Source organism: Sphingomonas plantiphila (assembly GCF_046000505.1).
In the GTDB taxonomy this organism is placed as follows: domain Bacteria; phylum Pseudomonadota; class Alphaproteobacteria; order Sphingomonadales; family Sphingomonadaceae; genus Sphingomonas; species Sphingomonas plantiphila.
In genome coordinates, this window is the sequence record NZ_JBELQC010000001.1 from 1,235,810 (window position 1) to 1,351,152 (window position 115,343).

The window sequence follows — 115,343 nt, forward strand, 5'->3', positions numbered from 1 at the left end:
GTCCGCGACCGGGACCATATTCGCCAGACAATCCTCGAAAACCTGGGCTGGAACATCTATCGCGTGTGGTCGACCGACTGGTTCTCCGACCCTGCGCGCGAGACAGCGAAGCTGTTGGCGTGGTTGGACCAGCTCCGCGAACGTATTATGCGGGAGCTCGGTTCGAAGGTGCAGCCTGAACAGATCGTCGCACCACGGCAGCGTGACGCAACTGCGGCCATCTTGAACGCGGGCGAGCCGTCCGCAGTCGCTGCGTCAGCGACCGTCCCTGCGCCCGAAGTGTCAGTCGACGGTGACGCGGTCGGCCCGCGTGAACCGAGGGGGCGGGCACTGCGACCGATCGGCGATCTTCAGCCGCATGAAGCGATCAGGGGCAAGCTGTATGAGATTTGGCGGGGCGAAACATTTTTGGGTGAGGTCGAAGTGGTGCGCCGTGCGACGGAAGCACCTCGGCTTTTCGGTGACCGCGCAATCGCAGCCCAATCCGAGTATGAGGGGCGAGTTGAAGCAACGGGCGACGCCTTCCGGTCCTTTGACCTCTACGCCGCGATGCGCGAGGTGGCATCGCGCGCGGAATAAGCCGCCAGTCATTAGGGTGATGGAGCAACACATTGGCCGAGGCATTCTTCCAGTCCCCGATCCTCAACTCGCCCTATGACGCGCCGACGCGGCACTGGGCGCTGGATAGCAGCGGGCAGCCCACTGGCACCGTCATGGCTGGACGGCGGCGCAGTGATCTGACCACGCCGATCCCGAAGCCGAAGAAGAAAACCGGCAGGGCTGCGGCTATGGAGGATCTCTATGCGGACGCGGCAGGCGACGTGTATGATCCGACCGAGACGATCAACGGAATCCGCTCTGCGGTCGAGAGCTGGCGCGCTCTGCCCGAAAGCCAGTGGCAGGTCACGCCGACCACCGCGCGGCTGCTCCGACACTGGCGCACGCACAAGTTCGCGAACCAACGACCGTTCTTCTGCCAGGTCGAGGCTGTAGAGACGGTGATCTGGCTGACCGAGGTGGCGCCGCGATCTTCCGCGCAAGGCCGGCGCTTCTGGGCGCATCTTGAGGCCGCGAACGCCGCCGCCAACCCCGATCTGCTGCGCCTTGCGCTCAAGCTGGCGACGGGTGCGGGCAAGACCACCGTCATGGCGATGCTGATCGCGTGGCAGACGCTGAACGCGGTGCGCCACCCCGGCACCAAGAGGTTCAGCCGCGGCTTCCTGATCGTTGCGCCGGGCATCACGATCAAGGACCGTCTGCGCGTGCTCCAGCCGAGTGATCCCGAGAGCTATTACAAGAGCCGCGAGATCGTGCCGGAGGACATGGTCGGTGACCTAGGCCGCGCCAAGATCGTCATCACCAACTATCACGCCTTCAAGAAGAAGGACGAGATTCCGCTCAACAAGGTTCAGCAGGCCGCGCTCGCCACCAAGCCGCGCCCGGAAAGCGATGGCGCGATGATCCGCCGTGTTGCCGGCGAATTGATGGGCATGAAGAACATCGTCGTGCTTAACGACGAGGCGCATCACTGCTACCGCGAGCGCCCGCCGCTTCCGGGCGAGGAGCTCAAGGGCGACGACTTGGCCGCCGCCAAGGAGGCGAATGAGGCTGCGCGGCTTTGGATCAGCGGCCTGGAAGCGGTGAAGCGCGAGCTCGGCGTCAGCATGGTCTATGACCTTTCGGCCACGCCCTTTTTCCTGCGCGGATCGGGGTATCGCGAGGGATCACTGTTCGGCTGGGTGATGAGCGATTTCAGCCTGATGGACGCGATCGAATGCGGCATCGTCAAGCTGCCGCGCGTGCCGATCATGGACAATCTGCCCGGCGGCGACACGCCGATGTTCCGCAATTTGTGGGACTATGTCGGCAAGCAGCTGCCCAAAAAGGGGCGGGCTAGCGCCAAGGGCCTTGATCCGCAGAAGCTGCCCAACGAGCTGCTGACCGCGATCGATGCGCTGTATGGCCATTATGAAAAGACGCGACAGCTGTGGGTCGAGGCGAATATCGGCGTCGATCCAGTGTTCATCGTGGTGTGCAACAACACCGCCACGTCAAAGCTAGTCCACGACTATATCGCGGGCTACGAGATCGAGGACGAGGGCGGCACGATCACGCCGATGAAGGGCAAGTGCGAGCTGTTCCGCAATTTCGACCCCGACGGCGTCGCACTGCCTAAGATGCGCACACTGCTGATCGACAGCATGCAGCTGGAAAGCGGGGAGGCGATCAGCGCCGAGTTCCGCGAGGCCGCCGCTCCCGAAATCGCCCGGTTCAAGGACGAGCTGATCCAGCGCACCGGCGATCGCGCCGCGGCCGAGAAGGTCGACGATGCGACGATCCTGCGTGAGGTGATGAACACCGTCGGGCGCAAGGGCGCGCTGGGCGAGCATATCCGCTGCGTCGTCTCGGTCTCGATGCTGACCGAGGGGTGGGACGCTAACACCGTCACCCATGTGCTTGGCGTGCGCGCATTCGGCACCCAGCTGTTGTGCGAACAGGTGATCGGCCGCGCGCTGCGTCGGCAAAGCTATCAGCTTCAGGCCGACGGGCATTTCGCGGTCGAATATGCCGATGTTCTCGGCATCCCGTTCGACTTCACCGCGCAGCCAGTGCACGCGCCGATCAATCCGCCGCCCAAGACGGTGCGCGTTCACGCGATCAGCCCCGACCGCGACACATCGGAAATCCGCTTTCCGCGCGTCGAGGGCTATCGCACCGAATTGGGGCAGGAGCGGCTCACTGCGGAGTTCACACCTGACAGCACGCTGGAGCTGACACCGGAGATCGTCGGCGCGACGACCACGGTCAATGCTGGCATCATCGGCGAGGAAGCGAACCTGACGCTCGATCACCTCACCGACATGCGTATGGCGTCGATCCAGCTCCGCCTGGCGGAATGGATCGTGCGGCGGCGGATGACCGAGGATGGCGAGCGGCCCAACACCGGCCTGATCCTTCAGATGAAGCCGATCGTGCGCCGCTGGATGGCCGAGCATCTGGTGGTCAAGGGCGGGGCACAGCCGGCGCAGTTGCTCTATTACCATGTCGCCGACTGGGTTGCGGACCGGATCATGGCGGCAGTGACGCGGGCGCAGGGCGACAGCGGCCGCGTGATCGCGATGCTCGACCCCTATAATCGCGAGGGCAGCACGCGCCATGTCGGCTTCAACACCAGCAAGGACGTCTATGAGACGGACGCGCGCTGTCATGTCAGCCACGCCGTGCTGGACAGCGGGTGGGAGGGCGAGATGTGCCGCGTGCTCGATCGCCATCCGCGCGTGCTGGCCTGGGTCAAGAACCACAATCTGGGGTTCGAGGTGCCGTATAGCTGCGGCGGCGAGGTTCGGCGCTATCGCCCGGATTTCATCGTCCGCGTCGATGACGGACGCGGTGCCGACGATCCGCTGAACCTGGTGATCGAGACCAAGGGCTATCGCGGCGAGGACGCCAAGGACAAGGCGGCAACGATGCAGACCTATTGGGTGCCGGGCGTCAACGCGCTGGGCACAATGGGCCGCTGGGCGTTCGCCGAGTTCACCGATGTGTGGACGATCGAGAGCGAGTTTGCCGGCAAGGCGACGGCCTGGCTGCACGGGGTGGGGGCATCGGCATGACCGGAATATTTTCAGTTATAACTGACATTGTTCATTGTATGTTTGGATATTCCGAACTAAATAGACTTCACATCCGCCCCTTGGGAGTAGGTTCGCTCGACTATCCTGAGCGCTACCAAAACCCTGGGGCTTTTTTGTTTCTGGCTCTCCGCGAGGCGCGGATATGAGCCGGGAAATTGCCATATTGATCGATGGCGGGTTCCTAACGAAGCGGCTTCCGCGATTGGTCAGCGAACAGCATCATGCCACACCTGAAAGGGTGGTGGGGTCAATTCGCTTCATGTGCCATCGGCATGTGGAGCGTTTGACCGGCGACAGCAGTCCGAACTGGCACCGCCATGTCTATCGGATTTTCTACTATGACGCGGTTCCATTTGAGGGGCAGGCGCATCACCCATTGACCAACCAGCAGATCGACTTCGGCAAAAGCGACCGCGCTATCTTTCAACGCGAGCTGTTCGACCTGCTACGCAAGCAGCGCAATGTCGCTTTGCGGCTCGGCAAGGTGAACAGGCTGGGCGGATGGGTAGTAACCGGCAATCGCATGCAAAAGCTGTTTCGCACCAAGGCCGCTTTGGCGGGGATCGACCTGAACGCCACGCTCGCCGACGGATCGATCAACCTCACGCCTGAGCAGGTGGATACGCTTCGCGATCTGCAAACGCGCTGGTCCGCAATCGACAATCACCATGTTGCACTCGATCTGCGACAAAAGGGCGTCGATATGCGCATCGGCGCTGACATAGCATCCATCACGCTCAAGCGGCTGGCAAAGACCATTGTGCTTATCGCTGGCGACAGTGACTTCGTGCCGGCCGCAAAGCTCGCTCGACGGGAAGGGCTGCAATTCATCCTCGACCCTCTGTGGCAGCAGGTCAATGACGACCTTTATGAGCACATCGACGGTCTTCAATCCGGGCTGCCCAAGCCCATCGGAACCGCGCCCGCCGCACAAGAAGCACATCTTCAGGAAAACAGCTAATGGCCAAAAAGCCCCTTACCGTCGACACGCTCACCCATGATGAGGCGTCGCGGCGGAATGCGCCGACGGCGGAGCTGGAGGCGTTTGTGCCGCCGGATGTGAAGGCGCCGATCCGTGCCGCCTATGAACGGCGCAACCCCGATCTGGACCCGCAACTGGTGTGGCGGGGCAAGGATGTCGCCGACTGGTCCGACCTGATCGTCGAGGCGCCGCCGCTGTATATTCAGGAGAAGATCCACCCCAAGGCGCTGGTCGAGGATCTGAAGCGCGCCACCACGCGCAAGGCGGAACCGGACAGCGCGCCCGATCTGTTCGCCGATTTCAACGGGATCGAACCGGATCAGCGCACCGAATTCTATGCCCATGACCAGCACTGGTCGAACCGGATGATCCTGGGCGATGGTCTCAAGGTCATGGCCTCCCTCGCCGAGCGCGAGGGGCTGAAGGGGCAGGTGCAGTGCATCTATATCGACCCGCCCTATGGCATCAAATTCAACAGCAATTTCCAGTGGAGCACCACCAGCCGCGACGTGAAGGACGGCAAGGCCGATCATTTCAGCCGCGAGCCCGAACAGGTGAAGGCGTTCCGCGACACCTGGGCCGACGGCATCCACAGTTACCTCACCTATCTCCGCGACCGGCTGACCGTCGCGCGCGACCTGTTGACCGAGAGCGGCAGCGTGTTCGTGCAGATCGGCGATGAGAATGTGCATCGCGTTCGGGCACTGATGGATGAAGTGTTTGGGGACGAGAATTTTGTCAGCCAGATAACGGCTATTAAAACGGCGGGCGCGACATCTGACACGCTCTCGGGGGTAACCGACTTCATTTTGTGGTTTTGCAAAAGCAAGAGCAGCGTGAAGTATCGTGCGATACTTCGAGACAAGGTGAACGCTGGCGCCGCGTCCGATTATCGATATTTTGTTGACGAAGCGGGTTCGGTGTCGTCGGGTAAGACGGATGCGGATCGTTTAGGAACTCCCGCAGCACTAACTGCAACAACGTCTCAGCGACCGCCGGGTAGTGATCCAATAACGGTTTTTGGAAGGACCTTCCGACCAGGGTCGGCTCAATATTGGAAGACCAGCGTAGCTAGCCTTCACAGGCTTGCAAAATCGTCGCGGCTTTACGCTCGTGAAAACTCGCTGCGATATATCAGACGCTTGGACGACTACCCGGTTGTCGAAATGACGAATGTTTGGGATGACATTCGTTGGGGCTTCGATGCTAGTCAAAAGAGGTATGTTGTCGAAACACATCCGGGTTTCGCTGCCCGCTGCATCCTGATGACCACCGACCCCGGCGACCTCGTCCTCGATCCCACCTGCGGATCGGGCACAACCGCCTATGTCGCCGAGCAATGGGGTCGCCGCTGGATCACGATCGACACCAGCCGGGTAGCGCTGGCGCTCGCCCGCGCGCGGATTATGGGCGCGCGCTATCCCTGGTATCTGCTCGCCGACAGCCGCGAGGGGCAGATGAAGGAGGGCGAGGTGATGCGCACCGTCCCCGCCGACACGCCCACCTATGGCCGCCTGCGCCAGGGCTTTGTCTACAAGCGCGTGCCGCACATCACGCTCAAATCCATCGCCAACAATGCCAAGATCGACACGATCTGGGAAAGCTATCAGGCCAAGCTGGAGCCGCTGCGGGAGGCGCTGAACGCCGCGCTGGGGACGGCGTGGGAGGAATGGGAGATCCCGCGCGAGGCGAAGGGCGACTGGCCCGAATCCGCGCGGACCGCGCATGGTCAATGGTGGGAGGCGCGCATTGCCCGCCAGCGCGAGATCGACGCATCGATCGCGGCCAAGGCGGACACCGAATATCTCTATGACCAGCCCTATGAGGACAAGGGCCGCGTCCGCGTCGCCGGGCCGTTCACGGTCGAAAGCCTGTCGCCGCACCGCGTCCCCGCGGTCGACGCCGACGACAGCCTGTTCGACGAGCTGGAGGCGGCCGAGGGGCGCCGCCAGCCGGGGCCGGTCAGTGAAACCGCCGACTTCGCGCAGATGGTGCTCGACAACCTCAAACGCTCGGGCGTGCAGCAGGCGCACAAGGCCGACAAGCTGGTCTTTTCCAGCATCTCCCCCTGGCCGGGCAAATTCGTCTGTGCCGCCGGCGTGGTAAGGCAGGCGAGCGAGGGCGAAGGCGACACGCTGGCCGACAGCCCGGAACGGCGCGCGGCAATCCTGGTCGGCCCGGAATATGGCACCGTCGCCCGCGCCGACCTGACCGCCGCCGCGCGTGAGGCGATGGAGGCGGGCTTCGACCTGCTGATCGCCGCCGCGTTCAACTTCGACGCGCATGCCAGCGAGTTCACCAATATGGGCGCGCTGACCGTGCTACAGGCGCGGATCAACCCCGACCTGCACATGCCGGATCTGGCCAACACCGGCGCGGGCAACCTGTTCACCGTGTTCGGCGAGCCCGACATCGCGGTGCATGACGAGGATGACGGGTGCATCTCGATCGAGGTCGCCGGGGTCGACATGTATAAGGGCGGCCAGATCGAAAGCGGTGACGCCGACGACATCGCCGTGTGGTTCGTCGATACCGACTACAACTACGAAAGCTTCTTCGTCCGCCACGCCTACTTCCCCGGCGCGAACGACCCCTACAAAGCGCTGAAGACGACGCTGAAGGCGGAGATCGACGCCGAGGCGTGGGAGTCGCTGAAACGCACCCGGTCGCGCCCGTTCCCGAAGCCCGCCGGTGGCAAGGTGGCGGTGAAGGTGATCAATCACTTGGGGGATGAGGTGATGAAGGTGGTGGGGGTTTAGGGGTGCTTTTTCAGAACTACGGGCTTTTCTGGCATGCCGATCACATTCAATGGGGTAGTCGTGGCAAAGGCAATCAAGGCAAATTGCTAGGTTACCGCAGTGTGAGAGCTGGCCCGATCGATTTCAGAAAACAGCGAGGCGTCTACGCTTTGTATGACGACAATTACCAATTGCTGTATGTTGGTCAGGCCGGATATGGAAATAAACGTCTGTATGATCGGCTAGATAACCACATGACTGACCATCTGGCAGAGAGGTGGCAGAGATTTTCATGGTTTGGGATCGATCCGGTTCAAAAAGCTGGCAAGTCGCTCGCGCTTGTTCAAACCGAGCCCGTCACGCCTCAGGTAAATCACGTCCTCAATCACCTTGAGGCAATATTGATAGCAGCCGCGGAGCCTCGGCTTAACCGGCAAGGCGGAAAGTTTGGAGAGGCTCAGCAATTTCAGCAGTGGGAGGTAGATGAGGTAGAGAGTGAAGAGATAGTCTTGCGCCTGCAATCGGTGGAAGCGGGCCTGAACGAACTAGCTGTAAAGCTTAAGAAGCTTTGATCCTTCTCTACGCCTCGACATTCACCAAGGCACTCGGTCGCCTGACCTCGGCCGAGCAGAAGCAGGTGAAGATCACCGCCTTCGATCTGGCGCAGGACGAGGCGGGAAATGGCCTGCAATTGCATCGCGTCGACAAGTCGCCGGGATTCTGGACCGCGCGGGTCAGTCAGGACCTGCGCCTGGTGCTGCACAAGGATGGTGCGCACACGCTGCTCGCTTATGTCGACCATCACGACGCCGCCTATCGCTGGGCAGAACGGCGCAAGCTGGTGCCGCATGAGCGGACCGGCGCGATGCAACTGGTCCAGATCGTCGAGCGGACCGAAGAGCATCTCGTTTACACCGAGAGCGTCGGCGCGGTCGCGCCCCAACCGGCGGCAACGCACCGTCCGTTCGCAACCCTGTCCGACGATGCTCTGCTGAATGTTGGCGTGCCACGCGACTGGCTGGAGGCGGTGCGTAACGCCGACGAGGCCAGCGTCGATGGCCTGTTCGACCTGCTGCCCGACGAGGCGGCCGAGGCGCTGCTCGATGTCGCCACTGGCGGACGGATAGAGGATCATGTCGCCGCCACTGCGGTGGCCGGTGCCGATCCCTTCGCGCATCCCGATGCGCAGCGGCGCTTCCGCGCGGTGGCGGGGATCGAGGAGCTCAAGGCTGCGCTCGACGCGCCGTTCGCGCAATGGGCGGTGTTCCTCCATCCGGCGCAGCGCGCGCCGGTGACGCGCGACTGGCAGGGGCCGGCGCGCGTGTCGGGCTCGGCCGGCACGGGGAAGACAATCGTGGCGCTGCACCGCGCGGTGCGTCTGGCCGGGACGGAGGGCGCGCGGGTGCTGCTCACCACTTTCTCCAAGCCGTTAGCCACTGCGCTGGCCGACAAGGCGATGCTGATGACCGAGGCGGTGCCGGAGCGGCGCGATCGCCTGACCGTCCGCGCGCTCGATCAGGCGGCCTATGACCTTTACGCGGCCGCCTTTGGCCAGCCCAGCCTTGCGACAGCTTCACAGGTGCGCGCGGCGATCGAGGCGGCGATGAAGGACGGGCGCGGCGCCGGGCATGACGCGGCGTTCCTGTTAGAGGAATGGGACGAAGTGATCGACGCCTGGGGCATTGCCGACGCACAGAGCTATGCTGCCGTGCCGCGGCTGGGACGCAAGACGCGGCTCGGGCCGAAGCAGCGAGAGAGTGCGTGGGAAGTCTTCGCCTACGTGCGCGAGCGGCTGGGCGAGCGGGGCCTGACGACATGGGCGGACGTCTATGCGCGGCTGGGGGAGCGGGTGGCCGCAGGCAAGGACATCCGCTTCACCCATGTCGTGGTCGATGAGGCGCAGGACCTGTCGGTCGCGCAGGCGCGGTTCCTGGCGGCGGTCGGCCGCGCAGGTGGACCCGATGCGCTGTTCTTCACCGGCGATCTGGGCCAGCGCATCTTCCGCCTGCCTTTCTCGTGGGCAAAACTCGGGATCGATGTGCGTGGCCGCGCGACCGTGCTCAAGGTCTGTTACCGCACCTCGCACCAGATCCGGCAGACTGCGGACCGCCTGCTGGGGCGCGAGATCACCGATCAGGATGGTGTAACCGAGACGCGCACCGGCACTGTATCCGTTTTCGACGGGCTTGAGCCGGTGCTGGCGCTGGTCGATGATACGGTTGCGGAGTGCGACGCCGTCGCGGCATGGCTGCGCGCAGCCCTGGCGGAGGGCTTTGCACCGGACGAATTGGCAGTGCTGGTCCGGGGCCAAGGACAACTCGGCCGGGGACGCGCTGCGGCAAAGGCAGCGGGTGCCGATCTCCGGGTGCTGACCATGCACGACGCAAAGGGGTTGGAGTTCCGCGGCGTCGCGGTGATGGCGCTGGACGAAGATGTGCTGCCCGACGCCGATCGGCTGGCAGGTGTGGGCGACATCGCCGACCTGGAGGCGGTGCAGGATACCGAGCGGCACCTGCTCTATGTTGCCGCCACCCGCGCGCGCGATCGGCTGATGCTGGCGGGTGTCGCGCCTGGGTCTGAATTTCTGGATGATTTGAAGTGAGAAGAGCGCGGCTCGGCGGCGCGCGGTCGGCAGATCACATTATTCGCCAGCAACGCACAATTGGACTGGCTGGATCGAAGTCATCGGGTGAAGTGGATGGCACTCATCCAAAACACTTCGCCTGATCGGCGCCATCCGGGTGCGGTCGCGGCAATTCCCCTAGGACCTCCTCCTCCCAACGCGCCCGCTTCCTAGTATGGAAACCCAGCCATATCCCAACGGCCCCGGCGCTCATCCGGCGACAACTCCCACCCAAGCACCACCGATAAGTCGTTGACCGTCGCGCACTTCGCGGCGATGAAGTCACCCATGGTGCTCTTGATCGCCCGCAATGAACTTCTCGCCCGCGTGTCCATGCACGCGGCATCGAACCTGCGCGCGGTCAATCCCTACCCGCACGCCTGCGCTGCGCCATAGTCGGATCCACTTCCCACCACCCGACCATGACCGCAGCCCCGCCGAGCCCTCGACGGGGCTTTTTCGTATCTGGAACAACCCATGCTTCTGACGATCACCACGACGCATCAGCCCGCGACCGATCTCGGCTTTCTGCTGATGAAGCACCCGGACAATGTGCATGAGGTCGAGCTGAGCTTCGGTAAGGCGACTTTGTTCTATCCCGAGGCGACCGAGACGCGGTGCACCGCGGCGATCACGCTCGACGTGGACGCGGTCGAGCTAGTGCGTGGCAAGGGCAGCATCGAGGATCAATATGTCAACGATCGGCCCTATGCGGCGTCGTCGCTGTTGTCGGTCGCACTGGGGCGATTGCTCAACACTGCGATGGGCGGGCGATCGAAGCTGCGGCAGGAACTGGCGGACCAGGCGATCCCCCTCGAGGCGATGATCACGCCCTTGCCTGCGCGCGGTGGACTGGATTTGCTGGAGCGCATGTTTGCGCCGCTCGGTTATACGGTCGAGGTCGAAGCGATCCCGCTCGATCCCGCGCATCCCGACTGGGGCAACAGCCCTTATGTCACGCTGAAGCTGAGCGGGCAGGTGCGTCTGGCCGCGCTGCTGACGCATCTGTTCGTGCTGATCCCGGTGCTCGACAACAACAAGCATTATTATGTCGGTGAGGCCGAGGTCGAGAAGCTGCTGCGCAAGGGCGAGGGCTGGCTCGAGACGCATCCCGACCGCGAGCTGATCGTGCGGCGTTACCTGCGCGGCTTTGGCGGACTGGTGCGCAAGGCGCGGCAGCAGCTCGACGAGCGCGTCGAGGCCGAGGAGCCCGAGGAACATGCCGCGCGGGATTCGGCGGAGGAGGCGATCGAGAAGCCGATCCGGCTCAACGACCAACGCATGGAGCGTATGGTCGCGCTGATCCGCGAGCTGGGCGCGGCGAGCGTGATCGACCTTGGGTGTGGCGAGGGGCGGTTGCTGCGCGAACTGCTCAAGCTGCCGGGGCTCGCCAAGATCACTGGGGTCGAGGTGGCACCGCGCGTGCTTGCGGGCGCAGGCGATCGGCTGAAGCTTGATCACATGCCCGACATGAAGCGGCAGCGGATCGAACTGCTTCAGGGTTCGCTCGTCTATCGCGACGATCGGCTCAAGGGGTTCGACGTTGCTGCTGTAATCGAGGTGATCGAGCATATGGAGGCCGAGCGGCTGCCCGCGTTCGAAGCCAATGTGTTCGGCCATGCGCGGCCTGGCGCAGTGATCGTGACCACGCCGAACCGCGAATACAACGCGCTGTTCGAGGGCATGAAGCCTGACGCGATGCGGCACCCCGACCACCGCTTCGAATGGACCCGCGCCGAGTTCCGGCACTGGGCGGAAAGCGTGGGCCTCGCCCATGGCTATGCCGTTCGGTTCGACGGGATCGGCAGCGAAAACCCGACCCATGGCCACCCGACCCAGGTCGCCATTTTCACGCGCATGGATGAAGCGAAGGCCGCGGCATGAAGATCGAGATTCCCGAATTTGCCCTCGTGCTGCTGGTCGGCGCCTCAGGCACCGGCAAGTCGAGCTTTGCCGCCAAGCATTTTCTGCCGACCGAGGTGATCTCGTCGGATCGGATGCGCGGTTGGGTCGCCGATGACGAGACCGATCAGGGCGCGACCACCGATGCGTTCGACGTGCTGCATTATGTCGTCGAAAAGCGGCTCAAGGGCCGTCGCTTCACCGTGGTGGACGCGACCAACGTCCAGCCTGAGTCGCGCAAGACACTGATTGCGCTGGCGCGCAAATGGCATGCGCTGGCGGTCGCGATCGTTTTCGACTTGCCGGTCGAACTGGCAGTCGCGCGCAACAAGGAGCGGCCCGATCGCCAGTTCGGTGACGGCCCGGTGCGTCGCCATGCCCAGGCGCTCAAGCGCGGCATCGGCGGCATGAACCGTGAGGGCATCCGCTATGTCCATCGGCTGCGGTCGGTCGAGGAGGTCGATGCGGTCGAGATCGCGCGCACGCGGCTATGGACTGATCGCCGCGAGGACACCGGGCCGTTCGACATCATCGGCGACATCCATGGCTGCGCGACCGAGCTCGAAACGTTGCTCGGCGATCTGGGCTACACGGTCGCGTGGGACGGCAAGCAGGTCAGCGTGACCCCGCCCGAGGGCCGCCGCGCGATCTTCGTCGGCGACCTCGTCGATCGCGGCCCGCGCTCGCCCGACGTGCTCCGCATCGCCAAGCATATGGTCGATAGCGGCACTGGTCTGATCGTGCTCGGAAACCATGACGACAAGCTCAAGCGTCACCTCGACGGTCGCAACGTAAAGGTCAGCCATGGCCTTGGCGAGACAATCGAGCAGCTGGCGCAGGAGCCGCCCGAGTTCGTGGCCGAGATGCGCCAATGGCTCGACAGCCTAATCAGCCACTATGTCCTCGACGGCGGCAAGCTGGTCGTTGCGCATGCGGGTCTCAAGGAGGAGATGCAGGGCCGCGCATCGGGCGCGGTGCGCAGCTTCTGCATGTATGGCGAGACCACCGGCGAGATCGATGAGTTCGGCCTTCCGGTGCGCTGGGACTGGGCTTCCGACTATAAGGGCAAGGCGAAGGTGGTTTACGGCCACACGCCGGTGCTCGACGCCAACTGGGTCAACGGCACGATCTGTATCGACACGGGCTGCGTGTTCGGCGGGAAGCTAACCGCGCTGCGCTACCCCGAGCTGGAGCTGGTCTCGGTCCCGGCCGAGCAGACCTATTATGAGCCGATACGGCCGCTGGAGGCTCCGGCGGCGGACACCGGGCTTGGTGAGCACCAGCTCGACATCGCAGACGTGCTGGGCAAGCAGGTGATCGAGACGCGGCTTTATGGCTTCGTCACGGTGCGCGAGGACAATGCTGCCGCGGCGCTCGAGGTGATGAGCCGCTATGCGGTCGATCCGCGCTGGCTGATCCACCTGCCGCCCACCATGTCGCCGGCCGAAACCAGCGCCATGGACGGCTGGCTCGAGCGGCCTGAAGAGGCGTTCGCCTATTACGGGTCGAAGGGCGTGAAGACGCTGGTGGCAGAAGAGAAGCATATGGGGTCGCGCGCGCTGATCCTGCTCGCGCGGACCCAGGGCGTCGCCGAGAAGCGCTTCGGCGTCCATGACGGGTCGCGTGGCGTGATCGTCACCCGCACCGGGCGCCGCTTCTTCAACGACGCGGCGATCGAGGCGGCTGCGATGCACCGGCTCGATTCGGCGATGGAGGCATCGGGGCTGTGGGAGGAGCTCGGCACCGACTGGGTGCTATGGGACAGCGAGATCATGCCGTGGAGCATGAAGGCCGGATCGCTGGTGCGCGGGCAATATGCGGCTGTGGGGTCGGCGGCGATCGCCGGGCTGGATGCGGCGTCACAGGCGCTTGCAGCGGCGCAGGCGCGTGGTGTGGCGGTCGACGCGCTGGCCTCGGCAACGGCAACGCGCCTCGACGATTCGGTGCGCTACCGTGCGGCCTATAACCGCTATGTCGCACCCTTTGCCGGGATCGACGACCTGCGCATGGCGCCCTTCCACCTGCTCGCCAGCGAAGGTGCGGTGCATGATGCGCGCGACCATCTCTGGCACATGGCGATGGCGCACCGTCTGGCCGCCGCCGACACGGCGATGCTGGTCGCGACCGACTATCGTCGGATCGACCTCGACGACGCAGGTCAGGTCGCTGACGCCATCGCCTGGTGGGAGGCGATGACCGCGGCTGGCGGCGAAGGCATGGTGGTCAAGCCGCTCGACTTTATCGCGCGCGGGCAAAAGGGAATGCTCCAGCCGGCGATCAAATGCCGTGGCCGCGAGTATCTTCGGATCATCTATGGCCCTGACTATGACCGGCCCGAGAATCTGGCGCGCCTCAAGAAGCGCGGTCTCGGCCACAAGCGCTCGATGGCCATGCGTGAATTTGCGCTGGGGCTGGAGGCGCTGCACCGCTTTGTCGAGCATGCGCCGCTCACGCGCGTGCATCAGGCGGTGTTCGGCGTGCTCGCGATGGAGACAGAGCCGGTCGATCCCCGGCTTTAAGGGGCGAAATCAACCAACTTTTATACAACTTTTTACAACCGGGAGCCCCTCATGAAGGGAAGGGCTCCCGGTCGAATCGCAACCGCACATGTTTATCTGCGCTGCCCGGAATCGGGCGAAATGCGTGGGTTTCGCGGATCTCTCCTGACTTGCAAAAACGATCACACTGAGCGTTTTCTTTCGATCATGCCCGGCCGGCGGCTCGAATTCTATTGATCGTCACGACGGGGCGGCGCGATCCCGATCGCGGCATAGTCGACCGGCAAAATCGTCCAGCCGTCGATCGCACCGTAGACGCCGATGCCTTCGACGCACCGCTCGCATGCTTCGCGCTCATGCCACTTGCGACCATGCATCAGCCAGCCGTCGAGTTCGGATCCCAGCCATCCCTTGGGCATCAACCAGAAGCGCTCGGCAATGGCCTTCCAGATCTCCGATGCGCGCCATTCGTCGGCGGCGAAGATCGCAGCCTGATAGTCGTCCTCGTCACGGAAGAAGTTGAGCACATGCATGGGCTCAATCCTCCGGCACGGCGAGCGGCGTGACCGTCCAGCCCTGCGCCGGGTCATAGGTCGCGACCCCGGTAATACCCTGCGTCAGCACTTCATCGACATGTGCCCGATTGAGCCCCTGCCAACGTCGGTTGCGCTTGAGCACCTCGAACGCGCCGGGATGCGTGCCATACGTGCCCAGGTGCCAAGCGACGAACACGTCGGCGGCCGCGTCATAGTCTTCCGCGCAAACCGTGAGGGTCGCGCCATCTGCGGCGATAATCTTGAACAGGTGCATTGGTGACCTCGTCACTCGTTGTTGACGTGGTCACCATCGACGATTGCGGTGTGGGATGCGGGTGGCTTCGGGGTCGCGGTCGTGGCTTCTGTGCTTGCCATGAATCAGCTTGCCTCGAAATGGTAAGCCGGTTTCGGGCACGCTAGACTGCGGCCTTCTTAGGCGGGCAGGTCGAAGGGAATGGTAGAACGGACACTCGGGGATATCTGCAACGCGCCCTAATTGCAGTCACTGAATAGCCAAGCTGATCAGCTCGAAAACGGTCACTAGCGAGAGGCCGTCTTCAGCCTGTATCCGACGCCCGGTTCGTTCTGGATCAACTCTGGTCGCGCGGGGTTCGCTTCCAGCTTCTGTCGAAGGTTGCGCACTACGATCCGCAGATAATCGACCCGCCTCGCATGCGCCGGCCCCCATACCGTCTGCAACAATTGCGTGTGACTAATCACGCGGTCGGGGCGTCGCGCGAGTTCGGAAAGCAGCTCGTATTCTTTGGGCGACAGATGAACTTCCTCGCCAGCGCGTCGAACACGGCGGTGGACAAGATCAATCTCGATCTCACCAATTGCCACCAATTCACGGTCGGCGCTGGTCGCGAGCCGATGGCGCAGCGCGGTGCGGATGCGCGCCAGCAGTTCGTCGGTATCGAACGGCTTAGTCAGATAGTCATCCGCGCCAAGGTCGAGCGCGGCGACCTTCTCCGCGACATCTTCTCGCGCCGAGACGACGAGCAGCGGTGCGGCCGAGCGTGCCTTGATCGGCTGGATGAGTTCGATTCCATCGCGGTCGGGCAGGCCGAGGTCGAGCAGCACCGCGTCGGGCTTTTCGATATCGAGCAGCGACAGTCCTTCACGCGCGGTCGCCGCCTCGACTGCCGCATGCCCCGCGCGCTGGATCGCGGCGCGGAGCAGGCGGCGGATGTGGACGTCATCCTCGATGACGAGAACTTTGGTCGACAGGGCCATTCCCCCATTTAAGGCTGTGGCGCCGCCTGGTCGAGCGCTCGGTTCAAGGCGAGAACGTTCACCCGATCCTCACCGAGAAAGCCGAGGATCTGCGTGTCGACGTGGTGGTGGACGAGCGACTCGACGGTGCCCCGCTTCAGTCCGCGCGCGGCGGCCACGCGATCGACTTGGGACGAGGCCGCTTCGGGGCTGATATGGGGGTCGAGCCCCGAAGCGGAGGCAGTCACCAGATCGGCGGGGACCGATTGTCCTGGTGAAGTGCGGTTGGCGTCGATGTCGGCCTTGACGCGGTCGATCAAAGCCTTGGACGTCGGGCCGAGGTTCGAACCCGCAGAGGCAACGGCGTCATAGCCTTCGGCTCCAGCGGCCGAGGGACGCCCGTGGAAGTAGCGGTCGCCGGTGAACGTCTGCCCGAGCAGTTCGGAACCGATCACCCGGTCGCCCTCGCGGATCAGGCTGCCATTGGCCTGATGCGGGAGCGCAAGTTGCGCGAGGCCGGTGATCAGCGCGGGATAAATAAGGCCAAGCAGCAGCGCGAACGAGGCGGTCAGCACGAGTGCGGGACGCAATGCGGATCTTAGGTCGGTGAGCATGGCGGAATCCTCAGGCAAGGTTGAGGCCGTTAACGGCCAGATCGATGAGCTTAATGCCGATGAACGGCGCGACGAGGCCGCCGAGGGCATAGACGGCGAGGTTGCGGGCGAGCAGCGGACCCGCCGCCATCGGCTTGTAGGCGACGCCCTTGAGCGCGAGCGGGACAAGACATGGAATGATCAGCGCATTGAAGATGATCGCCGACAGAATTGCGCTCTCCGGGGATCCCAGCCCCATCACGTTGAGCACACCAAGCCCTGGATAGAGCGCGACGAACATCGCCGGAATGATCGCAAAATATTTGGCGACATCGTTTGCGACGGAGAAGGTAGTCAGCGCGCCGCGCGTCATCAGCAGCTGCTTGCCCAGACCCACGATCTCGATCAGCTTGGTCGGATCGCTGTCGAGATCAACCATATTGCCCGCCTCGCGCGCCGCCTGCGTGCCGGTATTCATTGCTACCCCGACATCGCTCTGGGCCAGCGCGGGTGCATCGTTGGTGCCATCGCCGCACATCGCGACCAGTTTGCCGCCCGCCTGTTCCTTGCGGATCAGCGCCAGCTTGTCCTCGGGCGTTGCCTGGGCGAGGAAATTGTCGACCCCGGCTTCGGCCGCAATTGCGGCCGCGGTCAGCGGATTGTCACCCGTGATCATTACCGTGCGGATGCCCATCGCGCGCAATTCGGTGAAGCGTTCGCGGATGCCGGCCTTGACGACGTCTTTCAACGCGACAGCACCAATCAGGTTTCCGTCCTGCGCAACAGCAAGTGGGGTCATGCCGGCACGGCTGATCTCATCTGTCGTTCGCCGAAGTTCCGTTGCGGCAGCGGTGTCGCCAAAGCCGGGATTAGCCCGCAGGATCGAATCAACCGCGCCCTTCTGGATCAGTGTCGCGCCGGTGTTGACGCCGGAAATTCGCGTTTGCGCGCTGAAGGGAATGATCTCCGCGCCGACCGGCAATGCCGTTATTTCGACGCCAAACTTGTCACGCGCCAGCGCGACGATTGATCGGCCTTCGGGCGTCTCGTCGGCAAGGCTGGCGACAAGTGCCGCCTCTGCGAGCAACCCGACCGCGACGCCGTTCACCGGCCGGAACTCGCTCGCCTGACGATCACCGACGGTGATCGTGCCGGTCTTGTCGAGTAGCAGCACGTCGATATCGCCCGCCGCCTCGACGGCACGGCCCGATTTGGCAAGCACGTTGAACCGCACGAGTCGGTCCATGCCGGCAATGCCGATTGCGGAGAGCAGGGCCGCGATGGTGGTCGGGATCAATGTGATCAGCAGTGCCGCAAGGATCGCGACCGGAATGCTGCCCCCGGCATAGCTGGCAAAGCCGGGGATCGTCGCGACCGCGATCAGGAAGATGATGGTCAGGCCGACCAGCAGGATCGTCAGCGCGATCTCATTCGGGGTCTTTTGTCGCTCGGCCCCCTCGACCAGCGCGATCATGCGGTCGAGAAAGCCTTGTCCCGGCTCCTGCGTCACGCGCACCTTGATCGAGTCGGAAATGACGCGCGTGCCCGCGGTCACCGCCGAGCGGTCGCCGCCAGCCTCACGGATCACCGGCGCGCTCTCGCCGGTGATCGCGCTCTCGTTGACCGATGCGACTCCTTCAACCACTTCGCCATCGGCCGGGATCAGGTCGCCGGTCTCAACCAGCACCAAATCGCCCTTGGCCAGTAGCGAGGCACCGACCAGCCCCCAGGCGTCACCGACGCCGACGAGCCGCTTGGCCTGAAGCTCCGCCTTGGTCGCGCGGAGTGATGCGGCCTGTGCGCGACCCCGGCCTTCGGCCAGCGCCTCGGCAAAGGTGCCGAACAGCACGGTAAGCCATAGCCACACAATCAGCTGGATCTGGAACGCGATAGCGAGGTTCCCGCCCCCCAACCCGAGCAGAGCGGTGAGCAGCAGCGCCACCACGGCGGTGACGAACAGCACCGGGTTGCGGATCAGCTGACGCGGATCGAGCTTTTTGAAAGCGTCGCCGATCGCGGGGAGGATCAGGTCAGCGGTGAACATGGATTTGGTGGTCATCGATCGGCACTCAGAAGAGCTGGCCACGGACCATCGCGATATGATCGGCGACGGGTCCAAGCGCGAGCGAGGGAAGAAAGGTCAGGCCGCCCAAGATCAGGATGATCCCGATGAGCAGGCCGATCCACAGAGCACCGGTGGTCGGGAACGAGCCCGCGGTTTCCGGCGTGTAGCGTTTGGCAGCGAGGCTGCCCGCGATGGCGAGCACCGGCACGATCACCAAGAAGCGCCCAAGCCACATCGCGACGCCGAGCAGGGCGTTGTAGAAGGGTGTGCCGGAGGAGATGCCCGCAAATGCCGAGCCATTGTTACCGGTCGCCGAGCTGAACGCATAGACGATCTCGCTGAACCCGTGCGGTCCCTTGTTGAGCGGTCCCGCCAGTCCGGCGGGCAACATCGCAGCCAGCGCCGAGAAGCCGAGAATGCAGAGCGGCAGGATCGCGATGGCGAGCACGGCGAGCTTGACCTCGCGGCTCTCGATCTTCTTGCCGACATATTCCGGCGTGCGCCCGACCATCAGGCCGGCGACGAACACCGCGAGAATCGCGAACAGCAGGAAGCCATAGATGCCCGCGCCGACGCCGCCGATCACGACCTCGCCCAACTGGATATTAAGCAGCGGCACCATGCCGCCCAGCGCGGTGAAGCTGTCATGCATCGCATTGACCGCGCCACAAGACGCGGCTGTGGTGACGGTGGCGAACAGCGCCGAAGCGGCGATGCCGAAGCGAACCTCCTTGCCCTCCATATTGCCGCCAAGGACGCCGAGCGCATGGAGATTGGGGTTGCCTGCGGCTTCGGCCCAATAGGCGATGCTGGCACCCGCGGTGAACAGGATCAGCATCGCGGCGAGGATCGCCCAGCCTTGGCGGGTGTTGCCGACCGCCTTGCCGAAGGTCCAGGTCAGTCCCGCGCCGATCGCGAAGATCGACAGCATCTGAACCAAGTTGGTCAGCGCATTGGGGTTCTCGAACGGGTGTGCGCTGTTGGCGTTGAAGAAACCGCCACCATTGGTTCCGAGCATCTTGATCGCTTCCTGCGATGCAATCGGACCGAGTGCGATTGATTGTTTTACGCCCTCAAGGCCGGTGGCATCGACCAGGCTGGCAAAGGTCTGGGGCACGCCATTGGCGACGAGGAACAGCGCATAGACCAAACAGATCGGCAGGAGCAGATAGAGAGTGACGCGGGTGACATCGGCCCAGAAATTGCCCAACCCGCTGACCTGGCGCCGCGCAAAGCCGCGGAAGAGCGCGAAGGCGATCGCGATGCCGGTCGCGGCGGACAGGAAGTTCTGGATCGTCAGCCCCAGCATCTGGCTGAGGTTCGTCAGCGCGACCTCGCCCGAATACCATTGCCAGTTGGTGTTGGTGGTGAAGCTGATCGCGGTGTTGAACGCACCATCAGCGGTCATCCCGGCGATGCCGCGCGGGTTCATCGGCAGCACGCCCTGAAGTCGGAGCACCGCATAGGTGAACAGGAGGAGGAAGAGATTGAAGATCAGCATGTGCAGCGCGTAGCGGCGCCAGCTCTGTTCGACGGTCGGGTCGATCCCGGCGAGCTTGTAAAACCCGCGCTCGACCGGGCCGAGCACCGCATGCAATGGCGTGCGACGTCCCTCGTAGAGCGCGAAGAGCCATAGCCCGATCGGCTTGGCCAGTGCCGCGACGAGCGCGACGAAGAGGAGGATCAGTCCCCATCCCTGAACGGTCATGATGATGCTTTCAGAATTTCTCGGGCCGGACGAGCACGGCGGCGAGGTAGATGAGCAGGGCGAGCGCGGTGATGCCGGCGAGCGTCAGTTGAAGGCTCATCTCAAGCCTCTTCGCACAGGCGCAGGTAAGCGAGTGTTGCGAGGAAGAGCCCGCCGAGCACGGCGAGCCAAATGACGTCAGACATGGGACGGACTCCGAATGGTTTCGGAGGCTCAATTAGGCGCGAAGCCCATTAAGGTTCGCCGGTGAATGCCGGGCACAAGCATTAAGAGCGCATTAGTTTCGCGCCATGGCGATTGGCTTTGTGCGACCGCCGCGCCAGTGTCACTGTCGATGACCGACACCGAATCCCGCCCCTCCCCGGAAGCTCTGCTGCGCGCCGCAAGACGTGAGGAGCGCGGACGGCTCAAAATCTTCCTCGGCGCGGCCCCCGGCGTGGGAAAGACGTTCGAGATGTTGCGCGAGGGTTTCGAGCGACTGAACGGCGGCGTCGATGTGGTTGTCGCAGTGGTCGAAACGCACGGCCGCGTGGAAACCGAAGCGCTGGTCGCACCATTCGAGGTGATCGCGCGGCTCACACTGCCCTATCGCGGACATGACCTAGAGGAGATGGACCTCGACGCGGTGCTCGCGCGGCGGCCCGGCCTCGCACTGGTGGACGAATTTGCCCACACCAACGTTGAAGGGTGCCGCCACCCCAAGCGCTGGCAGGACGTGATGGAGCTGCTCGATGCGGGGATCGACGTCTATACGACGCTCAACGTCCAGCATGTCGAAAGCCTCAACGATGTGGTCGCGAGCTTCACCAGGGTGCGGGTGCGCGAGACCGTGCCCGACAGCGTATTCGACGGCGCCGAGATCGAGGTTGTCGACCTGCCTCCCGACGAGCTGATCGAGCGGCTGGAGGAGGGCAAGGTCTATGTCCCCGCCGAAGCGTCGCGCGCACTCGGTCATTTCTTTTCGAAGCCGAACCTGTCGGCGCTGCGCGAAATGGCGCTGCGTCGCGCGGCGCTTAGTGTCGACCAGGCGCTGCTCGAGCATCTCGACGCCAGCGCGCTCCCCGGCACTTTTGCCGGCGGTGAGCGGGTGTTGGTGGCCATCAGCGAGTTGCCGGGGTCTGACGCACTGGTGCGCGCTGCCAAGCGCCTGGCGGATGCGCTGCGGGCACCGTGGCAAGCGGTCTATATCGAAACCCCCCGCGCCGAACGTTTCGGCGAAGACGAACGCCGCCGCATCGCCTCGACGCTCAGCCTCGCCGCCAGCCTGGGGGCAACCATCGCGACTGTTCCCGCCGCCAATGTCATCGAGGGGCTCACCACGCACGTTGCCGGAATGCGCGCGACCCAGCTGGTGATCGGCAAGTCGGTGCGCAGCTGGTTGTTCGAATTGCGGCACGGATCGGTTGTGAACGCGATGCTGCGCGCCGGGAACGGGCTGGCGGTGCATGTCATCCCGGCTACTGGCGAAGCAGGACCGACGCGCTCCACCAGGCCAGCTGCGGCGGACTTATGGGGAGGTCCAAGCGTCTACACGGCCAGCGCAGTGATGATTGGTGGGACGATCGCCGTCGGAAAGCTGGCCGAGCCGTGGATCGGGCTGGGTGGCGTGGATCTAATCTTCCTTCTTCCGGTGATCGTTGCCTCGGGACGGTTCGGCCTGCGACCGGGGCTGGTCACCGGGCTGCTCGCCGGGCTGGCATACAACTTCTTTTTCTTGCCCCCCCTGCACACGTTCACCATCGCTGATCCGCAGAGTCTGCTCACGATGTTCGTGCTGATCGGCATCGCTGCATTCACCGCGAACCTGGCCGGCAAGCTGAAGGCGCGCGCAACGTTGGGCGCACGCGGCGCGCAGGAGAATGCCGCAATCGCTGCATTCGGTCAGGCGCTCGCGCGCGCATCGGATTGGGAAACGACCAGCGCGATCATCTGTGACGAAGTATCGCGCCTGCTGAACCTCAATGTCATCCTGCTCAACCGGCGTGTCGATGAACTTGCGATCGTAGCAAGCTGCCCGGCGGCCCGCGGTGAACTGGGGCCGGTGAACCGGGCAGCGGCAGACTGGGCGTGGGACCGCGCGGAAGCGTCGGGCGCGGGATCCGCGACCCTCAACGCAGCCGACTGGCAGTTTCACCCGCTCAAAACAGCACTCGGCGTGCTCGCGGTCATCGGCATCGCGCGATCGGACGGTCGCGATCCGGTGCGTGCCGACCGCGCGGTCCTGCTCCAGACGCTGCTTGGTCAGGCGGCGCTGGCGCACGAACGGTTGAAGCTGGAGGACGAAGTGCGCGAGGTGAGCCTGCTCAAGGAGCGCGACCGGCTCCGCGCGGCGCTGCTGTCGTCGATCGGCCACGACTTGCGCACGCCCCTAACCTCGGTCGCTACCGCGATCGAAGCGATCGCCGTGGATCATCCCGGTGCGCCGACCCTCCCGATCGCGCGAATGGAGATTGCTCGGCTGCGCCGCTTCCTCGACAACCTGATCGACATGGTTCGCATCGATTCCGGCACGCTCGAACTGCATCCCGAGCCGATCGATCTGACCGACGCGATCGGCGGTGCGGTTCATGACCTAAAGGATCTGTTCCGCGGACGGCATATCGAACTCAAGGTTCCCGCAAATCTGCCCTTCGTCAGCGCTGACCCGACGCTGCTGCACCACATCTTAATCAATTTGCTCGCCAACGCGGCGCAGCATGGCGGCGAGCGGGGGACGATCACGATCCTGGGTCGCCGGACCCCTGATGCGGTTGAACTATCGGTTCGGGATGAGGGTCCAGGTCTTCCAGTTGGTGAGGAAGCGCGGATATTCGAAACCTTCGCACAGGGCCGCGGCAGCGACCGCCATGGCGGCAGCGGCCTTGGGCTCGCGATCGTCAAAGGTTTTGCGGACGCGATGCGCGTCAGGGCATCTGCCGCGAACCAGGAGCAGGGAGGAGCAGCATTCACGCTGCACTTCCCCAATCATCTCCTCGTGAGCGGTTCGGCCCTCAGCAACGCATAAGCGGATACAAAAACACCGTGTGGTCGGCTTCCTCGTATCCGACGATAAAGCCTGCCATTTCACAATCAGCCCAAAAGCAACCGACCCGCGATTCAGCCTGTGTGATCTGCTTCGACCAATCGGGGCGCTCATCGATCGGCTGCGTCTCTAACCAGCATGGTCGCCGTCGACATCGCTAGGCATATGTGAACAAATAAAGAACATTTGTCCTTGCGGCCTTTTGTCCATGTCCTATTCTATCGGGCCACCGATTCGAACATCGACGAGATGATGATGCAGCACGACGTGTGTCTGCGTGCGGCCGCGCGCGCTATTTATGATTCTTGTTATCCCGGAGAGGACTGGTAGCCACTTAGTTTCGACGAGGCCGAGCGGTTCGGCACGATCCACTACCGCCAGGCAGTAGGCGCCGCTCAGCAGGCGCGTGCGGTGCTGGCGGGGCCGGGGGAACAGCTGGTGCTGCCCGTCCTCGCCTGACCGATTGAACATGGTCGGTGATCCGAAGACCTTGGCAGACCTGCATCGCGTCGACGCCCAGGTTCGAGTTACCTGTCGTGGTTGCAAGGCAACGGAAGTCTGGGATCTCGACGCTTTGATCGCCGAGGTCCGGCGCAATGGCGGCAGTATGGACTGGCGGGCGTCGAGGGCTGCCCTCAAGTGCCCCAGCCACTGCGCGGCGCCGATGATCGATCTGTTGCCTATACCGTTTGGCAAGCAACGAGCACGCCGGCGGGCGCATCGGCACGCACTGGTCAATCTCGCTCTCCAGATCCTGCGCGACGCCGCGCATCGATCATCGAATGAGGCGGTCGGCACGATCGAGGTCCGGCTCGCCCTTCATGTGTTGCGACCGTTTGTCGGCGACAGTCGATTGCTGGTGGAGTTTTGGAAGGCAGCGACGATCCAGCCGCGGCATCCATGGACAAGCTGCCACCTGCCCTATCGCTGGATCGCCGAGCGCCTGATCGACTGCGGCGAGCCCGTCGATGATGCGAACCGGCCTTGAGTGTGCGATCGCGGGCGAGACTGGTCTAGACCAGCACGACGTTGCGCTCCGGGTTCGTCGGACACATTCGAGACGGTCACGGAAAGCACTAGTCGAATGGCTGCCAACATGGAGCGCTTTCGCCACTATGCTCCGGTGTAGTCTCCAAGATTCTAACCATCGGCAGAACACGGTAGACCACCGTTGGGATCGATTTCGCTGCGTAACCGTCTGTCCGGCCGGTTTTGATCAGCCACTGAGCAATCCGCGCGGGCGTTGCCCCCGCAGGGCCCCACTGCTTTTCAAGAATCGTCTGTGCCAGCCATATGTCGAACAGCACGCGAAGGGCGGCAGGTGGTATCTGTCGCCAGACTCCGCCCCAGCCAGCGCGGGCTTTCCGTCGATTTCGTTCTGCCACCGCTCGTACGATGAAGTGCTTCGAGACGCGGATGGGCACGGTTCGTGTGCGTGCACGAGATGCACGTTTATTACGCTTCCATCGTGCCCTCAAGCGCTGGCGCACGTCGTCGGGATCTGGCCCTTGGTCAGTCATCACGGATGTCCCGATAATCGCCGAGGACAGAAAATGACACAACTTGCCAAGCACAAGTCCGAAGTTGGTGTTTAATCGCATCACTCCTCGGACGAGACGGCCTGGTCTCGGCACAGAAAAGGAGTGTAAAACATTGACGTTACGAGAAATAATCCATTGGCGCTCGCGCGCGGGCAATCTCCTTCGAGAGGCTATGGACGCCGTCATGGCAGAGCGGACCAGCAGCGCCCGAGCGGGCCGCGATGAGGCGTATCGCGAATGGCGGGATGCGCGATCTGTCTACGCTCTGACAATCAACGTTGAGCGGCTCACAGTTGCTGAGATGGATGCTCACATGGGCTTGCCACCCCGTTGGAAGGACCGGTTGGCGCGACGATCTCGCCCCGTAGAGCGCGCGCATGCAGGGGCTGATGCTCGCCGATCGTCTCAGTGGAGAGCATCATACGCTTACAGCGACATCAATGTCGGCACGAATCGGTGGCGGACGCATCCCCTGCCGGCCAGGCGACATCCAGTTCAGGCGTCGGCACTATCTCCACAAAGGCTTCCAGCGGGTGCCCGTGGCGCCTTCAAGATCGAGGAGTATCGATGAAGAACCAATCGAGTGCCTCCGGGGCCCCAAGGCCGACGCCTCAGACGTATTCTCCCTACGCGCGGGAGGTTTTCGCGTGGGGACGCGCGAAACCGTGGAAGGGGCTGCCACGGCTGAACCATAGCGCCAGCTTTGCGTGGTCTGACGTCCAAACCGACGGTGCCGGCAACGTCCTGAGTATGCCCTTGCTCAAGGGCAAGCCTTGTTTCGGCATGCCGCAGGTCTTCGTGCGGCATGGAAAGCGAACCCGTATGACCACAACGCGATATGGGACGCGGATCGAGACTGAAACCCACCGCTGTGGCCGATGCAAGATCCGCGATTCATGCAGCAACTTGACCCGAGAGCGATTGAGATCGGATCGCAACATCTCGGCCGCGCTGCTCGAGTGGAACCGATTTTGTGCGCGCATCCATAACGGCAATCCCACATTTTCTCGCGAGGCCGGGCGGTGTTGGCAGAAATTCTTGAAGGCGCTGGCTGATCACGGTCCGTTCGCCAACAGCAACGACGCCTTGCTCGCTGAGGAGGAAGCGCTGGACCGCGAGAAGAAGCTGGAGAAATGGAGACGCGACAAGCTACGACAGCGCGCGAATGAACGGGCGTCCCGACGGGCCGCCGGTCTTCCTCCGCCGGATGCGTTCGTTGCTGAAGCCATGTTCCAGCGTGATCTTCGAGTCGACGAGCTCCTCGCTCTAGCGGGGCGTTCCGACATGCCGGCAAGAATCCAGAAGATCACACCCCAAGATGCCAACGTCACTGCGAACATTACGGCGGACGCTTGGCTCGGTCGCTTGCTCATCGCGGCGAGTGGCGGCTCGCCAACGCCGGGAGGGGTCGCTCGCTGGATGATCAAGGAAGGAAGGGCGCAGGGAAAGAGCTATCCGGTCTTGAAGGCGCGCATGAAGCGCGACCTGGCGCGAGTGGATATGCTTGAAGCGCACGGTCCGCCTTGTTCCGCATGGCGCCATTTTGACCCTGACAGCGACCTGAAAGTCCCGCTGAGCGATCTTATGGCTATGGCCGATGACGGCTCCATCGACTCCAATTAGGGTCGAAGCAAACTGGTATACGCACGCCGAGGGCAGCCAAGCTTGGTCCGCTTTAGCGGCCGGTTTGGCTGTCTTCACCCCCTACCTCAATATACCGCCGCACCCGCTACCATTGATGTCCACCGAGATCGTCTTATATTAATAATAATTATAGGTTATATATTTCCATCTTCGTTATGTTCTTTGCTTACGCAAAGAACATAGAACTCGCCGAAACGGCGGTCACTCTCTCTTTCCTTGATTTGAGATTCACGGCCGCGCTGTTCTGGCGGATGAAGCCGTCGAAGTTCCCGGTGTGTCTCCCGATCAGTCTACCGATCAAGCTGCTGATGAAGGGCTTTGGAGATTTCTTCTCGATCCGATCGAGAAAGCCCGGTGTGGCTGACCTCTGGTCTCAGCGATCGCAGCAAGCCCATCGCAGAAATCTCCGCCTCTGCCAGCCACCGGCGTGCCGGACTGGGATCCACCGCGACCTTGCGCATGACATCCTTCTGCTCAGACGTCAGATGTTCCAGACTCCGGCCGGCGATCTCCTCGAGCTCCTCGGCGAAGCTTTGCGGGGACCGCGCGAGATCGATCGGCCCGGCCATCAGCATGGTCGATGCCTCGGGCTCGCGCTGCTCCATGACCGCGATCAGGAACTCCGATTGTGGGATACCCATGACCGCGGCGATCTCCTTCGCCCTCGCCATCGGGATGGGGATGCGGCCGTTGGCCATGTGGCTCAAGACGGTCGACTGCTTGTAGCCGAGGGTCGGCGCAAGCCGTCTCAGGCTGAACCCGGCCGCCTGTTTGCGTCGGATCGCTTCGGCCAGCATTCGCGCGGCCGCGCTCTCACTGAACGGGTGTTCGTTTCCTGTGTCCGCCATAACGCAGTGCGTGCTCTTTGCGTGTTTACAAGTCAATCTGCGTGTTGAATATTACGCATTCGGTCACGGTTACTCGTGTCCGTTCAGCCTGAATCCCCATTCACCGGAGAATGAATTTGCCCAGAATGACCTATCGTATCGACGAAGTTGCAGAAATGACCGGCCTCGGCCGCACCACGATCTTCGCGCTTCTCAAGCAGGGTGACTTGCGGCGCGTGAAGATCGGCGCGCGCACGCTGATCCTCGCCAGCGACGTCGATGCGCTTCTCCAGCGTCAGGCCGCGTGAGGCGTCGCTGGTGGCGCTGACCGTCAAGGAGATCGAGAATGCCTCGCTGAAGGATCGTGCGTGGAAACTGTGGGATGAGAGAGGGCTCTACCTGCTCATCTCGAAGGCCGGATCGCGGACTTGGCAGTTCAAATATACCTATCTCGGCAAGGAGAAGAAGATGAGCCTCGGGGCATATCCCGAGGTTTCGTTGAAGGCCGCACGCGCGAAGCGGGATGAGGCTCGAGCGCAGCTCTCCGAGGGCAAGGACCCGTCTCAGGAGCGCCAGATCAAGAAGCTGACCGCGAAGGTCGAAGCCTCCAACACCTTCGGTGCGATCGCGCGCGAATATCTCGACAAGTGCGCTGCGGACGGCCTCGCCGAGGTGACGCTCGCCAAAAGTGAGTGGTTGCTCGCCCAGCTTGAGCCACGCCTTGGCCGAATGCCGGTGCGAGAGATTACCGTGCCCATGCTGCTGACCGTCTTGCAGGAGGTGGAAGCTTCTGGGCGCCTCGAGACTGCGCGGCGCCTGCGGTCATTCGCGGGGCGTGTTATCAAGCACGCAGTCCTGACGGGCCGTGCCGAACATAATCCCGCGCCCATGCTCCAGCGCGTCCTCAAAACGCCCAAGGTGCGGCACCACCCGGCGATTATCGATCCAGAGGGGCTTGGAGCGCTTCTCAAGGCGATCGACGCCTATGAGGGGTTCCCGTCCACCAACGCGGCCCTGCGCCCCTCACCGCACCTTTTCCAGCGCCCTGGCGAGATCCGGGCGATGCAGTGGAGCGAGATCGATCTGGAGCGCGGTAGGTGGACCATCCCGGCGAGCCGGATGAAGATGCGCGAACCCCATGTCGTCCCTCTGTCGCGCCAGGCAACGGCGATCATTCGGTCGATGACCCCGATCTCCGGCGGTAGTGCGTTCGTGTTCCCGGCTTTCCACTCGATGCATAAGCCGCTCTCGGAGAACACGATCAACCAGGCGCTCCGGCGTATGGGATATGCTGGCATCATGATCGCGCATGGCTTCCGCTCGACGGCGAGCTCGCTGTTGAACGAAAGCGGGCGCTTCTCGCCGGATATTATCGAGCATGCGCTGGCGCACAGGGACCCGAATGCGATCCGGGCAATCTACAACCGGACATCCTATTGGAACGCGCGAGTCGACATGATGCAGGCGTGGAGTGACATGCTCGACGTGCTCAAATCCGGCAGGCTTGTGACCGCGCTCGCGGTGTGATTCTTTGATGCTGTTCCTGCGCGGACTGCGCAATTTCGCAGCCCCCGGAACAGCCCCTGTCACAGCCCCAAATAGCCCCTGATTAGACGCGAATGATTGCGGACGCGCCAGGACCCTGATCGGGAAAAAGTCTAGGTTTTCCGAGTTTTTCCCATTCGCGCAAGGTGCTGCGAATGGGTGGCTGGTGCCCAGAAGAGGACTCGAACCTCCACGGCCTTGCGACCGCCAGCACCTGAAGCTGGTGCGTCTACCAATTCCGCCATCTGGGCACGGGGTAGGCGGGCGCCACTAGGGTAGGTGGGCGGGGGCTGTCAACCGCTGTTTCGCATGGTTGCGGTTTGGCCGCGCGCGCGGCATGGGGGGACGGGATACGACCATGGGTTCGAGGGCACGATGAAGGACAGGCTGGTAAGCGTGATCGGCGGCGGCGGGTTCGTCGGGCGCTATGTCGTGCAGGCGCTGCTGAAGGCGGGCGCGCGCGTGCGCATCGCGCAGCGCGATCCGCGTGGCGCGTGGTTCCTCAAGCCGCTGGGCGGGCTCGGCCAGACGCAGTTCGCCGCGGTCGACGTGACCCGCCGCGACTCGCTCGAGCGCGCGCTCGCCGGATCGGATGCGGTGGTGAACCTCGCCGGGGTGTTTGGAAGCGCGATGCAGGCGATCAACGCGGACGGTGCCGGCAATGTCGCGCGCGCCGCCGCGGCGGCGGGTGCGACGGCGTTCGTCCAGCTTTCGGCGATCGGGGCCGATCCCGACTCGCTCTCGGCCTATGGCCGGTCGAAGGGCGAGGGCGAGGCGCAGGTGCGCGCCGCCTTCCCGACCGCCACGATCCTGCGGCCGAGCATCGTGTTCGGGCGCGAGGACGAATTCGTGAACCGCTTCGCCGCGATGGCCGCCGCGCTGCCCTTCGTCCCGGTGCTCAAGGGCGGGACGCGCATCCAGCCGGTATGGGTCGCCGATGTTGCGCAGGCGGTGACGCGCGCGCTCGCCGATCCGGAGCGCTTCGGGGGCAGGACGATCGAGATCGGCGGGCCGGATGCGCTCACCTTCACCCAGTTCCACCGCTGGCTGCTCGGCGCGATCGGGCGCGACAAGCCGGTGATCGAGCTGCCGGACGTCGTCGGCGCGGGGATCGCCACGCTGGGCTTCCTGCCCGGCGCACCGATCAGCTGGGACCAGTGGCTGATGCTGCAGCAGGACAATGTCGCGAGCGGGGAGGGGCTGGCCGCATTCGGCATCACGCCGACCCCGCTCGGCGCGGTGGCGCCCGGCTGGCTGGTCCAGTATCGCAAGAATGGCCGCTTCGCCGACGCGCGCCACGCCTGACCTTTCCCGTTCCCGGATGACTGAACGGCCGGCCGCGCCCGGCGGAGGAGCCGCGCCATGAGCGATATCGTCACCTATATCATCCTGGGCATCATCGAGGGGCTGACCGAGTTCCTGCCCGTCTCCTCGACCGGGCACCTGATCCTGGCGGGCGAGCTGCTCGGCTTCACCGGGGAGGGGTCGGTCGCGTTCAAGGTAGCGATCCAGCTCGGTGCGATCCTGGCGGTGCTGGTCGCCTATTGGGGGCGTTTCTGGGATGTCGGCATGGGGCTGGTGCGGCGCGAGCGCGAGGCGATCTGGTTCACGCGCAACATCCTGATCGGCTTCCTGCCCGCGATGCTGATCGGTGCTGTCGCCTATGAGGGGATCCGCCAGCTGATCCAGTCGCCGATGACGGTCGCGGTCGCGCTGATCGTGGGCGGCGTCGCGATCCTGCTGATCGAGCGGATGGTGAAGGTGGTGAAGGTCGAGCGGATCGAGACGATGCCGCTGCCCACCGCAGTCGCGATCGGGCTGGTCCAGTGCATCGCGATGATCCCGGGGGTCAGCCGGTCGGGCGCGACGATCATGGGCGCGCTGCTGATGGGCGTGGAGCGCAAGACCGCGGCGGAGTTCAGCTTCTTCCTCGCGGTGCCGACCATGGCCGGCGCCACGGTCTATTCGCTGTACAAGGATCGCGACCTGCTCAGCTTCGACGACCTGGCCAGGATCGGCATCGGGCTGGGCGTCTCGTTTATCGTCGCGTTGCTGGTGGTGAAGGGGTTCGTGAAGATCGTGAGCCGCTTCGGCTTTGCGCCCTTTGCCTGGTACCGGATCGTCGTCGGGAGCGCAGCGCTGGTGTGGCTGATCAGCCGATAGGGCCGAATCGGACAAATCTTTGTAACGATATTGCTCGATTTGACTTAACCGACATGAGGCGTCAGGCATTTAGGTAAGCTAAACTGTCCTATATCGCGGATTCCGCGTGACTCCGGGCATCGTTTCTGTCATGCGCGCGCCATGGCAAAGGATGTGATGCTTCAATTCGTCGATCGTGGGCAGGCGTTTCCGGAGAAGCGCGAACCCGATCTGCGCGCGCAGGATTTTCGCGAGATCGCGGAGCGCTATGCCCCGCCGAGTGCGGAGGAGCAGGCCGGGCGCTGCTCGCAATGCGGTGTGCCCTATTGCTCGGTCCATTGCCCGCTGCACAATCACATCCCGGACTGGCTGCGCCTGACCGCCGAGGGGCGGCTGCGCGAAGCCTATGAGCTGTCCAACGCCACCTCGACCATGCCCGAGATTTGCGGCCGCATCTGTCCGCAGGATCGGCTGTGCGAGGGTAATTGCGTGGTCGAATTCTCGGGCCATGGCGCGATCACCATCGGGTCGGTCGAGAAGTTCATCACCGACACCGCGTGGGAAGAGGGCTGGGTCGAACCGCTCCAGCCCGGTCCCGCACGCGGCCAGTCGGTCGGCGTGATCGGCGCCGGGCCGGCGGGCCTCACCGCGGCGGAATATCTGCGCGTGCTCGGCTATGACGTGCATGTCTATGACCGGCACGACCGCGCCGGCGGGCTGCTCACCTATGGCATTCCCGGGTTCAAGCTCGAGAAGCATGTCGTCACCCGCCGCACTCAGCGGCTGGCCGATGGCGGCATCGTCTTCCACCTCGGCTTCGAGGTGGGCACGGACGCGACGCTGGAGGAACTGCGCCAGAAGCACGACGCGATCCTGATCGCGACGGGCGTGTACAAGCCGCGCGCGATCAAGGCGCCGGGCGTGGGCGCGGCCGGCGTGGTCGACGCGCTCGACTATCTGATCGCTTCCAACCGCAAGGGGTTCGGCGATACCGTCCCGGCGTTCGAGGATGGCAGCCTGGATGCCGCGGGCAAGAATGTCGTCGTGATCGGCGGCGGCGACACCGCGATGGACTGCGTGCGCACCGCCATCCGTCAGGGCGCGACCAGCGTGAAATGCCTCTATCGCCGCGATCGGGCGAACATGCCGGGCAGCCAGCGCGAGACCGCCAATGCCGAGGAAGAAGGCGTCGAGTTCGTCTGGCTCTCGGCCCCGGAAGCCTTCGACGGCGGCGACCGCGTGACTGCTGTCAAGGCGGTCGGCATGCGCCTCGGCGCACCCGACGCGAGCGGCCGTCGCGCACCCGAACCCGATCCGGGTGCAAAGTTCGACGTGCCCGCCGATCTCGTCATCAAGGCTTTGGGCTTCGACGCCGAGGATCTGCCCGTGCTGTTCGACGCGCGGGAGCTCGGCGTCACCCGCTGGGGCACGGTGCGCACCGATTCGCGCACGATGATGTCCAACCTCGACGGCGTGTTCGGCGCCGGGGACATCGTCAAGGGCGCCAGCCTGGTCGTCCAGGCGATCCGCGACGGCCGCGATGTCAGCGAGCGCATGCACGCGTGGTTGAAGGCGCAGAAAATGGCGATTGCCCCCGGAAAGGTTGCCGCATGATCCGGTCCATGGCGATCGCCAGCGCGCTGCTTGCGACATCCCCCGCATTTGCCCAGGCGGCCCCGGCCGCCCCCGCCCCGGCGTCGGAGATCGACCCGGCGCGGTTGGCCGCAGCCGAACGCGTCGCCGCCGCGCTGGTCCCGCCCGGCACCTATGTGCGGATGATGCGCGACCAGTTCCCCGCGATGATGGACGCGATGATGAGCCAGATGATGGGCATGACCGCCGCCGATCTGGGCGCACCGGATGCCAAATCTGGCGGCGAAACGCTCGGCAAGTCGATCGCCGAGGGCGACCCGCATTTTCGCGAACGCATGTCGATCATGACCAAGGTCATGGGTGAGGAATTCGGCGCGGTGTTCGACAAGGTCGAACCGCGCCTGCGCGTCGGGCTGTCACGTGCCTTTGCCCGCAAGTTCACGACGGCGCAGCTCAACGAACTCAACGCCTTTTTCGCGACACCGACCGGCAAGGCGTTTTCCGGCGACTATCTGGCCACCTTCATGGACCCTGAGGTCATGCAGGAGATGATGGCAGCTACCCCCGAATTGATGAAGGCGATGCCCGCGATCGTGGCGAAGGTCGAGAAGGCCACTGCCCATCTGCCCCCGCCGCCCAAGCAGGATAGCAAGAAATGACCGACGCCCTTTCCGCAGAACGCGAACGCCTCGCCCGCGAGGGCATGTACCGCCCCGAATTCGAGGGCGATGCCTGTGGCGTCGGCATGGTCGCGGCGATCGACGGCCAGCCGTCGCGCCGCGTGGTGCAGGGCGCGATCGATGCGCTGAAGGCGGTGTGGCATCGCGGCGCGGTCGATGCCGACGGCAAGACCGGCGACGGCGCCGGGCTGCATGTCGATCTGCCGCTGCGCTTCTTCGACGATGCCGTGCTCGCCAGCGGCCACCGCGTGCTGCCCAACCGGCTCGCGGTCGGCATGATCTTCATGCCGCGCGTCGATCTCGGCGCGCAGGAGGCGTGCCGCACGATCGTCGAAAGCGCGATCATCGAGGCGGGCTATACCATCTATGGCTGGCGCCAGGTGCCGGTCGACGTCTCGGTCATCGGCATGAAGGCGCAGGCGACCCGGCCGGAGATCGAGCAGATCATGATCGCCGGGCCGATGCCCGACGCGGTGTCGGAGGAGGAGTTCGAGAAGAACCTCTATCTCGTCCGCCGCCGCATCGAAAAGCGGATCATCGCCGCGCAGATCAGCGGGTTCTACATCTGCTCGCTCAGCTGCCGCTCGATCATCTACAAGGGGCTGTTCCTCGCCGAAAGCCTGAGCGAATTCTATCCCGACCTGCGCGACGACCGCTTCGTCAGCCGCGTCGCGATCTTTCACCAGCGCTATTCGACCAACACCTTCCCGCAATGGTGGCTGGCGCAGCCGTTCCGCTGCCTTGCGCATAATGGCGAGATCAACACGATCCGCGGCAACAAGAACTGGATGCTGAGCCACGAGATCAAGATGGCGGCGACCGCGTTCGGCGAGCATAGCGAGGACATCAAGCCGGTGATCCCGGCGGGCGCGTCCGATACCGCCGCGCTCGACGCGGTGTTCGAGGCGATCTGCCGCTCGGGCCGCGATGCGCCCACCGCCAAGCTGATGCTGGTGCCCGAGGCATGGCAGGCCGATACCGGCATGCCGCAACAGCATCTCGACATGTACAAATATCTCGCCAGCGTGATGGAGCCGTGGGACGGCCCGGCGGCGCTGGCGATGACCGACGGGCGCTGGGCCGTGGCGGGCGTCGACCGCAACGCGCTGCGCCCGCTGCGCTACACCCGCACCTCCGACGGGCTGCTCGTCGTCGGGTCGGAGACCGGCATGGTCCAGATCCCGGAGGCGACGGTGGTCGCCAAGGGGCGGCTGGGGCCGGGCGAGATGATCGCGGTCGATCTGGAGGAGGGCCGCTTCTACTCCGATCGCGAGACCAAGGACCGGATCGCGGGCGAATATGACTATGCCGCTATGATCGGCGAGTTCATCGGCATCGACGATCTGCCCGCGCCGGGCGCGGCGGGGCCGCATTTCGACCGCGCCGAGCTGACCCGCCGCCAGGTCGCGGCCGGGCAGACGCTCGAGGATATGGAGCTGATCCTCTCCCCCATGGCGACCGACGCCAAGGAGGCGGTGGGATCGATGGGCGACGATACCCCGCTCGCGGTGATCAGCGACAAGCCGCGGCTGATCAGCCAGTTCTTCCGCCAGAACTTCAGCCAGGTGACCAACCCGCCGATCGACAGCCTGCGCGAGCGGCACGTGATGTCGCTCAAGACGCGCTTCGGCAACCTCGCCAACATCCTCGACACCGCGCAGACCGCGACCAAGGTATTGATCCTCGAAAGCCCGGTGCTGACCAATGCCGACTGGGCGCGGCTGATGGCGCATTTCGGCGACCAGACCGCGGTGATCGACTGCACCTTCCCGGCAGGCGGCGGGCCGGAGACGCTGCGCGCGGCGATCGCCGACATCCGGCTCCAGGCCGAACAGGCGGTGCGCGCGGGCAAGACCGAGATTTTCCTGACCGACGAGAATGTCGGCCCCGACCGGGTCGCCATCGCCGGGGTGCTGGCCGCCGCGGCGGTCCACACGCACCTCGTGCGCAAGGGGCTGCGCTCCTATGCCAGCGTCAACATCCGCACCGCCGAATGCCTCGACACGCATTATTATGCGGTGCTGATCGGGGTCGGTGCGACCACGGTGAACGCCTATCTCGCCGAGGCGGCGATCGCCGATCGTCATGCGCGCGGGCTGTTCGGCGACCTGACCCTCGACCAGTGCCTCGCCAATCATCGCAAGGCGATCGAGGAGGGGCTGCTCAAGATCATCTCGAAGATGGGGATCGCGGTGATCTCCAGCTATCGCGGCGGCTATAATTTCGAAGCGGTCGGCCTGTCCCGCGCGCTGGTCAACGACTTCTTTCCCGGCATGCCCGCCAAGATCTCGGGCGAGGGCTATGCCTCGCTGCACCTCAGCGCCCAGCTGCGCCACGATGCCGCGTTCGACGGCGCGGTCGCGACGCTGCCGATCGGCGGCTTCTATCGTCAGCGCCATGGCGGCGAGACGCATGCGTACAGCGCGCAGCTGATGCACACGCTGCAGACCGCGGTGTCGACCGACAGCTATTCGACCTATCTGCAGTTCGCGCGCGGCGTGCGCGACCTGCCCCCGGTGTATCTGCGCGACCTGCTCGAATTCAACTATGCGGGGGAGGGGATCGCGCTCGACCAGGTCGAGGCGATCACCGAAATCCGCAAGCGCTTCGTGACGCCGGGCATGTCATTGGGCGCGCTCAGCCCCGAGGCGCACGAGACGCTGGCGATCGCGATGAACCGCATCGGCGCCAAGGCGGTGTCGGGCGAGGGCGGCGAGGATTCGATCCGCTACAAGCCCTATGCCAATGGCGACAACGCCAACTCGACGATCAAGCAGATCGCGAGCGGCCGCTTCGGCGTCACCGCCGAATATCTGGGTGCCTGTGACGAGGTCGAGATCAAGGTCGCGCAGGGCGCCAAGCCCGGCGAGGGCGGACAGCTGCCCGGCTTCAAGGTGACCGAGTTCATCGCCAAGCTGCGTCACTCGACCCCCGGCGTGATGCTGATCTCGCCGCCGCCGCACCACGATATCTACTCGATCGAGGATCTGGCGCAGCTCATCTACGACCTGAAGCAGATCAACCCGCGTGCGCGCGTGTGCGTCAAGCTGGTGTCGAGCGCCGGGATCGGCACCGTCGCGGCGGGCGTGGCCAAGGCACATGCCGATGTCATCCTGGTCGCCGGCCATGTCGGCGGCACCGGCGCTTCGCCTCAGACCAGCGTCAAATATGCCGGCACGCCATGGGAAATGGGCCTCAGCGAGGTCAACCAGACGCTGACGCTCAACGGGCTGCGCGGTCGCGTGCGGCTGCGCACCGATGGCGGCCTCAAGACCGGGCGCGACATCGTCATCGCCGCGATCCTCGGCGCCGAGGAATTCGGCATCGGCACGCTGAGCCTCGTCGCAATGGGCTGCATCATGGTGCGCCAGTGCCACAGCAACACCTGCCCGGTCGGCGTGTGCACGCAGGACGAGCGGCTGCGCCAGAAGTTCGTCGGCACGCCCGAAAAGGTCATCAACCTGATGACCTTTATCGCCGAGGAAGTGCGCGAGATCCTGGCGAAGCTTGGTTGCAAGAGCCTCGACGAGGTGATCGGCCGCACCGAGCTGCTGCGGCAGGTCAGCCGCGGCGCCGAGCATCTCGACGATCTCGACCTCAACCCGATCCTCGCCAAGGTCGACGCGGACGAGAGCCAGCGCCGCTTCAGCCTCAACACCTTCCGCAACGCGGTGCCCGACAGCCTCGACGCGCAGATCATCGCTGACGCCAAGGCGGTGTTCGAACGCGGCGAGAAGATGCAGCTCGCCTATAACGTCCGCAACACCCACCGCGCGGTGGGCACGCGGCTGTCGAGCGAGATCACGAAAACGTTCGGCATGTCGAAGCTCAACGACGGCCATGTCCAGGTCCGCCTGCGCGGATCGGCCGGCCAGTCGCTCGGCGCGTTCCTGTGCAAGGGTGTGACGCTCGAGGTGTTCGGCGACGCCAACGACTATGTCGGCAAGGGGCTGTCGGGCGGCACCATCGTCGTCCGCCCGCTGGTCAGCTCGCCGCTCGCCAGCCAGGACAATACGATCATCGGCAACACCGTGCTCTACGGCGCGACCAGCGGGCGGCTGTTCGCGGCGGGCCAGGCGGGCGAACGCTTCGCCGTCCGCAATTCGGGCGCGCAGGTGGTGGTCGAGGGCTGTGGCGCCAATGGCTGCGAATATATGACCGGCGGCGTAGCGGTGGTGTTGGGCCAGGTCGGCGCCAATTTCGGCGCGGGCATGACCGGCGGAATGGCGTTCATCTACGACGAGAGCGGCACGTTCGAGAGCCGCGCCAATGGCGACAGCATCGTGTGGCAGCGCCTGTCCTCGATGCACTGGGAGGCGGTGCTCAAGAACCTCGTCGCCGATCACCACGCCGCGACCGACAGCAAATGGTCGGGCGGGCTGATCGAGGACTGGGAGCGCGTGCGCGGCAAGTTCTGGCAGATCGTGCCCAAGGAGATGCTGACCCGGCTGGCGCATCCGCTCGACGACAGCGTGGAGATGGTCGCGGCGGAGTAGGGTCCGATGCGCCGGGTCGATCTCCGCGAGGTCAGGGCGGTGCTCATCCTCGCGGCGGTCGCCTGCGCGGTCGGCGGCGTTTTCTGGCTGGCGATGCCGAATGGCCAACCCGTCCAGCGGTCACAGGCAACGGTTGTGTCCATCGGGCCGGGCGTTCAGGCAACGCGCGACCCAAAGCCGTTCCAAGCAGTCATCACGCTCCGCCTGGACGGCGGCACCCGGCTGACGATTAAACGCTCGGTCGACTGTATGCGCTCGATTCAGGCGGGTGATCGCGTTCCGCTTGTCGGGGACCCGAATAATGCCGGGGCGGTCACATGGCGGATTGACCGGACCTGTTGACAGCCTGCCGCATCCGTTCCGCGATGGCGTAGAGATGGTCGCAGCGGAATAAAGCTATTCAGCACAGGGTCATAGCGCGGTATCTAGGGGCGGAGGATAGCCCTGCGACTCGGGAGATACCGTCATGCGCACCGTCTTGCTCGCCACTGCCGCCGCCACGACCCTGGTACTGCCTGTATCGGCGCAGGAGCGTGAGGCGCGCGTTGCCGAGACGCTCAACGACCCTGTCGTGCAGGACGGGCTCGTCGCCGCGGTCGCGACGATCGCGGGGATCGTTCTCGACACCCGCGTCGGCAGCATCGCGCCCTATAGCGACGGGCGCGTCCGTCCCGGCGACACGCTGCGCGACGTCAAGCGGCGCGACGACCCCGGTTTCGAGCGGCGGCTGCGGCAGGAGACGCGGCGCGCGGTTGGTACCGCCGGGCTGGTCGCGGGCAACGTTGCATCGGCCAGTGGCGCGATCGCCGAAACCACCGCGCGGCTGCAGGCGGCGCTGGCCCCCTTGGCCGCGGCGATCGATTCCCGCGGCGACGAGTCCGATGATGACGGCCGCTACGACGGTCCGGACGATTACGCGCCCGACGGCGACTGACATCGCTTGCGGCGCGCCATCGCGCGCGCCTAAAGCGAGGACATGTGGCAACTCTATCAATTCCCGCTGTGCCCCTTCTCGCGCAAGGTGCGGCTCGTCCTCGGTGAAAAGGGGGTGGGCTATGACCCAGTGCGCGAATCGCCCTGGGCGCGGCGTGACGAATTTCTCGACATGAACCCGGCGGGGCAGGTCCCCGTCATGGCCGACGATCGCGGCGTGGTGCTGATCGATTCGGTCGCGATCTGCGAGTTTTTCGAGGAAACGGTGAGCAAGGCCGCGCTGCTCAACGGCACCGCCGCCGACCGCGCCGAGATCCGCCGCCTCGTCAGCTGGTTCGACAACCAGTTCTTTCGCGACATCACCGGGCCGCTGCTCAACGAGCGGATGATCAAGCGCATCGTCCACCGCGCCACGCCCGACAGCGGCGCATTGCGCGAGGCGATGAAGGCCGCGGTCGCGCATCTCGACTATATCGATTTCCTGCTCGATCATCGCACCTGGCTGGGCGGCGCGACGATGAGCCTCGCCGACCTTGCCGCTGCCGCGCAGATCAGCGTCGCCGATTATCTCGGCGGGATCGACTGGAAGAGCCACGAACAGGCCAAGCGCTGGTATGTCGGCATGAAGAGCCGCCCGAGCTTCCGCCCGCTGCTTGCCGAGCGGATGGAGGGGATCAACCCGCCGCCGGACTACGAAAAGCTCGACCTGTGAGCCTTCAGGCGCGCGGAGCGTGACGGCCACCAAAGAGTTGAGCGCCGTCGTCATCGGCGCGAGCGGAGGCATCGGTGGCGCCTTTGCCGACGCGCTCAACGAAGAGGGCAGCCATGCCCGGGTCTGGCGCTTCGGCCGCTCGCTCGCCGGGGACGCGCATCTCGACCTGACCGACGAGGCGAGCATCGAAGCCGCTGCCGCGCGCGTCGCCGCCGGGCCGGCGCCGTCGCTGATCCTGGTCGCGACCGGCATCCTGGGGGAAGGCGAGCGCGGTCCGGAAAAGGCGCTGCGCGACCTCGATCCCGACTGGCTGGCGCGCGTCTTCGCGATCAACACGATCGGCCCGGCGCTGGTCGCCAAGCATTTCCTTCCGCTGCTGCCGCGCACGGGAACCCCGGTCTTCGCCGCGCTGTCGGCGCGCGTGGGCAGCATCTCCGATAACCGCCTCGGCGGCTGGCACGGCTATCGCGCGTCGAAGTCGGCGCTCAACATGCTGATCCGCAACTTCGCGATCGACGCCGCCCGCCGCAACGACCGCGCGATCGTCGTCGGGCTGCACCCTGGCACGGTCGATACGAAGCTGTCCGAACCGTTCCGCGGCACGGTCGCGCCGGGCAAGCTGTTCGCGCCCGATCGCGCCGCGCTGCAACTGCTCGACGTGATCGACGCTCTCAAGCCAGGCGACAGCGGTAAATGCTTCGCCTGGGACGGCGCGGAGATCCCGGCTTGACCGGAGCTCGGCTGCGCTGAGCGGGCCGGTGCCGTCTAACGCAACGCCTCTAACGCGAAGCGATCGGGCGGCACTTGGCGTCGAGCCACGCGCGCTCGTCGGGCGAGAGCTGCGGGCCGAGGATTTCCAGCACGCGCGCATGATAGGCGTCGAGCCAGCGGCGCTCCTCCTCCGTCAGCAGCGCAGGCTCGATCAGGCTGCGCTCGATCGGGCAGAAGGTCAGCGTCTCGAACCCAAGCATCACCGATTCGGCGCCGGGAATGTCCTGCTGCGTCACCAGCACCAGATTTTCGATGCGGATGCCGAACTCGTTCGCCTTGTAATAGCCGGGCTCGTTGGACAGGAACATGCCGGCGCGTAAGGGTTCGGCCGGGCCGCCCCCCGGATAATTGGGCGCGGCGATGCGCTGCGGCCCCTCATGCACCGCCAGATACGATCCGACGCCATGCCCGGTGCCATGACCATAGTCGCAGCCGACTTCCCAGAGCGGGCGGCGCGCGAAGGCGTCGATCTGCCCGCCGGTCGTGCCCTCGGGAAACACCGCGGTGGCGATCGCGATATGGCCCTTGAGCACGCGGGTGAATCGGTCGCGCATCTCCTGCGTCGGCTCGCCCACCGGGATTACGCGCGTGACGTCGGTGGTGCCGTCTTCATATTGCCCGCCCGAATCGACCAGATAGAGCTGGCCGGTCTCGATGGGCAGGCTCGACTCCGCGGTGACCTTGTAATGCGGGATCGCGCCGTTCGGCCCGGTCGCGGAGATGGTGTCGAAGCTCAGATCCTTGAGCACGCCCGTCTCTTCGCGGAATGCCTGCAGCCGGTCCGCCGCCGAGAGTTCGGTTACCCCGCCCTTGGGCATTTCGGATTCGGCCCATTTCAGGAAGCGGGCGAGCGCCGCGCCGTCGCGCGCCTGCGCGGCCTTGTGCCCGGAAATCTCTGCGTCGTTCTTGATCGCCTTGGCCAGCACCACCGGATCGCGCGTCGCCAGGATCGTCGCCCCGCCGGCGTCGAGCGCGTCGAAGATCGCCGCGACCGATCCGCCCGGATCGGCGGCGACGCGCTTGCCGGCGAATTGCCCCAGCGCCGGGGCGAACGCGCTGCGATCATGCACCCGCACCGCATTGCCGAGATGCTGCGCGACATCGTCACCCACCTTGTCCTTCGCGACAAACAGGTCGGCGGTGCCGTCGGCGTTGACGATGGCATAGGCGAGCGCGACCGGCGTGTGGCTGACGTCCGCGCCGCGCACGTTGAATGTCCAGGCGATCGAATCGAGCGCCGACAGCACCACCGCGTCCGCCTTGCGCTCGGCCAGCCAGTCGGCGATCTCGGCGCGCTTGCTCGCGCTGGTCCGTCCCGCCGCATCGTCGCCCTGCACCGCGAGCTTGGCATCGGACGGCGCGGGCTGGTCGTCCCACACCGCGTCGATCGGGTTGCGCGTCACCGCGACCAGTTCGGCGCCGCGCTCCGCCAACGCCTTCTTCGCCTCCTCGACCCAGCCGCGCGTGTGCAGCCACGGGTCGTACCCGATCCGCCCGCCCTGCGGCGCATGGTCGCGCAGCCAATCGGCGATGCTCACCTGCGGCACCGGAACATACTCCCAGTGCGCGCCGTCGACCTGCTGGCGCACCTGGATCGTGTAGCGCCCGTCGGTGAAGATCGCCGCCGCTTCCGGCAGCACCACCGCGCTGCCCGCGCTCCCCTGGAATCCGGTCAGCCAGGCGAGCCGCTGGGCATAGCCGCCGACATATTCGCTCATATGCTCGTCGGTCAGCGGCACGACGAACCCGTCGAGCGATTCGCGCGCGAGCTGGTCGCGCAGGGCCTTCAGGCGGGCGGCATGGGTCGACATGGGTGCAGTCCTCGAAAAACTGGGTCCGGGGCGGTTCGTCCCGATATGGGGAGCGAACGCTGCGCCGTTAAGCCGCCGTGTTGGCCCAACCGTCGTGGCTTGAAAAGGGGCATTCCTCCGCTGCTTCATAGGGGAGGAATCAGGGGCAGGTTAACGCCCGTCCACCCTGTCCCATGGCGATACGCGGGCAAATCGGGGGGTGGTCAGCGGGGGCATTATCGCCACATTGGCGGTCATGAACCGGAGGAGACTGATGCGCACGGGCGGATGGATGATGCGGACCCTGATCGTCGTGGGACTGGGCGCCGGGGCGATGGCGGCCGCCGCGCTGATCCCCGCACCCGAACCGGTCCGCAGCGCGCCCGTGGTGAAGCCCGCCGCCGCGGCCGCCCCGGCTCCCGCTCCCGTGAAGGCACCGGCACCGGCGCCGGCCCCGGCCCCGGTCGCGCCGCCTCCGGCCGCCCCCGCGCTCGACGCGATGGTGGTCAAGCGCATCCTCGACATCCCCGGCCCGATCAAGTTCGGCACCTATTACTGGGATACGCAGGGCGTTCCCGCCGACGGCCCGCTGATCATCACCGTCGATCTCGAGGCGCAGACTATGTCGGTGTTCCGCGACGGCTACGAGATCGGCGCGACCGCGATCCTCTATGGCATGGACGAAAAGCCGACCCCGCTCGGCGTGCACGAGATCAAGCAGAAGAAGGTTCACCACATCTCGAACCTCTACAACGCGCCGATGCCGTACATGATGCGCCTGACCTGGGACGGCGTCGCCATCCACGGGTCGGAGGTCGAGATGGGTCTCGCCACCCATGGCTGCATCGGCGTGCCGACGCCCTTCGCCAAGCTCGTCTTCGCGCAGGCCAAGCTGGGCGACAAGGTGATCATCACCCGCGGCAAGCGGCTCGGCATGGGCGGCGTCGTCGCGCCGGAGTGACCGGCGCGACGGTCTTCTATTCTCCACCCAGATAATGACGCTGCGCCGCGTCCGAGGCGTTTACCGCCAGTAGCGTGTGACGCTCGATCGGTCGCACCTGGCCATGGCGATCGCTCGCCGCCTCGAGTACCCGGTCGAGCAGCGCCTGCCCCTCCGACCACCAGCCAAGCTCGCTGTCGGCGTTGAGGTGGCCCTGAGGGCCGGCATCGATGAACACGCTGCCCCACTTCGCGGCCAGGCTGCGCGACTGGTCGAGATGCGCCCAGGGATCGTCGCTGCTCGCGACCAGGATCGAGGGGAAGGGCAGCGGTGTGGACGGCGAGGGGGCAAAGGCGTTGAGCGCCGCATGCGTGCCGCCGTCGACATCGGCGGGCGCGACCAGCAACGCGCCCGCGACCGGCGTGCCATAGGGCTGGCCGGCAAGCTCCGCCCACCACGCGACGGCAAGGCAGCCCAGGCTGTGCGCGGCCAGTACGACCGGGCCCTGCGCGGCGCGGATCGCCTGATCGAGCTTGGTCACCCATGCATTGCGGTGCGGCGTGTTCCACATGCCGAGCTCGACCCGGTGCGTGTCGGGGCGCGAGACTTCCCACAGCGTCTGCCAGTGGGACGGCCCGGACCCGCCGAGCCCGGGGACGGTGAGGACGACGGGCGATCGCACATCATGCGGCGAGAAGATGGACATCGATATTCTCCAGCTAAGGAGGCTCCTGTCCCGTATGTATTCCCACTAAATCGATATGCAATAAAGCTGCGCCAGGCCGAAGCCGTGGCGCGCCCGCCCGGTCATTCGGCGATCCGAACCGCTTCGCCGACCTTCGCCGCCTCGATCTGCGCCGGGGTGAAGGGGAAGCGGACCCATTGCTTGGCCGAATACATCCGCGTCTGGTCGCCATACCAAGGCGAGGTCGGGTCGGGGGACTGCGAATAGGACAGGATCGTGTCAGCGACCGGCCCCGCCTCGTCGAAGCCGACTACCTGGACATAGCTCGATCCGTGGCGTGGGGTGATGCCGACCGGTGCGGGCTCCGAAATCTGGACGTTGAGCACGCCCAGCTGCCCGTCGCCGCCATGGATCGGGATGCGATCCGCGCCGCGCTGCGCATATTGGACATCGCCCCAGCGCGCGTCGAGCGCGATGCCCGCCTTCGTGACCTCGTCCGCCGCCGCCTTGAGTACGGCGACCAGCTTCGTTCCCATGTCGCCGCCCGTCACCAGATCGCGCGGCGTGTTGATCGGGTCCTTCACGTCGAACGGCACCGCCCAGATGCCGGGCAGCCGCCCCGCCTTCATCCAGAAGCGGTCGAACAGATACGCCCCCCGGCTGTCGAGGTCGTAGCGCCCGTCCCACTTGCCCAGCGCCGCGCACGCCTCGACCACCTCGGCCTTGCCCGCGCACAGGGCCAGCAGCGGCTTGAGCGCCAGCAGCGCAGCATGGCTCTTGTTGCCGAACGCCATCGCCTTCGCCCGCGCAGGATCGACCTTGCCCCCGGCGATCAGCGCGCGCGTCTCGGTAAAGCCCGATCGCGTGCGCAGCGACACCGGCCCCTCCGCCCCGCCCAGGATCGGGGCGAGCGGCGCGTGCGGCGCATCGGCGTTGCTCAGCCAATAGCTGTCGTTCATGTTGGCGACGTAGTCGCGCCGCAGATAGGTCGCCTGATCGGTCGCGGGCATCAGCCCCGCCACCGGCGTCCCGGGCGCCACCTCCCAGTCGCACGCCGATTTCGACCCGTCGAGCAGCGTCGCCACCCGCGCCACCACCGGCGACAGCGGCGTCGCGCAGGCCTTGGCCTTCTCTGCCGACACGTTCGGCACCGCGGTGACGTCGGCGTGCAGCGCGTCGCCGTGCCGGTCGGCGACGATCGTGTTTACCCACGGGATGCCCAGCGTCTCGCTCACCGCCGCGCGCACCTCGCCGACGGTCTTCGCCGTCGCGATGCGCAGCCAGGTGCCGATCCCGCGCTGATTGCCCGAATTGGCGTCGCGCAGCGTGAACGCCATCCCCTTCGTCCAGTTCGCCATCGCCTGCGGGATCACGATCACCGGGCCGAAGCGCGTCGAATAGAGCGTCCGCTCGACCGGCGCTGCCCCGTTCGGCATCGGCACGCGGATCGTCTTGGCGACCATCTTCTCGGGCTTGCCGTCGACCAGATAGGCGGTCGGATCGTTCGGATCGAGCGCGAGCTGGTACAGCGTGAAGTGCCGCGCGGCGGTCACCGTGTGCGTCCAGGCGATATCCTTGTTGAAGCCCAATGTGGGGAAGGGCGATCCCGCGATGCCGACCCCGGCCGTGTCCATCTTGCCGGGAATCGTGATGTGCATTTCCCAGAAGCGGCTCGGCCCGGCCCAGGGGAAATGCGGGTTGCCGATCACCATGCCCCGGCCATTGGCGGTCACATCACCCCCGAACGCCCAGCCATTGCTCGCCACCTCGAACCGTGCCGGATCGGGCATCACCATGCTCACCTTCGTCGCCGGTTCGCCCCCCGGCGGCACCGCATTGGCGATCGCAGGCGCGAAGTTGAGCGAGCTGGCGAGCAGCATCTGCTTCTCGTTCAGGCGGAGCATGTCGTCGCCGGTAATCGGCCGCACCCATGGCTTGCCGCGGCATTCGCCCGGCACCTTCTCCGGCCCAAGATCCTTGAGATAGCGATTATACCCCGCGACCCAGCCCGCGGTCAGGGCCAGCGCCGCCGCCCCCTGCGCCTTCGCACCGCGCCGCAGCTTCGGCAGGTCGATCGCGCTGCGAAAGAACAGGTCCGACGACAGGTTGTCGACGCTCTGGAACCCCAGCGTCGCGCTTTCCTTCGGCCCGAAATGGAGCGATCGCTCGCCCGCCACGGTCGCGAACTCCTCGGCGATCATGCAGAGGTTATCCTGCGCATAGGCGTATCCCACGCCATAGCCCGCCCCGCGCCAGTCCTTTGCGGTAATGTGCGCGATGCCATGCTCGGTACGGGTGATCGTCGCCGCGTACCGCTGCTTGGCCTCCACCGCGCCCGTCCAAAGGGTCGCCACGCCCGTCGCTGCCAGCATCAACCGCTTCAAATTCGCTCTCCCGCCATTGCGCGACACCATGACCGATCCGCACCGTTCGCGGCAAGCGCAAGTGGCGGCACGGTCGGGTCGAATCCAGCGATGCGGAAGAGAATCAGCCAACCCGGTTCTATCGCCTGGCCCTTAGGCCACCGTCGACGCTTGACTCGTTTCGATAATCAAACGAAGTTCGTTGCGTGAACTCCCGGCATCACGAGGGGGAAGCAATGCCGAAATCGGTTCATGTGCTTGCTTTATCGGGCGTCCTTGTCTGTGCCGCATTGCCGGCGCGGGCCGGTCAGGAAACCGCGGTGCCAAGTGCCGAGGACGCCGAGTCGCGATTGCGGTCGCTGATCCGCGAAGCGGAATTGGCGCGTGCCGAGGCGCTGGCGGCCTTGAAGCGTGCCGACGCTGCGCTCGCCGCTGCGCAACGCGCGCTCGAATCCCGGCCCGCGCCGCCCGGCATGCCCGTGCAAACCGCCGCGGCTCCGGTGGCGCGGCATCGCTGCGACGACGCGCTCGGCAATCCCTCCACCGCAGACTGGGTCATCCGACCGGTCAAACGCGAAATGGACAGTGCGGGGGAGCGGGTGTCCGGGCTCAACGAATATACGGGGGAATGCCTCGGCCTCACGAAGGCGAAACAGTATAAGAACACGACCGATCTTGGCCTTCAGCTGACCGGCAACAAGGGCGACGGGGTCCTCGACGTCACTCTGGCGCGCACGATCCGACGGTTCGGCCTCGCGGAACAAGGGGCCACCCCCGACCAGGATACGTTCCGATCGAGCTATTGGAAATTCACGCTGGGCGGCTTCGGCGCGGCGGGGTCGTCAGGCGATGCCTCGCTGTTCAACCTGACCGACTTTGAATTCGACAGCGGCGTCGGGTTCCAGCTTGGCGTGGAATGGGGCCGGTCGGCGACGAAAACGCGCGCCGAGTTGGGCAAGACCCTCTACGACGGCATCGCCAAGGCGCGTCGCGAGTGTGTCGCCTTTTACGGCATCCACGATCCGATGTTGAATCAGGCCGACAAACCCGACGCGCAGGTCCGCGAAGTCGTGCGCAACCCCGATCCCATCGCCAAATGCGAAGGGGCGGCGCTGGTCGACTGGATGAAGGACGCGTCGCGTAGCTCGGACTACTGGGCCGAGACCGTTGCGCCGTTCTGGGGCTATAAGCAGGATGCCGAGACATTTGGCGGCATGGTCTTCCGCTACGGCTTTACCGACTTCACCTATTTGCCGATCAAGGATCCCGCGACCGGCACGGTCGTGGTTTCGTCCATTCCGGACAAGGTCGAGCTTCATGCCGAGCCCTATTCGCTGAAGGCGTATGCCGGCTTTGTCGATCCGATCGAATGGCGTTGGCTGAAAGGGGGCAAATGGGGCCTCACCGGGTCGCTGACCTGGCGACGCGAGTACAGCTTTGTGAAAGCCACCCAGGATCAGGAGGTCTGTTATCCGCGAACGCCGGGAGCCACTTTCGACCTGTGCGACAAGGTCAATATTGCGGCTCCCTACGAACTTGAAGGGTTGGTGCTTGGAGGCTCCCTCAATTTCCAGCTGCCGCGCATGTGGTACCTCCCGCCATTCGCAGCGAGCATCCGGCCCAGCTACGCTCTCGATACCAACCGCTGGGGGATCGAGGCTCCGTTTTTCCTGCTCACCGATGCGGAGGGCAAGCTCAACAGCGGCCTCAAATTCGTTTGCCGGTTCAAGGGTCGGACACCGCAAGGACTGGAGCTGGAGGAGGAATGCGGCATCAGCGCCTTTATCGGGACGAAATTCGATTTGACCAAATAGTCGCACTCATGCGCGAAAGGGTTCGAAAAGATCCTCGGCTTCGCTAAGTCGCGCAGATGACCAATTCTGCCAAGCCCCCCGTCGCCGCCACCCGTCCCTACAGCTTCGAGCGCCATGGCGTGACCATCGAGGATCCGTGGAACTGGCTGCGCGATCCCGGCTATCCCGAGGTGAAGGACAAGGACGTCCTCGCCTATCTCGAGGCGGAGAACGCCTTTTTCGAAGGCGTGATGGAGCCGCTCAAGCCGCTCGCCGAAACGCTGTTTCAGGAGATGCGCGGGCGGATCAAGGAGGATGACGCCACGGTTCCGCAAAAGGACGGCGCCTGGCTCTACTGGACCGATCATGAGACCGGCGGCGAATATCGCCGCTGGTGGCGCAGGCCCGTCGCGGGCGGTGACGCCGAACTGATCCTCGACGAACCCAAGCTGGCAGAGGGTAAGGAATATTTCGTGCTCGGCGGCTTCTCGGTCAGCCCCGACGACCGCTATCTCGCCTACGCCTTCGACGACAATGGCTCCGAACGGTTCGAGGTGCGGGTCAAGGATCTCACCACCGGCGACCTGCTCCCCGACACCATTCCCGGCGTCCTTTCCGACCTCGTCTGGACCTCGGACTCGAAGGGCTTTCTCTACGGCGTCGCCAACGATCAGTGGCGCACCGACAACGCCCGCTGGCACAAGCTCGGCGAGCCGGTCGAACAGGATGTCGAGCTCTATCACGAGGATGACGAGGGCTATCGCGTCGGCGTCGGCGAGACCCAGTCGCGCAACTGGCTCGTCATCTCGACGGGCGATCATGTGACGAGCGAGATGCGCCTGCTCCCCGCCGACAATCCGCTCGCCGAACCGATCCTGGTCGCCCCGCGCCAGACCGGCCGCGAATATGATGTCGAGGAGCATGACGGCACGCTCTTCATCCACACCAACGATACCCACACCAACTGGCGGTTGGTCACCGCCAGCCTCGACGCGCCGGGCGAATGGCACGAGCGTATCGCCCCGTCCGAGACCTTCTACATGACCGGCGTCACCACCTTCGCCGACTATTTCGTGGTCGAGGGGCGCGAACAGGGCCTCGATCAGATCGAACTCCACGATTATGCCGGCGGTCCCGGCAAGCGCATCGCCTTCCCCGAAGCGAGCTATGTCGCCAGCCTCGGCAACAATCCCGAATATGCGATGGCGAAGCTGCGCATCGGCTATGAATCGATGGTCACGCCCGGCACCGTCTACGATTATGATGTCGCCACCGGCGCACTGGAAACGCTCAAGGTCCAGATCATCCCGTCGGGCTATAACGCCAGCAACTATGCGACCGAGCGGCTGCACATCGTCGCGCGCGACGGCACCGACATCCCCTGTTCGATCGTCTATCCCAAGGACTTTCCGCGCGACGGGACGGGGAAGCTCTATCTCTACGCCTATGGCGCCTATGGACACGCGATCCCGCCCGGCTTCTCGACTGCGCGGTTGTCGTTCCTCGACCGCGGCGTCGCCTTCGCGATCGCGCATATCCGCGGCGGCGATGATCTCGGCCAGCAATGGTATCATGACGGCAAGCTGGAAAAGCGCGCCAACACCTTCAACGACTTCGTCGATGTGGCGAAGGGGCTGGTCGACCGCGGCTATACCCACAAGGGCGGCATCGCCATCGCCGGGCGCAGCGCGGGCGGCGAGCTGATGGGCGCGGTGGTCAATTCCGATCCCGAGCTGTGGGCCGTGGTCGTCGCCGACGTGCCCTTCGTCGACGTGCTCAACACGATGCTCGACGACAGCCTGCCGCTCACGCCGGGCGAATGGCCTGAATGGGGCAACCCGATCACCGACAAGGCGGCGTTCGAGCTGATCAGGGGCTACTCGCCCTACGACAACGTCACCGCTCAGGCCTATCCGCCATTGTTCATCTCCGGCGGCCTCAACGACCCGCGCGTTACCTATTGGGAGCCCGCCAAATGGGCGGCGAAGCTGCGCGCGACCAAGACCGACGACAATGTGCTGGTGCTCAAGACCAATATGGGCGCCGGCCATGGCGGCAAGTCGGGTCGCTGGGAAAGCCTGCGCGAGGCGGCGGAGGAGAATGCCTTCGTCCTGTGGCAGCTGGGTGTGGCGACCTGATCCAGAAAGGTCATGACCTTTCCAGACTGATTGGATAGCATTCCGGTACGGGGGATGCGCGGATGCTTGGCCTTATGATTGCGACGCTGCTGATGCCGGTGCAGGCTGGTGCATTTGGCGAGCGCGAAGACGCCATGCGCAAGGCACCCCGCCATGACGCTGCGCGCCAGACGGAAGAGTATACAGACTGTTTGGTGAACGAGCAGGATAAGCGCGCCGCGATCGACCAGTTGCTGCGCGAATTTCCGGGGGACGGCACCACCACCGCCGCGGGGCGCGCGGCCATGAGTGAAGAATGCGCGCGCGCCTCGATGCGCAACTATCAGATCACCGTGAAGCTGAGCTATTCGCATGCAGCGATTCGGGCCGCACTCTATCCTGCGCTCTATCGCCGTGACTTCGGTCGCAGCGGCCCGCCTGCCGGGATCGCGGCGCTCGAACCCTTGACCCTGTCGACCGAATTCGACCGCGACATCGCGACGCTCCCGGCCGATTATCGCCCCCGTCGGGCACTGGGCGACTGCGTGTCGCGCCTGGCGCCGCAGGACACCCACGCGCTGCTCACCGCCGCACCCTATAGCAAGGCGGAGGACGCCGCGCTTTCCGCCCTCGCTCTCGCGCTCGCCAAATGCCTGCCCAAGGGGGAAACGTTCCGCCTCAACCGCGCTACCCTGCGCGCATCGATCGGCGAAGCGATGTACAAGCTCGCGCTGGCGGCCCGCGGCCCCAGATCCTGATCGCTCCATTGTGGCGGGAGGCCCCGCCAAAGCGGCCCCGTCCGGTAAGGATTTGGTGAGCGCCGTTCCCTATCCTCGCGTCGGATGGAGCGATCGGCGTGAAGCACCCACTGGACCTGCACCGCAGCCGCCGCATGTGGGGCGAGTGGGACCGGCGCCGCGCACCGCTCGGCCGCCATCGCGCACGCCGGCGCTTCGGACGCAACGAACTCGCCGGAATGCTGCTGGCGGGGATCGTCGGCGGGCTCGCCTGGACGATGCTGCCCGGCATGGCAGGGCCATCCGTCGCTGCGCCACCGATCGCCTTCGGCTTCTGCCATAGCGGCGGGGGTAGCGATTGCGTCGTCGATGGCGACACCTTCCGCATGGGCGGCGAGCGTATCCGCATCGCCGATATCGATACGCCGGAAACCCATCCGCCCCGCTGCGCACGCGAAGCCGAACTCGGCGCGGCGGCGACGCGGCGGCTGCATGCGCTGCTCAATGGCGGGGCGGTCCGCCTCCATCCGATCGATCGCGATACCGACCGCTACGGACGCAAGCTGCGCACGGTGACGGTCGACGGGCGCGGCGTCGGCGCGACGCTGATCGCGGAGGGGCTGGCGCGGCCCTATCGCGGCGGCCCGCGTGCGGGCTGGTGCGGCTGACATCGCGAAAGGGCGGAAGCGACTCACGCTACGCTGTCCGCGCGTGCTTCGCTCCCGCCCTCCCGGACGTTTCCGCCCGGGCCGTGGGTAATCGGGGCCGATCAGTTGGGGATCATCGCGACGTCTTCCTCGACGACCACCGTGCCCTTGGGCAACACCACGCCGCGATCGGCCATCTCCTTGCGGAAATCCTTGTCGGCGTCGGCCAGCTCGGCCTCATATTCGGCGATCGCGTCGATCCGGTCGCTCTCGTCCTTGGCGCGCGCCAGGTCGCTCTTCAGCTCGCGCTTGGCCTCGCTGATCGCGGTCTTGTAGTCGAGATAGTGCGAGTTGCTGTCGGTGAAGACCTCGTCGGGGGTGAGGTCGCGGGCCATCGCCGGGGTCGCCATCACCGCCATCGCGGTCGCAAAGATCATCGTGGTACGCATCGTGTTTCTCCTCATGTTGCCATGAACCTGACGCCAAGAACGGCCGCCCCGCCGCAGCGGTTGCGCCGGGCAAGCCACCGGCTTGCGCGCGTACCTGTGTTGGGACGCGACGAGCCGTGGCCAACAAGGGGCAAGTCGAAACCGCTGAAACCCGCGGAAAACCGCCATTTTTAATCTGGCGTTCAGGCTGGCGCCACAATTGCGCCGGGATCGATGGCGGTCAGCCGGTCGCCGCAACCTGGTACAGGAAGTCGACAAAGCCATAGGCGGCGTCGTCCATTCCCAACACCTTGGGATTGCTGCTCTCGATCACGAAATATTCGTTCGGAGCATGCGCGCCGCTGCCATGGCCGAAGCCGAACTGCCCGGCGGGCAGGTTGAGCGGCGGCCCGGTGAAGATCACCCCCGGCCAGCTTCCCGCCAGCCGCGGGTGCAGCGTCGCCTTCACCCCCATCCGCTCGCACGTCGCCAGCTCGGCGCGGATCAGCGCGCTGCCCTCGTCGGTCTGGGTCGGGCCATAGCCGCCGGTCACGTTGATCTCGACATCGCTGAACCCGCGCTTGTCGAGATGCGCGCGCAGCTTCGCCAGCGTGTCCTCCTTGGTCAGGTCGGGCACCAGCCGCATCTCGATCTTGGCGGTTGCGCGGCCGGGCAGCACGGTCTTGCCGCCCGGACCCATATAGCCCGACACCAGCCCCTGGATGTTGACCGTCGGCACCTGCGCCAGCCGGATCATCGACTCCTCCCAGCTCATGTCGTCAATCCAGCGCTCGACCCCCAGCGCCTTCTTGGCATCGGCCTCGCTGGTGTTCGCCGCGGTCATCGCGATCAGCTGCTTCTGCCGCGCGGTCAGCGGGGCGACCTGTTCCTGGATGCCGTCGATCGTGACGGTGTTGCCGTCCTTCGACACCAAGGTGGAGAGCGCCGCGACCAGCCGCCAGGGCGGGCTGTCGACGCGCGCCTTCTCGCTCGAATGGATGTCGCCCCTGGGCCCGCGCCCCCATTTTTCGCCCGACACGGTCAGCTCGAACTCGACCGCACCCTTGGCACCCAGCGCCAGCGTCACCCCGCCCGTCGCCGGACTCTGCCACCCGGTCGGGATGATCACGCCGACCGTCTTCTTCAGCGCCGCGGCGACCTTCGGAACCGTCACGATCTCGTGGAAATTGGGTGAGGCGATCTCCTCCTCGCCCTCGGCGATCAGCACCAGATTGACCGGCAGCGTGCGCCCCGCCGCCTTCATCGCATGCAGCGCCGCCAGGAACGTCGCCTGCGGCCCCTTCTGGTTCACCGCGCCGCGCCCGACGATCACCTTGCCGAAGCCGGGCTTGTCGACCAGCTTCGCCGCGAGCGGCGGATGCTCCCATTCGCTCGGGTCGAACTGCTTGACGTCGTACATGAAATAGATGCCGAGCGTCTTCTTCGCGCCCGCGTCGAGCGTCGCAAACACGCCCGGCTTGCCCTTGGACGGGATGATCTCGGCATGCTGGAACCCGGCGTCGAGCGCGAGCCGCTGCATATGCTCGGGCCCCTCGGGATAGCCGCGATCCTCGGCCGCGATCGAGGGGAGGCGGATCCACTCCTGCAGCCGCGCGACCGCCGCGTCGTGATTGGCCGCGATCGCCGCCTTGACCTTCGCCATCCCGTCGGCGGCGATGCCCGCACCCGGCGCCGCCAGCGCCGTGCCGGCCACTGCGCCCTTCAGCATCGCGCGCCGCTTGATACCCGAATTCATGTCCATGATGCGCCCCTTCGCCGTTGAACCGCCAGCCTAGCGCGCGGCGGGTGAACGGCAATGGGGCGGCGCGCGCGCCTCAGGGTTTGCGGCGCGCGGCCGCCACGCTGCGCAGCGCCGCGATCCGTGCCGCCAGCCCGTCGCGTTCCGATTGCGACAGGCCGTCGCGCGCGTAGCGCGCCTCCAGCGCGGCGATCCGCCGGCTTTCGCGGCGCAGTTCGCGCGCTTCCCGGCGCGACAGCTGCCCGGCATCGCGCGCGTCGCGGATCGACCGGTCGACCTGCCTCAGGTCGCGCGCCACGCCGGGCAGCGCCGGGCGCGGCGCGGGCCACCCGGCATTGCTGCCGGCCGGATCGCGGATTTGTGCGACTGCGGGGGCGGTGACGAGAAGGGCGGCGATCATCAACGGGCGCATAACGGTCTCCTCCGTGCCGGTGTGCGGCCCTGGTCATGGGCCCCATTAGCTGTCGGTTTGCTGACTCGATGCGGTGCCGAACGCCGCCGTCGCCAAAGCGTCATCGAACTCACGCTGCTTCGTCATCGAAATCGCGTCGCGCTGCAACAGAGCGGGCGCAGGGGGTCGGCACCACAAACCAACATCACCCAGGGGAACTCAACATGGCATCGCGCCTTTCCGGCGTCGCGTTCGCGGCGCTGCTCACCACCGTGTCCGGCAACGCGCTCGCGCAGGAAGCGCCCGCGTCGCGCGTCGGGGTGGAAGCGGACGACAGCGACATCATCGTCACCGCGCAGAAGAGCGAGCAGCGCGCCGTCGACGTGCCGATCACGATCAGCGCCAACAGCGGCGAGCGGATGCGCGAGCTCGGCGTGCAGGACCTGGACGAGCTGTCCAATTACGTCCCCGGCCTCAACGTGCAGGAGCAGAGCGCGAACAACCCCGGCATCGTCATCCGCGGCATCACCTCGGACTCGGGCTCGGCGCAGCAGGGGCCGCGCGTCTCGCTCTATTATAACGGCGTCGACATCTCGCGCTCGCGCGGCTCGTACCAGGCGATCTACGATCTCGAGCGGGTCGAGGTGATCAAGGGGCCGCAGGCGACGCTGTTCGGCACCGCATCGACGATCGGCGCGATCAGCCTGATCTCCGCCCGCCCGCGCGCCGGCTTCTCGGGCGAACTCAGCGCCAGCTACGGCAATTTCGATGCCTGGCGCGTCGCCGGCTTCGTCAATGCCGGGTCCGACGTGCTCGCCGGCCGCATCGCGTTCGAGCTCAAGAAGCGCGACGGCTATGTCGAGAATCTCGCTCCGAACCAGGACGATCTTTATGCGCAGGACCAGCTCGGCGTGCGCGGTTCGCTGCGCTTCGAGCCCAGCGACGCCTTCCGCGCCGACCTCATCCTCACCTATGACCAGCAGCGCAACAGCGGCACCCCGTTCATCTCGCGCGCGCTCCCGACGGAGAATGGCCCCGGCAATCCGTTCGGCAGCGCGCATCTCGGCGGCTCGCCCGTCTCGGCGCAGGTGCTGGGCAAGGACAAGCTCGGGCTCGACCGCGAGGTCTATGACGCCAATCTGACGCTCAGCTACGACTTCGCCGACGATTGGACGCTGACTCTGGTTAACGGCTATCGCGAATTCGACAGCCTCGAAGTGTTCGACGCCGACGGCTCGGCCGCCTGGTATCTCGAGTTCGCCGAATATGCCAAGGGCTGGCAGGCGAGCCAGGAAACCCGCTTCGCCTATACCGGCAGCCGCTTCCGCGGATCGTTCGGCTTCAATGTGTTTGTCGAGGACAGCTTCCAGAACGTCCCCTTCTCGTCGGAAGAGGGCATCTTCCTCCAGTGCGCGGCGAACATCATCCCGGGGCTCGGCTGCATCAATGCCGCCGGGGTCGTGACCGCGGCACAGGCGACCTCGATCGCCACCGGCGGGCTGCTCACCACCGTGCCCTACAGCTCGGTGTTCGAGAATCAGGGGCGGAACGAGAGCTATTCGATGTTCTTCGACGGCACCCTTCTGCCGACCGACCGGATCGAATTCACCGCAGGCGTCCGCTTCCTGATCGAATCGCGCGAATCGGGCTATTTCGCGCGCGTGCCGCGCTCGGTGCTGAGCGGCGGGGCGTCGCTGATCCCGGGCCAGGTCGATACCGGCGGCCAGACCTTCCGCGCCGAGGGCAATTTCGCCGCGGTGCTGCCGCGCTTCAACGCGCTGTTCCGCGCGACCGACGCGATCAACCTCTACGCCACCGTATCGAAGGGGCGCCGCTCGCCGGTGGTCCAGCTTTCGGCGCGATCGACCCCGGCGGGTCCGGCCCCCAACCTCAACCGTGTCGCTGAGGAAAAGGTGTGGAACTACGAAGCCGGGCTCAAGGGCCGCGTCGGCCCGCTCTCGGGCACGCTCGGCGTCTATTACCAGAAGTATGACGGCTTTCAGGTGAGCGTGATCCAGCCCGACGGCACCACCCGCACCGAAAGCGCGGGCAAGGCGAGCAACTTCGGCGTCGAGGCGGAACTCGGCCTGCGGGCCACGCCGTGGCTCAACCTGTTCGCCAACGGCGCCTATATCGACGCGAAGATCGCGGAGGGGAATTCGGTGACCCCCGCCTATTCGGGCGCGCGCTTCCGCCTTCAGCCGGAGGTGCAGGCGGCGGCCGGCTTCACCATCGACGCGCGGATCGGCGGCATGCGCGTCTTCGCGACGCCCACCGTCACCTATCGCTCGCAGATCTTCTTCGAGATCCCGAACAGCGCCGCGATCAGCCAGCCGGGCGTCACCCTGTTCAACGCACGCGCGGGCGTTGCCTTTGCCGACGATCGCTTCGAACTCGCGCTGTTCGGGCGCAACCTGTCGGACGAGGACTATCTGCTCGATGCCGGCAATACCGGCGGCGCATTCGGCATCCCGACCTATATCCCGGCCGAACCCCGCTTCTACGGCATCGAACTCACCGGCCGATTCTGATCCCGGTGACGGCTACGCGCATCTGCATCCGGTTCTCCGGGCGCAGATGCGCGATATCCTGCATGTCGTCCGGCCAGAAAGCTGTGGACGAATGTCGGGCGAAAAAAAACTGTTGTTCGCGCAGCGTTCTCTTGCATTCCAAAAAGGCGAGGAAGGTCCGCGCGTCGCGTGCTGTCGGACAAGGTTACTGCGCCATGAACCGAGTCATATGAGCGACGAGTTGAGTCTCTTAACTGTCATTTACGCTCTTGCCTCCCGGGCCGGTTTGGCACAATCTCTAGTGGTCACTTAGGGGGACAAGCCCAAGCACTGGTGGAATGCCACTCGCGATGCTATATCGCGGGGTGTCGTTTCGTCACCTTGGAACGGGCGGATGGACACTTTTTGTTCTCACGTCCGATCGCGCGCGATGCTAGGATTGCGCATGCCCCCGAGTCGTATGTGAAGTTATACAGGGGGCTACCGAGATGGACTTCAGGGAAAGCCAGGAATCAAGCGTGAGTGAAACCGTGACCGACACCGCAGAAGCGATCGCAGAGACCGGGCCCGCCGCCGACAAGGGGGTAAAGGCGAAGAAGCGTCTCGACACCAAGACGGTCGCGCCGCGCATCTACCCGGTCGAGGTCGATCATTCGCGCGACGCGCTGCTGACCGAATTCGGCAAGGAGACGCTCAAGGACCGCTATCTGCTGCCCGGCGAGAATTTCCAGGACCTGTTCGTCCGCGTCGCCTCGGCCTATGCCGACGATGCCGCGCACGCCCAGCGCATCTACGACTATGTGTCGAAGCTGTGGTTCATGCCCGCCACCCCCGTGCTGTCGAACGGCGGCACCGGCCGCGGCCTGCCGATCAGCTGCTTCCTCAACTCGGTGCCCGACAGCCTCAACGGCATCGTCGACACCTGGAACGAGAATGTCTGGCTCGCCTCGCGCGGCGGCGGCATCGGCACCTATTGGGGCAATGTCCGCGGCATCGGCGAACCGGTCGGCCTCAACGGCAAGACCAGCGGCATCATTCCGTTCGTCCGCGTGATGGATTCGCTGACGCTCGCGATTTCGCAGGGGTCGCTGCGCCGCGGCTCGGCCGCCTGCTATCTCGACATCTCGCACCCGGAGATCGAGGAGTTCCTCGAGATCCGCAAGCCCTCGGGCGACTTCAACCGCAAGGCGCTCAACCTCCACCACGGCGTGCTCATCCCCGACGCGTTCATGGAAGCGGTGCGCGAGGGCGCCGAATGGGAGCTCAAGTCGCCCAAGGACGGTAGCGTCCGCGGCTCGGTCAACGCCCGCGCGCTGTTCCAGAAGCTGGTCGAGACCCGGCTCGCGACCGGCGAGCCCTATATCGTGTTCGCCGATCACGTGAACAACAACATGCCCAAGCATCACCGCGACCTGGGCCTCAAGGTCTCGACCTCGAACTTGTGCAGCGAGATCACGCTGCCGACCGGCAAGGACCATCTCGGCAACGATCGCACCGCGGTGTGCTGCCTGTCCTCGCTCAACCTCGAAACCTGGGACCAGTGGAAGAACGAGAAGGGCTTTATCGAGGACGTGATGCGCTTCCTCGACAATGTCCTGCAGGACTATATCGACCGCGCCGAGCCGGGCATGGAAAAGGCCGCCTATTCCGCCGCGCGCGAACGCAGCGTCGGCCTCGGCGTGATGGGCTTCCACAGCTTCCTGCAGGCGCGCGGCCTCCCGTTCGAAGGGGCGATGGCCAAGACCTGGAACAACAAGATCTTCAAGCACATCAACGCGCAGGTGAACGAGGCGTCGATGCAGCTTGCGGTCGAGCGCGGCCCGTGCCCCGACGCCGCCGACATGGGCGTGATGGAGCGCTTCAGCTGCAAGATGGCGATCGCGCCGACCGCGTCGATCAGCATCATCTGCGGCGGCACCAGTGCGTGCATCGAGCCGATCCCGGCCAACATCTACACGCACAAGACGCTGTCGGGCAGCTTCTCGGTCAAGAACCCGTATCTCGAGAAGATCCTGATCGAAAAGTCGAAGAACTCAGACAATGTCTGGAACTCGATCCTCGAACGCGGCGGCAGCGTCCAGCATCTCGATTTCCTCAGCCCTGAGGAAAAGGACGTGTTCAAGACGTCGTTCGAGATCGACCAGCGCTGGCTGCTCGAACTCGCCGGCGACCGCGCGCCCTATATCGACCAGGCGCAGTCGCTGAACCTGTTCATCCCGGCCGATGTCGAGAAGTGGGACCTCTTGATGCTCCACTTCCGCGCATGGGAGCTCGGCATCAAGTCGCTCTATTATCTGCGCTCGAAGTCGGTGCAGCGCGCCGGGTTCGCCGGCGGGGTCGAGGCCGACAACACGATCGACGCGCCGAAGTTCGATCTGGGCGAGAGCACCGATTACGACGAATGCCTGGCGTGTCAGTGAGCTAGTTTCCCTCTCCCGCTGGGAGAGGAAGGGAGCCGCGCAGCGGCGCGGCCGGAGCGTCCGTCGCCGGACGACAGTGGAAGAGGGCCGTTGGGTGATTGATCTAGTATTTCGGAGCACGCGGGAGGAGCAGCTGATACTTGGCGCGCTCCTGCTCGTGGCCGGATTGCTGATCATGCCAGCGGCCGCCGGCTTGCTTCTGAAGGCCGTGGTCGGCCTCAATATCGCGGTGCTGGGCGAGCTTTCGGACTGGCAGGTTCAGGTCTCGAACTGGGTCGGTGCTTTGTTCGCGGTCGTTAGCGTTGTCGTGGCCATCCGTGGCGCCATCTTCCTCTCAACGGCCGCCGCCGCGACCGCCGGGCTGGTGAGGGCGCCGTGGCAATGACGACCCTCACCCTTCCGCCGCTGCGCGGCTCCCTCCCTCTCCCAATGGGAGAGGGAAAAAGCTCACTCTTCCTCTTCGAACGTCACCGCGACGTCGGCATTGGCGGACAGGCGCACCTTGTCACCCTCGACCTCGGCGATCAGGCCGGTCGAGATATAGTGGTGATGCCCCGAATGGCTGCCCTCGGCGCCCTCGATCTGTGCGCCGCTGTCCTTCTTGGTCAGCTTGATGCGATCGCCCTCGATGCCGTCGACGGTGCCGACATGGACGCCGTCGGCGCCGATCACTTCCATATGCTCGCGGATGTTGCTGGTATCGACCATGTTCAGTCTCCTTCTGGGGGTTTGCCGGCACAACGCCCCCGCGATGCTTTCGATGCAGGAGAATATGCATGAAGCTGCGTTCGATCCTCGCCGTCCTCCCGCTCGCCCTGCTCGCCGCCTGCGCGGAGCAGGTCGGCACCGCGGTCGAGCCGACCGCGCCCGGCTTCCTGTTCGGCCTGTGGCACGGCTTCATCTTCCCGGTCGCCTGGGTGATGTCGTTGTTCGTGCCCGACATCGCGGTCTATGCCGTGCCCAACAATGGCGGCTGGTATGATTTCGGCTATTTCCTCGGCATCTGCGTGTTCGGCGTCGGCGCGCATCGCGGCAAGAAGGTGATCGTCAAGGAACGCGTCATCGTGCGCGACCGCGGCGGCCGCACCCGCGACGAGACGATCATCGACCAGTGACCCGCGCGCTCGCCATCCAGGCCGGGATCGGCATCGCGTCGGGCGCAGCGGGCCTTGCCCTGCTGGCCCGCCGCGCGGTCACGGCCGAGGGGCGCTACGCGCTGCGCATCGCCGGCACGATGCTGGTCGCGCTCTCCCTCTTCCTCACCGGCTTCGCGCTGGTCGCCAGCATGGTGGGTGGGGCATGACAGACGGACGCATCTTTCTCGCCCTGTCTGGCCTGATGTGCCTCGGCGTATTTCTCAACGGGGTTCGCTTCGCACGAATGACGCGCAATCCGTGGGCCGGAATGAAGCTGTTCGGTCAGGATGTTCAAGGCTCCGACCTTTCGGTTGAGCGCGTTCGCCTGCTCGGCTGGCTTCAGGCCATCGCTGCCCCGCTCATTTTCGTTTTCTTCGCTGCTCTCGCGTTCGGCCTGCTCGGCCCGGTCGAGGGTATCGAAACCATCCAACTCTAATTCACGTCCAAGGACCAGATCCATGCCTCTTCTCGAAGCCCGCAAGACCTACAAGCCGTTCGAATACCCCTGGGCGTTCGACTTCTGGAAGCGTCAGCAGCAGATCCACTGGCTCCCCGAAGAGGTGCCGCTGGGCGAGGATTGCCGCGACTGGGCGCAAAAGCTCACCGATCACGAGCGCAACCTGCTGACGCAGATCTTCCGCTTCTTCACCCAGGCGGACGTCGAGGTGCAGGATTGCTACCACGAGAAATATGGCCGCGTGTTCAAGCCGACCGAGATCAAGATGATGCTCGCCGCCTTCTCGAACATGGAGACGGTGCACATCGCCGCCTACAGCCACCTGCTCGACACGATCGGCATGCCCGAGAGCGAGTACGGCATGTTCCTCGAATATGCCGAGATGAAGGACAAGCACGACTATCTCCAGCGCTTCGGCGTGGAGAATGACGAGGATATCGCCAAGACGCTGGCGATGTTCGGCGGCTTTACCGAGGGGCTTCAGCTGTTCGCGTCGTTCGCGATGCTGATGAACTTCCCGCGCTTCAACAAGATGAAGGGCATGGGCCAGATCGTGTCGTGGAGCGTCCGCGACGAAAGCCTGCACTGCGAAGGCATCACCCGCCTGTTCCACGCCTTCACCAAGGAGCGCGACTGCCTGACCAAGGCGGTGAAGGACGATATCATGGACGTCTGCCAGACGACCGTACGGCTCGAGGACGCGTTCATCGATCTCGCCTTCGAACAGGGCCCGGTCCCCGGCATGACGCCCAAGGAGATCAAGAAGTATATCCGCTACATTGCCGACTGGCGCCTGAACCAGCTGGGGCTGAAGCCGATCTACATGATCGACGAACACCCGCTCCCCTGGCTCACCCCGCTGCTCAACGGCGTCGAGCACGCCAACTTCTTCGAAACCCGCGCGACCGAATATTCGAAGGGCGCGACGCGCGGCAACTGGAACGAGGTGTGGGACAGCTTCGACAAGCGCCAGAAGGCGAAGGCAGTCCCGGCGGCGAACGAGGATGCCGCCGAGGGCGGGTTGTTCGATGGGACGGTTGCGGCGGAGTAGGGGTAACCCTTGAAGCATGCGCTAACCCGCATTGGACTCGGGCTTGCGGCAATGGGCGCGGGTGCGGTGCTTTTCTGGCGGGACCCCGTTCCTCCCTTAGACCCCGAAAAAGCGTTGGCATTTGCCTCTGCGCTCGCCGCGTGGGGTTTCGCAGAATTCTTTATTGAACGCGCTCCACATGCGCAGAGTAGGACAGATGGCGAGCGCCTCGATCAGCACGACGAGGCGCTTGGAAAGCGTCTAATCGCCATCGCCAGCGACGATTTCGTCCGATTTTTAAGGACGCACGATTTTGGTGGGTCGTTTTTTGAGCGGGACATCAAACCCTTGTATGATCTTGACGATCTATTCTCGAAGATTAGCTCTGAATTCAACGCGGACGATCTCGGCGAGAATTTGAACGACGTTAAGTTGGCCGCTCGCGAACTGTCTCGGATGGTCGCATATGGAGCCGCTCCAAAAAATGCAAAGGCGAGCCTTTTTTCAATGGTGCCTGATTTCGAGGCAGATGGGTTTTGGAGCGACGCAACAGAGTCGAAGATACAAGCCGCCAATGAAAAGGCCGACGATTTGGCTAATAAGCTCGGCGCGCTCTTCGGTGAATTGCGAAGACGCGGCTTGATATTGGGCGATAAAGCATAAGCTGTCACCCCGGCCTTGTGCCGGGGTCCACCCATCCCCACGCCCCTACCGCTAGCGGCTCGCTACCCGCGATTTCATCCGCAACAGACCCGACCAGTCGCTGACAAGCACAGCCAGGCACCCAATCCTCGCCCAAACCGCGCGGTTTCCACCACCCGCCCGGTGGACCCCCGAACAAGTCCGGGGTGACGAGAAGCGTAAGGGCCGGCGTTCCAGCGCAATCCTCGCCAGCCGGATGGTCAACCCTCAGCCTTTATCCAGCGGCGGCAACCCGAGCCCCACTGCCAGATCGTCCCAGCGCGGATTATCCCGCTCGATCAGGTTCATCTTCCACGCGCGCCGGTATCGCTTGACCTGCTTCTCGCGCGCGATCGCGGACTCCATCGTCCCGCCGACCTCGTACCAGACCAGCCGCGTCACGCCGTAGCGTTTGGTGAACCCGTCGAACGTCCCCGCGCGATGCTGGACGATCCGGCCGGGCAGGTCGGACGTCACCCCAACATACAGCGTGCCATTATACCCGCTGGCGAGGATGTAGACGCAGGGGGTTTTCTCGAACATCGCGGGGAGGGGTGCCGCACTGCGGACCGGGTCACAAGTCCAGGGGCGATCAACCCCAGCCGGAATGGATGCGCTCCCCACACCCCCATCGTCACCCCGGCCTCGTGCCGGGGTCCACTCCTCCGCGCGCCCCAACGGACCGAGGCTCTCGCGCCTCGCGCTTCTCCAGCGGCGGCACACACCCAGACCCACGGCTGGCCTATCCAGCCGCGCCGTCCGCGCCTCCCTCCCAGTGGACCCCGGCACAAGGCCGGGGTGACGATGGGGAGGGGACGCACCGAAAACCCCTTTCCTACACGAACCAAATAGGTCAACTGAATCGACTCCGATCAACCGGAGTCGATCCGATGCCTGACCAACTCACCCCCGCCGCGCAAACGCGCAGCCACTGGACCCCCGCCAAGCAACGCACCTTCCTCACCGCGCTCGTCGAGACCGGCAGCATCGCCCGCGCCGCCCGCGCCGCAGGGATGTCGCGCTCCAGCGCGCATGCGCTGCGCAACCGACTTGCCGGCACCCCGTTCGACCATCACTGGGCCCACGCGCTCAAGCTCCACGCCGCGCGTCTCGCCGATCCCTTCGTCCCCGATCCGCTCGCCCCGCGCGGCTCCGCCAAAACCGGTCGCGCGCCCGTCGTGCCACAGTCCCGGCAATGACGCGCTCGGGTCGCCTCCCGGCCCAAACCCGGTGTCAGCCGGTCGCCTCGCCGTCGCGCCCCTGTCGTACCCAGCCGCGATTGTGTCGCGTCGGAGTCGCGCAGGTGTCGCATCGGTGTCGCGCCACGGGTGTCATCCCGTCGCCAACCCGTCCGCTCGCGGTCGCGAACCCGTCGCCTTGCCCCGCAACCCCCGCTTTTTCGTCAGCATCGTCGGACACCCCGCGTCCACCCCGTCTGGACACGGCGCAGCCGCTCGGCCACGGTCCCCAAAACCTCAGGGACAGCCCATGCTTCGCAACCAGACCGCCCGCCTCCTCACCCTCGCCGCGCCGCTGCTGGTCGCCGCCACCGCACAGGCCGGGCAGGCGCGCGACCCCGGCCCCGATGCGCCGGTCTCCTACGATCTCAGCTTCGACAATGCCGCGCATCGCGAGGCGCGGATCGCGGTCACCTATCGCGATCTCAAGCCCGGCGCGGTCGAATTCCGCATGGCCCGCTCATCGCCCGGCCGCTACGCGCTCCATGAATTCGCCAAGAACGTCTATTCGGTCTCGGCAAAGGACGGTGCCGGCCGCGACCTGCCGATCGATCGCACCGATCCGTACAGCTGGCGCGTCGCCCGGCACGACGGCACCGTCACCTTCTCCTACACCCTGTATGGCGACCGCGGCGACGGCACCTACAGCCAGATCGACCAGACCCACGCGCATCTCAACATGCCCGCGACGCTCGTCTGGGCGGCGGGCTATGACGACCGCCCGATCCGCGTCACCTTCCGCCCCGCCGACCCCAGCTGGAAGGTCGCGACCCAGCTGCCCCCGGTCGCGGGCAGCACCACCAGCTTCTGGGCACCGCACCTCCAATATCTGCTCGACAGCCCCACCGAGCTGTCCGACTTCCAGCTGCGCGAATGGACCGTCGGCACCGGCGACACCGCCCAGACGATCCGCCTCGCCGTGCACAGCCAGGACAGCGCCGAAACCGTCGACCGGTTCGCGCAAAAGGCAAAGGCCGTGGTCGCCGAGCAGATCCGGCTGTGGGGCGGGGCGCCGCGCTACGATTTCGGCACCTACACCTTCATCGCCGACTACATGCCGCAGATCAGCGGCGACGGCATGGAGCATCGCAACTCGACGATCATCAGCCAGCCGCGCTCGCTCGCCGACGGCAAGTTCGCCCAGCTCGGCACGCTCAGCCACGAATTCATCCACAGCTGGAATGTCGAGCGGCTGCGCCCGGCCGAGCTCGAGCCGTTCGACTTCACTAAGGCTGATCCCACGCCGTCCTTGTGGTTCGCCGAAGGCTTCACCCAATATTACGGCCCGCTGTCGATCCTGCGGGCCGGGGAGGCCACGCTGGACACCACGCTTGCCGGGCTCGCCGGCACGCTCGACTATGTCGTCAACGGCCCCGGCCGACGCTATGGCTCGCCGCAGGAGATGAGCCTGCGCGCGCCCTTCGTCGATGCCGCGACCTCGATCGACCCGGTGAACGAACGCATCTTCACGTCCTACTATCCCTATGGCGCAGTGATCGCCCTCGCGCTCGACCTCACCCTGCGCCAGCGTTTCGGCACCGATCTCGACGCCTATATGCGGCATATGTGGAAGCGGAACGGCGCGGCGCAGCGCGACTATGCCCCGGTCAAACCCTATACCACCGCCGATCTGCAGGCCGGCCTCGCCGAACTGACCCGCGACCCCGCCTTCGCGAAGCAGTTCTTCGACTCCTATATTCGCAGCGGCAACCTGCCCGATTTCGCGCCGCTGCTGGCCCAGGCCGGGCTGGTGCTGCGTCCGGCTGACGCTAACAAGGCGTGGATCGGCGCGACCAACGTCACCGGCGGCGGCGAGGACCCGGTGACGCTCGCCGAAATCCCGGTGCCGGGCAGCCCGCTCTACCGCGCCGGGCTCGACCGGGGCGATACGATCGTCGCGGTGGACGGACAGCGCATCGCCAGCACCGCCGACTGGCGCGCTGCGCTCGCCGCGATGAAGCCGGGGGTCGCCGTGACGCTGGCCTACGCCAATCGCGCCGGTGCCAGCACCACCGACATCACCCCGCTCGCCGACCCAAAATTCGCGATCGTCCCGCTCGAGAAAGCAGGGGGCAAGCCCGACGCCCGCCAACGCGCCTTCCGCCGCGCCTGGCTGGGGACGGAGTAGGGGAGGAGCGCGCTAGAATCCGCCGAACGTCAGCGCCGTCGGCTCGGCATAGGTGGGGATAAAGGCCGCCGACATGGCGTGGTCGGGCTCCGCTGCCGCTTCCGCGCTCGAATAGCCGAAATCGCTCGCCCGCAGCGTCGACATCTGGACACCTAGCAAAGCGATGAAGTCGCCATTGCCCAGGTTGATGACGGTGTCGTTCCCCTGCTGCGTCATCGCTGCCTGGATCGCGGCGTAGGACGCGAAGACGCTGGAGTAGAACTGGATGCGATCGATGCCTGCCTCGAAGTCCGCGATATAGTCGCGCTGCCCCGCGCCGCCGGTGACGATGTAGCTGTCGGCACCGGATCCGCCATAATAGAGGTCGCTGCCGGTCTCTCCGCCCTCGAGGAAGAAGACGTCGTTGCCGGCCTCGCCATACAGGGCGTCCGACCCGCTGCCGTCGCGGATCGTGTCGTTGCCATTACCGCCGATCAGCACGTCGTCGCCCGCTCCGCCGGACAGCTCGTCATTGCCGTCCATGCCGTAGAGCCAGTTGGTACCGCTATTGCCGGAGATCACATTGTCGAGTTCGTTGCCGACCCCCAGGATCGTGGTTCCCTGCAGGAACAGGCGCTCGACATTGGCGTAGAGATAATAGCCGCCGCCGGAGATGTTGGCATAGACGGTGTCGGTGCCGCCGCCCGCCGCCTCGTAGATGACGTCGGCATGGGTATCGACATAGTAGAAGTCGTTGCCCGCGCCGCCGTTGAGGATGTCATAGTCGCCCAGCCCCGAATCCGCGCGCAGCGTGTCGTTGCCGTCGCCGCCGGTCATGATGTCGGTGGCGAAATCGCTGCCGCCCCAGATCACGTCATTGCCGGCTTCGCCGTGCAGTGAATCGGCGCCGTTCTCGCCATAGATATAGTCGTCGCCATCCCCGCCAGCGACGAAGTCGATCCCGTCTCCAGCGTAGAGCGTGTCGGTCCCGGCCTCGCCATAGAGGATGTCGTTGCCTCCATAGCCGTTGATCAGATCGTCGCCCGCTCCGCCCAGCAGCGTCTCTGCCGTCGCCACGTTCTGATCGCCCCGAATGCTGTTGTTGAGCGCGTTGCCGACCCCGAAGGTCGCACCGCCGCCAAGCGACAGATTTTCGATATTGGCGTAGAGATAATAGCCGTTGCCAGAAATGACGGCATAGACGGTGTCGGTTCCGCCTCCGGCGTCCTCGAACACCAGGTCGGCGATGTTGTCGACCTCGAAATAATCGTTGCCCGCGCCACCATAGAGCGCGTCCGCCTCATGCTCGCTCGACGTGCCGTAGAGCGAATCGTCACCCGTTCCGCCGATCAACGTGTCGATGCCAAGCCCGCCGCGCAGCGAGTCGTTACCATCCTCGCCGAACAGGATGTCGGTGAAGTCGGTTCCTTCCACGCCGTCATTGCCTGCCCCGGCCAGGACGGTGGCGCCACGGGTCGGCGAAGGGCTGATCCGGCCATCGGTGATGATATAGTTGTCGGAAGCGTTGCCAACGATCGTGACATGGCCGGCAGATCCCAGGATTCCCGTCAACGTCTCGATATTCGCAGGCATATAGAAGACGGTGCCGCTTCCCGGCGACTCGCGATACATCAGGTAGATATGGTCGCGTCCCTCGCCGGCATTCTCGAAGATGTAATTCTGGTCGGAAAAGCGGGCATAGTAGATGTCGTCGCCGGTTCCGCCGAACATATAGGTCGTGCGCAATCCGGATGCCGGACCGAAGCTGCCCGCGGTGTTTTCACCCACCAGGATGTCGCTCCCCGCTCCACCGTACAAGTAACTGGTCGTGCGATGGTTGGCAGGCAGCTCCGGCCCCACATTCCAGTTCGCCGGAAACCCGGCCTGCTCCGCGAGGCGCGCGTAGAAGCCCGCCCAATCGTAATCGAGCGCGAGTTCGTCCGAAGCGTCGAGCGTGTCGTTCCCGTCGCCGCCGTACAGGATGTCGTTGCCGAGGAAACCGACAAGGTTGTCGTCGCCAGCCTCGCCATACAGGATGTCGTCGCCGGTCCAGCCATTGATGCTGTCGTTGCCGCCGCCGCCGCGTACGGTGTCGGCGCCCGGCCCGGTGATGTATCGGTCGTCATTCGGCGTGCCGGTGATGGCATCCGCGCCGGGGGTCCCGAGCTGGAGCGGCTCTGCCGCGACGAGCATTGCGGCGCTATCGCCGATGCCTCGCGTCAAGCTGAGTCGCGTTTCGCTCTCAAGATCGCGACCAAAACCGTACCAACCCGGCATCAGATCAACCCCCCGCTACTTCCCTCCGCCGCTGGTGAATGCATTTGTGGACTGAAATCAAGGTACAATAGCAGCCTGTTGAGTCCTGGTCCCTCGTTGCCGATCGGACACGGTCGTGCAGCTTTTACGTCGGCTGACCGATTTCCGCTGTCCTGCCCGCTCCGGCTCTGCCATCCTCCCGCCACGACATGCGAAACGGAACCTCCGCGCTGCACACCGGTTCGGCCCATCATGGCCCGCTGTCGCCCCTGCACGCGCTTGAGCATCGGCGGAGCCGCGATGCGCGTGAGAGTGACATTCCAGCCAGCGAAAGGATTGCATGAGCCGCAAGCCCGTCCCCGCGCAACAGGGCCAGCGCGCCCGGGTCGAGGTCAATTTCGACCGGCCCCAGCTGTTGCCGCAACTGTTCGGCGAATATGACAGCAACATCCTGGCGCTGGAGGAGCGCCTCGGCGTCTATATCCATGCCCGCGGCCAGCGCGTGGTGATCGAGGGGAGCACCGAAGCGGTCGCCCATGCCCGCGAAGTGCTGGTCGAGCTGCACAGCCGCGTGATCCGCGGCGAGCCGATCGACACCGGGCTGATCGATGCGGTGATCGCCATGTCCACCGAACCGATGCTGACCGGCATCGTCCGCGCGGAGAATGACGACAGCGGCGGCGGCGCACCGCCGATCATGATCCGCACGCGCAACAAGACGATCGTCCCGCGCTCGCTGACCCAGACCGCCTATATGCGCGCGCTGGTGTCGAACGACATCATCTTCGCGCTCGGCCCGGCGGGCACCGGCAAGACCTATCTCGCCGTCGCGCAGGCGGTGGCCCAGCTCATCACCGGATCGGTCAAGCGCCTGATCCTCTCGCGCCCCGCGGTCGAGGCGGGCGAGCGGCTCGGTTTCCTGCCCGGCGACATGAAGGACAAGGTCGATCCCTATCTGCGTCCGCTCTACGACGCGCTGTACGATTGCCTGCCCGCCGAACAGGTCGAGCGCCGCATCGCCAGCGGTGAGATCGAGATCGCCCCGATCGCCTTCATGCGCGGTCGCACGCTTGCCGACGCGTTCGTCATCCTCGACGAGGCGCAGAACACCACGCCGATGCAGATGAAGATGTTCCTGACGCGCTTCGGCCAGAACAGCCGCATGGTGGTGTGCGGCGACCCCAAGCAGACCGACCTGCCCGGTGGCCCGTCGGCGAGCGGGCTCAACGATGCGGTCAACAAGCTCGAGGGGATCGAGGGGCTGGCGATGATCCGCTTCGGCATCGGCGATGTCGTGCGCCATCCGATCGTCGGCCGGATCGTCGATGCCTATGAGGGCGGCGATGCTTGACGTCGCCGTCCAGGCCGAACCCGGCTGGCCCGACCTCGACTGGGACGCACTGGCGCTGAAAGGGGCGACGGCGGCGGTCGCGCAGACCCCGTTCGGGGAGCTCGTCCGCGCCGATGCGGTGATCGAGATCGCGGTGCGCCTGACCGACGATGCCGAGGTGCATCAGCTCAACGCGCAATACCGCAAGAAGGACAAGCCGACCAACGTCCTGTCCTTCCCGATGATCGAACCCGACCTGATCGAATCGCTGACGCAGAACAGCGACGATGGCGAGGTGCTGCTGGGCGACATCATCCTCGCGTCGGGGGTTTGCGCCACCGAGGCGGAAGAAAAGGGCATTTCGGTCGAACACCATGCCACGCACCTGATTGTCCACGGGGTGCTGCATTTGCTAGGTTACGACCACCAGGGGGATTCCGAAGCCGAGGCGATGGAATCGATGGAGCGCGCTGCGCTCGCAACATTGGGGATCCCCGACCCCTATCTGATACGCGAGGATTGAGCTCCAAGATGGCGGACGGTTCCAGTAGCAACGGGAACGGCGACAGTAGCGGCGACGGGGGAATATGGCGCGGCCTGCGCGCGCTCCTGTTCGGCGACGAGCATAACGAAACGCTGCGCGAGCGCATCGAGGATGCGATCGACGCGGCGGACGGCGAAGAGCAGGGGGGCAACGGCCACATCAAGGGCGACCTGTCCCCGCTGGAGCGCAAGATGCTCCGCAACCTCCTCCATTTCGGCGAGCGCGATGCCGGCGACGTTGGCGTCCCGCGCGCCGATGTCATCGCGGTGGAGGAGGGCACCAGCTTTGCCGAACTCGTCCGGTTGTTCGCCGAGGCGGGGCATAGCCGGTTGCCGGTCTATCGCGAAAAGCTCGACCGGGTGATCGGGATGATCCACATCAAGGACGTGTTCGGCGTGCTCGCCGCCGGCGCCGGGCCGCCGTCGAAGATCACCGACCTCATGCGACAGCCGCTCTACGTCCCGCAGTCGATGGGCACGCTCGACCTGCTGGCGCAGATGCAGGCGAGCCGAACGCATCTTGCGATCGTGCTCGACGAATATTCTGGGACCGAAGGCCTGATCACGATCGAGGATCTGGTCGAGGAGATCGTCGGCGAGATCGACGACGAGCATGACGATGCGCCCGAGGCGCTATGGCACCCGCTCGAAAGCGGCGGCTGGGACGCCGATGCCCGTGCCGAGCTGGAGGATGTCGCCGCGGCGATCGACCCCAGGCTCGGAGAGGTCGAGGAGGATATCGAGACGCTCGGTGGCCTCGCCTTCGTCCTCGCCGGGCACGTTCCGGCCGCGGGGGAATGCCTCAAACATCAGAGTGGGTGGACGCTCGAAGTGCTCGAAGCCGATGCGACTCGCGTCCGTCGTCTGCGCCTTCACCCCCCCGAAGAACGCGTCGAAATCGAGGAATAGCTGTTGGCCCGCAAACTTCTGATCGCCGTCGCCCTGCTCGTCGTCATTCTCGGCGGAGCCTTCTGGTATCTCTCGCGTCCCGATGTCGCGAAGCTGGAGATGCAGGCAGTGACCGGGCGCGTCCCGACATTCGAGCAGCCGCGCTCCGAAACCTTCCCGACCGTCAACGTCGCCGAGGCGATCGGCTGGCCCCAGGGTGCCAAGCCGACCGCCGCCAAGGGGCTTTCGGTCAACGCCTATGCCACGGGACTCGATCATCCGCGCTGGCTCTACCGCCTGCCCAACGGCGACATGCTGGTCGCCGAAAGCAACTCGCCCCCGCGCGAGGGCGGCGGGATCAAGGCGTGGGTGATGAAGACGCTGATGGGCCGCGCCGGCGCAGGCGTGCCGTCGGCCAACCGCATTACGCTCCTGCGCGACGCCGATGGCGATGGCGTGGCCGAGATGCGCTCGGTGCTGCTCACCGCCGACAATGGGCTCGATTCGCCGTTCGGCATGGTGCTGCTCGGCGAGACGCTGTACGTCGCCAATCACAATGCGTTGATCCGCTTCCCGTTCAAGCCGGGCGAGACCAAGATCACCGGCAAGGGCGAGAAGGTCATCGACCTGCCCGGCAAGGGCAATCACTGGACCCGCGACGTGATCGCCAGTGCCGATGGCAAGCGGCTCTATGTCAGCGTGGGGTCATCCTCGAACATCGCCGAGAACGGGCTCGAGGCGGAAAAGAACCGCGCGACGATCCTCGAGGTCGACCCCGCGAGCAAGACCTTCCGCATCTACGCGGCCGGCCTGCGCAATCCGGTCGGCATGGCGCTCAATCCCGACACGCAGCGGCTGTGGACGGTGGTCAACGAACGCGACATGCTCGGGTCCGACACCCCGCCCGACTATCTGACCCAGGTCACCTTCGGCAGCTTCTACGGCTGGCCGTGGAATTACTGGGGCGGCTATGTCGACAAGCGCGTCCAACCCGAGCGTGAGGATCTGCGCGAATATACCGCCCGTCCGAACTATTCGGTCGGGCCGCACACCGCGCCGCTGGGCCTTACCTTCGCGACCGACATCAGGCTCGGCGACGCCTTTGCGGACGGCGCGTTCGTCGGATTGCACGGATCGTGGAATCGCGTTCCGGCGTCGGGGTACAAGGTGGTGTTCGTGCCGTTCGGCGCGCGCGGGCTTCCACTGCCCGACTCGAAGCCGATCGACGTGCTGACCGGGTTCCTGAACGGCGAGGGGAAGGCGATGGGACGCCCGGTCGGCGTGACCGGCGACCGGACCGGCGCGCTGCTGGTTGCCGATGATGTCGGCAACACGATCTGGCGGGTCAGTGCCCCGGATGCGGCTCAGTCGACCGAATAATATCCGGCGTTGAGGTAGCGCGGCGTATCGTCCGGCGCAGTCGGCAGCGGGGCGGCGACCGCCTGCGCAGCTTCGCGCTCTGCCAGATAGTCGGGAACGCTGCCCGACGGGCCGAGCGGGAGCATGCCGGTCACGGTATAATGCCCAGCGACGGCGCCGGCACAGCTGCCCAGGCCGGCGCTGAGGAGAAGGGCGACGGCAATGGCGGGCCAGGTACGCGATCGCATGTTCAGCGCTCCATCTGCGGCATGGCGATCAATTCCGCGCGGCTTGTCATCGCCCGCAGGTCCCATCCATCGCCATTGGCGACGGCGGTAAGCCGCGTGATCGGAAGCCGAACCAGCCGATCGGGGTCGGTGTCCGCGACTTCCACGATCGCCGCAGTCACGTCGCCCGACGCATCGGTTTCGACGCGTTCGACCTCCCCGACTTCCCGCCCCACAGTATCGACCAGTTCGGCATCTTCCAGCTGCTGGCGCGTCAGGCCGAACGCGGTTCCGGGTCCAGATGCGGTCGGCAGTGCCCGCGGCGTCCCGATCGGCTGCGAAGCGCTGGCGATCCCGTTCGCCGCGATCTCGGTTCCGGGGGGTGGTTCGGGCGTGGCGTCCGAGCAGGCGGCGGCGGCAAGCGTCACCGGCAGCATCAGGCACAGTCGGGTCATCGGGCGTCTCCTCGCCCCCGACCAACCGTCGATCCCGCTACGGGTTCCTTATTCGAGCAGCTTCGGCGCCTCGCGCTGCAGCTTCTCGCGGATCTTGCCCGCAAACAATGCAAGCATCGGCGGAAGGTCGACCTCGGCATGGACGCGGTCGTCGTGCACGTCGAGCCGGCTCGCCACGCTTTGTCCCATCGCGGTGACGGTGAAGTGCAGCGTGTCGCCTTCCCAACGTTCCTGCACGGAGCCGCCGCCGGGGAACATCGAGCCGATCTTTCCCACGCCTCCGGCAAGCCGCGCACGGGCGCCTTCGCGGCCGAGCTTGTGGGGGATATCGACGATAACGGGATCTGCCATGATGCGTCCTTCGGTGTGCTGAGCCCATAATACGCACCGCGCTTGTATCTGTCACCGTCCGGCCCGATACGGTGCGCGATGTCTGCCCTGCCACGCCCCCGCCTGATCGCGCTGCTGACCGGCGCCGTGTCCGCCACCGCCTTTGCGCCGCTCGACTGGTGGGTCGCGGGGCTCGTCTGCTTCGCGATCCTGCTGCGGCTGACGCACGAGGCGCCGACGCTCAAACAGGCGTTGCTGCGCGGGTGGCTGTTCGGGCTTGGCCATTTCACCGTCGGCAACAACTGGATCCAGCACGCCTTCACCTACCAGGACAAGATGCCGGCCGAACTCGGCTATGTCGCGGTAGTCTTGCTGTCGCTCTACCTCGCCGTCTATCCGGCGCTGGCCATGGGGCTCGCCTGGCGGTTCGGGCAGGCGCGCAGACTCGATGTGCCGTTCGTGCTCGTCGCGGGTGCAGCCTGGATCGTTGCCGAATATCTGCGAGGGGTTCTGTTCACCGGCTATCCGTGGAACCCGCTGGGGGTGATCTGGCTCCCCGTATCGGGGGTGGCGCAGATCGCGAGCTGGATCGGCACCTATGCCCTGTCGGGGCTTACCGTCGTGGTTGCAGGCGCATTGCTGCTCGCCAGCCAGCGACAGTGGCGATTCCCGGTGGCGGTCGCCGTTGCGCTCGTGCTGGCATCGGTCAGCGCAATCGGGGCGGGGGTCGCGGCCCCGTCTGGACCGGGGCGCCCGATCGTCCGCGTGCTCCAGCCCAATGTCGGGCAGGAGACGGTGCTTGACGGCAGTTATGCGCAAAAGGCGCTGACCGAGCTGCTCCGCCTCTCCAACGACACCGCCACGATCCTACCCGGCGGCCCCGTGCCGCGCCTGATCGTATGGCCCGAGGGGACCGTCGATTACTGGATCGAAGATGGCTATCCCTCCGCCTGGTACGCCAAGAACGACCCGCGCACCGTCCGCGCGATGATCGCGCAGACGCTGGGGCCGAAGGATATCGCGCTGATCGGGGGCACCGGGCTGTTGTTCAAGGGCGATGACAAGCTCGACGCCGCCACCAATTCGGTGTTCGCGATCGACGCGGCCGGTACGATCCTGGGCCGCTACGACAAGGCGCATCTCGTCCCCTATGGCGAGTATCTGCCGATGCGCACGATCCTTGAGCCGCTGGGCGTATCGCGGCTGGTGTCGGGAGAGATCGACTTCGAGCCTGGTCCCGGCCCGCAGACCTTGGCGATTCCGGGCTTCGGCACGATCGGCATGCAGATCTGCTACGAGATCATCTTCTCGGGCCAGACCGTCGATCCCGCGAAGCGACCGGCGATCCTGTTCAATCCGTCCAACGACGCCTGGTTCGGCGCATGGGGCCCGCCCCAGCATCTGGCGCAGGCACGCATGCGCGCGATAGAGGAAGGGTTGCCGATCCTGCGCGCGACGCCGACCGGCATTTCCGCGATCATCGACGCGCGGGGCACGATCGTCGCGGCGGCGGGAATGGGCGAATCCAAGGCGATCGAAGCGCCGATGCCAACCGCGCTCCCGCCGACGCTATTCGCCCGGCTGGGCAATCTCGCGGCCGCCATCGTCGCGGCATTGCAGCTCGCCATCGCCATTGCCTTCCGGCGCTTCGCTCGCTAGGGCGGCGCGATATAAGGAAAGCTTTATATCTCTCCTGGCTCCAGCCGGGCATGGCAACGGCCCGGCCATTCTTTTGAGGAAAACCATGCGTTCCAGCTATCTCTTCACGTCCGAATCGGTATCCGAAGGTCATCCGGACAAGGTTTCCGACCAGATTTCCGACGCGATCGTCGATCTGTTCCTGTCGAAGGACCCCGAAGCCCGCATCGCCTGCGAGACGCTGACCACCACCCAGCTCGTCGTGCTCGCCGGTGAAATCCGCTGCAAGGGCGTGTACGAGAATGGCGAATGGGCGCCCGGCGCGAAGGAAGAGATCGAGCAGACCGTGCGCGATACGGTCAAGCGCATCGGCTATGAGCAGGACGGCTTCCACTGGCAGACGCTGCGCTTCGAGAACAATCTGCACGGCCAGTCGGCGCATATCGCGCAGGGCGTCGACGCCAGCGGCAACAAGGACGAGGGCGCGGGCGACCAGGGCATCATGTTCGGCTATGCCGCGAACGACACGCCCGACCTGATGCCGGCGACGCTCGACTACAGCCACAAGATCCTGCAGCGCATGGCGACCGACCGCCATTCGGGCGCTGCTCCGTTTCTCGAGCCCGACGCGAAGAGCCAGGTCACGCTGCGCTACGAAGGCAGCAAGGCCGTCGCCTGCACCGCGATCGTCGTCTCGACCCAGCATGCCAAGGGCTATGACCAGGGCGAGCAGGAAGCCGAGCTCAAGGCCTATGTGAAGTCGGTCGTCGCCGACGTGATCCCGGCCGAGCTGCTCAGCGACGCGACCGAGTATCACATCAACCCGACCGGCAGCTTCGAGATCGGCGGCCCCGACGGCGACGCCGGCCTGACCGGCCGCAAGATCATCGTCGACACCTATGGCGGCGCAGCCCCCCATGGCGGCGGCGCGTTCAGCGGCAAGGACCCGACCAAGGTCGACCGTTCGGCGGCGTACATCACTCGCTATCTCGCCAAGAACATCGTCGCCGCCGGCCTTGCCCAGCGCTGCACGATCCAGCTCGCATACGCGATCGGCGTCAGCAAGCCGCTGTCGCTCTATGTCGACACGCACGGCACCGGCACCGTCGGCGACGACAAGATCGAGGAAGCGATCGGCAAGATCGAGAAGCTCGGCGGCCTTACCCCGCGCGGCATCCGCACGCACCTCAAGCTCAACAAGCCGATCTATGGCCCGACCGCAGCCTATGGCCATTTCGGTCGCGAGCCCGACGGCGATTTCTTCCCGTGGGAACGCACCGACCTGGTCGAGGATCTGAAGGCCGCTCTGGCCTGATCGCGCGCACGGCGAACGTCTTGACGGGCGGCGGTCTTCCGGGACCGCCGCCCTTTTCGTGCCGGTTTGCTGCGGCTAGGCTCGGCCGATGAAGACCATTGCAGACCCTTCTCGAGCGCTGACCCGCGGTCTTCGATCCATACGCACCGAATTCCAAGTCCCGCAGGGCTTTCCCCCGGAGGCATTGACGGCAGCCGAGGCGGCGGCGCGCCGGGTGCCGGGCGATCATGCCGACTGGACCGGTCGACACTTCGTCACGCTCGACCCGGCAAGCGCCACCGATCTCGATCAGGCATTCGCGATCGAGCGGGCGGGGCGCGACCTTATCCTTCATTATGCAATCGCCGATGTCGCCTGGTTCGTCGACGAGGGCGGGCCGATCGACGCGGAGGCATGGCACCGTGGCGAGACGCTCTACCTTCCCGACGGCAAGGCTGGCCTCTACCCGCCCGTGCTGTCGGAGGGAGCGGCGAGCCTGTTGCCCGATGGTCCCCGTCCGGCCGTCGCCTTCAGCATCCGGGTCGACGCACATGGCGCGGTGCGGCTCGATGCCGCGACGCGGGTCGTGATCCGCAACCGTGCCAAGCTCGCCTATGAAACCGTGCGGGAGGCGGACCTGCCCGACGGATTCGCCGATCTCGCCGCGCGCCTGACCCGCGCCGAGGCCGAGCGCGGCGCCGCGCGCGTCGATCCGCCCGAGCAGGAGGTGAGCGCGGGACCCGATGGGCGTCTCGCGCTGGTGTTTCGCGAGCGCCATCCGAGCGAAGACCAGAACGCCGCCCTGTCGCTCGCCTGCAACATGGCGGTGGCGGACGCCTTGATCGCGCACGGCACCGGGCTGTTCCGCGTCATGGCCGAACCCGCCTCGGGTGCCGTCGACCAGCTGCGCATCGTCGCGCAGGCGCTGGAGATCGACTGGCCGGCTGCCGCCACACTCAGCCAGTTCGAACGGAGGCTGGATCCTGCCGATCCGCGTCACGCCGCACTGATGCTGGCGATCCGGCGTGCAGGCAATGGCGCGACATATCGTGCCTTCGATCCCGGCGAGACGCCGTGGCACGCCGCCGTCGCCGCGCCCTATGCCCATGCGACGGCGCCGCTCCGCCGTCTCGCCGACCGCTATGTGATCCAGGCGGCGCTCGCGGTGGCGAACGGCCTGGCGGTTCCAGCACATGTCACGGCCGCTTTCGCGCGCTTGCCCAAGGCGATGGCGCGTGCGGACGGTCGTGCGGCCCGCATCGACGCGGCGGTGATCGCCATGGCCGAGTCGGTTACGCTTGCGGGGCGCGAGGGCGAACGTTTCGCCGCAACGGTCACCGACATCGGCGAGCGCGGCGCGAGCGTCCAGCTGTGCGGGCTGCCCGTCACCGCACGAATCGAAGCGACCGGGCTGACGCCGGGCGACTCCCTCGACCTTGTCCTGGTCGAGGCCGATCCGGCCAGGCGCCACATCGCCTTCGACCGGGTGATCTAGGCCCAATTCCATTTGGCGATTCAGGGGTTTGCTGGCACGCTGTCTGCCCCAGGGAGGGGCCGCCATGCTCCGTCGTTCGATCGCCGTCACGCTGCTGTTGGTCACGCCCGCCGTCGCTCAGGACAAGCCCGGTACGATCGAGGTGGCCGAAAATATCTCGTTCCGCCACGATCACACCGGCTTCACCTTTCCGCCGGAACTGATCGGACTCAAGCGCGCGCCCGGCGCCGAACTCGTCAAACCCCAGCTCGACCTGTTCTTCAGTTATCGCGCTCCCGATCAGAGCGAGGAAGTTTCGGTCTATCTCTATCGCGTGAAGAGCGGGTCGCTGGCGCAATGGTTCGACGTGTCCCGGCTCACCGTCGAGGATCGCAATGCTTTGGGTCGCGAGACCGCGGTCGGCGAGCCGGTCGCGTTCATTCCTCCAGGCCAGTCCAACCCATCGGCGCTCAAGATCGCCTGGGCGCTGTCCGACGGGCCGTATCGCAGCACCGCGTTGGCGATGATTCCCATGGGCGAATGGCTGGTCAAGATTCGCCACACCGCCAAGTCGATCGAGGCGGCTTCGCTACAGCGACGGACTGAAGCGGCGATCGCCGCGCTCGGCTGGCCCCAGCGGATCGTCCCTGCAACCGATGCCGTGCCGGTCGCCGCATGCACCGTCCCGCTCGCGCTCAAGGGAAGTTCGAAGCCGGCGCGGACCAGCGGTGCGGGGACGCTGCTCGACGCGATGATGGCGCAGATGGAAGGGGGCGGTTCGGCCGGCAAGGAGGAGCGCCGGAACCCGGAAAAGGACGCACAGCCGCTGCAATGGTGTCGCGACGATGCGGTGAAGAGCCCGCTGCGGCTCTATCGTCCGGTCGGCACGCGCGACACCTATCTGATGGCCGCATCGGATGCCGGGCTCGCAATCTGGGTCAGGCCTGGGCTGAGCGGTCTGCTTGACAAAAAAAATGCCGCACAGACCTGGGCGGTCAGCATCGTTCGGCCCGGCGATACGATCAACTATGCCCCCCGCGACCGGCTGCCGCTGCCGAGCGAGATCGGGACGATCGTTAACGGCAACGCGACCTCCCGCGTCACCACCTGGGGCGAGGCGGCGGTGAACATCGATGCGGGTCAGCTGAAATAGCCGCCCTACGGCCGTGATGTGGAAGATTCCCGCAGCCGGTTAACCATCGCTGTCGCGTCCATCCTAAAATGGCGGGTGGAGACGTGAATGCAGACCCAGGCGCTACAGATGATCGACGAAGACCCCGACTTCCAGCTGCATATGGCATTCCAGCCGATCTGGGATGCGCGGCTTGGCGAAGTCTACGCCTATGAAGCGCTGGCACGCGGCCCGCATGGCGAGATGGCGGCCGAGGTTCTGGCGCAGGTCACGCCCGAGACCCGCTATGCCTTCGATCAGCAGTGCCGCGTCGCCGCGATCACCCAGGCGGTCCAGGCGGGCATCCTCAAGACCACCGCACGGCTCGCGATCAATTTCTTCCCCGATGTGATCAGCGATCCGTTCGCGGACAGCGAACGGACGATGCAGGTCGCCAAGGAAACCGGGTTTCCGGCGGAACGGCTGATGTTCGAGTTTGGCGAGCACGACCGGATCGATGCATGCCGCATGGCCGACACCATCGCGGCGCACCGCAAGATGCACATGCAGACGGTGTTCGACGATTTCGGATCGGGCGATGTCGGGCTGGCCCTGCTCTCGCGCTTCACCCCCGATGCGATCAAGCTCGACCCCGCCCTGATCCGCGGGCTCGCGTCGAGCTGGTCGCGACGCCTGCTGGTCGAGAAGATGATCGAGATGGCGCGCCTGCGCGCGGTGCGATTGATCGCCGAAGGGGTCGAGACCCGCGCCGACTATGAGAAGCTGCTCGCGCTCGGCGTGCGGTATTTTCAGGGCTATTTCATCGCCCATCCGCGCGTTGGCGTGCTCGAAAATCCGCGGTTGCGCCCCGCCGCCTGATCCCGCCGCCTCTTGCCGCGCCGCGCGCGCTTCGCCAAGGGCATCGCGATGAACGATCCGAGCACCATCCGTCGCCTCTATGGACGCGCCAAGGGCCACAAGCTGCGCGCGGGACAACGGGAGCTGGCCGACACGCTGCTTCCCAAGGTCTCCGTCCCGCTGGAAGGGCCGATCGACGCGGCACGCCTGTTCGGCGACGCGCGACCGCTTGAACTCGAGATCGGTTTCGGCGCGGGCGAACATCTCGCCGGGCAGGCCGCGATGCGCCCCGATCACGGCTTTATCGGGTGCGAGCCCTTCCTGAACGGCGTCGTCGGCGCGCTCGGCCATATCCGCGACGGCGGGCTGGCAAATGTCAGGCTGCACATGGGCGATGCGCTCGACGTGGTCGAACGGCTGCCCGATGCGAGCCTGGAGCGGGTCTACCTGCTGCACCCGGATCCGTGGCGGAAGGCGCGACATGCCAAGCGCCGCATGGTCAATCACGGCCCGCTCGATCTGATCGCCGCCAAGCTGAAGCCCGGCGGCGAATTCCGGCTGGGCACCGACGACCCCACTTATTGCCGCTGGTCGATGATGGTGATGAACCAGCGCCGCGACTTCGAATGGCAGGCGCGCACCGCACAGGATTTCCTCACCCGTCCGGACGATTGGCCCGAGACCCGCTACGAGCGCAAGGCCCGGCGCCAGGGGCATGAGGTGTGGTATTTTCGATATCTGCGCGTCTGATCGCAGCCGCTTGACCGCCACGGGGCAGTCGTGGCAGTGCGCTCGCTCCGGCATGGCCGCGGGTATAGCACAATGGTAGTGCAGCAGCCTTCCAAGCTGAATACGCGGGTTCGATTCCCGCTACCCGCTCCAGCCGCCCCTTCCCAAATGTACCCATAAAGTCTATAAAACCCGCGGAAAACCGAGGGTTTTTAGCCCTCTGTCGTCCGAAGAAATCTCATTTCTTCCCGCTGCATCCCTCATCCTTGGGGGCCATTCGGGGGGCCAGCGATCTTCGGGCAATTCGAGTGGCCCCCACATGGGGGCCACTCCTGGCGGAAGGACCAAAAACGATGCCGCTCACAGACGTCGCCATCAGAAACGCGAAGCCTCGAGCCAAGCCATACAAGGTCGGAGATTCTCTCGGCCTCTTCCTCTTAGTGCAGCCAACTGGCGGAAAGCTGTGGAGGCTCAAATATCGCGTCGACGGAAAAGAGAAGAAGCTCGCGATCGGCGCTTATCCTGCCGTTGGGCTGGCGGATGCACGACGCAGACGCGATGACGCTCGCGAGCTACTCGCCCTCGGAAAAGACCCATCGCGAGAGAAGCAACGGCAGAAGGTCCGGGCCAAACTGCAGGCAGAAACAACCTTCGAGGCAATTGCCGCGGAGTTCTGTGAGAAGCGCAAGCGTGATGGCCAGAAGGCGTGGGCACCCGGAACCGCAACCCGCAGCGAGTATCTTCTGTCGTTGCTCAAGGGATCGATCGGTAAGCTCCCAATCTCTGAGATCGAGCCCGCCGATGTGCTGGCCGCTGTTCGAAAAATTGAAAGCAAGGGCAAGCTGGAAAGTGCCCGGCGCACCCTGCAACTTGCGAGCGCGGTATTCCGCTACGCAGTCGCTACCGCCCGGCTTCGATCCGACCCCACCAGAGATTTGCGTGGCGCCCTCACTGCGCCAACCGTCACTCACTACGGCGCGATCCTGGATCCGGTAAGAGTAGGCGAATTGTTACGCGCCATCGACGGTTACGAAGGCCAGCCGATCACGAAGATCGCAATGCAGCTGGCTCCGCACGTCTTCGTGAGACCAGGAGAGTTGCGACACGCGGAGTGGTGCGAGTTCGATCTGAATGGCGCGTTGTGGACGATCCCCGCCAGCAAAACCAAAATGCGGAAAGACCATCTCGTCCCGCTGTCACGCCAAGCGTTGAAAATCCTGGAGGACGCTCAAGCGCTGACGGGACAGCAGGGATATGTGTTCCCCTCCATCCGCTCCAGCAAACGGCCGATGAGCGACAACACGATCAACGCAGGCTTGCGTCGTCTTGGCTACGGGACCGACGAAATGACCGCCCATGGCTTTCGCGCGATGGCCTCGACCTTGCTCAATGAAAGCGGAAAATGGCATCCCGACGCTATCGAGCGCGCATTGGCGCACGGGGACAGCGACAAGGTGCGCGCGGCCTATCATCGCGGCGCTCACTGGAAAGAGCGTGTAGCCATGGCGCAATGGTGGAGCGATCACCTTGATCAACTTCGAAAGGGAGGCGAAGTGTTTCCTATAAAATCAAGGAGAGCAATCGCTTAAGCTAAGCGCCTGCCACGCCCATGGCAGCTTCGCGCCCCAATAGCGGTCATTCAGCCGGTTCCTGAACGACCCCAAAGCCGCCGCGCTCTAGGCTGATCCCACCGCAGCTATTGGGCGGTTAGCTTTGGCGCCAATCAACCACCAGCTCAGAGGAACTCGCCACAAAGCGCTCATCGCAAAATGCGAGAGTGCGCATGTTGATCATATCAACATACGCTTGATCGGCGTTCGCCCTGCCAGTGCGCTTCGTGCGGTCGAACAATGCGCAGAGGCGCGGTGTCAGTGGCATGGTTACCTCTATGCCGGGAGAACCAAGGCCAAAGCGACCTTGTTCTTCGAGCGGCCGGTTTGCATTATACCACACGACCGGATTGTCAGACGTAATGAACCCGATTCCTTCAGGCGCCTCGACGATTGTAAGATTGAGCTGCTCGAGCGTCTCCGCCTCAATCCGGATGTGGCGTAAAAGCCATTTGCCGAAGGGTTCGATCGCCGCGGCGCGTGCCTCATCAAGCGTCATCGATCGCCGTCTGTCGCGAGCGCCAATTGATGAGATCGCAGCCATTCGAGCTCTCTCCTCGGGGGTCGCGCGACGAAGCGCTTGTTCCATTTCGTTGCCGACTGCGACCACTCTGTCCTTGAAAGCTTGCCAATGATCTCGCGCGCGCGGCGATCGAATCGTTGCAGTATAAAGTGCGATGGCCGCTCGATGGCCATCATCGAGGTCGCATCCCCGACTTAAATCTCTTATCTTTTTGAGAAAAACGTCCTCGATCCTGTTGAGGATGCGTTCGGTTGCCAAGTCGCGCTGGCCGTTGGATTCAATCGTATAAAGGTCTTCGGCCGAAAATATTCGGCTCGGTGGTCGCCAGCAGTCATAGGTGCCGTCGCTCTTGTACGTGTGAACGACCTTGTTCGGATGGTTGGGATCACACCACGCTTTTAGATAAGACCGCGGTATCCAATGCTGGTTGACATGCGTTATCATGGAACGTCGTTTGTCGTTTGACATCTTGCGCTCTCGGTTACCTCCAGCGACCTAGCGGCTGCCGAGTGAAGCGAAAAGCACCTTTGCGAACCGGAGCAGGGCGGCGTGGCCGACGAGGAATTGGTGACAAGAGTCAAAATCCCGGACGCGCCGTCACACGCCCGCTTACTGAACTCGCGCGGAAGTGATCTGCGGCAGAAGCGCCGCACCGCCCGCAAGAGCAGATCTTTCAGAATCGCTGTTCGTCGCCCAGATGACGGCAAAAGGACCGACTATGTACTTGTTGTATTGCGACGAGACGAACATGGAAGAGAGGTCTGGTGACTTCCTCCTCTATGCAGGCATATCGATTCCCCCTGACACGGCTCAGCGCCTGTCGGAGGACATCGAACGTGCACGCAAGCGCCTCAAGGTCGCCCCTGACTTCCACCTCAAGTTCAATCCCGGGCCGCCCAATCTAAGCCATTCCGAATTCATCGCACTCAAGGAGGAGATAATTGGCAAGGCAGAGGAGCACGGCGTCCGGTTATTCGCCTACGTCGTCCTTCACGACATAGCGAAGAACAAGGGTGCCGACGAGGCGCGCCGCAACGGCATTAACACGGTGCTGTACCATTTCGATTGCTACCTGAACCGAAAGAAAAATCAGGGCATCGTTATGCTCGATCGCTTCAACGACAAGGGTAACAAGATCGACGGACACACACGGGAAAAGTTTTCCATCGGCCTGCTTGGCCTCCCCTATTCGAAGGAGAAGCGGCTCGGAAACATTCTGGGGGTACACTATTCAACAATCGGCCAGTCGCAGTTTTGCAGCTTGGTGGACATTGTAGTCGGTTCGCTGCGATTTGCGATCAATGCGCATTGCCGAAATCAGGCCGACCACCACGCAACGGCGGGCGCGCTGCTCGAACTGCTCAGCCCCCTGTTCTTCCGCGAGGAGCAAGGCTGGGCTGCATCAGACAAGGTATCAGAGTTGGGCTTCTCGTTCAGCCCGAAGAGCATCCGCAATGCGTCGTACCGAGGAAGGTATGAAAGCCTGAAAACCTTTCTGGCGCAGCACGGCGTCGAGACGATGCAGGAGATCACGGATCGCGCACATTACTAGGTACCATTTACTAGGTACTTTCGACCGTCGTCGGACATTCGTCGACCTAAATAGAATGGAGGAGATCGACCGCTTCATGAGCCTCTCACCCAAAAAGCTGCCGAGCAGCAAGCGGCCCATGAGGGGCCTGTCCGCTATTACGAAAACCAGCCAGTTGGCAAAGCGCCCTAATCCCGGTCGTTCGCCGTACCGAGGGGGAAACCCAAAAGCGGCCGGTCGTTCAGGTGGTGTCACGAGCAGCCGGTCAGTTTCGACCCGTCCGCTTTGGAGCGCCAAACGAGGCGAGCGGACGTCCATTGTGGCGTGGTGGTGCTAAGTCTTTTACTCTCAGCTAAAGGACCTAATTGTCGACGCTGAAAGCACATTGATGCCGTCGCCGCTATCTGGCGCATTCTCGCCGATCATCGCTTCCCGCGCTGAAACTGGATTGCGGCGACAGCCACAAACATCTCATTGACGCTCATAGAAAACTCTTCATCCTCTAGCCTCGAAACAACGATGACACAGGAGCGTCGTCAAGCGCGGCGAGTGGGATGGAGATCGAAGGATTAAGTCTCGACGCGGTATTGCACCAGCTATACCGCAAGTTGCTTGAACACGGCCAATCGGCCGGCGGTACACGCGGCGACCATCGAGAGATCTTGGGTGTAACGCTGCGCATATTGAAGCCGCGCGCGCGAATCAGCCGGTCGGAAAACCGCGGCAAACCGTTCAGCGCCCTAGGCGAGCTCATCTGGTATCTTTCGGGCTCCGACACCCTGGAGTTCATCGGACCCTATGTTTCGCGCTATGCCGACGACGCCGTGAACGGTACCCTCGAGGGTGCGTACGGACCGCGGCTCATCCGGATGCGCGACGGCATCGACCAGTTCGCCAGCGTCGAGGCGCTGCTGAAAGAACGCCCCCAATCCAAGCGCGCCGTCGTGCAGCTGTTTAATGCCGAGGACATCGCTACCCATCACAAGGAGATACCCTGCACGACGACGTGGCAGTTCCTGCTACGGGACGGGCGTCTCCACATGTCGGTCACGATGCGCTCGAACGACGCCTATTTTGGCCTTCCGCACGACGTGTTCTGCTTCACCATGATCCAGGAGATGATGGCCCGGCGCCTCGGCGCCGAGATGGGCGAGTATCTCCAGTACGTCGGCAGCATGCACGTTTACGAGAGCAAGCTCGATGCCATGGCCGATTACGTCGAGGAAGGCGTGCAGCAGACGATCGAGATGCCTCCAATGCCGGCGGGCAACCCATTCGAACTCGTCGGCCACCTGCTGCAGATCGAGCAGCGGCTGCGGAACGGCGAAGAACTCGACGCCTCAAAGGAAACCGCTGATCCGTACTGGGCGGACATCGTCAGACTGCTGCAGGTGTTCTGGGCGCGGGAATGGGTTGAAGATCACCCGAACCGCTTAAAGCAGCTCCGTGCCGAGCTCGCCGATTCCATCTATCATCCCTATGTCGACGCCAGGATGCACCTGAAGCCCAAGGCACGTGCAACTCCGCAAATCGACATCAAGCAGGATCCAGGTAACAAGCATGTGGCCATCTAGGAACGCGGAACGTCAGCGCATCGTCAGCGAACTCGACGCAGCCAAGGGGCCTCTGGACCTTCTAGGACTCCCGGACGCAGCATCCGTGGAGACGTTGGCCATGCAATTCGTCGCAAGCCTGCGCCGCGAGGACTATTACCGCCGTGTTCAAGCAAAGCCGGTGTCGGCCAACCGGGCGGATCCCAACGATCCGTCATTCGACGCCGAGCGCGCTGTCGCGTTCCACATGCAGCAGGGTGACGTCGATGAGGCGGGCTGGCTGATATTCCTGATGACCCACTTCGCCCGCCGTCCGGATACCGGCTGGCTGCGGCTTCAGGATGTCTATGGCCGACTGGGCACTGGAACCTGGAACTGGCCGACGGTCACTGCCGACCCAACCGCCTTCTATCAGTGGCTCGCCGCCAATTGGCAGAACATCCGTGGTGCGTTCGGCAACCACCGCAAGTACGAGAGCCTGCGGCCAAACGCCACGCGGCCGATGGCACAAGCAGTCGCCGACTATTTGGACTGGATCGGGCCAGCCGGCCATCGCGCCTTCTTCGCCGACGCTGTGCGGTCCGCCGGCAACGATCCGCACACGATCTTCGACCATCTCTACGCTATGCTGAAGATCACGTCCTTTGGGCGCTTGGCGAAGTTCGACTATCTTTCGCTCGTCGGGCGCTATGGACTCGCCCCCATCGCGGCAGGCTCCGCTTACCTTGACGGGGCAACGGGACCGGGCCGAGGCGTCCGGCTGCTGTTCGATGGCAACCCGACCAGCGCGACCTCAAACGTTACGCTTCAGGGCAAACTCGACGATCTGGACGCCAGGCTGAACGTCGGCATGGAGGTGATGGAGGACGCGCTGTGCAACTGGCAGAAAAATCCTAAGATCTTCATCCATTATAGGGGATGACCAGCCAGCGCTTGTGCCGCTAATCGAGCAGCGGCTGAAGCTGCTCCCAATTCCAATGCCGTTTCAGATAGTTGAGCTGATCGGGTCGGATCATATCCCGGTGCTGCATCTGCCCAACGGTCAGCCCTGCCGACACGCCGACCTTCACGCTGAACCGCATCACCGGATCTTTCGCCGGGCCGAGCTGCTCGAACTCCTCAATATTGCGCTCCGGCACGATGCAGCGCGAAGCGAAGTCGTTCGCTTCGCGTTCGGCGACATCGCCGCCTTTGCCGTCCATCTCGCCGTCAACGAAGGTCCGGGCGCCATGCAGCAGCAGGTGGCCAATCTCGTGGAACACGGTGAACCAGAACTTGTCGTCGGATAGGCCGCGGAAGCTCAGCAGGATCATCGCCTTGTCCGAAGCGACCATCCTGCTGGCGCCCGATGCCGGGCAGCCCTGCGGAGCTCGCTTCGCGACGACGGCGACACCGGCCTCGGCACACAGTTCCTTCAGCTTCGGCAGAAACAGCTCAGGCCTCTTCACCTTGGACAGCTTGCGGATATCGCCAAGCCTGTCCTCTAGGTTGCCAGCGCTCCAAGTGCGGGTGTCGACTAGGTCGGCGCCCAGCTCTCCGCTGCGTAGCCACATCAGGATCGCAGCGTCATTTGACGTGAACGCCTCGGACTTGCGGAACAGCGTGTCCGAGCAGATCCGCCCGTAGCGCGCGTCCCACGCCTTCAGAGTACCAACGTTGAAGAAAGTCAGCCGCCGCCGAACCTCCGCCCGACGCTTCTCCACCGAAAGCCGACCGCGCGGCTTATCCCCCGGCACCGGCAGTAGAAGCCAATCGTCACCCTCGGTGGCGGTCGCGCGATCTACCGCCCGCTCCAAATCGGCCTCGTAGTTCGCCTGCCGCTTCAGCCAGAACGACTCTGTGCCGCCCAGATGCGCGGCGAGAACCGCCGCCTGCGGCCGGTCGATCGATCCGGTACCGTCAAGCAGGCCGCGCAAAGCAGCCATGCCGCCGTGAAGGTGCTTGGCGACGTCGTTGACCGCCAAGCCCCGCCGGAGCATCAGCGCACGCAGCGAGTCTCCCGGCTTCGAGAACCAGTCGGCCGTGAACTCCTGTCCGTCCGTCAAGGCAACCTCGATATTTGCACCAGCTTCAACCTCGTTACGCTCGACCAGACGACTCGTCCGGCGGCGTCCCGATCGAAACGCTTGCCGGCCACAACAAGGGCCGCTCGATAGTCTGAACCAATCGCGACGGAAAGGGAATCGTCTTCGAGAATTTTTATGTCGCCGCCGAGGAAGTCGGCGAGCTCGTCGACATTCTCGAAGGCTCTGGCTTCAGAGATAAAGTTCACCAGCGCAGCCGCGCTTACGCTGCCAAACAGCTGCTCGGCCCGTTCGAGGTCGACGCATACATCGTGTAGCGGCTGATCCTCGAACGAAATGGTGATCAAAGCGCTCTGTCCTCGCGCACGCGGTCGCCGGCGCCGATCGCCGCAAAGACCGCAGATCGGATCGCATCCTGTACGTTCATTGTGGCAGGGGCGATCCATGCGGCTTGGACTGCTGCTTCGAACGAATTAGATCGATCCGCTCCCAATTCCGTTCCAGCTCACGATCGCCGGCGTCTTCCATGTTTATCTCCGAGGCGCTGCAAAGGCTCGCGAGCGTCACCATCACGCCGCCTACCTCCTGCGACGGCTCTCCCGTCGGCCGTCCGAATACATAATCTACAAGAGCCAGAGCGTCCTCTCGCGTGGCACCGTTCGCCTGGGCGAGCTCCAACGCCTCTTCCAGGAACCGATGGGTGCGCTCCCCTCGATCGGACCGCACGTGCGGTGGGAAGCAGGCCTCGAGCCATTGTTCTACACGGCGCTGGTAGGAAGAAAGTTCTGCCGCCACGTCGACGCCATGCTCCTCAAGGTCAGATATGCTTTGGTAGCGCAGCTAGCGCCACGAAAGGAAGGGAAAGTCGAACACCAGACGAGTCGCGTGCCTAGCCCGAACGAGATCGCCGCGCCCGTGCCACGTTGTGGATAAGCTTAAAGCAGGTAATTGCAGCTCGCTTGATACACGGCAGCTTTGACGAGATCTTGTCAATGATCGCTTGCCTGCTCCGAAACTAATGCCGACGGGAGCATACGAAATTGTGTTTGCGATCATCCCTCGGTCGCTCAAGCGCCAGCGGTATCCAGTCGGCGCTCTAGATCGGCGATCGCAGGTTCAAGCAATTCGAGTACCTCGTCAGCGTTGGCCAAGATAACCGGCAGCTCACACCTAAGCTTCATCGCATCGAACGCGTCCAAAGCGATCGGATAGCCTTTGCGGAAGGCGACGCTAAGGATTCGCTCGGCCGCCTCGGCGACAAAGGTGCCCGTATAAGTGAGGGTCGGATCGCTCACATCGCCGCGAAGGCCTTTTGCTATGCGCTCCGCTTTCGGCATCTCCCAATATCGTTCGCGAGCGGTGCAGGAACGGTCGAACAGTTCCCGCAACCTGAACGATGTCATTGCTGCCTTAGAGCTGTCGCTGAGTTCGGCCAGCGAAGTGACCTGCACGTTGGTGAACTGGGCGGCTTCATAGGCGCCTGATTGAAAACCGGTCTCGCATAGGATGACACCGCGATCGGCGCCCAGGTCGGAGACTATCTCCCGAAGCGCGAGGACGTGAAGCTTGGAGACAGGGTCTTTCCAATGCTTGCACTCGACAACCCACCGGACACTGAAGCCAGCGAGATCGATCTCGACCAAAACATCGACGGCGTGCTTGGTCCTTACGCCTTGGACGGTCGCATCGGTGGATGCCCGCATCCCGAGACTGCGGAAGAATTCTGCCGCTTCCTCCTGATAGGCTCTCCAAGTCGCTGCCAAAGATATTGTCCTTAAGTCGTCGTGATCGCTGCGACGGCCGTTTCCGCATGCGACGATAGTGCGCGCGATATAGCGCGTCACCTCGGTTGTAGCTGACAACAGTTCTATGGTGAGTGAATGGACCCACGCTCCCGGCACCGCGAGCTCCCTAGCCGAATGTCCGCTTTGCCGTCAGCGCTCGCGAAACCTGGCCGCCCGCTCGCGGCCCAAATTGCGCCGTTCCGGGATTACTGGCGCGCATGTGTGCAACTAGGCCGATAGTCGACTGACAGCTTATGGCAGAGATACCGTAAGAAGCGGATGTTCGCTCAGTCGAGCACCCACTTCGGGTTGACCCATGCCCGGATGTTCGGCGTGGTTCCAACCCCCATCTAGTGGCGGACATCGGTTCATGACGCGGCACACAGCGTCGGATGCCGAGATACTTGATCAATCCCCGGTAGGTGTTGCCGCCCCGCTTCGCGGATGTCATGACCACTTGGTGCCCGGCATTATGGCTACTTCCGCATACGACCGCGTGATCGTCATCGACACCCAAGTCGTCTTGGAGACGCGACCGCTCGACCAACTGCCTTGGAGCGAGCTGGGCCCATGCATTGCCGCTTGGAGAAGCTGCGCTAAGCTGGCCGCCGCCTCTACCGGCGACAAGCGCGGAACTCCGACGGGGAAGTTTGAATGAACTCGGGACAGACCCGGAAATACGCGATCCTGACACACATCCTCGACGAGTACGTGAGGGAGGGGAAAGGTGTCAGGCAGCGTAGCTCCCTCTTCGACGACAGCACGGAGGAGCGGAAGAACCAGGCACGGGCCCGGGCGTTCATCCATCTCTACCTAGCCGCAACGTATGGGGTGGTCAGCTTCGAGGACCGCGAGCTGACGATCACTGATGGAAGCCATGACGGCGGCATCGACGCCTATTACATCGACACCGAGAACAAGGTCTTGGACATTATCCAGTCCAAGTTCAGGGTGGATTCGAGCAACTTCGAGTCTAAGAACATCTCCCCCGAAGAGATTCTGTCAATCGACTTGGACCGGATCCTGCAAGGGCACCGCGAGAACGCTGACGGCCAGCGCTACAACGGCCGCATCCTAGCGTTCATCGAGAAGCTGCAGAAAATTCCGGACATCGCGCGATACAAGACGCGAGTCACGATCCTCGCGAACGTTAAGGCGGAGCAATACGCCCTGGTCGAGCGGCTATTCCACGGCGACGAGACCAACATCGTCAACTTCGACCGCTGTTACGGCGAGCTTGTCATGCCGACCATCCGCGGCGAGCAGCACTACACCTCGAGCATGCGGCTCCAGATCGACCTCAGCAACAAGTCGCACAGCTCGCGCCTGAGCGCCGAGATCATGACGGCGCACGGCCCCAGCGAGGTCACCGTCGTCCTCGTCCCCACGCTCGAGATCGCTCGGATCATGTCGCGCTACAAGAACTCCATCCTGCGCTACAATCCGCGGTCCTACCTGGAATTCCGCCAACAGCGGACGAACGAGGGCATCCACCAGAGCATCGTGGAGATCGAGACTGGCGAGTTCGCGATCCTGAACAACGGCATCACGATCGTCTCCGACGAGACCTACGTGAACGAGCGCGTGGGATCCAAGAGCCGAGCCCAGGTGGAGATCGTCAATCCGCAGATCATCAATGGCGGACAGACGGCCTACACCCTGGCGCGGATATTCGACGAGAGCTCCGACGTCGATCGCGAGCGTTTCTTCTCGGGTAAGGAGGTGATGGTCAGGATCATCACGCTGCCGCAGATCGACGAGGAGTCGAAAAAGAACCTTATCCTCAGCATATCGTCGGCCACCAATTCGCAGACCGCGGTGTCCTCCATCGATCGGACCGCGAGCAACGATCAGAACCGCGAGATCGCCGAAACCGTCTTCAGGCGAACCGGCCTGCTCTACGAGCCGAAGCGAGGCGAATATTCCGACGCCCTCAGAAACAAATACATCGACGACAGCGACGTCATCGAACGGGCCCTGTTCACGAGGATCATGCACATCGCCGGCGGGAGGTACACGACGGCCACCCAGCGGAGGATAATGAAGAACACCGGCGGCATCATCCCGGGAATCGATGACGACGGCGTGGTCGACGCCTTTTCGGAGCTGTACGAGATATACACCGAGGTCGCGGGGCATCGAGCGACCACCGAAGGCGCCGACAGGATCATCAACACCCTGGCGTTCGTGGTGTTCGTACGCACGTTCAAGCACAGGCGACAGGATGACGGCGTCACGGACTGGCTCCCGCGGCTGATCGAAGAAGCGCGCGTCCTGTACAAGGACTTCGAGGAGTGGGCGCGGGAGAACGCTCTGGAATTCTCGACCTCGAGAACGGACAAGAAGACGGTAGCGCGCAAGAAGGTGTTCTCCCTGAACAACTGGCGGAGAAGCGCCCGCTACCCGGCCGACGTTCAGACCTACATCGACCTACTGGTCCTCAGCCGAGAGGAAGAGCCGGCGCAGCCACCGGTCACGGCGAAGCAATGATGCGGCGGTCAGGTCGCCGGCGGCATCGAGAGCGACACCGCGGTATGGATCTACCCCAGAATGAGTGACTAGGTGATGCCGAGCAATAGCCCGACAGCGACCGGACCCGCCCCGATGCTCGCCAACGGGGACAAACGGCACGCCGACGAACTCAAGCGCCACCTTGCGCATGCAACGCACTTCATCTGCATCGTGGCCTTCGCCAAGTTGTCCGGGTGGCGCCTCGTCGAGAAGGCCATCGCGGAACGTGTCGCCTCGGGGCTCGACGCGACCTTCGTCATCGGGCTCGACTTCTACCAAAGCGAGCCCGCGGTACTCCGCGCGATCCTAGGCCTAAAGAAGCAGGCTGCCGCCGCCGGCGGCAGCGTCACGCTCTACATGGGGCGGGAGCGCAGCAGGCGCACCCTCCATCCAAAGGTATACTGGCTCAAGGGCCATCGACGCCAGACACTGATCGTCGGATCCGCGAATATGACCAAGGGCGGCCTCGCGGACAACCACGAGATGTCTGCGCTACTGTCTGGGCCGGCTGCAGGTCAGGAGCGCTGGCTGCGGAAGTGGATCGACAAACGCGCCAAGGCGGGCGACATCGTCGAGGTGGAGCCCAAGCTTGTCAGGGGATACGAGAAGCGCCGCGACATCTACTGCACCACGATGAAGTCGGCGGAGACGCGGGCGTTCCGCGCGATGTCGAACGCACCCGGCGACACGCTCACGCTCGCCGACCTCTTGGTTGAGATGCGCGCCGACGACGGTCCGGAGGGTTTCACGAAGTCGGTCAAGCGCCGGCGCAAGGCGGTCCCCAGGGCCCGCATGCAGATGGCCCTCCTTTCCCGCCAGCCGGACCTGGCGCGCGGACGGTTCCTCAATGCCTACGAGGAGCTCATCGGCCAGTGGCACTCGAGCGGCCTGGCCCGCGGCAAGGGAATCCTCGCCAAGCGGTCCAAACGGTTCCAGGCCGCGCTGCGGGCGCTGGCCGCCGACCCGTCCGATGACCCCGCCACCCTGTTCGACCTCCTCAGGTCCCACTTCGACATGATCCCGCGCGCCGGCAGCAACGTCATTACCGAGCTGCTGCACACCCGCGACCCAGCTCGTTTCCCAGTCATGAACCGCAACTCGGTCGCGGGCATGGGGCTCGCCAACATCGGTGGCTATCCGGAGCTTCCCTCGAAGAAGACCGTCGACGGCGCGCTCTACGCCCGCTTCGCAGCGGACGCCGAACGCCTGCGGCAGGGGCTGGGCCTGACCGACCTCAGCGAACTCGATGCGCTCTTCAACTACGCCTATCAGCGAGGCGACAGCGAGGAATAGAAGGAAGACGACCAGGATGCGGATCGGACGATGCCATGGGTAGAGAAGACCGCAGCCGCGACACCTGTGGCGGCACGGTGCGGCCGCACACACCCGACTGCGCAGTCATGCAGGCCTAGCGCAGAAAGGCCGCTTCGGAGATGGGAAATCGCCGGGGCAGCAAGTCCATACGCATCTCGCTGAGCGAGTTCGCTAAAGGTATTCGGCCGATGGCGTTAGGCGAAGTCAGGATGGACGAATGGCCGCTTTCACGATCGCGACCTGCCAGCGCGGACGACCGATACTGGGGCGCTTTCCCGACTGGCAGCTCACGTTGAAACCAGCCCGGCAGATTGTGGGCCGGTTGCTGCCTGGCAACTTCCGAGCTTCAGATCGCGCAAAGCGGACGTCGGCTTCGCTCGCTGTTCGAGCCGCTAAGATGCAAACCCGGTCGCTCAGGCACGCCTAGGCATCCACGAGTTGCACGACAGTGTCGGCGCTGCGCAATTGCGAATAGTCACATTTCGATCCCAACGGTACGCCGAAGGCGCGGTTACAATCTTCATCGATCAAGACGATTGTTACGCAGGCTATAATTCGGCACCTTTGTGACATGGCCCGTGCAACCTCCATTATATCAACCAGTGGGGCCGGCTTCTCTCTAGAGGCGCGCATCGCCGCGACCTATCTGGCCGCTATCCTCGCGCAGACTAGCGGTCCGGGCGATGATGCCGCGAAAGTCGTCAGGCGGGTAGAATTCCAGCGCACTGCTCCCGCCGCCGGCTTCGACGACCTGCACCTGCTGCTCTCCTCGCCAACGGGCGGGGACGCGATTTCCTACCTGCAGATCAAGCGCACACTGACTGGCGCTCGCAGCGAGGAGGCATTCCGCCGGCCAATTGCGGACGCGGCCCAACTAATCATGGGCGGGGACCATGACGAGACGCTCTTTAGGATTTTAGCGTCGGAAAGCGCGATCAGCCCGCGTGACGTTGACAGGGCGCGCGACGCGGCGAAGCTATCGAGCGACGCCGCCGACTTCTGGACGCGTTGGAACGCGCCGGGCGCCTCCAGCGCCTCTGAACGCGAATTCACCACGGCCGTCGAGTGGGTGATCGAGCAGGACGTCGGGGGAGCTGATCGCGAGCTAGCCTGGAAGGTGGTGTCGCGCATGGGCATCACCGTTGTAGACGCCGACCAGGCCGGCAGCCAGGCGAAGGCGCGCGCCTTCGACCAGCTCCAGGCAGCGCTCGCGTCGGGCGACCGGGGCGAGGCCGCCGACCTCCATGACGCACTGTGCGCGTTCGCGGAGGACGCCGCGAAGGTCGCAGGCGGCGTCGACAGGGCGAAGCTGCTTGCCGAACTCGCCCCGCGCTTCCGTCTGCTGGCCGCGCCATCCGCGCGCGCGGACCTGGCCAGGATCCGGGACGACGGCAAGGCCGCGCTCGCCAGCATCCGCCACGACGTGGCTGGAGTCAGCCTCGCACGCACCAGCCTGTGCGATCGGCTCGACGACGTCCTCGGGGAGACGGCGGGGCTGCGGCTGGGCGGCGACGCTGGCACGGGCAAGTCGGCCGTCCTGCGCAGGCTCTCGGAACGACAGCGCGCCCGCGGCGCCGGACTGCTCGTCCTAAAGCACGACCGGGTGACGGCGCGGACGTGGGCCGAACACGCGGCGGGCACGAACCTCCAGGCACCGCTCGCGCAGATTATCGCCGAACTGGCCGCAGGTGGCTCGGCAGTGCTCGTCGTCGATGGCTACGACCGGATGGTCGAGGCGGGCCTCGGCGGCTTGATCGGCGAGGTCTGTGACGCGATCGAGGCGTCCCCGTGCGCGCCCCTCTGGAGGTGCATCGTCTCGAGCCGCGACTCCGCGGGACCGGGGCCCGCGCTGGACCTGCCCCTGCTGAGGGACGCCACGCCGTGGACCGTCGGCGTCCCGGACGACGACGACCTCGCCTTCCTCGCAGACGCGTTCCCGCACCTCGGCGACCTGATGTCGCGACGCGGCTACGCTGACCTCAACCGGAACCTCTTCTTCATCGACCAGATGGCGCGCAACCCGTCCGTCGCCGGCGCGTCCTCCGAACTCGACCTGATGCAGGCCTGGGCGCGGCGCGGCGCGACCGAGACGCCGCGGCATCCGACGCGCGACGCGACGCTGCGCGCGCTGGGCGGGCAGCGTCTGCTGCGCCCCTTCGGTCCGCTGCCCAAACCCGCCGACGAGAGCGCCATCGCGCTGCTGGCCTCCGAGCGCACCCTGGACGTCCCGGCCTACCGCGACGTCGTGACCTTCGGACACGACATCTACGAGGACTGGACGGTCGCGCGCGCGCTGGACGCGCGGCGGAGCGAGATACCGGCGATCCTGTTGGCGGCCGGGCAGCCGCTGTCGTGGATGCGCGCGGTGCGCCTGGCCGCCGAGACCGCCCTCGAGACCGACGGTCCCGGCGGGTGGCGGGCGCTCCACGACCTCCTCGGCGACGGCGCTCTCGATCCCGTGTGGCGGCGGATCGCGCTGACGGCGCCGCTCCACTCGCCGCGGGCGGCAATCCTGCTCGACGGGCTTGAGCCCACCCTCCTCGACGACGGTGGCCGGCTGCTCGCGGACCTTGTCGACACGCTGCTCGCGTTGGAGGTACGGCCGCACCCCACAGTGCTCACGGCCCCCGAATTCGCCGGCATGAACCCAGACCGGCGGCGGCGCGTAGCCCTGGCGGCGGCGGTTCCGCGGGTGGCGCCGTGGCACGGCTTCCTGATGTGGTCCGTCGGGCGCTGGGCGACGTGGCCCAAATTTCTCGTGCCGGCGCTGACGCGAGTCACGCTGACGTGGCTTCGGCTTCCCGGCCGCGGGCGGCCGCTCGCCGGTCGCCTCGTCGTCCAGTGCTTGGCCTGGCTGCGCGAGCTGGACGCGATCCACGCGATGCCGTTCGACAAGTGGCAGGAGCGCAGCAGACTGCTGGCGGAGATGGGGGCGGACCGGTCCGGATCGGCCGACCCGGTGCGCGACCAGTTGCGGCAGGCGGTCGCCAACGGCGCGGCGGACGCCACGGCGGAGGTCGACGCCTACCTCGCCAACCTCCTCGACGGGGGCGACAGGGGCGGAGCCGAATTCGTCGACGGGCCGGGCGTGATCCCGTCGGTCCTCCCGGCCCGGTTCGTCGACCTGATCGTCTCGACCATGGTCATGCGCCACGACCCGGAGGGGCCGCTCGACTACGCGGTCGAGCAGTCGGGCGGCATCCGGGACCAGGGGCACTTCTTCCCGGCCTCGCCGGTCCGTGCCGGGTGCGACCTGCTGTTCGCCGCCGACGAGGACCAGGCGCTGCGCCTCCTGGAGGCGCTCAGCGCCGCGGCGGCGTCGGTGTGGCGCAGGCGGCAGGCCGGCGGCGGCCTCACCGCGCGACCCTTGACGATCGACCACGCCGAGGGGGCCGCCACGCTGTGGGGCGACCAGTACGTCTACAAGTGGGCGCGCGGCCTGCTCGGCCCCCGGCTGCTCGGATCGCTGCTGCTCGCGGCGGACGACTGGTTCGCGGCACAGATCGCGGCGGGTCGCCCGTTGGACGAGCTGTGCGCGAAGTTGCTCCGGCACAGCCACCTCGTCGCCTCGGCCAGCATCTGCGTCGCCGGGGCGAAGAAGGGCCGCCTGTCCAGCGTGAAGCTCCGGCAGGCGTTGCCGCTGCTCGTCAATCCGAGGCTGTGGGGCTACGACCTGCGGCAGTCGCTGGACGACACGTCCGGCACCGCGTTTGGGATCGGCTGGAGGCAGGGCGACGAGCACGCATACCGAGCGGCCCTTGCCACGCGGAACCGCAGGACATCACTGCTCCCGCTCGTCGAGGGCTTGGTGGCGCCGCTGCACCTCATCCAGGACGAGGCGCTGAAGGCGGAATTCGCGGCCGCCGTCGCCTTGTGGCGCGTGGAGGACATGGCCGACTTCGACGAGCAGCTGACCAGCGAGGGAGACGAGGCAGAGCTCGCCGACGAGCTGGAGAACTGGCGCGCGAAGGCGGATCCGGCGAACTGGCAGGCGGAGCCCACCGGCGAACCCGGCGCGTTCAGCATCGGCTACGAGCCGCCCGGCCCGCTAAGCCAGCGCGCCGCCGAGGCGGTCGAACGGAAGGAGGAAATGGAGGAGGGTGCGCCGCTCCTGGACTGGGCGTTCGGGCACGCCCGGGGCGGCACGACGCGCAAGGGCCAGACCTTCATGGACGCGCTGCCCATCGCCAAGGCGATGGACGCGCCGGACCTGTTCGCGCACGCGCTCGACCTCCACCCGGGCTACGCGATCCGGGCGCAGGGCGTCGCCGCCGTGGCCGCGGCGCTAGCGACCCATGCGGCGCCCGAGGTCCTCGCTGGCGAGATCGACTGGGTGGTCTCGGTCCTCGGTCGGGCGGCGCTCGTCGACCACGCCTCCAGCGCTCTACACTACGAGGATTCCGCGCTCGACGACGACGCGGCGGCGTCGGCGGCCCGGGGGCTCGGCGCGCTCGCCATGCGCGGCCTGGCGGACGCGGACCACCTCCGCATCTGGCTCGGACTGGTCGCGAGCCCGTTCCGCGACATCGCGAAGGCCGCGCTCGAACCCGCGGCTGCGTTTTGCCCGCTATCGCCCAGCGGCGCAGCAGCCGCGCTCTCGGTCAGCGCGACGTCGATGCTCTACGCTTGGGAGCCGTTCGGGCGCGACATCGAGGTCAACATGCGGACGGCCCGGGCGGCGCGGTGCCTCGACGCGATCGACGCCGCCGTGACCGCCAACGCGGAGGGCCGCATCGAGGCGCCGAGCTTCCCGAGACCGGTGACCGAACACTTTGTCGGTGGGGACGCGACCAACCCGTGCGCGGGCGAGCCGCAAAACCAGTTCGACCATTACCGCGCCTCGACCGTCTGGTCGCAGCTCGACGTCACGGCACTCTCGGCCGTCCCGCCTATCAAGGACGCGCTGCTCGGCTACTTCTCCGACGCGCTCGCCTGGTATGCGTCCTACATGGCTTTCCAAGACGCGCGCGGCTGGAGCAGTCCGGCGCGCCTCATGAAGTGGGAATCCGTCCTCGGCCGGCTGAGCGGCCGCCTGGCACCCCTCCTGCCGCCAGAGACCGCCGTCGAGCGGCTCGTGGAGCCTGCGGCGGCGATGGGCGACGCGAAGGCACGGAGCGACCTGCTGGCCGACCTGCTGGACGGGTTCGCGCACGCGATGGTCGAAGGCGACCTGCCGCTGGACGCCGGCTTTGAGACGGTGTGGCGAGCGGCGTCTGACGCGCTCTTCGAGACCGCCCGGAGCGAATGGAGCGGCCGATACGATCCGGACGAGACGCCGCTGTCGGCGGCTGCCTTTGCGCACTACGGCCTGCCCGTGTTCGAGCCGGGCTGGCGCCGTGCGGCCGAACTGACCACCCTGCTGGGCGATTGGGTCGCGGCGTGCGCACGCTACCGCTTTTCGGCCGGGCTGGTCTCCAGCTTGGTCGCCCACGCCGGAGCGGCGTTTGCGCCGCAACCTGGCCTGGACTGGCTGGAGGCGATCATCGAAGCCCACCGGTCGACCACGCCCGAGGACTGGCGGTCGGAGGTCGGGCGACCGGCCGGTGAGCTGCTGGCGACGCTGTGGGGCCGCAGCACCCTCGAGCAGCGGCGCGCCGACGTTGTCCGGTTCCGGTCCGCCGCCGCCGTCCTCGCCGACCGGGGCGTGGCCGCGGCGACCGAGCTCCTGCCCGAAATCGCGGTGGTGCAAGCCAGTGGCTAGGCCAGGCCCCGCCTTCGACGGGCGCGCCGAGCAGGCGGTGTTCGACGAGCTGCAGGTGCTGTGCACTTCGCCGGGATACATACACGCGCTCGCCCGCATCGGCGTCCGCGACAACATGATCTCCTACACCGGCGCGATGACGCCCGAGGTCATGTCGGCCTCCTACAGCCGCGAGCGCACGATCCGCACCGAATACACGACGCTCATCGGCCTCATGCTGAAGGGCGCGATCGACTTTGCGCAACCGTCGTCCGAAGTCCTCGAGCGGATGATCGCGCGGTCATACGAGCTCCTGCAGGAACTGCACGACGCGCTGGGACGCCCCATGTGGCAGGCGATCGCCGACGGCTTCAGGCGCAGGCAGGCGGGCGAGCAGGTAGACGAGGCCTCGATATTCACCGGTGGGACGGTGCTGCGCGAACCCATCTTTTACGGCGCGGAATCCGCCTACAGCTTCCAGTATGCCGAGCTCGCGCTGCGCAAGTACGGCGCGGACGACGGGTGGCTGCGGGCCCATCGCGGGTTCGGGATTCAGGACGCCCACGACGTCGTGGTCGCGGCCAAGGACCTCTGCAGCCGCAAGTTGGCCGAGACTCTGCCGGGGCCGGCGAAGCGCTCCAGCCACGACTGGTCGCCGCTACCCGGCTACACCTTCTCAGCCGAGGAGGCGGCCGCCGCCGCCGGTGTCGGGACGGAGGTGGCGGCCGCGGTGCTCGACGCGTTCACCGCCCCGACCCCGCCCTGCAACGAGGGTTTCGCGACGCTCGGCGACTTCAACCTCGCCAGCGCGCAACCGCTGATCGCCACGCGGGACGGGCGCTACGTCTCTCTTCAGGCCTACGGGCTGCTCGAGGCGCTTTACGATTCCCCGTTCTACTGGATGGTAGCGGACCGCGCATACCGCGCCACCGCGTCCGCGCACCGCGGCGCCTTCACGGAGCAATTCGCGGCCGAGCGGCTGGCGTCGGTGTTCGGGGCGGGGAACGTCCACCGCGGCGTAACCGTCTCGCGCGGGTCGAGGACCGTGACCGACATCGACGTCCTGGTCACCTTCGCCGACCGGGCGGTCGTGCTGCAATGCAAGTCCAAGCGGCTGACCCTCGAGGCAAGGCGGGGCAACGACCTTCAGCTCCGCGACGACTTCAAGAAGTCGGTCGAGGACGCCTACGACCAGGCGCTCGTCAGCGCCGACGCGCTCAGGGAGGCCGGGCTGAGGTTCGAGCGGGCGGACGGTACCGGGCTGCGAATCGCGACGCCCCGCATGATCTACCCGGTCTGCGTGGTTGCCGACCATTATCCGGCGCTGACCGTGCAGGCCCGCCAGTTCCTCAAGCCCAGGATCGACGAGGTCATCCGGCCGCCACTGCCCACCGACGTGTTCATGGTGGACGTCCTGGCCGAGATGCTCGACACCCCGCTCCGGTTCTTGAGCTTCCTCGACCGCAGGGTCGGGATGGCGGACCGGGTTACGATGACCAATGAGTATGCGGTCCTCGGCTACCACCTGTCGAACAACCTCTGGCTGGACTCCGGCTACTCGCTGGGCATGATCGACGACAGTTGCGCCATCGACCTGGACACCGCGATGACGGTGCGCCGCGAGGGGCTTGTCGGCCGCCGCACCCCCGCAGGCTTTCTGGACCGCTTCGGCACCACGCTCACCGGGCGCATCCTCAGGAACATCGAGCAGAGCGACGATCCGTCGCTGATCGAACTGGGCATGATGCTCCTCACGCTGAGCGGCGACACGCTGACCGACCTCGACGCGGGACTGGCGCAGATGGCCGCCCGCACCCGCGCCGACGGCCTGAGGCACGACTTCACCCTCATCTTCGACGGCACGTCGGCCGGTCTGACGGTCCACTGCAACCCGGCGCCGAACCGCGAGGCACTGGACGCGCTGCGTCGGCACTGCGAGCGTCGCAAATATATGCAGCGCGCCGAGCAGTGGCACGGGCTCCTGATCCGTCAGGACGACGGCATGCCGAAGGCCGGTATTGAGTTACGCGGAAAGTGGACATTCGACGCTGCGCTCAATGAGGACGCGCGGGCATATGCTGAGAAGGCCCACCTGAACCCGATCCGAAAGCGGCTTGCCGGCGCCAGCGCGCGCAAGGTCGGTCGGAACGACCCCTGCCCGTGCGGGAGCGGCCTCAAGTACAAAAAGTGCTGCCTGCCCTAAGCGTTAGAATCTACGAGACGTTGAAACTGGATGGCGGGTACGCCGGAATCGTGGTCGAGGCATTCGGTGCGCGGGCCTCCAATCACCTTCTCGGCAATGTGAAGCGACACCATGTTCTCGCGATCGACCACGGCCTCGAAATAGAGCTCCGGAATGCCGTTGCGACGAAGCCCGCGGCATATCTCGTTGATCGCGGCCATCGCGATACGTTGCGCGCGCCCGCTACCTCGACGCGATTCCATCACCGCATAGCCGAGCTGGAACGTCGGCACCCCTTCGATCGGCTCCGTCAGAGCGAGGAGCGCGACCGCGGTGACCTCGCCGTCTTCGACCAGTGCATAGGTATATCTCGGTGCGCCGGCCGGCTGATCGACATGCACGAAGATGTCCGGATGGAAGTCCGCTGGCTGAACGCGAATTTCCCGTTGTGCGATCGCCCTGCGGAAATCGATCAGAGCGTCCATCGGATCGGTCATGGCCGGCATGCTATTTCCTTCCATTGCGATCCCGAGCAACAAGGCCAGCGCCTCATGAAGGCAGCTCGAACAGGATTCCGACGACCTCCATCAGCGCTGTCAATTTGGGCAGCCCCTGTTCCCCGCCGAAACTCAGCAACTCAGCTGGCGTCATCCCATCCGGGTTGAGGCTCTCGAGAACAACAAGCTGGCCGTGCGGTCGGAACCGCTTGAGGTACCGGGCGCCGGTATCGTCCACGGCGATCACCAGCCGCCCCGCCAATTGCGCAATCGCCGCGCTCGTCATCGGGACCGGATGGGTGATGATGTATTGGCCATCCAGCGCGACGGGTTCAGCACTGCGTCCTTCAACCTGAAACAGCTTGGCGTTCTGGAGCATTGCATGGACCGCCGCGAAATCGGCGAGCGCTAGGAACTCCACATTGCCCGACTTAGGCGGCACCGGCAGTCGGTGTTTCGCAAAGAGGGTTCCGACTATCTTGCGCATGTGAATCTGCTCCTTTGGAGCGATCACGGGTTGGGCGAGCGATGTCGGATCGGTGGCTTGGCCCGTCAGCACGGCGATGTGCGGGTGGACTTCGGTTTCGTTGTACCGACGCGCGAGCAGTTGATCCTGAAACGTGGTGACGACGAGGTTGCGTTCATGCACCGTTGCATAGTTGCTCACGATGATCACGTCGCCGATGTCAGCCACCGGGTCGAGCGTCCCCGCGGCCAGCTGAAAGGCGGCGTGGTTGTAGAGCGTGACCTGCTGCGCTTCCGACAAGTCCGCCATCGTGATCAGGCCATCGCCCGCGCGCCCATCGGTTTTCGCTGCCGCGGCGATGCCGGTGTGGAAAAACGGGACGGCTTTGAGGTCGGCGGGATCGGTCGCCGGGAACTCCACCACATTGTCCATCCAGGCGAACAAGCGCGGCTCGCCCACATGGGCCTCGAATTCGGCAAAGATCTTGAAGCAGGTGTGGAGCCGTGATTCGACCTTCCCCTCCCAGAACTCCCTGACGTCGACCGCCTGCGCGACACCGATCGTGCCGTCGAAATGATGATGCGCCTCGTTAATATGCTGCATTGCCTTACCGCCACCGCCGCCCGCGATATACTCGAGCAGCTTGCCGAAGGACGGATTGGTGAATGGGGGCACGCTCGCAGTGCGCCGCGCCTTCATCAGCGTGACGAGTTCGTCCAGTGTCTTGTTGACGATGCCCGGATCCTCGGCGCGAAGCATGATCTTGAGCAGATCCTCCAGATAGATGCGGACCTTCTGGACATAGGCGTGCCCCTTTTGGTCGTCGTTCGTGGCCTGTGCGTCGACGAAAGCGCTGGCGAGCGAATCTCCGAATATGATCGTCGCCACCTTGGAGGCGGTGCACAGGCGCACGACCAGGCCCTGCTGGCCAGGCAGCTTCTCCGAGTTGACCAGCATCTGAAAAAACTGGCGCTCATGGGTGATCATGAGGATCTGCGCGCCCGCGATGTCGGTCAGATCGGCCTTGCCCAGCCTGGCGATCTCCTCGGCCCATTTGCGTTTGTTGCGCGGGTCGAAGGTGACCTGAGGATCGTCCAGCAACATCAAGGGAAATGGATTGGCACCAGCGTCGATGATCGCCTGCTCGCGCACGGCGAGCACGAAGGCCCAAAGGATCGCGCGCAACCAGGAGCTGTTGGCGACCAGCGACGCATCGACGCGCACACCAGGATCGAAGCTGCCCGCGATGAGGACCGCCTTCTTCGCTAGGGCGGCATCCTCGAACGACAGTCGCTCCTTGAAATGGATCCGGTCCAGGATTGCCTTCATGCGCTCGGAGAGCGCCGAGATCGATCCGGCGGTCTGGGCGGCGACGAGCAGACGCAGGTCCTTCAGAGGTATCAGCGCTGTCGCTATTGCTTCCCGGACGCGTTGCTGTTCGTGGATCGGAAGCCAAAGATCCGCTTCCTTCGCGGCCGTTCCCAGGTCCTTGGCGAGTTGGTCGAGCGGGGCAGCGCGCTCCAAGGCCGCCTCCAGCGCCTGGATCCTGCCCTCGATGGAGTCGGCTGGATACGTTCCGTCCTCTGCCGCGCTGCCTGCCATCTCGCGCCAACCCGACGCGAACTGGGGCCGATGCGCCTGCCACCACCCGGCCAGCGCCATCACACGCTCTACCTTGGCGACATAGCTCAGCAGCCCCGAGGCCGCTGGCGGCGAGGCCGAATCCGGCGCCGTCATGGTGTGCACGAAGGCGGGAAGTTTTTGCATTATGCTCTCAACGGCATCTGATGCGAATGCGGCTACGCCGGTCAGGACAGTTGAGAACGGTGCCCCTTGGACGAACACCTGTTTGGCTGCCTCCGAAAAGGCGTCGCGCGGCTGCATCGCCGACAAGGTTTCGAAATGGGCGTCAACGGCCTGCGGCACAGAATCGCGGATCGACTTCTCGAGCTCTGTACAAACATCCGTTAGTCGCCGCTCGGCGACGGACGCTGCCTGCTTTAGGGTCGCAAGCTCGTCGGCGAGCGCAGCGCGCCTCTCGCCGGTCAGCTTTCCCTCGCACAAAGGGCAATCGGCGCTCTCGTGAGAATGGAGCGCCGGCTCGTAGAATCGGGATGCTAGCGCCTTCAGCCGCAGCTTCTGATCCTCGGCCTGTCGCTTATCCCAAAGGATCGCTTCGGCAAGCCGACCCTTTGCTTCGGTAAGCAGGTCCGGCAACGCCTGAAATTGCATGTCTCCCGGAGCATTTGCGAGCGCCTTCCAGGCCGAGAACACATCGACGCCTTTGGAACTGTCGCCCAGTATGGCCCGCGCCGAATTGACCGCAGCCTTGATCTTGCTGCGATCGTCCGCATTGGCCGTGTCGAGTGTCGGTGCGATCTCCGAGGTCAGCACGGCGAGATGTGCGGCGGCCTGATCCGAAGCCGTCTTCGCGGCGTCGCGGAGCTCCTCGGAGTAGCCCTTGTCCTCGCGCTTGCCCGCGACCTTCAGGTTGAAGTCGATCGCGCCCGCTGTTTGGGACGCGCGTTCAAGAGCGGCGTCAAGGCGCGCCGCAATGGTGTCGCCACCCTTGTCCAGCGTATATTTGAGAAAGCGCTTAGACCGGTGAGTGAAATTGGCCGCGCCATCCGCGATGGCAGCCAGTTGATCGAGCCCGGTCAGGAGTTTGACCGCATCGTAGATCGACTGGCTGCGCTCGCCAAAGCCGATACGGGCGAGGCGAGCGGGCATGAGGAGGCCGACCTCCAGCAACTGGGGTGCCATCAGGAGGTCCGCCGAAATATCGACCTCGATCACGGGCTGGACGCCAGGCGCGGCCAACAGTCTGCGGTATGCGTGGGCGGTGTTGCCGGCCGGATCGTGGAAGGTCAGCCGCACCCAGGTCTCGGCAGTGCCGGCCAAAGCGATTGCGCTGGCCGGATAGGACACAATGGAAGGCCAGTTTCCGATCGCTGAGCCAGCATCATTCTCGACAGGAGTTCGTACTCCGGTCTCGAGATGCAGCCCGTCTTGGTCGCGGCACCGATAGCCGGTCATCGCCCAGATGATCGCGCTGGCCAGCGACGTCTTACCCGATCCGTTCTGACCTTCGAGGCACCAGTTTGCCCCGTCGAAAGGTACGGAAAAGACAGGTCCCCCGACCTGGTTCAATCCGCCGAAGCCGCTGGTTTCAAGTCGGGCTAGGCGCCAAGGGCCGGCATTCGTTGCCGTCCCGCTCTGCTCCGTCTCGGTCGCAGGATCGAAGGTCTCAAGCTCCCAAGCCGCAATCAGATCGTCGAAGAGGCTCTCGTGTGCGTCGGCCACTTTGGATTGCTCGCAGGTGAGCAGGAAGTGGAATAAGCGCCGCGCACCGGCGGAGGCGAGCTGCACTGAGCCCGCCTTGTGGTCGCCGAACTTAACCCAAGTGAGCGGCTGACCAGATAGAAGCCGCTGTTTTGCCTCGTAGAATGATAGCGCCATGTCCCCTCCGTGGAGGCAGGATAGCGCCCCAACAGATTGTCGATCCAGAGCAATAAAAGCTTCAAATTGGATCGATCTCGCCAGCCACTAAACTTTATCGATGGCAGCTCCCAGGATGATCCACAGACCATCTGAACGACCGAAATTAGGGCGCAAAGCTGCCGCCACTCACCCGGGCGACTTGCCATCCGAGAAAAGCGGCATGTCCGATGTCGTCGGCTCAAAATTCGAAACCGTAACGCCGACCAGACGCACCCCCTGTTCAAGCGGATAAAGGGTGCGGACCAACTCGATCGCGGTCGCGCGCAAATCGCTCGGATCGCGCACCCCCTGCGGCTGGGTTCGACTGCGCGTCACCTGCCTGAAATCCGCAAACTTCGCCTTGACCGTGACAGTTCGCCCGAACTGCTGACGTGCCGAGCACCAGGCAGCAACGTCGTCGGCCATTGCGAGGACGCCAGCCTCGATCTCGGCAGGGTCGGAAAGGTCGCGGTCGAACGTCGTTTCCGACCCCGAAGATTTGCGCTCACGGCTCGGGTTCACCGGGCGATCGTCAATGCCCCGCGCGATGCCAAAATACCATTCGGCTGAACTTCCAAAATGCTGGGCTAGGAACGCGATCGACTGAGCCTTGAGATCGCCCCCGGTTTCGATGCCCAGCCGCTTCATCTTGGCAGCGGTCACCGGCCCCACCCCGTGGAACTTCGCAACCGGCAATTGCTCGACCCAGGCCGCGCCCATTTCAGGCGTCACAGCGAACTGACCATTGGGCTTGCGATGATCCGACGCGAGCTTCGCGAGGAACTTGTTGTAGGAGATGCCCGCCGACGCCGTGAGGCCGGTCTCTTCGAGGATGCGCGCCCGGATTTCCTTGGCGGTTGCCCAGGCGGTTTGCAGACCCCGGCGATCCTCGGTCACATCGAGATAGGCTTCGTCGAGCGAGAGCGGCTGAATGAGGTCGGTATAGTCGGCAAAGATCGCATGGATCTGCGTCGAGACCGCGCGGTAAACCTCGAAGCGCGGCGGCACGAAAATCAGCTCCGGACAACGCCGCAAAGCGGTCACCGATGGCAGCGCCGAACGCACTCCGAACGCGCGCGCCTCATAGCTTGCCGCTGCCACCACACCGCGTGCCGCCGCAGAGCCGACCGCAACAGGCTTTCCGCGAAGGCTCGGATCGTCGCGCTGCTCGACCGATGCGAAGAAGGCATCCATATCGATATGGATGATCTTTCGGACGGTCGGATCGGTCATCCGATGGGTTTAGCTCGACTTGAACAAAGATGGAACAAGCGAGGCGTTGCGGCCCGCAACCTCTAGGCCGCAAAGCCCCGGACAAACCACCGAAAGTCTCTCAGCGCGGGCCAAAAACCAACGCATTTACAATATCTTGTCGGAATCCGGCCCGAACAAGAGACTCGTCCATCGCCGGTGTCTCCATAAAAAAGGATGTGCAGACAATGGGTTAAGCACGGGTGCGAGACACTGCCTTTATCTTGCATCCACTCCTCCCCCTTCACCCGCCGCTTCTCCCCCGTCCTCTCCGCCGCTCCCGATCAATGCAGCCGAGGCCGCGCCAAGGACCGCGCCCTCGACAATCAGAATACATCCAATATGGATGTAAATTGAGAGACAAGCTGCGCTGCTTTAGAAGGAAATGCCATGTCTGAAGACACGAATTTGAACCCTGTCGAGCTTGCAACCGAGCTGACAATTGCGTGGCTCGGCAACCAGAATAACCGCGTGCAGGCGGATGAAGTCCCGGCATTTCTTCGCACGATGCACGCGACATTGACCGAACTTTCAGGCGCAACCTCCGCGCCGAATGCAGCCCAGGATGACGCCGAACCTGCGCAAGAGTTCGTGCCGGCGGTGACGGTTCGCAAGTCGCTCGGGTCGAAGGATCACATCATTTCGATGATCGATGGCAAGCCGTACAAGACGCTGCGTCGGCATCTTTCGACGCACGGTCTGACGCCGGAAGAGTATCGCGCGCGCTATAATCTCAAGCCCGATTATCCGATGGTCGCGGAAAGCTATTCGGAAGCGCGCCGCGCGATGGCCAAGAAAATCGGCCTAGGCAACAAGGGCCGCACCGCCAAGAAGCGCGCGCCGAAATCTGCCTGAATATGAGTGATGAAAGACCGGCCGCAGCGCGGCCGGTCAGGTTTCAGCGGCTGCCTTGAGCTCTTCCAGACGCTCGGTGCAGAGTGCAGCGACAAGGTCGCGCAGCTGCTCGATGGACGCGGCAAGCACGTCGAGATCCTCGCGCGTGATCGCGTAACTCGCCGAATAGCGCGCCTCAACATAGGCGCGTTTCAGGCGCTCGAACCGCGCCCGGTCGGCCTTGGTTGCGCGCGGCCACGCATCTACCAGTCGCGGGTCTTTATCCTCGGCGAGCGAGCGCAGAAACTTGATGTTGTGCGAGCGCGGAAAATACAGCGTCCGAACGAGCAGGAAACAGATGTACAAGCGCTCGGTCGCCTGATGCAGCAGGAAGGCCGCGTTCTTGTCCCAGCCCCGCTCGGTTGCCTCCATTCCTTGAATGAGGAACTGGCGGGCAGTCTCCGACCATTCGTCGAAATACGCGCTCGCCATGCGATGCGCGTCGGCTGCGGTTAGCGGCTTGGGCGTTGCCAGCGCATGGCCGGGCAGCTCGTAGAGCGCGATGCCGTCGCGCGCGATATCGGTCCAAAAATACTCGCCGCGCGAGAGGCTCCGGTTCACCTCATCGAGCGCATGGACGATGATGTTGACCGGGCGAGCGATGCTGGGATCGCGCGCGATCCTGTCCTCGGCGATGTACCAATAATCGGCGATATCGGTGAGGTCTTCATGGCTGACGACGATCAACAGATCGAAGTCGGACTGATAGCCATTGTCGGGTTCATCGACCCAGTCCTCGCGGGCATAGCTGCCGAACAGGACGATCTTGAGCACCTTGCCATTGCGCTTGTGCGCAGCGGTGGCCGAGCCGATCGCCTTGTCGAACTCTTCGAGCAGAATGGCGCGCACGCGCTCGAGTTCGCGCTGCTGCTGCTCGGGAAGATGATCGATCTCGGACTTCATCGCTGCACACTCACGCGCCGGGCTTAGTCTGGCAAGCCAAAGAGCGAAAGGCGGGCCTCACGGCCCGCCCTGCTCCACACTGCGGTTGATATGGAGCATCGCATCGGCAAGCGCGCGCTCGACTTCGTCCACGCTGACGCCAAGTTCGATGGCGATCCGGGTGTAATCGAGAGCCGAGAAGCGATGCCGCTCGAACACCGCATAGGGCAGCGGCTCCATCGTATCGAGCGCCCGATCGATTCGCCGGAGCAGTTCCGGCAGGGGTAGATGGCGAGCCATGGTCCGGCTCCCCTTGCGCAGGAACCGGCGGCGCTTTGCGCGCCGCCGGTCCTCGGATGGATGGTCATGCGGCTTCGGGAAGCTGCGCGGTCTGCGGCTCGTCGGCTTCGGGCGAAGCGGCTTCCACCGTCTCCACACGGTCATCGGCCTTAACCTCCGACGCGATGAGCGCCGCCACCGCAGCCGACCTCCGCACCGAGCCGACCCCGCCGCGCGGCGTGTAGGCCGATGCCGGGAAGCGCAGCCAACGCGGTACCCAGCTCTCGACCTTCGCGCGCCCGTTCGAGCCGGTCACGCAATCCTTGAGGATGGTGCGCAGTACCTTGCCGCTTTCCTTGGCGTTGGCCTCGGCGACGGACTTGCCCGCCACTTCCTCGACCATTGCACCCAGCACCTCGCGGTCGCGGACCGCGTCAAGCAAGGGATCGTCGGCCTCCCACACCGGGGCCATGTCGACCGCCAGATGCTGGCCCAGCAGGTCCACCATGTCGCTGCGCGCGTCGAGCGTTTCAGCCATAACGATAGCGAGGATCGACAACAGCTGCATGTCGTCGACCGGCAACAGCTTGGCGAACAGCGCGGTAGTGCTAGCCTCGTTTCCACCGGTCACCGTCGGTGCCTCGGGATCGAACCCGAGCAACGCGATTACCGCGCGCCGCTTGGCATCGAATGCCGCCTCGCTGGCGCTGACCTCGACGCTCTCGGTGACCGCATCGGAGGCCGCGCGCTGCGGCTCGACGCGCACATTCCAGAGCGGCGATCCGGCGATCATGTGCGCAACGGTAACGCGCAAAGCTATGCCCGGCGCATCGACCAGCTTGGCGCGCACCGCCGCATGCCGGTGCAGGTCGATATAGTCCTGCAAGGTGGCCGTGACCTCGGGCCGGGTAGGCTTTTCGACCGCTTCGCCCCGCTCCAGCTTTCGCGCTTCCTTGGTGGTGACATAGCCTTCGTGGAAAGTGACATCGCCCCTATGCCCGATGCTGATGAACACCTTGCCGCCCTGTTTCTTGGACCGCCGCTCATGTTCCCAGCTGTGAAAATAGTCGCCGCGTTCCAGCACAACGACCTCGCTCCATCCGGCCTCGCGATAGGCTTCGACCCGCGCGGCGATTGCAGCTTCCTGCGCGGTCCAGAATGCCTCGACACTGGCAAAATAGCGCTCGTCGCCGAACAGGTCCGATACGATCTCGCCCTTGTAGTCGGAAAGGTCGAACAGCGCTGCGTCGCACAGGATCGACGTTCCCCCGAACAGCCATGATTTGAGCTGCTGCCCGACCGGCGCGCGCTGCTCCGGGTCATCGACCAGCGCCAGCCAGTCGCGCTGCTGCGCCTTGCTGGCAAGGGTCAGGTGACGGACGGTCACCGCGTCGATCTGCTCGTGGCGGTAGAGGTTGCGGATGCGGGGCAACAGATTGCCGAGCGCAAGCGTGCGCTTCACCTGCACTTCGGTCAGCCCGAAGGTGAGCGCGATATCCTCGGGGCTGCGCCCCTCGCGGATCAATCGGGTGAACGTCTCCCACCGCGTCACCTCGTCGGGATCGAGCCGCGCAATGTTCTCGATCAGCGAGGCTTCAAGCGCCGCCGCGTCGTCTCCCGCGTCCATAATCGCGCACGGGAGTGCGTCACCGCCGCCGCCTTCTTCGGCAACCGCGAGCGCCGCGTGATAGCGCCGCTTGCCCGCGACGATCTCATAGGTGTCAGGCGATCCGTTCTGCCGCACGATCAGAGGGACCAGCACCCCGCGCGCCCGTACAGAGGGCAGGATATTGGTGAGGTCTGGCACCTTCTTCACACCCCGCATATTGGCGGTCGAGACAGACAGGTTGGCGAGGTCGATATGCTTGAGTTCCATGGGTCCACTCCTTCTTCCTGAACCGCACCGGCCCCGGCGAAGGGGGGTGGGCGGCAAGGAGCGGACTGGCAGTCCCGCCGATGGGAGGCGGGCGGCACCGAAGGCCGGAACGAAGAGGAGGACCAGCGCAGCGGGTTGCGGCCCGCCGCGGCGGGACTAGAAGGCAGCGACGCCCACCCCCCTTCGCCGCGGCCGAGACCAAAAACGCCAGCGCAACGCGATGACCGCAGCATCCAAGCGCAGCGAGCTTGCCGCTCCGCCAGGAGCCCACAAACATGCACCCTCGAATCCGGACGGCCGTCGTGGCGGCGTGCGCGCGCAGCTGTGCGCCAGCCGCCGCCGCGCCCTCCGGCCGGATCGAGTGTGCCACGCGACGAACAAAGACGCTGCGGACCTTGGCGGCTTCGCAGAAGTGCGCCAGCGCACGCCCAATCACAACCGCGTTCCGCTTCAAGCGGCGCGCAGACGCCGCCCGCGTTCGCGATCGTTACCCGAACGGGACGAGACCCGAAGGGGCTCGGTGGTGCTATGCGCCATAGAGCGCGGTCGCGCGACCAGCGCGAAACGCCACTATTCATGTGCCGGGATATTCGCGCAAAGCTCCGCCGTATTTTTTTGAGTCGAAGTTGCTGAGGAATCTAACTATTCTCGAAAAGCAGCGGAGCCTGCCGGGGACCAGAATGGGGGCTCATTTCGCAGCGCCTCAGAATATATTTTTATAATTCAGATACTTGCTGGATTTTTTAGATTCCCGCTACCTCCAGCCGTTCTCTGCATCTGAACGGTTCCCCATTTACGGCCATGTTGCGGCGCGGTAGATTTGCCGCGGATTCGGGGGGATTCGCACCGTGGAATATCGTGACTTGATACTGGCCTATGGCTGGGCGCTGGTACCTGCGCTCGCAGTCGTGAGCGCGTGCGGCGTCGCACTGCGGCGTTGGCGTCGGGGCGTACGCCGCGCCGAACGCGATCAACGGCGCACGCGCAATATCGCGCGGCAGCGTGCATGGGATTGGTTGATGCGGCGATCGGGAACCCGGCGGCTGACATATCAGCCGGGCGAGGATCAAGTCTGATCCGCCTGCCCGGGGGTGGTGGTGGAAGGGACTGGATTCGAACCAGTGTACGCTCACGCGGGCAGATTTACAGTCTGCTGCCTTTAACCACTCGGCCACCCTTCCATGCGGCACGCCGAAGCGAGTGGGCGCCATTGCCGAAGCGGGGCGCCGCTGTCAACGGCTTGCGCCCCGCTTTCGCGCCGCCTAGCGTCTTTTCGTGAGCCAAAAGCCAAGACGCGGGCATCGCCCCTCCGCCGGATCGAACAGTAACCGCCCCCGTTTCTGGGGTCGTCATGCCGTGACTGCGGCACTGGCCAATCCAGAGCGCCGGGTGCGCAAGGTCTGGGGGACGCGTGAGGCGCTGGCGGCGCTGCAATTGCCGCCCGTGCTGCCGATCACCTTCGCCGATGTCGCCGATCTGGCGCGCATGGTGCCCACCGACGCGCCGCATCAGGGCCTGGTGATTGAGGTCGATCCGCTGGAGGAGATCTGGCTGGGCGATCTGCTGGAGCAGGGGGCAGAGGACCGGCGCCCGCTGCTGGTGCTCGATCATATCACCGATCCGCACAATGTCGGCGCGATCCTGCGCTCGGCCGCCGCGTTCGACGCGCTCGGCATCGTCACCCAGGATCGTCATGCGCCGCCCGAATCGGGATCGCTCGCGCGCGCCGCATCCGGAGCGCTCGAGCTCGTGCCATGGGTTCGCGTGGTCAACCTCGCCCGCGCGCTGGACGAGATCGGGGAGGCCGGCTTCTGGCGAATCGGCCTGACCGGCGAGGCGAAGGGGACATTGGGCGAGGTGATGGGCGATACCCGCCCCGCGCTGGTGCTGGGTGCCGAGGGCGAGGGGATGCGCCAGAACACCGCGGCGCATTGCGACGAACTCGCGCGGCTGCCGATCTCTCCGAAGGTCGAGAGCCTCAACGTGTCCAACGCCGCGGCGATCGCGCTCTATGCGGCAATTTCGCGCTGATCCCTGCGATCGGGTGCAGCAAAAGGGGGTAAGGATGTTCCACCGGATCAAGGGCCTGGCGCTCGCGCTCGCGGCGCCGATGTTGCTGATCGGCTGCGCGTTCAGCCCCGGCAAGTTCACCTCGACCCTCACGATCCTCGCCGATCGCAGCTTCACCTACAGCTATCAGGGCGAAGTGATCGCGGTCGACCTGGCCGGCGAAATGGCCAAGGGAATGGGCGATGCGTTCAAGGGCCTGGGCCAGGGCGACGATGCGGAGGAAAAGAAGACCACGGCCGCGCTGATGCGCGATGCAGCGTGGCAGGACGACGACGCCGCGCCCGAGACCGGCGCCCCTGACGAGGACTCGGACGATGCCGAGGAGGTCGCGAAGAAAGAGGCGAAGTTCAAGGCAATCGCCGAAGCGCTGACCAAGGAGGCCGGATACCGCTCGGTCCAGTACAAGGGCGATGGCGTGTTCCTGATCGACTATCAGATCAGCGGCAAGCTGACGCACACTTTCTTGTGGCCGTACAACCTCGACGCGGAAGTGATCTTCCCCTTCGTCGTGATCGAACTGCGCGGGGCGGATACCGTGCGGATCAAGGCGCCGGCCTTCGGCGACAATGATTCGCCGGGCGAGAGCAAGTCCGGCGGGGCCAAGGCGAAGCTCGACGGCACCTTCACGCTGATTACCGACGGTGAGCTGGTCAGTCAGAACAACGAGGACGGCGCCCGGACCGACGGCGCGCGGCGGACGGTAAGCTGGAAGGCGACCCCGCTCAGCAAGGACGCGCCGATGGCGGTCATCCGGATCGCGCCGAAACCCTGAATCGCGACGCTGCCGCCCGCGTCAGTCTTCGGCGGCGATCGTCACCTTCAGCCCGTCGAGCGCGGTGGTGAACTGGATCTGGCACGACAGGCGCGACGTTTCGTTGCGATCCGACGAGCTGTCGAGCAGGTCGTTCTCGTCCTCGCTCATCGCAGGCAGTTTGGCCGCAAATTCCGGGTCGACATGGACGTGGCACGTCGCACACGAGCAACAGCCGCCGCACAGGGCGAGCAGTTCGTCGAACCCGTTGTCCCGGATCACTTCCATGACGCTCAGGCCCACTTCGCCCTCGACTTCGCGTTCTTCTCCTTCGCGCGTGACGACGATAAGCTTGGGCATGATCTTCTCCTTCGTGTTCCGCGCCCATGCCGGGGAACGCCGCCGCTTTCAAGGATTCGCAGGATGGGACTGAGCAAAGAGCAGCTGCGCACGTCGCTCGACGCGATCGCCGCGATCGAGCCGCTGATCGGCGCGGCGGTGGCGCGGGTCGGCTATCCGGAACCGCGGATCCGCGCGCCGGGCTATGAAACCCTGCTGCGCACCATCGTCGGACAGCAGGTGAGCGTGGCCGCGGCCGCATCGATCTGGAACAAGCTGTCGGCAGGCCTGGGCGACCTCACCCGCCCCGCGATCGTCGCCGCCGCCACCGACGAACAGTTGCGCGCCGCGGGCCTGTCGCGCCAGAAGGCGAGCTATGCCCGCAGCCTCGCCGAGGAGGTGACGAGCGGACGGCTCGACCTCACCGCACTGCCCGCCGACGACGAGGAGGCGATCGCCCAGCTCGTCAAGGTCAAGGGCATCGGTCGCTGGTCGGCGGAGATCTATCTGCTGTTCGCCGAGGGCCGCGTCGATATCTGGCCGGCGGGCGATCTGGCGGTGCAGATCGAGATCGGGCGAATCATGGGCCATGCCGAGCGACCGTCGGAAAAGCTGACCCGATCCATCGCCGAGCCGTGGCGTCCGCACCGCGGGGCCGCCGCGATCCTTGCCTGGCACCATTACAAGGCGGAGATGGAGGTTATCTGACCGGCACGGCCCGCGGCTTCTCCCGGACCCTGCCGTCCGCCACCTGGATCACGCGCGGGCAGCGCCCCAGCGTCTCGGCGCGATGCGCGACGATGAGGATCGTCGGGCGCGGGGAGAGGGCGGCCAGCCGGTTCAGAATGCGCGCCTCGCTGTCCGGATCGAGCGCGGCAGTCGCCTCGTCGAGGATCAGCAGCCGCCGCTCGCCCAGCACCGCGCGTGCGATCGACAGCCGCTGACGCTCCCCGCCCGAGAGCAGCGCGCCGCGCTCGCCGACGATCGTGTCCAGCCCGTGCGGCATCCGCGCGACCAGCGCCGTCGCGTCCGCCACCGCAAGCGCGCGATGGATGGCCGCGTCGTCGCATCCCGGATCGCCCCAGCACAGGTTGCGCCGCACGCTGTCGTGGAACAGGAACCCGTCCTGCGGAACATAGCCGACCGCGCTGCCCCAGCCCGAACGGCTCAACGGGACGCCGCCGACGGTGATCGCGCCCGATTGCGGGGTCAGAAGGCCGGAGACGAGATCGATCAGCGTCGTCTTGCCGCCTCCCGAAGGTCCGGCGATCCCGATGATCTCGCCCGGTTCGATTCGCAGGCTCGCATCGGCGACCCCACCCCCGCCCGTGCCATGGTGATAGCTGACGCTCGCGACCTCGATCGCGCCGGGAGGGAGCGCTTCGGCGTTTGTCAGCATGGGAACATCGTGCCGCAGTTCGTCTTCGGCAGCGCGCAACGCGGCATAGCTGGCGCCGTTATAGACAAGCTGCTGCGCGCCCTGCTGCAGCTGAATCCCCAGCGGTGCCATCCGCGCGAAGATCACGATCAGTGCGATCAGCACGGGCGCCGTCAGCCCGGCGAACACCCCGCCGGCGACGACGCCGGCCGCCGCGAGGGCGGTCGCGATCGAGAGCATCGTGCGGGTATTGGTCTGCGAGCGCATGAACCGGCGCTGTTCGGTCGCGACTCCGCGTTGCGCGACGTCGAATTCGCCTGCGAAGCGCTGACTTGCGCCCTGCGCG

At 65.1% G+C, this 115,343-nt stretch carries 92 protein-coding genes and 3 tRNA genes (2 of these 95 running past the window's edge); 60 read left to right on the forward strand and 35 right to left on the reverse strand.

Features of this window, described 5'->3' with window-relative positions; genetic code table 11:
- The 8 genes from ABS767_RS05935 to ABS767_RS05970 form a co-directional block, all read left to right on the forward strand.
- On the forward strand, positions 1 to 579 hold the 3' end of the coding sequence (locus tag ABS767_RS05935) for a DUF4011 domain-containing protein (protein ID WP_408077433.1). Its footprint begins 5,178 nt before the window's first position; only the last 579 of its 5,757 coding nucleotides appear in the window; its start codon lies off the left edge, out of view; the stop codon is at positions 577 to 579.
- Positions 580 to 611: 32 nt separating this feature from the next.
- Positions 612 to 3,614 (forward strand): BPTD_3080 family restriction endonuclease, encoded by a 3,003-nt coding sequence (locus ABS767_RS05940; RefSeq protein ID WP_408077434.1) that lies wholly within the window; start codon positions 612 to 614, stop codon positions 3,612 to 3,614.
- Positions 3,615 to 3,777: 163 nt separating this feature from the next.
- A complete protein-coding gene (locus ABS767_RS05945) occupies positions 3,778 to 4,596 on the forward strand; it encodes an NYN domain-containing protein (RefSeq protein ID WP_408077435.1) in 819 nt (272 codons plus the stop codon).
- Complete coding sequence (locus ABS767_RS05950; protein ID WP_408077436.1) at positions 4,596 to 7,376, forward strand: site-specific DNA-methyltransferase; 2,781 nt, start codon at positions 4,596 to 4,598, stop codon at positions 7,374 to 7,376. Before ABS767_RS05945 ends, ABS767_RS05950 begins: the two co-directional genes overlap by 1 nt.
- A 2-nt stretch (positions 7,377 to 7,378) precedes the next feature.
- Positions 7,379 to 7,927, forward strand: a complete 549-nt coding sequence (locus ABS767_RS05955; RefSeq protein ID WP_408077437.1) for a GIY-YIG nuclease family protein — start codon at positions 7,379 to 7,381, stop codon at positions 7,925 to 7,927.
- Positions 7,924 to 9,957, forward strand: a complete 2,034-nt coding sequence (locus tag ABS767_RS05960; protein ID WP_408077438.1) for a 3'-5' exonuclease — start codon at positions 7,924 to 7,926, stop codon at positions 9,955 to 9,957. Before ABS767_RS05955 ends, ABS767_RS05960 begins: the two co-directional genes overlap by 4 nt.
- A gap of 498 nt (positions 9,958 to 10,455) precedes the next feature.
- The gene (locus ABS767_RS05965; protein WP_408077439.1) at positions 10,456 to 11,862 is read left to right on the forward strand and encodes a 3' terminal RNA ribose 2'-O-methyltransferase Hen1; all 1,407 of its coding nucleotides are present in this window, start codon (positions 10,456 to 10,458) and stop codon (positions 11,860 to 11,862) included.
- On the forward strand, positions 11,859 to 14,399 hold the full coding sequence (locus ABS767_RS05970; RefSeq protein ID WP_408077440.1) for a polynucleotide kinase-phosphatase: 2,541 nt from the start codon (positions 11,859 to 11,861) through the stop codon (positions 14,397 to 14,399). The genes ABS767_RS05965 and ABS767_RS05970 overlap by 4 nt, the downstream gene beginning before the upstream one ends.
- A 209-nt stretch (positions 14,400 to 14,608) precedes the next feature.
- Here ABS767_RS05970 and ABS767_RS05975 read toward each other — a convergent pair whose 3' ends face one another.
- The 7 genes from ABS767_RS05975 to ABS767_RS06005 form a co-directional block, all read right to left on the reverse strand.
- A complete protein-coding gene (locus tag ABS767_RS05975; RefSeq protein WP_408077441.1) occupies positions 14,609 to 14,911 on the reverse strand; it encodes a hypothetical protein in 303 nt (100 codons plus the stop codon).
- A 4-nt stretch (positions 14,912 to 14,915) separates the two neighbouring features.
- Positions 14,916 to 15,188 carry a hypothetical protein gene (locus ABS767_RS05980; RefSeq protein ID WP_408077442.1) on the reverse strand — a complete coding sequence of 91 codons (273 nt, stop codon included), beginning with the start codon at positions 15,186 to 15,188 and terminating at the stop codon, positions 14,916 to 14,918.
- 266 nt (positions 15,189 to 15,454) lie between these two features.
- Positions 15,455 to 16,150, reverse strand: a complete 696-nt coding sequence (locus ABS767_RS05985) for a response regulator (RefSeq protein ID WP_408077443.1) — start codon at positions 16,148 to 16,150, stop codon at positions 15,455 to 15,457.
- Positions 16,151 to 16,158: 8 nt separating this feature from the next.
- The gene (gene kdpC / locus ABS767_RS05990) at positions 16,159 to 16,743 is read right to left on the reverse strand and encodes a potassium-transporting ATPase subunit KdpC (RefSeq protein WP_408077444.1); all 585 of its coding nucleotides are present in this window, start codon (positions 16,741 to 16,743) and stop codon (positions 16,159 to 16,161) included.
- A gap of 10 nt (positions 16,744 to 16,753) precedes the next feature.
- Positions 16,754 to 18,781 carry a potassium-transporting ATPase subunit KdpB gene (kdpB, locus tag ABS767_RS05995; protein ID WP_408077445.1) on the reverse strand — a complete coding sequence of 676 codons (2,028 nt, stop codon included), beginning with the start codon at positions 18,779 to 18,781 and terminating at the stop codon, positions 16,754 to 16,756.
- Positions 18,782 to 18,791: 10 nt separating this feature from the next.
- Positions 18,792 to 20,495 carry a potassium-transporting ATPase subunit KdpA gene (kdpA, locus tag ABS767_RS06000; RefSeq protein WP_408077446.1) on the reverse strand — a complete coding sequence of 568 codons (1,704 nt, stop codon included), beginning with the start codon at positions 20,493 to 20,495 and terminating at the stop codon, positions 18,792 to 18,794.
- Between the two features lie 10 nt (positions 20,496 to 20,505).
- A complete protein-coding gene (locus tag ABS767_RS06005) occupies positions 20,506 to 20,595 on the reverse strand; it encodes a potassium-transporting ATPase subunit F (RefSeq protein WP_408077447.1) in 90 nt (29 codons plus the stop codon).
- A gap of 234 nt (positions 20,596 to 20,829) precedes the next feature.
- Between ABS767_RS06005 and ABS767_RS06010 the strand changes: the two genes are divergently transcribed.
- From ABS767_RS06010 to ABS767_RS06020, 3 genes are all read left to right on the forward strand, one after another.
- Entirely contained in the window at positions 20,830 to 23,499 is a 2,670-nt protein-coding gene (locus tag ABS767_RS06010; RefSeq protein ID WP_408077448.1) for an ATP-binding protein, read from the forward strand.
- A 508-nt stretch (positions 23,500 to 24,007) separates the two neighbouring features.
- The gene (locus tag ABS767_RS06015) at positions 24,008 to 24,505 is read left to right on the forward strand and encodes a hypothetical protein (protein ID WP_408077449.1); all 498 of its coding nucleotides are present in this window, start codon (positions 24,008 to 24,010) and stop codon (positions 24,503 to 24,505) included.
- A 1,303-nt stretch (positions 24,506 to 25,808) separates the two neighbouring features.
- Positions 25,809 to 26,681, forward strand: a complete 873-nt coding sequence (locus tag ABS767_RS06020) for a hypothetical protein (protein WP_408077450.1) — start codon at positions 25,809 to 25,811, stop codon at positions 26,679 to 26,681.
- A gap of 311 nt (positions 26,682 to 26,992) precedes the next feature.
- Here the strand turns inward: ABS767_RS06020 and ABS767_RS06025 are convergent, their stop codons facing one another.
- Positions 26,993 to 27,550 carry a hypothetical protein gene (locus ABS767_RS06025; RefSeq protein ID WP_408077451.1) on the reverse strand — a complete coding sequence of 186 codons (558 nt, stop codon included), beginning with the start codon at positions 27,548 to 27,550 and terminating at the stop codon, positions 26,993 to 26,995.
- A gap of 125 nt (positions 27,551 to 27,675) precedes the next feature.
- On the opposite strand from ABS767_RS06025, the gene ABS767_RS06030 reads away from it, so the two are divergent.
- Positions 27,676 to 27,837: a helix-turn-helix transcriptional regulator gene (locus tag ABS767_RS06030; protein WP_408077452.1), complete on the forward strand. Its 162-nt coding sequence runs from the start codon at positions 27,676 to 27,678 to the stop codon at positions 27,835 to 27,837.
- A gap of 10 nt (positions 27,838 to 27,847) precedes the next feature.
- The gene (locus ABS767_RS06035; protein ID WP_408077453.1) at positions 27,848 to 29,056 is read left to right on the forward strand and encodes a tyrosine-type recombinase/integrase; all 1,209 of its coding nucleotides are present in this window, start codon (positions 27,848 to 27,850) and stop codon (positions 29,054 to 29,056) included.
- A 182-nt stretch (positions 29,057 to 29,238) separates the two neighbouring features.
- On the opposite strand, the gene ABS767_RS06040 is transcribed toward ABS767_RS06035, so the two are convergent.
- Positions 29,239 to 29,325, reverse strand: a tRNA-Leu gene (locus ABS767_RS06040).
- Between the two features lie 124 nt (positions 29,326 to 29,449).
- Between ABS767_RS06040 and ABS767_RS06045 the strand changes: the two genes are divergently transcribed.
- The 9 genes from ABS767_RS06045 to ABS767_RS06085 all read left to right on the forward strand — a co-directional run bounded on the left by ABS767_RS06045 (position 29,450) and on the right by ABS767_RS06085 (position 40,360).
- Positions 29,450 to 30,379: a complex I NDUFA9 subunit family protein gene (locus ABS767_RS06045; RefSeq protein ID WP_408077454.1), complete on the forward strand. Its 930-nt coding sequence runs from the start codon at positions 29,450 to 29,452 to the stop codon at positions 30,377 to 30,379.
- Between the two features lie 57 nt (positions 30,380 to 30,436).
- Positions 30,437 to 31,237, forward strand: coding sequence for an undecaprenyl-diphosphate phosphatase (locus ABS767_RS06050; protein WP_408077455.1), 801 nt, complete (start codon positions 30,437 to 30,439; stop codon positions 31,235 to 31,237).
- Between the two features lie 141 nt (positions 31,238 to 31,378).
- A complete protein-coding gene (locus tag ABS767_RS06055) occupies positions 31,379 to 32,830 on the forward strand; it encodes an NAD(P)-dependent oxidoreductase (protein ID WP_408077456.1) in 1,452 nt (483 codons plus the stop codon).
- Positions 32,827 to 33,468 carry a DUF2059 domain-containing protein gene (locus tag ABS767_RS06060; protein ID WP_408077457.1) on the forward strand — a complete coding sequence of 214 codons (642 nt, stop codon included), beginning with the start codon at positions 32,827 to 32,829 and terminating at the stop codon, positions 33,466 to 33,468. Before ABS767_RS06055 ends, ABS767_RS06060 begins: the two co-directional genes overlap by 4 nt.
- The gene (gene gltB / locus ABS767_RS06065) at positions 33,465 to 37,985 is read left to right on the forward strand and encodes a glutamate synthase large subunit (RefSeq protein WP_408077458.1); all 4,521 of its coding nucleotides are present in this window, start codon (positions 33,465 to 33,467) and stop codon (positions 37,983 to 37,985) included. Before ABS767_RS06060 ends, gltB begins: the two co-directional genes overlap by 4 nt.
- A 6-nt stretch (positions 37,986 to 37,991) precedes the next feature.
- A complete protein-coding gene (locus tag ABS767_RS06070) occupies positions 37,992 to 38,327 on the forward strand; it encodes a hypothetical protein (RefSeq protein ID WP_408077459.1) in 336 nt (111 codons plus the stop codon).
- Between the two features lie 124 nt (positions 38,328 to 38,451).
- The gene (locus ABS767_RS06075) at positions 38,452 to 38,919 is read left to right on the forward strand and encodes a hypothetical protein (RefSeq protein WP_408077460.1); all 468 of its coding nucleotides are present in this window, start codon (positions 38,452 to 38,454) and stop codon (positions 38,917 to 38,919) included.
- Between the two features lie 42 nt (positions 38,920 to 38,961).
- Positions 38,962 to 39,630, forward strand: coding sequence for a glutathione S-transferase family protein (locus ABS767_RS06080; RefSeq protein ID WP_408077461.1), 669 nt, complete (start codon positions 38,962 to 38,964; stop codon positions 39,628 to 39,630).
- Between the two features lie 19 nt (positions 39,631 to 39,649).
- Positions 39,650 to 40,360, forward strand: a complete 711-nt coding sequence (locus ABS767_RS06085) for an SDR family NAD(P)-dependent oxidoreductase (protein ID WP_408077462.1) — start codon at positions 39,650 to 39,652, stop codon at positions 40,358 to 40,360.
- 49 nt (positions 40,361 to 40,409) lie between these two features.
- Here ABS767_RS06085 and ABS767_RS06090 read toward each other — a convergent pair whose 3' ends face one another.
- The gene (locus tag ABS767_RS06090) at positions 40,410 to 42,212 is read right to left on the reverse strand and encodes an aminopeptidase P family protein (RefSeq protein ID WP_408077463.1); all 1,803 of its coding nucleotides are present in this window, start codon (positions 42,210 to 42,212) and stop codon (positions 40,410 to 40,412) included.
- A 253-nt stretch (positions 42,213 to 42,465) separates the two neighbouring features.
- Here ABS767_RS06090 and ABS767_RS06095 point away from each other — a divergent pair, with 253 nt between their 5' ends.
- Entirely contained in the window at positions 42,466 to 43,152 is a 687-nt protein-coding gene (locus tag ABS767_RS06095) for a L,D-transpeptidase family protein (protein ID WP_408077464.1), read from the forward strand.
- A 16-nt stretch (positions 43,153 to 43,168) separates the two neighbouring features.
- Here the strand turns inward: ABS767_RS06095 and ABS767_RS06100 are convergent, their stop codons facing one another.
- Both ABS767_RS06100 and ABS767_RS06105 read right to left on the reverse strand, forming a co-directional pair.
- Complete coding sequence (locus ABS767_RS06100; RefSeq protein ID WP_408077465.1) at positions 43,169 to 43,837, reverse strand: RBBP9/YdeN family alpha/beta hydrolase; 669 nt, start codon at positions 43,835 to 43,837, stop codon at positions 43,169 to 43,171.
- A gap of 101 nt (positions 43,838 to 43,938) precedes the next feature.
- Positions 43,939 to 46,200, reverse strand: coding sequence for a penicillin acylase family protein (locus ABS767_RS06105; RefSeq protein WP_408077466.1), 2,262 nt, complete (start codon positions 46,198 to 46,200; stop codon positions 43,939 to 43,941).
- Positions 46,201 to 46,499: 299 nt separating this feature from the next.
- Here ABS767_RS06105 and ABS767_RS06110 point away from each other — a divergent pair, with 299 nt between their 5' ends.
- The 4 genes from ABS767_RS06110 (at position 46,500) to ABS767_RS06125 (ending at position 51,494) form a co-directional block, all read left to right on the forward strand.
- Positions 46,500 to 47,993, forward strand: a complete 1,494-nt coding sequence (locus ABS767_RS06110) for a hypothetical protein (RefSeq protein WP_408077467.1) — start codon at positions 46,500 to 46,502, stop codon at positions 47,991 to 47,993.
- Positions 47,994 to 48,049: 56 nt separating this feature from the next.
- The gene (locus ABS767_RS06115; RefSeq protein WP_408077468.1) at positions 48,050 to 50,110 is read left to right on the forward strand and encodes a S9 family peptidase; all 2,061 of its coding nucleotides are present in this window, start codon (positions 48,050 to 48,052) and stop codon (positions 50,108 to 50,110) included.
- 62 nt (positions 50,111 to 50,172) lie between these two features.
- The gene (locus tag ABS767_RS06120) at positions 50,173 to 50,847 is read left to right on the forward strand and encodes a hypothetical protein (protein WP_408077469.1); all 675 of its coding nucleotides are present in this window, start codon (positions 50,173 to 50,175) and stop codon (positions 50,845 to 50,847) included.
- 98 nt (positions 50,848 to 50,945) lie between these two features.
- Positions 50,946 to 51,494: a thermonuclease family protein gene (locus tag ABS767_RS06125; protein WP_408077470.1), complete on the forward strand. Its 549-nt coding sequence runs from the start codon at positions 50,946 to 50,948 to the stop codon at positions 51,492 to 51,494.
- Positions 51,495 to 51,595: 101 nt separating this feature from the next.
- On the opposite strand, the gene ABS767_RS06130 is transcribed toward ABS767_RS06125, so the two are convergent.
- From ABS767_RS06130 to ABS767_RS06140, 3 genes are all read right to left on the reverse strand, one after another.
- Entirely contained in the window at positions 51,596 to 51,922 is a 327-nt protein-coding gene (locus ABS767_RS06130; protein WP_408077471.1) for a hypothetical protein, read from the reverse strand.
- 220 nt (positions 51,923 to 52,142) lie between these two features.
- Complete coding sequence (locus ABS767_RS06135) at positions 52,143 to 53,663, reverse strand: M20/M25/M40 family metallo-hydrolase (RefSeq protein ID WP_408077472.1); 1,521 nt, start codon at positions 53,661 to 53,663, stop codon at positions 52,143 to 52,145.
- A gap of 73 nt (positions 53,664 to 53,736) precedes the next feature.
- A complete protein-coding gene (locus ABS767_RS06140) occupies positions 53,737 to 54,072 on the reverse strand; it encodes a hypothetical protein (RefSeq protein ID WP_408077473.1) in 336 nt (111 codons plus the stop codon).
- Between the two features lie 203 nt (positions 54,073 to 54,275).
- On the opposite strand from ABS767_RS06140, the gene ABS767_RS06145 reads away from it, so the two are divergent.
- The 3 genes from ABS767_RS06145 (at position 54,276) to ABS767_RS06155 (ending at position 59,366) form a co-directional block, all read left to right on the forward strand.
- Positions 54,276 to 56,582, forward strand: a complete 2,307-nt coding sequence (locus ABS767_RS06145; RefSeq protein ID WP_408077474.1) for a TonB-dependent receptor — start codon at positions 54,276 to 54,278, stop codon at positions 56,580 to 56,582.
- 467 nt (positions 56,583 to 57,049) lie between these two features.
- Positions 57,050 to 58,981, forward strand: coding sequence for a ribonucleoside-diphosphate reductase subunit alpha (locus ABS767_RS06150; RefSeq protein ID WP_408077475.1), 1,932 nt, complete (start codon positions 57,050 to 57,052; stop codon positions 58,979 to 58,981).
- Positions 58,982 to 59,075: 94 nt separating this feature from the next.
- Positions 59,076 to 59,366: a hypothetical protein gene (locus ABS767_RS06155; RefSeq protein WP_408077476.1), complete on the forward strand. Its 291-nt coding sequence runs from the start codon at positions 59,076 to 59,078 to the stop codon at positions 59,364 to 59,366.
- A 62-nt stretch (positions 59,367 to 59,428) separates the two neighbouring features.
- Here ABS767_RS06155 and ABS767_RS06160 read toward each other — a convergent pair whose 3' ends face one another.
- Complete coding sequence (locus tag ABS767_RS06160; RefSeq protein WP_408077477.1) at positions 59,429 to 59,689, reverse strand: DUF2171 domain-containing protein; 261 nt, start codon at positions 59,687 to 59,689, stop codon at positions 59,429 to 59,431.
- Between the two features lie 68 nt (positions 59,690 to 59,757).
- Between ABS767_RS06160 and ABS767_RS06165 the strand changes: the two genes are divergently transcribed.
- Genes ABS767_RS06165 through ABS767_RS06185 form a run of 5 tightly spaced genes read left to right on the forward strand, consistent with a single transcriptional unit; the run spans position 59,758 to position 62,267 of the window.
- Positions 59,758 to 60,096, forward strand: a complete 339-nt coding sequence (locus ABS767_RS06165) for a hypothetical protein (RefSeq protein ID WP_408077478.1) — start codon at positions 59,758 to 59,760, stop codon at positions 60,094 to 60,096.
- Positions 60,093 to 60,284, forward strand: coding sequence for a hypothetical protein (locus ABS767_RS06170; RefSeq protein ID WP_408077479.1), 192 nt, complete (start codon positions 60,093 to 60,095; stop codon positions 60,282 to 60,284). The genes ABS767_RS06165 and ABS767_RS06170 overlap by 4 nt, the downstream gene beginning before the upstream one ends.
- Complete coding sequence (locus ABS767_RS06175; RefSeq protein WP_408077480.1) at positions 60,281 to 60,553, forward strand: hypothetical protein; 273 nt, start codon at positions 60,281 to 60,283, stop codon at positions 60,551 to 60,553. The genes ABS767_RS06170 and ABS767_RS06175 overlap by 4 nt, the downstream gene beginning before the upstream one ends.
- Positions 60,554 to 60,575: 22 nt before the next feature.
- Positions 60,576 to 61,625, forward strand: coding sequence for a ribonucleotide-diphosphate reductase subunit beta (locus ABS767_RS06180; protein ID WP_408077481.1), 1,050 nt, complete (start codon positions 60,576 to 60,578; stop codon positions 61,623 to 61,625).
- A 9-nt stretch (positions 61,626 to 61,634) separates the two neighbouring features.
- Positions 61,635 to 62,267 carry a hypothetical protein gene (locus ABS767_RS06185; RefSeq protein ID WP_408077482.1) on the forward strand — a complete coding sequence of 211 codons (633 nt, stop codon included), beginning with the start codon at positions 61,635 to 61,637 and terminating at the stop codon, positions 62,265 to 62,267.
- A 246-nt stretch (positions 62,268 to 62,513) separates the two neighbouring features.
- Here the strand turns inward: ABS767_RS06185 and ABS767_RS06190 are convergent, their stop codons facing one another.
- Entirely contained in the window at positions 62,514 to 62,828 is a 315-nt protein-coding gene (locus tag ABS767_RS06190) for a GIY-YIG nuclease family protein (protein WP_408077483.1), read from the reverse strand.
- A 347-nt stretch (positions 62,829 to 63,175) separates the two neighbouring features.
- On the opposite strand from ABS767_RS06190, the gene ABS767_RS06195 reads away from it, so the two are divergent.
- Complete coding sequence (locus tag ABS767_RS06195) at positions 63,176 to 63,484, forward strand: LysR family transcriptional regulator (protein ID WP_408077484.1); 309 nt, start codon at positions 63,176 to 63,178, stop codon at positions 63,482 to 63,484.
- A 289-nt stretch (positions 63,485 to 63,773) separates the two neighbouring features.
- Positions 63,774 to 65,651: a M61 family metallopeptidase gene (locus ABS767_RS06200; protein ID WP_408077485.1), complete on the forward strand. Its 1,878-nt coding sequence runs from the start codon at positions 63,774 to 63,776 to the stop codon at positions 65,649 to 65,651.
- Positions 65,652 to 65,663: 12 nt separating this feature from the next.
- On the opposite strand, the gene ABS767_RS06205 is transcribed toward ABS767_RS06200, so the two are convergent.
- Positions 65,664 to 67,823, reverse strand: a complete 2,160-nt coding sequence (locus ABS767_RS06205) for a calcium-binding protein (protein WP_408077486.1) — start codon at positions 67,821 to 67,823, stop codon at positions 65,664 to 65,666.
- 403 nt (positions 67,824 to 68,226) lie between these two features.
- Here ABS767_RS06205 and ABS767_RS06210 point away from each other — a divergent pair, with 403 nt between their 5' ends.
- Genes ABS767_RS06210 through ABS767_RS06225 form a run of 4 tightly spaced genes read left to right on the forward strand, consistent with a single transcriptional unit; the run spans position 68,227 to position 72,027 of the window.
- Complete coding sequence (locus ABS767_RS06210; RefSeq protein WP_408077487.1) at positions 68,227 to 69,237, forward strand: PhoH family protein; 1,011 nt, start codon at positions 68,227 to 68,229, stop codon at positions 69,235 to 69,237.
- A complete protein-coding gene (ybeY, locus tag ABS767_RS06215) occupies positions 69,230 to 69,739 on the forward strand; it encodes an rRNA maturation RNase YbeY (RefSeq protein WP_408077488.1) in 510 nt (169 codons plus the stop codon). Before ABS767_RS06210 ends, ybeY begins: the two co-directional genes overlap by 8 nt.
- 8 nt (positions 69,740 to 69,747) lie before the next feature.
- Positions 69,748 to 70,668, forward strand: coding sequence for a hemolysin family protein (locus tag ABS767_RS06220; RefSeq protein ID WP_408077489.1), 921 nt, complete (start codon positions 69,748 to 69,750; stop codon positions 70,666 to 70,668).
- A 3-nt stretch (positions 70,669 to 70,671) separates the two neighbouring features.
- Positions 70,672 to 72,027, forward strand: a complete 1,356-nt coding sequence (locus ABS767_RS06225; RefSeq protein ID WP_408077490.1) for a PQQ-dependent sugar dehydrogenase — start codon at positions 70,672 to 70,674, stop codon at positions 72,025 to 72,027.
- On the opposite strand, the gene ABS767_RS06230 is transcribed toward ABS767_RS06225, so the two are convergent.
- The 3 genes from ABS767_RS06230 to ABS767_RS06240 are packed head-to-tail and all read right to left on the reverse strand — an operon-like array spanning position 72,012 to position 73,039.
- Positions 72,012 to 72,254, reverse strand: coding sequence for a hypothetical protein (locus tag ABS767_RS06230; protein ID WP_408077491.1), 243 nt, complete (start codon positions 72,252 to 72,254; stop codon positions 72,012 to 72,014). The two genes, ABS767_RS06225 and ABS767_RS06230, sit on opposite strands and share 16 nt — an antisense overlap.
- A gap of 2 nt (positions 72,255 to 72,256) precedes the next feature.
- Complete coding sequence (locus ABS767_RS06235; protein ID WP_408077492.1) at positions 72,257 to 72,688, reverse strand: PRC-barrel domain-containing protein; 432 nt, start codon at positions 72,686 to 72,688, stop codon at positions 72,257 to 72,259.
- A 48-nt stretch (positions 72,689 to 72,736) separates the two neighbouring features.
- Positions 72,737 to 73,039, reverse strand: coding sequence for a polyhydroxyalkanoic acid system family protein (locus tag ABS767_RS06240; RefSeq protein WP_408077493.1), 303 nt, complete (start codon positions 73,037 to 73,039; stop codon positions 72,737 to 72,739).
- Positions 73,040 to 73,117: 78 nt separating this feature from the next.
- Here ABS767_RS06240 and lnt point away from each other — a divergent pair, with 78 nt between their 5' ends.
- The 8 genes from lnt (at position 73,118) to ABS767_RS06280 (ending at position 81,711) form a co-directional block, all read left to right on the forward strand.
- Positions 73,118 to 74,677, forward strand: a complete 1,560-nt coding sequence (lnt, locus tag ABS767_RS06245) for an apolipoprotein N-acyltransferase (protein WP_408077494.1) — start codon at positions 73,118 to 73,120, stop codon at positions 74,675 to 74,677.
- An 85-nt stretch (positions 74,678 to 74,762) separates the two neighbouring features.
- Complete coding sequence (metK, locus tag ABS767_RS06250; protein WP_408077495.1) at positions 74,763 to 75,971, forward strand: methionine adenosyltransferase; 1,209 nt, start codon at positions 74,763 to 74,765, stop codon at positions 75,969 to 75,971.
- Positions 75,972 to 76,059: 88 nt separating this feature from the next.
- Positions 76,060 to 77,445 carry an RNB domain-containing ribonuclease gene (locus ABS767_RS06255; protein ID WP_408077496.1) on the forward strand — a complete coding sequence of 462 codons (1,386 nt, stop codon included), beginning with the start codon at positions 76,060 to 76,062 and terminating at the stop codon, positions 77,443 to 77,445.
- A gap of 64 nt (positions 77,446 to 77,509) precedes the next feature.
- Positions 77,510 to 78,577: a hypothetical protein gene (locus ABS767_RS06260; protein ID WP_408077497.1), complete on the forward strand. Its 1,068-nt coding sequence runs from the start codon at positions 77,510 to 77,512 to the stop codon at positions 78,575 to 78,577.
- A gap of 87 nt (positions 78,578 to 78,664) precedes the next feature.
- Positions 78,665 to 79,414, forward strand: coding sequence for an EAL domain-containing protein (locus tag ABS767_RS06265; protein WP_408077498.1), 750 nt, complete (start codon positions 78,665 to 78,667; stop codon positions 79,412 to 79,414).
- Between the two features lie 48 nt (positions 79,415 to 79,462).
- Positions 79,463 to 80,143 carry a tRNA (guanosine(46)-N7)-methyltransferase TrmB gene (gene trmB / locus ABS767_RS06270; protein ID WP_408077499.1) on the forward strand — a complete coding sequence of 227 codons (681 nt, stop codon included), beginning with the start codon at positions 79,463 to 79,465 and terminating at the stop codon, positions 80,141 to 80,143.
- Positions 80,144 to 80,201: 58 nt separating this feature from the next.
- Positions 80,202 to 80,275, forward strand: a tRNA-Gly gene (locus ABS767_RS06275).
- A gap of 200 nt (positions 80,276 to 80,475) precedes the next feature.
- The gene (locus ABS767_RS06280; RefSeq protein WP_408077500.1) at positions 80,476 to 81,711 is read left to right on the forward strand and encodes a tyrosine-type recombinase/integrase; all 1,236 of its coding nucleotides are present in this window, start codon (positions 80,476 to 80,478) and stop codon (positions 81,709 to 81,711) included.
- Between the two features lie 118 nt (positions 81,712 to 81,829).
- On the opposite strand, the gene ABS767_RS06285 is transcribed toward ABS767_RS06280, so the two are convergent.
- A complete protein-coding gene (locus ABS767_RS06285; RefSeq protein ID WP_408077501.1) occupies positions 81,830 to 82,723 on the reverse strand; it encodes a DUF4238 domain-containing protein in 894 nt (297 codons plus the stop codon).
- Positions 82,724 to 82,973: 250 nt separating this feature from the next.
- Here ABS767_RS06285 and ABS767_RS06290 point away from each other — a divergent pair, with 250 nt between their 5' ends.
- From ABS767_RS06290 to ABS767_RS06300, 3 genes are all read left to right on the forward strand, one after another.
- Positions 82,974 to 83,807: a hypothetical protein gene (locus tag ABS767_RS06290; RefSeq protein WP_408077502.1), complete on the forward strand. Its 834-nt coding sequence runs from the start codon at positions 82,974 to 82,976 to the stop codon at positions 83,805 to 83,807.
- 533 nt (positions 83,808 to 84,340) lie between these two features.
- Positions 84,341 to 85,360, forward strand: coding sequence for a thymidylate synthase (locus tag ABS767_RS06295; protein WP_408077503.1), 1,020 nt, complete (start codon positions 84,341 to 84,343; stop codon positions 85,358 to 85,360).
- Positions 85,347 to 86,261 carry an alpha-glutamyl/putrescinyl thymine pyrophosphorylase clade 3 protein gene (locus tag ABS767_RS06300; RefSeq protein ID WP_408077504.1) on the forward strand — a complete coding sequence of 305 codons (915 nt, stop codon included), beginning with the start codon at positions 85,347 to 85,349 and terminating at the stop codon, positions 86,259 to 86,261. Before ABS767_RS06295 ends, ABS767_RS06300 begins: the two co-directional genes overlap by 14 nt.
- A 19-nt stretch (positions 86,262 to 86,280) precedes the next feature.
- On the opposite strand, the gene ABS767_RS06305 is transcribed toward ABS767_RS06300, so the two are convergent.
- The 4 genes from ABS767_RS06305 to ABS767_RS06320 form a co-directional block, all read right to left on the reverse strand.
- Positions 86,281 to 87,384: an ImmA/IrrE family metallo-endopeptidase gene (locus ABS767_RS06305; RefSeq protein ID WP_408077505.1), complete on the reverse strand. Its 1,104-nt coding sequence runs from the start codon at positions 87,382 to 87,384 to the stop codon at positions 86,281 to 86,283.
- The gene (locus ABS767_RS06310) at positions 87,381 to 87,710 is read right to left on the reverse strand and encodes a hypothetical protein (RefSeq protein ID WP_408077506.1); all 330 of its coding nucleotides are present in this window, start codon (positions 87,708 to 87,710) and stop codon (positions 87,381 to 87,383) included. The genes ABS767_RS06305 and ABS767_RS06310 overlap by 4 nt, the downstream gene beginning before the upstream one ends.
- Before the next feature lie 76 nt (positions 87,711 to 87,786).
- Positions 87,787 to 88,158, reverse strand: coding sequence for a hypothetical protein (locus tag ABS767_RS06315; protein WP_408077507.1), 372 nt, complete (start codon positions 88,156 to 88,158; stop codon positions 87,787 to 87,789).
- A gap of 272 nt (positions 88,159 to 88,430) precedes the next feature.
- Positions 88,431 to 89,207, reverse strand: coding sequence for a restriction endonuclease (locus ABS767_RS06320; protein ID WP_408077508.1), 777 nt, complete (start codon positions 89,205 to 89,207; stop codon positions 88,431 to 88,433).
- A gap of 594 nt (positions 89,208 to 89,801) precedes the next feature.
- On the opposite strand from ABS767_RS06320, the gene ABS767_RS06325 reads away from it, so the two are divergent.
- From ABS767_RS06325 to ABS767_RS06340, 4 genes are all read left to right on the forward strand, one after another.
- Positions 89,802 to 91,637 carry an AIPR family protein gene (locus ABS767_RS06325; protein WP_408077509.1) on the forward strand — a complete coding sequence of 612 codons (1,836 nt, stop codon included), beginning with the start codon at positions 89,802 to 89,804 and terminating at the stop codon, positions 91,635 to 91,637.
- A gap of 114 nt (positions 91,638 to 91,751) precedes the next feature.
- The gene (locus ABS767_RS06330) at positions 91,752 to 92,951 is read left to right on the forward strand and encodes a phospholipase D-like domain-containing protein (protein WP_408077510.1); all 1,200 of its coding nucleotides are present in this window, start codon (positions 91,752 to 91,754) and stop codon (positions 92,949 to 92,951) included.
- A 592-nt stretch (positions 92,952 to 93,543) separates the two neighbouring features.
- Positions 93,544 to 98,673, forward strand: a complete 5,130-nt coding sequence (locus ABS767_RS06335) for a hypothetical protein (RefSeq protein ID WP_408077511.1) — start codon at positions 93,544 to 93,546, stop codon at positions 98,671 to 98,673.
- 37 nt (positions 98,674 to 98,710) lie between these two features.
- Positions 98,711 to 100,855: an SEC-C metal-binding domain-containing protein gene (locus ABS767_RS06340; RefSeq protein WP_408077512.1), complete on the forward strand. Its 2,145-nt coding sequence runs from the start codon at positions 98,711 to 98,713 to the stop codon at positions 100,853 to 100,855.
- Here the strand turns inward: ABS767_RS06340 and ABS767_RS06345 are convergent.
- The 3 genes from ABS767_RS06345 to dinB all read right to left on the reverse strand — a co-directional run bounded on the left by ABS767_RS06345 (position 100,852) and on the right by dinB (position 106,510).
- Positions 100,852 to 101,331: a hypothetical protein gene (locus tag ABS767_RS06345; RefSeq protein WP_408077513.1), complete on the reverse strand. Its 480-nt coding sequence runs from the start codon at positions 101,329 to 101,331 to the stop codon at positions 100,852 to 100,854. The two genes, ABS767_RS06340 and ABS767_RS06345, sit on opposite strands and share 4 nt — an antisense overlap.
- Positions 101,332 to 101,383: 52 nt before the next feature.
- Complete coding sequence (locus tag ABS767_RS06350) at positions 101,384 to 105,256, reverse strand: hypothetical protein (protein ID WP_408077514.1); 3,873 nt, start codon at positions 105,254 to 105,256, stop codon at positions 101,384 to 101,386.
- A gap of 168 nt (positions 105,257 to 105,424) precedes the next feature.
- A complete protein-coding gene (gene dinB, locus ABS767_RS06355; RefSeq protein WP_408077515.1) occupies positions 105,425 to 106,510 on the reverse strand; it encodes a DNA polymerase IV in 1,086 nt (361 codons plus the stop codon).
- 408 nt (positions 106,511 to 106,918) lie between these two features.
- Here dinB and ABS767_RS06360 point away from each other — a divergent pair, with 408 nt between their 5' ends.
- Positions 106,919 to 107,383, forward strand: a complete 465-nt coding sequence (locus ABS767_RS06360) for a MucR family transcriptional regulator (protein ID WP_408077516.1) — start codon at positions 106,919 to 106,921, stop codon at positions 107,381 to 107,383.
- Between the two features lie 36 nt (positions 107,384 to 107,419).
- Here the strand turns inward: ABS767_RS06360 and ABS767_RS06365 are convergent, their stop codons facing one another.
- The 4 genes from ABS767_RS06365 to ABS767_RS06380 all read right to left on the reverse strand — a co-directional run bounded on the left by ABS767_RS06365 (position 107,420) and on the right by ABS767_RS06380 (position 111,640).
- Complete coding sequence (locus ABS767_RS06365) at positions 107,420 to 108,325, reverse strand: HEPN domain-containing protein (RefSeq protein WP_408077517.1); 906 nt, start codon at positions 108,323 to 108,325, stop codon at positions 107,420 to 107,422.
- Positions 108,326 to 108,382: 57 nt separating this feature from the next.
- Entirely contained in the window at positions 108,383 to 108,604 is a 222-nt protein-coding gene (locus ABS767_RS06370) for a sigma factor-like helix-turn-helix DNA-binding protein (protein ID WP_408077518.1), read from the reverse strand.
- A gap of 64 nt (positions 108,605 to 108,668) precedes the next feature.
- The gene (locus tag ABS767_RS06375) at positions 108,669 to 110,459 is read right to left on the reverse strand and encodes a ParB/RepB/Spo0J family partition protein (RefSeq protein WP_408077519.1); all 1,791 of its coding nucleotides are present in this window, start codon (positions 110,457 to 110,459) and stop codon (positions 108,669 to 108,671) included.
- Between the two features lie 1,095 nt (positions 110,460 to 111,554).
- A tRNA-Tyr gene (locus tag ABS767_RS06380) sits at positions 111,555 to 111,640 on the reverse strand.
- Positions 111,641 to 111,734: 94 nt separating this feature from the next.
- Between ABS767_RS06380 and rlmB the strand changes: the two genes are divergently transcribed.
- A complete protein-coding gene (gene rlmB, locus ABS767_RS06385; protein ID WP_408077520.1) occupies positions 111,735 to 112,490 on the forward strand; it encodes a 23S rRNA (guanosine(2251)-2'-O)-methyltransferase RlmB in 756 nt (251 codons plus the stop codon).
- A 34-nt stretch (positions 112,491 to 112,524) separates the two neighbouring features.
- Entirely contained in the window at positions 112,525 to 113,301 is a 777-nt protein-coding gene (locus tag ABS767_RS06390) for a hypothetical protein (RefSeq protein ID WP_408077521.1), read from the forward strand.
- Between the two features lie 21 nt (positions 113,302 to 113,322).
- Here ABS767_RS06390 and ABS767_RS06395 read toward each other — a convergent pair whose 3' ends face one another.
- Positions 113,323 to 113,640, reverse strand: a complete 318-nt coding sequence (locus ABS767_RS06395; RefSeq protein WP_408077522.1) for a 2Fe-2S iron-sulfur cluster-binding protein — start codon at positions 113,638 to 113,640, stop codon at positions 113,323 to 113,325.
- A 63-nt stretch (positions 113,641 to 113,703) separates the two neighbouring features.
- Between ABS767_RS06395 and ABS767_RS06400 the strand changes: the two genes are divergently transcribed.
- Complete coding sequence (locus ABS767_RS06400) at positions 113,704 to 114,327, forward strand: DNA-3-methyladenine glycosylase family protein (protein ID WP_408077523.1); 624 nt, start codon at positions 113,704 to 113,706, stop codon at positions 114,325 to 114,327.
- Here the strand turns inward: ABS767_RS06400 and ABS767_RS06405 are convergent.
- On the reverse strand, positions 114,320 to 115,343 hold the 3' portion of the coding sequence (locus ABS767_RS06405; RefSeq protein WP_408077524.1) for an ABC transporter ATP-binding protein. It continues 701 nt past the right edge of the window; the window shows 1,024 of its 1,725 coding nt (coding positions 702-1,725); its start codon lies beyond the right edge, outside the window; the stop codon is at positions 114,320 to 114,322. The genes ABS767_RS06400 and ABS767_RS06405 overlap by 8 nt on opposite strands.

What these genes read in the sequence shown, in the direction of transcription:
- ybeY (WP_408077488.1), top strand. Translation starts at nt 69,230, where the DNA reads ATGCTTGACGTCGCCGTCCAGGCCGAACCCGGCTGGCCCGACCTCGAC.
- ABS767_RS06300 (WP_408077504.1), top strand. Translation starts at nt 85,347, where the DNA reads ATGTGGCCATCTAGGAACGCGGAACGTCAGCGCATCGTCAGCGAACTC.
- ABS767_RS06395 (WP_408077522.1), bottom strand. Translation starts at nt 113,640, where the DNA reads ATGCCCAAGCTTATCGTCGTCACGCGCGAAGGAGAAGAACGCGAAGTC.
- ABS767_RS06130 (WP_408077471.1), bottom strand. Translation starts at nt 51,922, where the DNA reads ATGCGTACCACGATGATCTTTGCGACCGCGATGGCGGTGATGGCGACC.
- ABS767_RS06235 (WP_408077492.1), bottom strand. Translation starts at nt 72,688, where the DNA reads ATGACCCGACTGTGCCTGATGCTGCCGGTGACGCTTGCCGCCGCCGCC.
- ABS767_RS06205 (WP_408077486.1), bottom strand. Translation starts at nt 67,823, where the DNA reads ATGCTCGTCGCGGCAGAGCCGCTCCAGCTCGGGACCCCCGGCGCGGAT.
- ABS767_RS06100 (WP_408077465.1), bottom strand. Translation starts at nt 43,837, where the DNA reads ATGTCCATCTTCTCGCCGCATGATGTGCGATCGCCCGTCGTCCTCACC.
- ABS767_RS06345 (WP_408077513.1), bottom strand. Translation starts at nt 101,331, where the DNA reads ATGACCGATCCGATGGACGCTCTGATCGATTTCCGCAGGGCGATCGCA.
- ABS767_RS06195 (WP_408077484.1), top strand. Translation starts at nt 63,176, where the DNA reads ATGCCTGACCAACTCACCCCCGCCGCGCAAACGCGCAGCCACTGGACC.
- ABS767_RS06365 (WP_408077517.1), bottom strand. Translation starts at nt 108,325, where the DNA reads ATGAAGTCCGAGATCGATCATCTTCCCGAGCAGCAGCAGCGCGAACTC.
- ABS767_RS06210 (WP_408077487.1), top strand. Translation starts at nt 68,227, where the DNA reads ATGAGCCGCAAGCCCGTCCCCGCGCAACAGGGCCAGCGCGCCCGGGTC.
- ABS767_RS06260 (WP_408077497.1), top strand. Translation starts at nt 77,510, where the DNA reads ATGCTCCGTCGTTCGATCGCCGTCACGCTGCTGTTGGTCACGCCCGCC.
- ABS767_RS06075 (WP_408077460.1), top strand. Translation starts at nt 38,452, where the DNA reads ATGCGCACCGTCTTGCTCGCCACTGCCGCCGCCACGACCCTGGTACTG.
- ABS767_RS06330 (WP_408077510.1), top strand. Translation starts at nt 91,752, where the DNA reads ATGCTCGCCAACGGGGACAAACGGCACGCCGACGAACTCAAGCGCCAC.
- ABS767_RS06165 (WP_408077478.1), top strand. Translation starts at nt 59,758, where the DNA reads ATGAAGCTGCGTTCGATCCTCGCCGTCCTCCCGCTCGCCCTGCTCGCC.
- ABS767_RS06120 (WP_408077469.1), top strand. Translation starts at nt 50,173, where the DNA reads ATGCTTGGCCTTATGATTGCGACGCTGCTGATGCCGGTGCAGGCTGGT.
- ABS767_RS06370 (WP_408077518.1), bottom strand. Translation starts at nt 108,604, where the DNA reads ATGGCTCGCCATCTACCCCTGCCGGAACTGCTCCGGCGAATCGATCGG.
- ABS767_RS06290 (WP_408077502.1), top strand. Translation starts at nt 82,974, where the DNA reads ATGTACTTGTTGTATTGCGACGAGACGAACATGGAAGAGAGGTCTGGT.
- ABS767_RS06285 (WP_408077501.1), bottom strand. Translation starts at nt 82,723, where the DNA reads ATGTCAAACGACAAACGACGTTCCATGATAACGCATGTCAACCAGCAT.
- ABS767_RS06265 (WP_408077498.1), top strand. Translation starts at nt 78,665, where the DNA reads ATGCAGACCCAGGCGCTACAGATGATCGACGAAGACCCCGACTTCCAG.
- ABS767_RS05945 (WP_408077435.1), top strand. Translation starts at nt 3,778, where the DNA reads ATGAGCCGGGAAATTGCCATATTGATCGATGGCGGGTTCCTAACGAAG.
- ABS767_RS06360 (WP_408077516.1), top strand. Translation starts at nt 106,919, where the DNA reads ATGTCTGAAGACACGAATTTGAACCCTGTCGAGCTTGCAACCGAGCTG.
- ABS767_RS06135 (WP_408077472.1), bottom strand. Translation starts at nt 53,663, where the DNA reads ATGGACATGAATTCGGGTATCAAGCGGCGCGCGATGCTGAAGGGCGCA.
- ABS767_RS06175 (WP_408077480.1), top strand. Translation starts at nt 60,281, where the DNA reads ATGACAGACGGACGCATCTTTCTCGCCCTGTCTGGCCTGATGTGCCTC.
- ABS767_RS06255 (WP_408077496.1), top strand. Translation starts at nt 76,060, where the DNA reads ATGAAGACCATTGCAGACCCTTCTCGAGCGCTGACCCGCGGTCTTCGA.
- ABS767_RS06090 (WP_408077463.1), bottom strand. Translation starts at nt 42,212, where the DNA reads ATGTCGACCCATGCCGCCCGCCTGAAGGCCCTGCGCGACCAGCTCGCG.
- ABS767_RS06140 (WP_408077473.1), bottom strand. Translation starts at nt 54,072, where the DNA reads ATGCGCCCGTTGATGATCGCCGCCCTTCTCGTCACCGCCCCCGCAGTC.
- ABS767_RS05985 (WP_408077443.1), bottom strand. Translation starts at nt 16,150, where the DNA reads ATGGCCCTGTCGACCAAAGTTCTCGTCATCGAGGATGACGTCCACATC.
- ABS767_RS06325 (WP_408077509.1), top strand. Translation starts at nt 89,802, where the DNA reads ATGAACTCGGGACAGACCCGGAAATACGCGATCCTGACACACATCCTC.
- dinB (WP_408077515.1), bottom strand. Translation starts at nt 106,510, where the DNA reads ATGACCGATCCGACCGTCCGAAAGATCATCCATATCGATATGGATGCC.
- ABS767_RS05975 (WP_408077441.1), bottom strand. Translation starts at nt 14,911, where the DNA reads ATGCATGTGCTCAACTTCTTCCGTGACGAGGACGACTATCAGGCTGCG.
- ABS767_RS06200 (WP_408077485.1), top strand. Translation starts at nt 63,774, where the DNA reads ATGCTTCGCAACCAGACCGCCCGCCTCCTCACCCTCGCCGCGCCGCTG.
- ABS767_RS06145 (WP_408077474.1), top strand. Translation starts at nt 54,276, where the DNA reads ATGGCATCGCGCCTTTCCGGCGTCGCGTTCGCGGCGCTGCTCACCACC.
- ABS767_RS06070 (WP_408077459.1), top strand. Translation starts at nt 37,992, where the DNA reads ATGCGCCGGGTCGATCTCCGCGAGGTCAGGGCGGTGCTCATCCTCGCG.
- ABS767_RS06025 (WP_408077451.1), bottom strand. Translation starts at nt 27,550, where the DNA reads ATGGCGGACACAGGAAACGAACACCCGTTCAGTGAGAGCGCGGCCGCG.
- ABS767_RS06220 (WP_408077489.1), top strand. Translation starts at nt 69,748, where the DNA reads ATGGCGGACGGTTCCAGTAGCAACGGGAACGGCGACAGTAGCGGCGAC.
- ABS767_RS06010 (WP_408077448.1), top strand. Translation starts at nt 20,830, where the DNA reads ATGACCGACACCGAATCCCGCCCCTCCCCGGAAGCTCTGCTGCGCGCC.
- ABS767_RS06055 (WP_408077456.1), top strand. Translation starts at nt 31,379, where the DNA reads ATGGCAAAGGATGTGATGCTTCAATTCGTCGATCGTGGGCAGGCGTTT.
- lnt (WP_408077494.1), top strand. Translation starts at nt 73,118, where the DNA reads ATGTCTGCCCTGCCACGCCCCCGCCTGATCGCGCTGCTGACCGGCGCC.
- ABS767_RS06150 (WP_408077475.1), top strand. Translation starts at nt 57,050, where the DNA reads ATGGACTTCAGGGAAAGCCAGGAATCAAGCGTGAGTGAAACCGTGACC.
- ABS767_RS06295 (WP_408077503.1), top strand. Translation starts at nt 84,341, where the DNA reads ATGGAGATCGAAGGATTAAGTCTCGACGCGGTATTGCACCAGCTATAC.
- ABS767_RS06280 (WP_408077500.1), top strand. Translation starts at nt 80,476, where the DNA reads ATGCCGCTCACAGACGTCGCCATCAGAAACGCGAAGCCTCGAGCCAAG.
- ABS767_RS06045 (WP_408077454.1), top strand. Translation starts at nt 29,450, where the DNA reads ATGAAGGACAGGCTGGTAAGCGTGATCGGCGGCGGCGGGTTCGTCGGG.
- ABS767_RS06390 (WP_408077521.1), top strand. Translation starts at nt 112,525, where the DNA reads ATGTTCCACCGGATCAAGGGCCTGGCGCTCGCGCTCGCGGCGCCGATG.
- ABS767_RS06115 (WP_408077468.1), top strand. Translation starts at nt 48,050, where the DNA reads ATGACCAATTCTGCCAAGCCCCCCGTCGCCGCCACCCGTCCCTACAGC.
- ABS767_RS06375 (WP_408077519.1), bottom strand. Translation starts at nt 110,459, where the DNA reads ATGGAACTCAAGCATATCGACCTCGCCAACCTGTCTGTCTCGACCGCC.
- ABS767_RS06240 (WP_408077493.1), bottom strand. Translation starts at nt 73,039, where the DNA reads ATGGCAGATCCCGTTATCGTCGATATCCCCCACAAGCTCGGCCGCGAA.
- gltB (WP_408077458.1), top strand. Translation starts at nt 33,465, where the DNA reads ATGACCGACGCCCTTTCCGCAGAACGCGAACGCCTCGCCCGCGAGGGC.
- ABS767_RS06005 (WP_408077447.1), bottom strand. Translation starts at nt 20,595, where the DNA reads ATGAGCCTTCAACTGACGCTCGCCGGCATCACCGCGCTCGCCCTGCTC.
- ABS767_RS06160 (WP_408077477.1), bottom strand. Translation starts at nt 59,689, where the DNA reads ATGGTCGATACCAGCAACATCCGCGAGCATATGGAAGTGATCGGCGCC.
- ABS767_RS06060 (WP_408077457.1), top strand. Translation starts at nt 32,827, where the DNA reads ATGATCCGGTCCATGGCGATCGCCAGCGCGCTGCTTGCGACATCCCCC.
- ABS767_RS06180 (WP_408077481.1), top strand. Translation starts at nt 60,576, where the DNA reads ATGCCTCTTCTCGAAGCCCGCAAGACCTACAAGCCGTTCGAATACCCC.
- ABS767_RS05970 (WP_408077440.1), top strand. Translation starts at nt 11,859, where the DNA reads ATGAAGATCGAGATTCCCGAATTTGCCCTCGTGCTGCTGGTCGGCGCC.
- metK (WP_408077495.1), top strand. Translation starts at nt 74,763, where the DNA reads ATGCGTTCCAGCTATCTCTTCACGTCCGAATCGGTATCCGAAGGTCAT.
- ABS767_RS06030 (WP_408077452.1), top strand. Translation starts at nt 27,676, where the DNA reads ATGACCTATCGTATCGACGAAGTTGCAGAAATGACCGGCCTCGGCCGC.
- ABS767_RS06080 (WP_408077461.1), top strand. Translation starts at nt 38,962, where the DNA reads ATGTGGCAACTCTATCAATTCCCGCTGTGCCCCTTCTCGCGCAAGGTG.
- kdpC (WP_408077444.1), bottom strand. Translation starts at nt 16,743, where the DNA reads ATGCTCACCGACCTAAGATCCGCATTGCGTCCCGCACTCGTGCTGACC.
- ABS767_RS06050 (WP_408077455.1), top strand. Translation starts at nt 30,437, where the DNA reads ATGAGCGATATCGTCACCTATATCATCCTGGGCATCATCGAGGGGCTG.
- ABS767_RS06400 (WP_408077523.1), top strand. Translation starts at nt 113,704, where the DNA reads ATGGGACTGAGCAAAGAGCAGCTGCGCACGTCGCTCGACGCGATCGCC.
- ABS767_RS06350 (WP_408077514.1), bottom strand. Translation starts at nt 105,256, where the DNA reads ATGGCGCTATCATTCTACGAGGCAAAACAGCGGCTTCTATCTGGTCAG.
- ABS767_RS06190 (WP_408077483.1), bottom strand. Translation starts at nt 62,828, where the DNA reads ATGTTCGAGAAAACCCCCTGCGTCTACATCCTCGCCAGCGGGTATAAT.
- ABS767_RS05980 (WP_408077442.1), bottom strand. Translation starts at nt 15,188, where the DNA reads ATGCACCTGTTCAAGATTATCGCCGCAGATGGCGCGACCCTCACGGTT.
- ABS767_RS06020 (WP_408077450.1), top strand. Translation starts at nt 25,809, where the DNA reads ATGCCCTTGCTCAAGGGCAAGCCTTGTTTCGGCATGCCGCAGGTCTTC.
- ABS767_RS06095 (WP_408077464.1), top strand. Translation starts at nt 42,466, where the DNA reads ATGCGCACGGGCGGATGGATGATGCGGACCCTGATCGTCGTGGGACTG.
- ABS767_RS06230 (WP_408077491.1), bottom strand. Translation starts at nt 72,254, where the DNA reads ATGCGATCGCGTACCTGGCCCGCCATTGCCGTCGCCCTTCTCCTCAGC.
- trmB (WP_408077499.1), top strand. Translation starts at nt 79,463, where the DNA reads ATGAACGATCCGAGCACCATCCGTCGCCTCTATGGACGCGCCAAGGGC.
- ABS767_RS06335 (WP_408077511.1), top strand. Translation starts at nt 93,544, where the DNA reads ATGGCCCGTGCAACCTCCATTATATCAACCAGTGGGGCCGGCTTCTCT.
- ABS767_RS05965 (WP_408077439.1), top strand. Translation starts at nt 10,456, where the DNA reads ATGCTTCTGACGATCACCACGACGCATCAGCCCGCGACCGATCTCGGC.
- kdpB (WP_408077445.1), bottom strand. Translation starts at nt 18,781, where the DNA reads ATGACCACCAAATCCATGTTCACCGCTGACCTGATCCTCCCCGCGATC.
- kdpA (WP_408077446.1), bottom strand. Translation starts at nt 20,495, where the DNA reads ATGACCGTTCAGGGATGGGGACTGATCCTCCTCTTCGTCGCGCTCGTC.
- ABS767_RS05950 (WP_408077436.1), top strand. Translation starts at nt 4,596, where the DNA reads ATGGCCAAAAAGCCCCTTACCGTCGACACGCTCACCCATGATGAGGCG.